Source organism: Salinivibrio sp. ML290, from assembly GCF_001995695.1.
In the GTDB taxonomy this organism is placed as follows: Bacteria; Pseudomonadota; Gammaproteobacteria; order Enterobacterales; family Vibrionaceae; genus Salinivibrio; species Salinivibrio siamensis.
The window spans coordinates 1-115343 of sequence record NZ_MUEY01000006.1 but is presented as its reverse complement, the minus strand read 5'-3'; the positions used below and the strand labels follow the sequence as shown (position 1 = coordinate 115343).

The 115343-nt window shown below is 51.3% G+C and carries 104 protein-coding genes, 2 tRNA genes and 2 pseudogenes (1 of these 108 running past the window's edge); 22 read left to right on the top strand and 86 right to left on the bottom strand.

Features of this window, described 5'->3' with window-relative positions; all coding sequences use genetic code 11:
• The 17 genes and pseudogenes from BZG23_RS07350 to BZG23_RS07275 all read right to left on the bottom strand — a co-directional run.
• Window positions 1-991: the 5' portion of a flagellar hook-length control protein FliK gene (locus BZG23_RS07350; protein ID WP_077606540.1), read on the bottom strand. The gene continues 638 nt to the left of window position 1, outside the view; only the first 991 of its 1629 coding nucleotides appear in the window; the start codon lies at window positions 989-991; the stop codon falls past the left edge of the window.
• An 88-nt stretch (window positions 992-1079) separates the two neighbouring features.
• Entirely contained in the window at window positions 1080-1535 is a 456-nt protein-coding gene (gene fliJ / locus BZG23_RS07345) for a flagellar export protein FliJ (protein ID WP_077606539.1), read from the bottom strand.
• Window positions 1536-1538: 3 nt separating this feature from the next.
• The gene (gene fliI, locus BZG23_RS07340; RefSeq protein ID WP_046074945.1) at window positions 1539-2858 is read right to left on the bottom strand and encodes a flagellar protein export ATPase FliI; all 1320 of its coding nucleotides are present in this window, start codon (window positions 2856-2858) and stop codon (window positions 1539-1541) included.
• Window positions 2858-3820, bottom strand: a complete 963-nt coding sequence (locus BZG23_RS07335) for a flagellar assembly protein FliH (protein WP_077606538.1) — start codon at window positions 3818-3820, stop codon at window positions 2858-2860. Before BZG23_RS07335 ends, fliI begins: the two co-directional genes overlap by 1 nt.
• Window positions 3821-3842: 22 nt before the next feature.
• The gene (gene fliG / locus BZG23_RS07330; protein WP_046074947.1) at window positions 3843-4898 is read right to left on the bottom strand and encodes a flagellar motor switch protein FliG; all 1056 of its coding nucleotides are present in this window, start codon (window positions 4896-4898) and stop codon (window positions 3843-3845) included.
• Window positions 4888-6663, bottom strand: coding sequence for a flagellar basal-body MS-ring/collar protein FliF (gene fliF, locus BZG23_RS07325; RefSeq protein ID WP_077578003.1), 1776 nt, complete (start codon window positions 6661-6663; stop codon window positions 4888-4890). Before fliF ends, fliG begins: the two co-directional genes overlap by 11 nt.
• 15 nt (window positions 6664-6678) lie before the next feature.
• Entirely contained in the window at window positions 6679-6990 is a 312-nt protein-coding gene (gene fliE, locus BZG23_RS07320; protein ID WP_046074949.1) for a flagellar hook-basal body complex protein FliE, read from the bottom strand.
• A gap of 110 nt (window positions 6991-7100) precedes the next feature.
• Window positions 7101-7274, bottom strand: a pseudogene (locus tag BZG23_RS16925) (helix-turn-helix domain-containing protein); the annotation flags it as partial.
• 78 nt (window positions 7275-7352) lie between these two features.
• Window positions 7353-8510 (bottom strand): annotated as a pseudogene (locus BZG23_RS07315) (sigma-54-dependent transcriptional regulator); the annotation flags it as partial.
• Window positions 8507-9556: a sensor histidine kinase gene (locus BZG23_RS07310; protein WP_046074951.1), complete on the bottom strand. Its 1050-nt coding sequence runs from the start codon at window positions 9554-9556 to the stop codon at window positions 8507-8509. The gene BZG23_RS07310 and the pseudogene BZG23_RS07315, both read right to left, overlap by 4 nt.
• Window positions 9557-9694: 138 nt before the next feature.
• Entirely contained in the window at window positions 9695-11179 is a 1485-nt protein-coding gene (locus tag BZG23_RS07305; protein ID WP_046074952.1) for a sigma-54 dependent transcriptional regulator, read from the bottom strand.
• Between the two features lie 163 nt (window positions 11180-11342).
• The gene (gene fliS, locus BZG23_RS07300; protein ID WP_046074953.1) at window positions 11343-11747 is read right to left on the bottom strand and encodes a flagellar export chaperone FliS; all 405 of its coding nucleotides are present in this window, start codon (window positions 11745-11747) and stop codon (window positions 11343-11345) included.
• 12 nt (window positions 11748-11759) lie between these two features.
• Window positions 11760-12065, bottom strand: coding sequence for a hypothetical protein (locus tag BZG23_RS07295; RefSeq protein WP_077606536.1), 306 nt, complete (start codon window positions 12063-12065; stop codon window positions 11760-11762).
• Entirely contained in the window at window positions 12065-13423 is a 1359-nt protein-coding gene (gene fliD / locus BZG23_RS07290; RefSeq protein WP_077606535.1) for a flagellar filament capping protein FliD, read from the bottom strand. Before fliD ends, BZG23_RS07295 begins: the two co-directional genes overlap by 1 nt.
• Before the next feature lie 18 nt (window positions 13424-13441).
• Window positions 13442-13870 carry a flagellar protein FlaG gene (locus BZG23_RS07285; RefSeq protein WP_046074955.1) on the bottom strand — a complete coding sequence of 143 codons (429 nt, stop codon included), beginning with the start codon at window positions 13868-13870 and terminating at the stop codon, window positions 13442-13444.
• Window positions 13871-13926: 56 nt separating this feature from the next.
• Window positions 13927-15051, bottom strand: a complete 1125-nt coding sequence (locus BZG23_RS07280) for a flagellin (RefSeq protein ID WP_077578001.1) — start codon at window positions 15049-15051, stop codon at window positions 13927-13929.
• Between the two features lie 267 nt (window positions 15052-15318).
• Window positions 15319-16461, bottom strand: coding sequence for a flagellin (locus BZG23_RS07275; RefSeq protein ID WP_046074957.1), 1143 nt, complete (start codon window positions 16459-16461; stop codon window positions 15319-15321).
• 445 nt (window positions 16462-16906) lie between these two features.
• Between BZG23_RS07275 and BZG23_RS07270 the strand changes: the two genes are divergently transcribed.
• Window positions 16907-19009 carry a tetratricopeptide repeat protein gene (locus tag BZG23_RS07270; protein WP_077606534.1) on the top strand — a complete coding sequence of 701 codons (2103 nt, stop codon included), beginning with the start codon at window positions 16907-16909 and terminating at the stop codon, window positions 19007-19009.
• Between the two features lie 106 nt (window positions 19010-19115).
• On the opposite strand, the gene flgL is transcribed toward BZG23_RS07270, so the two are convergent.
• The 13 genes from flgL to BZG23_RS07205 form a co-directional block, all read right to left on the bottom strand.
• The gene (gene flgL, locus BZG23_RS07265) at window positions 19116-20309 is read right to left on the bottom strand and encodes a flagellar hook-associated protein FlgL (protein WP_046074959.1); all 1194 of its coding nucleotides are present in this window, start codon (window positions 20307-20309) and stop codon (window positions 19116-19118) included.
• Between the two features lie 11 nt (window positions 20310-20320).
• On the bottom strand, window positions 20321-22198 hold the full coding sequence (flgK, locus tag BZG23_RS07260; protein WP_077577999.1) for a flagellar hook-associated protein FlgK: 1878 nt from the start codon (window positions 22196-22198) through the stop codon (window positions 20321-20323).
• 169 nt (window positions 22199-22367) lie between these two features.
• Window positions 22368-23318, bottom strand: a complete 951-nt coding sequence (flgJ, locus tag BZG23_RS07255; protein WP_046074961.1) for a flagellar assembly peptidoglycan hydrolase FlgJ — start codon at window positions 23316-23318, stop codon at window positions 22368-22370.
• Between the two features lie 8 nt (window positions 23319-23326).
• Window positions 23327-24382 (bottom strand): flagellar basal body P-ring protein FlgI, encoded by a 1056-nt coding sequence (locus tag BZG23_RS07250; protein ID WP_369795706.1) that lies wholly within the window; start codon window positions 24380-24382, stop codon window positions 23327-23329.
• Between the two features lie 58 nt (window positions 24383-24440).
• Window positions 24441-25235 carry a flagellar basal body L-ring protein FlgH gene (locus tag BZG23_RS07245; RefSeq protein WP_101494468.1) on the bottom strand — a complete coding sequence of 265 codons (795 nt, stop codon included), beginning with the start codon at window positions 25233-25235 and terminating at the stop codon, window positions 24441-24443.
• A gap of 20 nt (window positions 25236-25255) precedes the next feature.
• A complete protein-coding gene (gene flgG / locus BZG23_RS07240) occupies window positions 25256-26044 on the bottom strand; it encodes a flagellar basal-body rod protein FlgG (RefSeq protein ID WP_046074963.1) in 789 nt (262 codons plus the stop codon).
• A gap of 22 nt (window positions 26045-26066) precedes the next feature.
• Complete coding sequence (flgF, locus tag BZG23_RS07235) at window positions 26067-26816, bottom strand: flagellar basal-body rod protein FlgF (RefSeq protein ID WP_046074964.1); 750 nt, start codon at window positions 26814-26816, stop codon at window positions 26067-26069.
• 172 nt (window positions 26817-26988) lie between these two features.
• The gene (flgE, locus tag BZG23_RS07230) at window positions 26989-28302 is read right to left on the bottom strand and encodes a flagellar hook protein FlgE (RefSeq protein ID WP_046074965.1); all 1314 of its coding nucleotides are present in this window, start codon (window positions 28300-28302) and stop codon (window positions 26989-26991) included.
• A 24-nt stretch (window positions 28303-28326) separates the two neighbouring features.
• Window positions 28327-29070 carry a flagellar hook assembly protein FlgD gene (gene flgD, locus BZG23_RS07225; protein WP_046074966.1) on the bottom strand — a complete coding sequence of 248 codons (744 nt, stop codon included), beginning with the start codon at window positions 29068-29070 and terminating at the stop codon, window positions 28327-28329.
• A gap of 14 nt (window positions 29071-29084) precedes the next feature.
• A complete protein-coding gene (gene flgC, locus BZG23_RS07220; RefSeq protein ID WP_077606533.1) occupies window positions 29085-29498 on the bottom strand; it encodes a flagellar basal body rod protein FlgC in 414 nt (137 codons plus the stop codon).
• A gap of 3 nt (window positions 29499-29501) precedes the next feature.
• Window positions 29502-29897 carry a flagellar basal body rod protein FlgB gene (gene flgB / locus BZG23_RS07215; RefSeq protein ID WP_046074968.1) on the bottom strand — a complete coding sequence of 132 codons (396 nt, stop codon included), beginning with the start codon at window positions 29895-29897 and terminating at the stop codon, window positions 29502-29504.
• A gap of 186 nt (window positions 29898-30083) precedes the next feature.
• The gene (locus BZG23_RS07210; protein ID WP_046074969.1) at window positions 30084-30911 is read right to left on the bottom strand and encodes a protein-glutamate O-methyltransferase; all 828 of its coding nucleotides are present in this window, start codon (window positions 30909-30911) and stop codon (window positions 30084-30086) included.
• A gap of 26 nt (window positions 30912-30937) precedes the next feature.
• Window positions 30938-31861 (bottom strand): chemotaxis protein CheV, encoded by a 924-nt coding sequence (locus tag BZG23_RS07205; protein WP_046074970.1) that lies wholly within the window; start codon window positions 31859-31861, stop codon window positions 30938-30940.
• 125 nt (window positions 31862-31986) lie between these two features.
• Here BZG23_RS07205 and flgA point away from each other — a divergent pair, with 125 nt between their 5' ends.
• The 3 genes from flgA to BZG23_RS07190 all read left to right on the top strand — a co-directional run bounded on the left by flgA (window position 31987) and on the right by BZG23_RS07190 (window position 33543).
• A complete protein-coding gene (flgA, locus tag BZG23_RS07200; RefSeq protein ID WP_077577997.1) occupies window positions 31987-32679 on the top strand; it encodes a flagellar basal body P-ring formation chaperone FlgA in 693 nt (230 codons plus the stop codon).
• 89 nt (window positions 32680-32768) lie between these two features.
• Entirely contained in the window at window positions 32769-33092 is a 324-nt protein-coding gene (gene flgM, locus BZG23_RS07195) for a flagellar biosynthesis anti-sigma factor FlgM (protein ID WP_046074972.1), read from the top strand.
• 16 nt (window positions 33093-33108) lie between these two features.
• Window positions 33109-33543 (top strand): flagella synthesis protein FlgN, encoded by a 435-nt coding sequence (locus BZG23_RS07190; RefSeq protein WP_046074973.1) that lies wholly within the window; start codon window positions 33109-33111, stop codon window positions 33541-33543.
• 302 nt (window positions 33544-33845) lie between these two features.
• On the opposite strand, the gene BZG23_RS07185 is transcribed toward BZG23_RS07190, so the two are convergent.
• Both BZG23_RS07185 and BZG23_RS07180 read right to left on the bottom strand, forming a co-directional pair.
• Window positions 33846-34280: an LPP20 family lipoprotein gene (locus BZG23_RS07185; RefSeq protein WP_046074974.1), complete on the bottom strand. Its 435-nt coding sequence runs from the start codon at window positions 34278-34280 to the stop codon at window positions 33846-33848.
• A 24-nt stretch (window positions 34281-34304) separates the two neighbouring features.
• The gene (locus BZG23_RS07180) at window positions 34305-34940 is read right to left on the bottom strand and encodes a FlgO family outer membrane protein (protein WP_046074975.1); all 636 of its coding nucleotides are present in this window, start codon (window positions 34938-34940) and stop codon (window positions 34305-34307) included.
• A 210-nt stretch (window positions 34941-35150) separates the two neighbouring features.
• Here BZG23_RS07180 and BZG23_RS07175 point away from each other — a divergent pair, with 210 nt between their 5' ends.
• Both BZG23_RS07175 and BZG23_RS07170 read left to right on the top strand, forming a co-directional pair.
• Entirely contained in the window at window positions 35151-36284 is a 1134-nt protein-coding gene (locus BZG23_RS07175) for a flagella assembly protein FlgT (RefSeq protein ID WP_077606532.1), read from the top strand.
• A gap of 50 nt (window positions 36285-36334) precedes the next feature.
• A tRNA-Arg gene (locus tag BZG23_RS07170) sits at window positions 36335-36410 on the top strand.
• Between the two features lie 15 nt (window positions 36411-36425).
• Here the strand turns inward: BZG23_RS07170 and pgpA are convergent.
• From pgpA to glyA, 9 genes are all read right to left on the bottom strand, one after another.
• Window positions 36426-36926 carry a phosphatidylglycerophosphatase A gene (gene pgpA / locus BZG23_RS07165; RefSeq protein WP_046074977.1) on the bottom strand — a complete coding sequence of 167 codons (501 nt, stop codon included), beginning with the start codon at window positions 36924-36926 and terminating at the stop codon, window positions 36426-36428.
• Window positions 36913-37902, bottom strand: coding sequence for a thiamine-phosphate kinase (thiL, locus tag BZG23_RS07160; protein WP_077606531.1), 990 nt, complete (start codon window positions 37900-37902; stop codon window positions 36913-36915). Before thiL ends, pgpA begins: the two co-directional genes overlap by 14 nt.
• A gap of 63 nt (window positions 37903-37965) precedes the next feature.
• A complete protein-coding gene (nusB, locus tag BZG23_RS07155) occupies window positions 37966-38430 on the bottom strand; it encodes a transcription antitermination factor NusB (protein WP_069363225.1) in 465 nt (154 codons plus the stop codon).
• A complete protein-coding gene (ribH, locus tag BZG23_RS07150) occupies window positions 38431-38901 on the bottom strand; it encodes a 6,7-dimethyl-8-ribityllumazine synthase (protein WP_046074980.1) in 471 nt (156 codons plus the stop codon).
• Between the two features lie 123 nt (window positions 38902-39024).
• The gene (ribBA, locus tag BZG23_RS07145) at window positions 39025-40134 is read right to left on the bottom strand and encodes a bifunctional 3,4-dihydroxy-2-butanone-4-phosphate synthase/GTP cyclohydrolase II (RefSeq protein WP_046074981.1); all 1110 of its coding nucleotides are present in this window, start codon (window positions 40132-40134) and stop codon (window positions 39025-39027) included.
• A 10-nt stretch (window positions 40135-40144) separates the two neighbouring features.
• On the bottom strand, window positions 40145-40807 hold the full coding sequence (locus tag BZG23_RS07140; RefSeq protein WP_077606530.1) for a riboflavin synthase: 663 nt from the start codon (window positions 40805-40807) through the stop codon (window positions 40145-40147).
• A 5-nt stretch (window positions 40808-40812) separates the two neighbouring features.
• Window positions 40813-41943 (bottom strand): bifunctional diaminohydroxyphosphoribosylaminopyrimidine deaminase/5-amino-6-(5-phosphoribosylamino)uracil reductase RibD, encoded by a 1131-nt coding sequence (gene ribD, locus BZG23_RS07135; RefSeq protein WP_046074983.1) that lies wholly within the window; start codon window positions 41941-41943, stop codon window positions 40813-40815.
• Window positions 41940-42389: a transcriptional regulator NrdR gene (gene nrdR / locus BZG23_RS07130; RefSeq protein WP_046074984.1), complete on the bottom strand. Its 450-nt coding sequence runs from the start codon at window positions 42387-42389 to the stop codon at window positions 41940-41942. Before nrdR ends, ribD begins: the two co-directional genes overlap by 4 nt.
• A 182-nt stretch (window positions 42390-42571) precedes the next feature.
• Window positions 42572-43822 (bottom strand): serine hydroxymethyltransferase, encoded by a 1251-nt coding sequence (gene glyA / locus BZG23_RS07125; RefSeq protein ID WP_077606529.1) that lies wholly within the window; start codon window positions 43820-43822, stop codon window positions 42572-42574.
• 505 nt (window positions 43823-44327) lie between these two features.
• On the opposite strand from glyA, the gene BZG23_RS07120 reads away from it, so the two are divergent.
• Window positions 44328-44945, top strand: coding sequence for a YitT family protein (locus BZG23_RS07120; RefSeq protein WP_046074986.1), 618 nt, complete (start codon window positions 44328-44330; stop codon window positions 44943-44945).
• Window positions 44946-45049: 104 nt separating this feature from the next.
• Here the strand turns inward: BZG23_RS07120 and glnB are convergent, their stop codons facing one another.
• Window positions 45050-45388 carry a nitrogen regulatory protein P-II gene (glnB, locus tag BZG23_RS07115; protein ID WP_046074987.1) on the bottom strand — a complete coding sequence of 113 codons (339 nt, stop codon included), beginning with the start codon at window positions 45386-45388 and terminating at the stop codon, window positions 45050-45052.
• 150 nt (window positions 45389-45538) lie between these two features.
• Entirely contained in the window at window positions 45539-49429 is a 3891-nt protein-coding gene (purL, locus tag BZG23_RS07110) for a phosphoribosylformylglycinamidine synthase (RefSeq protein ID WP_077606528.1), read from the bottom strand.
• Between the two features lie 388 nt (window positions 49430-49817).
• On the opposite strand from purL, the gene mltF reads away from it, so the two are divergent.
• Complete coding sequence (gene mltF, locus BZG23_RS07105) at window positions 49818-51338, top strand: membrane-bound lytic murein transglycosylase MltF (protein WP_077606558.1); 1521 nt, start codon at window positions 49818-49820, stop codon at window positions 51336-51338.
• Window positions 51339-51345: 7 nt separating this feature from the next.
• Window positions 51346-51507: a hypothetical protein gene (locus tag BZG23_RS16645; protein WP_167369481.1), complete on the top strand. Its 162-nt coding sequence runs from the start codon at window positions 51346-51348 to the stop codon at window positions 51505-51507.
• Here the strand turns inward: BZG23_RS16645 and tadA are convergent.
• Together tadA and BZG23_RS07095 are read right to left on the bottom strand one after the other, a co-directional pair.
• Complete coding sequence (tadA, locus tag BZG23_RS07100; protein WP_077606527.1) at window positions 51504-52046, bottom strand: tRNA adenosine(34) deaminase TadA; 543 nt, start codon at window positions 52044-52046, stop codon at window positions 51504-51506. The genes BZG23_RS16645 and tadA overlap by 4 nt on opposite strands.
• A gap of 98 nt (window positions 52047-52144) precedes the next feature.
• A complete protein-coding gene (locus BZG23_RS07095) occupies window positions 52145-53659 on the bottom strand; it encodes an AbgT family transporter (protein ID WP_046075047.1) in 1515 nt (504 codons plus the stop codon).
• A 349-nt stretch (window positions 53660-54008) separates the two neighbouring features.
• Between BZG23_RS07095 and BZG23_RS07090 the strand changes: the two genes are divergently transcribed.
• A complete protein-coding gene (locus BZG23_RS07090; protein ID WP_046074990.1) occupies window positions 54009-54869 on the top strand; it encodes a pirin family protein in 861 nt (286 codons plus the stop codon).
• An 82-nt stretch (window positions 54870-54951) separates the two neighbouring features.
• On the opposite strand, the gene BZG23_RS07085 is transcribed toward BZG23_RS07090, so the two are convergent.
• The 4 genes from BZG23_RS07085 to guaB form a co-directional block, all read right to left on the bottom strand.
• Window positions 54952-55785, bottom strand: coding sequence for a nucleotidyl transferase AbiEii/AbiGii toxin family protein (locus BZG23_RS07085; protein ID WP_077606526.1), 834 nt, complete (start codon window positions 55783-55785; stop codon window positions 54952-54954).
• The gene (locus BZG23_RS07080; RefSeq protein WP_241837191.1) at window positions 55739-56761 is read right to left on the bottom strand and encodes a type IV toxin-antitoxin system AbiEi family antitoxin; all 1023 of its coding nucleotides are present in this window, start codon (window positions 56759-56761) and stop codon (window positions 55739-55741) included. The genes BZG23_RS07085 and BZG23_RS07080 overlap by 47 nt, the downstream gene beginning before the upstream one ends.
• Window positions 56762-57051: 290 nt before the next feature.
• On the bottom strand, window positions 57052-58629 hold the full coding sequence (guaA, locus tag BZG23_RS07075; protein ID WP_046074992.1) for a glutamine-hydrolyzing GMP synthase: 1578 nt from the start codon (window positions 58627-58629) through the stop codon (window positions 57052-57054).
• Between the two features lie 75 nt (window positions 58630-58704).
• Complete coding sequence (gene guaB / locus BZG23_RS07070; RefSeq protein ID WP_046074993.1) at window positions 58705-60168, bottom strand: IMP dehydrogenase; 1464 nt, start codon at window positions 60166-60168, stop codon at window positions 58705-58707.
• A gap of 214 nt (window positions 60169-60382) precedes the next feature.
• Here guaB and xseA point away from each other — a divergent pair, with 214 nt between their 5' ends.
• On the top strand, window positions 60383-61771 hold the full coding sequence (xseA, locus tag BZG23_RS07065; RefSeq protein WP_108743715.1) for an exodeoxyribonuclease VII large subunit: 1389 nt from the start codon (window positions 60383-60385) through the stop codon (window positions 61769-61771).
• Window positions 61772-62172: 401 nt separating this feature from the next.
• Here the strand turns inward: xseA and der are convergent, their stop codons facing one another.
• From der to trmJ, 19 genes are all read right to left on the bottom strand, one after another.
• A complete protein-coding gene (gene der, locus BZG23_RS07060) occupies window positions 62173-63678 on the bottom strand; it encodes a ribosome biogenesis GTPase Der (protein ID WP_077606525.1) in 1506 nt (501 codons plus the stop codon).
• 92 nt (window positions 63679-63770) lie between these two features.
• Window positions 63771-64928, bottom strand: coding sequence for an outer membrane protein assembly factor BamB (gene bamB, locus BZG23_RS07055; RefSeq protein ID WP_077606524.1), 1158 nt, complete (start codon window positions 64926-64928; stop codon window positions 63771-63773).
• Between the two features lie 9 nt (window positions 64929-64937).
• Complete coding sequence (locus tag BZG23_RS07050; RefSeq protein WP_046074997.1) at window positions 64938-65531, bottom strand: YfgM family protein; 594 nt, start codon at window positions 65529-65531, stop codon at window positions 64938-64940.
• A gap of 11 nt (window positions 65532-65542) precedes the next feature.
• Window positions 65543-66811, bottom strand: coding sequence for a histidine--tRNA ligase (gene hisS / locus BZG23_RS07045; protein ID WP_046075050.1), 1269 nt, complete (start codon window positions 66809-66811; stop codon window positions 65543-65545).
• Window positions 66812-66863: 52 nt separating this feature from the next.
• Window positions 66864-67991, bottom strand: a complete 1128-nt coding sequence (gene ispG / locus BZG23_RS07040) for a flavodoxin-dependent (E)-4-hydroxy-3-methylbut-2-enyl-diphosphate synthase (RefSeq protein ID WP_077579552.1) — start codon at window positions 67989-67991, stop codon at window positions 66864-66866.
• A 15-nt stretch (window positions 67992-68006) separates the two neighbouring features.
• Window positions 68007-69005, bottom strand: coding sequence for a cytoskeleton protein RodZ (rodZ, locus tag BZG23_RS07035; RefSeq protein WP_077606523.1), 999 nt, complete (start codon window positions 69003-69005; stop codon window positions 68007-68009).
• Window positions 68995-69750, bottom strand: a complete 756-nt coding sequence (pilW, locus tag BZG23_RS07030; RefSeq protein ID WP_077606522.1) for a type IV pilus biogenesis/stability protein PilW — start codon at window positions 69748-69750, stop codon at window positions 68995-68997. Before pilW ends, rodZ begins: the two co-directional genes overlap by 11 nt.
• A gap of 24 nt (window positions 69751-69774) precedes the next feature.
• Window positions 69775-70896 carry a bifunctional tRNA (adenosine(37)-C2)-methyltransferase TrmG/ribosomal RNA large subunit methyltransferase RlmN gene (locus BZG23_RS07025; protein ID WP_077606521.1) on the bottom strand — a complete coding sequence of 374 codons (1122 nt, stop codon included), beginning with the start codon at window positions 70894-70896 and terminating at the stop codon, window positions 69775-69777.
• Between the two features lie 248 nt (window positions 70897-71144).
• A complete protein-coding gene (gene ndk, locus BZG23_RS07020) occupies window positions 71145-71573 on the bottom strand; it encodes a nucleoside-diphosphate kinase (protein WP_077579555.1) in 429 nt (142 codons plus the stop codon).
• Window positions 71574-71723: 150 nt separating this feature from the next.
• The gene (gene pepB, locus BZG23_RS07015; protein ID WP_077606520.1) at window positions 71724-73019 is read right to left on the bottom strand and encodes an aminopeptidase PepB; all 1296 of its coding nucleotides are present in this window, start codon (window positions 73017-73019) and stop codon (window positions 71724-71726) included.
• 201 nt (window positions 73020-73220) lie between these two features.
• The gene (iscX, locus tag BZG23_RS07010) at window positions 73221-73421 is read right to left on the bottom strand and encodes a Fe-S cluster assembly protein IscX (protein ID WP_046075004.1); all 201 of its coding nucleotides are present in this window, start codon (window positions 73419-73421) and stop codon (window positions 73221-73223) included.
• A 29-nt stretch (window positions 73422-73450) separates the two neighbouring features.
• Window positions 73451-73789, bottom strand: a complete 339-nt coding sequence (gene fdx / locus BZG23_RS07005; protein WP_046075005.1) for an ISC system 2Fe-2S type ferredoxin — start codon at window positions 73787-73789, stop codon at window positions 73451-73453.
• A gap of 2 nt (window positions 73790-73791) precedes the next feature.
• Window positions 73792-75642, bottom strand: coding sequence for a Fe-S protein assembly chaperone HscA (gene hscA, locus BZG23_RS07000; protein ID WP_077606519.1), 1851 nt, complete (start codon window positions 75640-75642; stop codon window positions 73792-73794).
• A gap of 43 nt (window positions 75643-75685) precedes the next feature.
• A complete protein-coding gene (gene hscB / locus BZG23_RS06995) occupies window positions 75686-76198 on the bottom strand; it encodes a co-chaperone HscB (protein ID WP_046075007.1) in 513 nt (170 codons plus the stop codon).
• A gap of 13 nt (window positions 76199-76211) precedes the next feature.
• On the bottom strand, window positions 76212-76535 hold the full coding sequence (iscA, locus tag BZG23_RS06990) for an iron-sulfur cluster assembly protein IscA (RefSeq protein WP_046075008.1): 324 nt from the start codon (window positions 76533-76535) through the stop codon (window positions 76212-76214).
• A 20-nt stretch (window positions 76536-76555) separates the two neighbouring features.
• On the bottom strand, window positions 76556-76939 hold the full coding sequence (gene iscU, locus BZG23_RS06985) for a Fe-S cluster assembly scaffold IscU (RefSeq protein WP_046075009.1): 384 nt from the start codon (window positions 76937-76939) through the stop codon (window positions 76556-76558).
• A 53-nt stretch (window positions 76940-76992) separates the two neighbouring features.
• Window positions 76993-78207 (bottom strand): IscS subfamily cysteine desulfurase, encoded by a 1215-nt coding sequence (locus BZG23_RS06980; protein ID WP_046075010.1) that lies wholly within the window; start codon window positions 78205-78207, stop codon window positions 76993-76995.
• Between the two features lie 30 nt (window positions 78208-78237).
• Complete coding sequence (iscR, locus tag BZG23_RS06975; protein WP_077579558.1) at window positions 78238-78759, bottom strand: Fe-S cluster assembly transcriptional regulator IscR; 522 nt, start codon at window positions 78757-78759, stop codon at window positions 78238-78240.
• A gap of 122 nt (window positions 78760-78881) precedes the next feature.
• Window positions 78882-79646, bottom strand: a complete 765-nt coding sequence (gene trmJ, locus BZG23_RS06970) for a tRNA (cytosine(32)/uridine(32)-2'-O)-methyltransferase TrmJ (protein ID WP_046075012.1) — start codon at window positions 79644-79646, stop codon at window positions 78882-78884.
• 222 nt (window positions 79647-79868) lie between these two features.
• Here trmJ and suhB point away from each other — a divergent pair, with 222 nt between their 5' ends.
• Window positions 79869-80672: an inositol-1-monophosphatase gene (gene suhB / locus BZG23_RS06965; RefSeq protein WP_077606518.1), complete on the top strand. Its 804-nt coding sequence runs from the start codon at window positions 79869-79871 to the stop codon at window positions 80670-80672.
• A gap of 154 nt (window positions 80673-80826) precedes the next feature.
• Here the strand turns inward: suhB and secF are convergent, their stop codons facing one another.
• From secF to queA, 5 genes are all read right to left on the bottom strand, one after another.
• Window positions 80827-81774 carry a protein translocase subunit SecF gene (secF, locus tag BZG23_RS06960; RefSeq protein ID WP_077606517.1) on the bottom strand — a complete coding sequence of 316 codons (948 nt, stop codon included), beginning with the start codon at window positions 81772-81774 and terminating at the stop codon, window positions 80827-80829.
• A 12-nt stretch (window positions 81775-81786) separates the two neighbouring features.
• Window positions 81787-83640, bottom strand: a complete 1854-nt coding sequence (gene secD, locus BZG23_RS06955; RefSeq protein ID WP_077606516.1) for a protein translocase subunit SecD — start codon at window positions 83638-83640, stop codon at window positions 81787-81789.
• Window positions 83641-83667: 27 nt separating this feature from the next.
• Window positions 83668-83997 carry a preprotein translocase subunit YajC gene (gene yajC / locus BZG23_RS06950; protein ID WP_046075016.1) on the bottom strand — a complete coding sequence of 110 codons (330 nt, stop codon included), beginning with the start codon at window positions 83995-83997 and terminating at the stop codon, window positions 83668-83670.
• Between the two features lie 36 nt (window positions 83998-84033).
• Window positions 84034-85155, bottom strand: a complete 1122-nt coding sequence (tgt, locus tag BZG23_RS06945; RefSeq protein ID WP_077606515.1) for a tRNA guanosine(34) transglycosylase Tgt — start codon at window positions 85153-85155, stop codon at window positions 84034-84036.
• Window positions 85156-85267: 112 nt separating this feature from the next.
• A complete protein-coding gene (gene queA / locus BZG23_RS06940; protein ID WP_077606514.1) occupies window positions 85268-86320 on the bottom strand; it encodes a tRNA preQ1(34) S-adenosylmethionine ribosyltransferase-isomerase QueA in 1053 nt (350 codons plus the stop codon).
• A gap of 215 nt (window positions 86321-86535) precedes the next feature.
• Here queA and BZG23_RS06935 point away from each other — a divergent pair, with 215 nt between their 5' ends.
• Window positions 86536-86976 carry a CBS domain-containing protein gene (locus BZG23_RS06935; protein WP_077606513.1) on the top strand — a complete coding sequence of 147 codons (441 nt, stop codon included), beginning with the start codon at window positions 86536-86538 and terminating at the stop codon, window positions 86974-86976.
• Window positions 86977-87033: 57 nt separating this feature from the next.
• Here the strand turns inward: BZG23_RS06935 and aceA are convergent, their stop codons facing one another.
• The 3 genes from aceA to BZG23_RS06920 all read right to left on the bottom strand — a co-directional run bounded on the left by aceA (window position 87034) and on the right by BZG23_RS06920 (window position 91443).
• A complete protein-coding gene (gene aceA, locus BZG23_RS06930; RefSeq protein ID WP_046075020.1) occupies window positions 87034-88338 on the bottom strand; it encodes an isocitrate lyase in 1305 nt (434 codons plus the stop codon).
• A gap of 78 nt (window positions 88339-88416) precedes the next feature.
• Window positions 88417-90024, bottom strand: coding sequence for a malate synthase A (gene aceB / locus BZG23_RS06925; protein WP_046075021.1), 1608 nt, complete (start codon window positions 90022-90024; stop codon window positions 88417-88419).
• A gap of 504 nt (window positions 90025-90528) precedes the next feature.
• Window positions 90529-91443 (bottom strand): hydrogen peroxide-inducible genes activator, encoded by a 915-nt coding sequence (locus BZG23_RS06920; protein WP_046075023.1) that lies wholly within the window; start codon window positions 91441-91443, stop codon window positions 90529-90531.
• Window positions 91444-91586: 143 nt separating this feature from the next.
• On the opposite strand from BZG23_RS06920, the gene BZG23_RS06915 reads away from it, so the two are divergent.
• The 3 genes from BZG23_RS06915 to ppk2 all read left to right on the top strand — a co-directional run bounded on the left by BZG23_RS06915 (window position 91587) and on the right by ppk2 (window position 94095).
• Window positions 91587-92189 (top strand): peroxiredoxin C, encoded by a 603-nt coding sequence (locus BZG23_RS06915; RefSeq protein WP_046075024.1) that lies wholly within the window; start codon window positions 91587-91589, stop codon window positions 92187-92189.
• A gap of 202 nt (window positions 92190-92391) precedes the next feature.
• Window positions 92392-93132, top strand: coding sequence for a copper homeostasis protein CutC (locus tag BZG23_RS06910; protein WP_077606512.1), 741 nt, complete (start codon window positions 92392-92394; stop codon window positions 93130-93132).
• 150 nt (window positions 93133-93282) lie between these two features.
• Window positions 93283-94095 carry a polyphosphate kinase 2 gene (gene ppk2 / locus BZG23_RS06905; protein ID WP_077606511.1) on the top strand — a complete coding sequence of 271 codons (813 nt, stop codon included), beginning with the start codon at window positions 93283-93285 and terminating at the stop codon, window positions 94093-94095.
• Between the two features lie 3 nt (window positions 94096-94098).
• On the opposite strand, the gene phoU is transcribed toward ppk2, so the two are convergent.
• Genes phoU through BZG23_RS06885 form a run of 4 tightly spaced genes read right to left on the bottom strand, consistent with a single transcriptional unit; the run spans window position 94099 to window position 99546 of the window.
• On the bottom strand, window positions 94099-94806 hold the full coding sequence (gene phoU / locus BZG23_RS06900) for a phosphate signaling complex protein PhoU (protein ID WP_046075027.1): 708 nt from the start codon (window positions 94804-94806) through the stop codon (window positions 94099-94101).
• A gap of 10 nt (window positions 94807-94816) precedes the next feature.
• Window positions 94817-95635 carry a phosphate ABC transporter ATP-binding protein PstB gene (gene pstB, locus BZG23_RS06895; protein ID WP_046075028.1) on the bottom strand — a complete coding sequence of 273 codons (819 nt, stop codon included), beginning with the start codon at window positions 95633-95635 and terminating at the stop codon, window positions 94817-94819.
• An 18-nt stretch (window positions 95636-95653) separates the two neighbouring features.
• Window positions 95654-97300, bottom strand: coding sequence for a phosphate ABC transporter permease PstA (pstA, locus tag BZG23_RS06890; protein WP_077606510.1), 1647 nt, complete (start codon window positions 97298-97300; stop codon window positions 95654-95656).
• A gap of 17 nt (window positions 97301-97317) precedes the next feature.
• Entirely contained in the window at window positions 97318-99546 is a 2229-nt protein-coding gene (locus tag BZG23_RS06885; protein ID WP_077606509.1) for an ABC transporter permease subunit, read from the bottom strand.
• A 301-nt stretch (window positions 99547-99847) separates the two neighbouring features.
• Here BZG23_RS06885 and BZG23_RS06880 point away from each other — a divergent pair, with 301 nt between their 5' ends.
• From BZG23_RS06880 to ppx, 3 genes are read left to right on the top strand one after another with little or no spacing between them, the layout of a single operon-like run.
• Window positions 99848-100357 carry a glycine cleavage system protein R gene (locus BZG23_RS06880; protein ID WP_077579571.1) on the top strand — a complete coding sequence of 170 codons (510 nt, stop codon included), beginning with the start codon at window positions 99848-99850 and terminating at the stop codon, window positions 100355-100357.
• A 21-nt stretch (window positions 100358-100378) separates the two neighbouring features.
• Complete coding sequence (gene ppk1, locus BZG23_RS06875) at window positions 100379-102493, top strand: polyphosphate kinase 1 (protein ID WP_046075032.1); 2115 nt, start codon at window positions 100379-100381, stop codon at window positions 102491-102493.
• Complete coding sequence (gene ppx, locus BZG23_RS06870; RefSeq protein ID WP_046075033.1) at window positions 102468-103979, top strand: exopolyphosphatase; 1512 nt, start codon at window positions 102468-102470, stop codon at window positions 103977-103979. Before ppk1 ends, ppx begins: the two co-directional genes overlap by 26 nt.
• 66 nt (window positions 103980-104045) lie before the next feature.
• On the opposite strand, the gene BZG23_RS06865 is transcribed toward ppx, so the two are convergent.
• The 5 genes from BZG23_RS06865 to BZG23_RS06845 all read right to left on the bottom strand — a co-directional run bounded on the left by BZG23_RS06865 (window position 104046) and on the right by BZG23_RS06845 (window position 112271).
• Window positions 104046-105020 carry a PstS family phosphate ABC transporter substrate-binding protein gene (locus BZG23_RS06865; protein ID WP_077579568.1) on the bottom strand — a complete coding sequence of 325 codons (975 nt, stop codon included), beginning with the start codon at window positions 105018-105020 and terminating at the stop codon, window positions 104046-104048.
• Window positions 105014-106309 (bottom strand): phosphate regulon sensor histidine kinase PhoR, encoded by a 1296-nt coding sequence (phoR, locus tag BZG23_RS06860; RefSeq protein ID WP_077579567.1) that lies wholly within the window; start codon window positions 106307-106309, stop codon window positions 105014-105016. Before phoR ends, BZG23_RS06865 begins: the two co-directional genes overlap by 7 nt.
• A 38-nt stretch (window positions 106310-106347) precedes the next feature.
• Entirely contained in the window at window positions 106348-107037 is a 690-nt protein-coding gene (gene phoB / locus BZG23_RS06855; protein ID WP_046075035.1) for a phosphate regulon transcriptional regulator PhoB, read from the bottom strand.
• Window positions 107038-107144: 107 nt separating this feature from the next.
• Window positions 107145-110912 (bottom strand): AAA family ATPase, encoded by a 3768-nt coding sequence (locus BZG23_RS06850; protein ID WP_077606508.1) that lies wholly within the window; start codon window positions 110910-110912, stop codon window positions 107145-107147.
• Between the two features lie 3 nt (window positions 110913-110915).
• The gene (locus BZG23_RS06845) at window positions 110916-112271 is read right to left on the bottom strand and encodes an exonuclease SbcCD subunit D C-terminal domain-containing protein (protein WP_077606507.1); all 1356 of its coding nucleotides are present in this window, start codon (window positions 112269-112271) and stop codon (window positions 110916-110918) included.
• Between the two features lie 40 nt (window positions 112272-112311).
• On the opposite strand from BZG23_RS06845, the gene rdgC reads away from it, so the two are divergent.
• The 3 genes from rdgC (at window position 112312) to BZG23_RS06830 (ending at window position 114946) form a co-directional block, all read left to right on the top strand.
• Entirely contained in the window at window positions 112312-113220 is a 909-nt protein-coding gene (gene rdgC, locus BZG23_RS06840; RefSeq protein WP_198532121.1) for a recombination-associated protein RdgC, read from the top strand.
• A gap of 123 nt (window positions 113221-113343) precedes the next feature.
• Window positions 113344-114690, top strand: a complete 1347-nt coding sequence (gene trhP, locus BZG23_RS06835; RefSeq protein WP_077606505.1) for a prephenate-dependent tRNA uridine(34) hydroxylase TrhP — start codon at window positions 113344-113346, stop codon at window positions 114688-114690.
• Between the two features lies 1 nt (window position 114691).
• Window positions 114692-114946 (top strand): YfhL family 4Fe-4S dicluster ferredoxin, encoded by a 255-nt coding sequence (locus tag BZG23_RS06830; RefSeq protein WP_021022889.1) that lies wholly within the window; start codon window positions 114692-114694, stop codon window positions 114944-114946.
• Window positions 114947-115189: 243 nt separating this feature from the next.
• Here the strand turns inward: BZG23_RS06830 and BZG23_RS06825 are convergent.
• A tRNA-Asp gene (locus tag BZG23_RS06825) sits at window positions 115190-115266 on the bottom strand.
• Window positions 115267-115343: the final 77 nt, after the last annotated feature.

Sequence of the window (115343 nt, the reverse complement as noted above, 5' to 3'; positions counted from 1 at the left end):
ATGCCGCTTTACTGACATGGTCTGACCGTTCATTTTGCCCGGCTAACATAGAAGCGGCATTCGGGTTGCCTGTTGCGCCACCTTTTACGTCAGGGTTTGCCATATTTTGTGGTAGGCCAGTCGCCTGTCGCAGCTTATCAGCCAGCTCGTTCGTTTTCGTCGTCGCCCCTTCTTTGGCCAACAAATCTTTGAGCGCAGACTCTTTGTTGGCTGACGCAGCATCGCCTAAGGCAGACTCACCGGGCGCCATCTTAGCGGCGGCAGCCCCATGTTGACTCTCCTGCTGCGCCTTCATGGCCGCCCATTTGATCGCCGACCCATCCACTGGGAGAGATTGCCCCCCTTTAGGCATCTCACCACTGCTATCAAGCGCCACTTGGCGCCCAGCACCTTGTTCCAATGCGGCGCCACGATCTTGCGTGGCTTTAACCTGGGCGACTAACGCGGCGAGTTGTTCGGGCGATAACTGTGCCAATACCTCCTCCGCGGAAACCTCATCCGGCAGCGCTTTAGAGAGTTCGGCAAGCAGTGCTTGTTTGTCTACTTCACCCTCTTGACCCTGTAGGTCTACTCGCGCGTTACTGTCAGCGTCGCTCATCGGTAATGCATCGGCAGATAATGCCGTGGTATCCCCACCGGCAGGCAAGGTTTTGCCAGTAAGCATGTCCGCCGCTTGATTCAAACGCATTAATAAAGATTGGCTTTCTTCCATTGCCGTCATATCGGCAATTTTTTCCATCTCCGCCTCGCTGAAAACACCGTCAGCCAACATGACTTCCGCATCAATGGCCTGACCATCGACGAGTAAGGTTTTGCCATCAGGGGTTAGCTTGATAGACTCCCCTTGTCCTTCACTTCCATCGAGGGATTGATGCAAAGCGGACAAAAAGCCGGCACTTTGCTCTCCTTTCACCTCGCTGGACGCGCCCTCACTCGGCGCAGACAGGGTTTTACTCGAAACATTGGAAAGTGTCAGCATTGACTGCGTCATAAGTTTCTCATCATTACCTATGGTTACCTATGCGTCAGCTTGGCATCAGCTGGCGCGTCGGTAATGAGAAAGCAATTATCGCGCCATTTTATTGTGAAGAGAAGGACGAGGGGCGTCGACGTGCGATAATCGCTGCCATTTCATCCATTTGTCGTTGTTCTTGGTAACGAGCACGCTCTGCTTCCTCACGTTCTCGTTTTTCTATCAGCCACTCTAGTGATTGCCGGTGCTGGCGGGTTTGTTGCCATGTCTGACGGCACTGCTCTAAATGATCTTTAAATTGATGCTCTGCATCTCTTTGTTTTGCCAAGGTTTCATCAAGCTGAACAATGAATTTATTTAAATGACCAAAGGCGCTGGCCGATAAGCCTGACTGACCACGCTCAGACATCTGACGGCAATACTCAAGCCGGTACTGTTCAATTTGCTCCAACTGGCGATAGTAATCATCAAGTGATTGCTGAGCCGCGCTTACACTGAGCTGGGCCTGCTTTTCATCTTCTTGCGCCTTGTCTAACAGCAACTGAAGTGCGTGATCGGCCATCGGTTACCCCTGTAAGGTTGAACGCAACATGTTGACACACATATCAAAAGGAACCACTTCTTTGATCCCTTGCTGCAGGTAATTGTCGAGCTTGGGCTTCAAGCTAAACGCCTGATCAACCGCCGCATCACTGCCAGGTTTGTAGGCGCCTATCGAGACCAGATCTTGGTTTTTACGGCACACGGACAACACTTGCCGCACCGCTTTCGACATCAGAATTTGCTCATCGCTGGTAATATTGGGCATCACTCGACTCACTGAACGCTCAACATCAATGGCAGGATAATGACCGCTATCTGCTAACTCGCGCGATAGCACAATATGACCATCGAGTATCGCTCGTGCTGCATCGGCAATGGGGTCTTGTAAATCATCCCCCTCGGTCAGCACGGTAAAAAAGGCCGTGATCGACCCCTGTCCAACGGCACCGTTCCCCGCGCGCTCAACCAGTGAGGGTAAGCGCGCAAACACCGAAGGCGGATACCCTTTGGTCGCGGGTGGCTCGCCCACTGACAACGCAATTTCGCGCTGAGCCTGCGCAAACCGCGTTAACGAGTCCATCAATAAGAGAACATCAAGACCCAGATCGCGAAAATACTCAGCAATGGTCAACGCCGTTTGGCAGCCTTTTAACCGCACCAGCGGTGAGGCGTCGGCAGGCGCGGCAACCACTACCGCTCGGGCACGGCCTTCTTCTCCGAGGATATCATCGATAAACTCTTTCACTTCTCGGCCACGCTCACCAATCAACCCCACGACCACCACTTGTGCAGTGGTACCGCGTGTCATCATCCCTAAGGTGACAGATTTACCCACCCCAGAGCCGGCAAACAAGCCGATACGCTGCCCTTTCCCCACCGTCAAAAGACCATTGATCGCTTTGATGCCAACATCAAGCGGCTCACGGATGGGTTGACGTGATAAGGGGTTAATGGGCATGCCCTCCAAGCTCGCCTGTTTATCCGTGTAGATGTCGCCTTTACCGTCCAGTGGATTACCCATGCCATCAATAACACGTCCCAACAGCTCCATACCCACCGAGAGTTGACTGCGTTCAGACAAAGGCGTCACTCTTGCACCTGGCAATACGCCTGATACTTGCTCGTTGGGCATCAGATATAAAAGTTCGTCGGCAAATCCCACGACTTCGGCTTCAATGGTGCCATTAAGGGTTTCAACCGAACAAACAGACCCAATGGGCGCGCGACAGCCTATCGCTTCAAGTGTCAGCCCAACCATACGCACCAATTTGCCCGACGCCACTGGCTTGGGGGCTAAATTATCAAGCTGACATTGTTTTAACCGCTCAGCGAGTTGGCTCATTATGATTGCCCTGGATCCTCAGTCGATGTGGGTTCATCTTGCGTCGTGGCCGTGGCGTCTTGCTCAACGGGTTCGTCACTCGACGGCTCGCGCTCAGCGGTCGCTGATTCGTTGGCATAGGCGCCGGTATCAACAGGCTCTACCGTTGCGCCGTCTGATGGCGTGGATTGCCGGGGTTGATTCTGCCCTTGAAACTCTCTTAATAACGCGTCCACGCGGTCAGCATAGCGATAGTCGACCACTGAATCTTTGGCTTTTACATGGACGTCTCCACGCGAGAGTGCGGGCTCTGATTGCAAAGTCCAGTCGCGGGCAGCCAGCATATCGTCGTCATACGCATCGGTGACAATGGCATAGTCATCTGGATGCAAAGCAGCAGTAACCGGGTGGTCAGCCACTGGCAAAGCGGCAATGGCGGCCCGTAAGGTGTGTAGAATCACCTGAGGATTAGTGTCTAGCTCCACGCCTGTCAATGATTTCGTCAAGGTCTGGACCATCATCAACAGTTGTTGCTCGACATCGATATCCAGCTTTTCTAATGGATGACTTAGCTGATTGAGAATACTGTCAAGCTGCTGGCAACGCGCTTCAATTAGCGCTTGTCCATCGGCAAGGCCTTGCTCAAACCCCGCCTTTTTTCCTTCTTCATGGCCTTTCTCATGCCCTTGTTCTAAACCGGCTTCGAGCCCCTCAGCATGCCCCAGCTGCTTGCCTTCTTCATACCCTTCGTCATAGCCCTGCTGGCGAATAGCATCGAGGGCATCGGCGGTTAAAGGTTCGGGGGCTGGCTCGTTTTCCTCCGGCTCCACCTCAACGTCCGGCTCCCAACTGGGATCGTAATTGAGTGCGGTCTCTTTGGGCAGGTTTTCGCCTTCGTTGTAAGGGGGCAGTGCCCACCTATCAATGCTTTCAGCATCGGCCTCATCGACGCGGATATAGCCACGGCGTTTTTCTAAACTCATCGTTGCCCCTTACAAAAACGACTTAGACGAATTCATCGCCGCCGCCTCCGGTAAGCATGATTTCACCTGCATCAGCGAGACGGCGTGCGACAGATAGAATCTCTTTCTGCGCCCCTTCCACGTCTGAAACCCGGATTGGCCCCATGGCTTCGATATCATCTTGCAACATTTCTGCTGCACGTTTAGACATGTTGCGATAGATTTTCTCGCGCAAGTTATCTTCCGCCCCTTTGAGCGCTTTTTGCAGCACTTCTTGTGGTACATCACGTAGTAAGGTTTGTACGCCGCGATCGTCCACATCAATCAAGTTATCAAACACGAACATCAAGTCTTGGATTTGTGAGGCCATCTCTTCGTCTTGATCGCGAATCGAGTCCATCAACACCCCTTCGACGCTATTGTCCATGTAGTTCATGATTTCCGCTGCCGCTTTCAAGCCACCAATTTTGGCCGCTTGTGCCCCTGCTTGACCTGCAAACTGTTTCTCCATGATCTCATTCAGCTCATGGAGCGCGGCTGGTTGCACTTCTTCAAGGTTGGCAATCCGCATCATTAAATCGAGACGGTCACGCTCTACAAATTGCGAGAGGATCTCTGCCGAGTGCTCGGGATCCAAATAGGATAAGACGATAGTTTGGATTTGCGGGTGCTCGTTGATAATAATGCTGGCCACTTGGCGCGGATCCATCCATTTCAGTGAGTCTAAGCCTTTCGAGCCGCTACCCAACAAGATCTGATCGACCAAGTTATTCGCTTTGTCCTCACCCAAGGCTGCCACCAGGGCGTTGCGCACAAAGTCTTCACTCCCCATCCCAATCGAGGTGTATTTTTGGATTTCCTCCAAAAAAGCACGATGGACGGCAGCCACTTTGTCCGAATTAAGGTCAGTCATCGAGGTCATGGCCGCGCCCACCCGTTGAACCTGTTTCGGCTCAAGGTGGCGAATGATACTCGCGGCGTCTTGTTCACTTAAACTGAGCAGCAAAATGGCGGCTTTTTCAATCCCACTCAACGAGCTGATATCGAAGTTTGAGCCAGCTTGCTCATCACCGCCTGTGGTTGCGACTTCATTTGCCATCTTCGGTTACCCAATTTTTCACCGCTTGTGCGGCCAAGTCTGGCTCATTGGCCACCAGCGCCCGCACCGCTTTTAACAAGTCTTCATCTTTATGTAAGTTTGGCAGCTCCACATCCGACGCTGACATCGCAAAGTTGCTAGAACCGTCAAGCTCAGAGCCTATCAAGCCAACATCATCCCCATCTGGGGTGATAGGTAAGCCATCTGGGCCAAGGATTTCGCCATTGGGCCCCACGGTATTGCCATCTTCGTCGGTATTTGGATAAAGCAGCTTTTTCATCGCTGGACGCACCAACACCACGATAATGACAATGATCACCAAGGCGGCCGCTAACCACCGTACCCAGTCATTAAAGTTGGGATGATCCCAAATCGGCACATCTTGCTCTGCCGCTTGCTCTGGCTCAACAAACGGGACGGCGATGACTTCAAGTACATCCCCACGTTGTTCGCTAAAGCCCACCCCGCCCATTAAGAGACGGCGGATTTTGGCCAATTCATCGTCTGACAACGGCTGCTTGACCGTATCCCCGGTTTCAGGATCGACACTTTGTTTAAAGTTCACCGCCACAGAAACAGTTTGCCGATCAATAACGCCTGACTGTGCGCGTCGGTGGCGAATGGTGGTGTCGAGTTCAAAGTTGCGGGTGGCTTCACGGCTCACTGAGCCGGTACCACCTGCACCATTTTTAAGGTCCCTGACATCTTCCGGAATGGAGGCATCGGCCGGCGGTTGGTTGCTTAACGCCCCTGGAATACCCGCTACACGATCCGAGCCATTATAATCTTCGCGCGTATATTCGCTGCGTGTTGCCGGTGTGTTGGGGTTAAACTGACGCTGCGTTTCTTCTAACGAACTGAAATCCAGTGACACGTCGACTTGCGAGGTATAGTTGCCCAGCCCTAATACGGGGATCAGTATTGAGTCGATTTTTTCGCGCAATTGACGTTCTTGTTTACGCTCCAATTCGTACTCTTTGCGCCGCGCCGCTGACGCAGGATCTTCACTGCCAGAATTTAGCAAGCGACCATGTTGGTCGGTAACGGTGACGCGCGTAGGTTTTAGCGAGGGGACGGCAGAGGCGACCATATCAACGATGGAGTCCACTTCCTCTTGACCCAAGGTGTTCGTCCCTCCCAAGGTTAAGAATACCGTGGCCGACGCCTCTTGATTGTGGCGCACAAAGACACTCTGTTTGGGCATCGCTAACAAGACACGTGCTTTTCGCACTTGCCGCACTTCTTCAATCGCGGCGGCGAGCTGTCGCTCACGGCTAAGTTTTAAACGTTCTTGCTCGAGTTTTTGCGAGACGCCAAAACCCATGTCATTGAGCAAAATTTCATCGCCTTCGGCCGTGCTGGTATTCAGCCCTACCCGGGTTAAACCGAGACGAATCGAGGAATAATCGCTTGAGGGGACACGGATGGTATTACCATCCAACTGGTATTCTACTTTGTTTTGGTCAAGGTGATCCAAAACAGGGATCAGCTCTTCTGTTTCGTACGTACCCAGTGGCCGCATTTCGGGTTCCTGCACCCAAAAAAACAGCATCATGATCAGCGCGACACAAATCGCAACCGCTAACACCAAGATCAACTGGCGCACCATGTCGAGATCGCCAAATATCGAGTTTGACGATGCTGACTGCTCTGATGCGTCCGGATCTTGCGTGCTTTGCTCTGCGTCTAATGCCGCATCGGTTGATGGCAGTGCTGCTGCGCCATCTGAAACCGCCAGATCGGTGTTTTGGTTCTCTTCAGCCACTGATTAATTCCTACATTAAACAGGCATATTCATGAGTTCTTTATACGCCTCAACTAACTTGTTGCGCGTTTGTACGGTGGCATCAAACGCCACACTCGACTTGTTTCGAGCAATCATGACATCCGATAAGCTTACATTGCGGTCACCTTCATCGAACCGTGTGGCAAGCTCACCCGACGTCTTTTGCAATCCATTTACATGGTTAATCGCACTGGCAAGCATATCGCCAAATTCTTGGCTGACTTGTTGACCGGTTGCAGGCTGAGAGACATTCTTCGCCGCTGCCGCCATGGCTTGCATCTCTTGCGTCAAGGCATTCGCTTTCATCGTCGATCCTTCCTGTGTCAATATTTTGTCAATTCAGTCAGATTTTCATCAGTCATCTTACCATGTGCAACTTTGAGACCACTTTCGCAAAGGCTGACGACTTTGGGTGATTACTGGGGAATATCAATTCCGGCGTCGCGCATTTTGGCGAGCTTATAGCGCAGTGTCCTGGGGCTGATCCCTAAGCGCTCTGCCACATCTTTACGCCGCCCCTCACAGGCTCGAATGGTCTCCAGTATGATGGAAAACTCCTGATCACGTAATTCATTGCCTAACCCTGCACCATTAGACTGCGCTTCCATCGCATCATGACTCGCTACTGAAGATGGCGTTGTCGCCGAAACGGTTGATTGGCTATCCATCACCTTACTTTGTAAACTCGAGGCATCTTGCCAGWCTTGCCCTTCAAGTAAAATATCTGTCGCTTGAATATGAGATTGGGTTGCCAGTATCAAGGCACGCTGCATCACGTTATCAAGCTCCCTGACATTGCCCGGCCAGGTGTAATTCAACAACTTTTGCTCAGCGTCAGGCTGTATGCTTGGGCAAGGGAGACCTTGTTTTTGACAATGCCGTGATAATAAATAGTTTGCCAACGGGATGATGTCACCTGGGCGTTCATATAACGCAGGCCACGTGATGGGAAACACATTCAGACGGTAATATAAGTCTTCACGAAAGTGTCCTTGGGCAACATAGTCTTTTAGATCGCGGTTGCTAGTAGCAAGCACGCGCAAGTCAAGCTGAATGCTTTTGCGACCCCCGAGGCGTTCCACCTCTCGCTCTTGTAACACACGGAGCAGTTTGGCTTGTAGCCCCAAATCCATCTCACTGATTTCATCCAATAAGATAGTGCCACCTTGGGCTTGCTCAAATTTTCCCGGACACGCTTGCACAGCACCGGTAAACGCCCCTTTTTCATAGCCAAAAAGGGTTGCTTCCAGCATGTTTTCTGGAATCGCGGCACAGTTAATCGCGACAAACGGGGCACTCGCGCGGGTAGAATGGTCATGGATATAGCGCGCCATCACTTCTTTACCCGACCCTGAGGGTCCAAGGATCATCACGTTGGCATCAGTGTTGGCAACCTTATCGGCCAAGGCTAACAAGGCGACGCTTTTAGGATCCTCTGCAATGGCATCCGAGTCGTCACTTTTAACCGGGGCGTAGCGACTGACCATATTAAGTAGCACTTCAGGCGCAAAGGGTTTGGCCATATAGTCGATCGCCCCCTCTTTCATGGCAGCGACCGCATCCTCAATGTTGGCATAAGCCGTCATGAGCAAAACGGGTAAATTCGGCATATGTGTTTTGATTGAGCGCAAAAGCGCCAAGCCATCCATACCCGCCATCTGTACATCTGAAACAACAATATCAATCGGCTCGGCTTTGAGTGTCACTAGGGCTTGCTCTGCACTGTCCGCCTCACGCCAATGGTATCCCGCCAAGGCTAGGGTATCGACCAGCGCCTCGCGCAAACCTTCATCATCTTCAACGATTAGCACTGTGGTTTGGCTCATTGTGTTTCTCCTACGCTCTTACCCTGCTCTGCCGCTACACCCTTGGCGAGCGGCAAACACAATGTAAAACAGGCCCCTTTTTCAGGCTCCGATTGTAAGGTGAGCTTGCCATCATGGGCATGACACACCATTTGCACAACGGCGAGGCCAAGACCTGTACCTTGCTGTCGTGTAGTAAAAAAAGGCTCTAAAACTTTCGCTTGCAGTTCAGGCGCAATCCCAGGACCATTGTCCGCAACAGACAGCAATAAATTATCGCCTTGTTGGCGCGAATCAACCACAACTTGGCAGCCCTTGCCTGCCACTTGAACGGCATTGACGACCAAGTTACTCAGCGCGCTGGCCAATGCATTGGGGTTACCGAGCAACGCAAGACTCTCATCATCACTGTTGATGGCAAAGTCAACATCGTGACCTTGAATCACCGCATCCACCATCGGCTCGAACTCGTTAAACAACTGCTCAACGGTAAACACTTTAACCACTTTGTTGTCGCCACCCTTCGCAAACAACAACATATCATTCACTTGCTTTTCCAAGTCATGTAGCCGGTCTAACAGTTTGAATTGAAACCGCTGCCGTGTTGCATCGTTGAGGTTGGGCGCGCCAAGATTCGACGCATATAAAATCGCGCTAGATAGCGGCGTACGCACTTGGTGCGCCAGCGACGCCACCATTTTCCCCAACGACGATAGCCGTTGCAGATCACTGACGCGCGACTGCAATAAACGGGTTTCTGTCATGTCGGTGATCAAGATAAGTTGCCCTGAATCGGACGCAGAAATGGCAAGCTTCACCCGACGACCATCTTTGAGAGAGACTTCATGTCCATCATCATCTCGCGGCGAGAATGCGCGTTGAATCACATCAAACCATCGCTGCTGAGTAAGCGGTTCCCCAAGAAGGCGATGTGCCTCTGGATTGGCTTCAGCGACACGGCCATTCGCATCAAGCAAAATCACGCCTGCTGGCATCACATCGAGAACTTGCTTATACCGAGTGACTTGTTGATCCACTGATCCCAGTGGCGAAGATTGGGTTTCCATTTAGGCAACACACATTTCGATCAAGGTTTTACTCACTTAAGCAGAGATTATGCCATAAAAATAACTAATATTATCAGCTAGTTGAAGACAAAAAAGCGAAGTCATTTTTTTGACTCCGCTTTTTGACGCCTCGTCGTTCTAGATTAATTCTTCCTTATTCAATCCGTACTTTCGCATCTTTTCTACCAGTGTCGTTCGCCGCATACTCAGCATGTCAGCCGCCCTAGCAACCACACCAGACTGCGCCTCTAGCGCCTGCTTAATCAAATCAATCTCAACCTCGGCGAGGGTTTCTTTCAAGTTAACCCCCTCAGGCGGCAAGCTTGTGAGTCCTGGGCTATCTGCAAAGCCTGGCATATCCTCTTCGAAAGCAGGTTCGTCCGGCTCATGAAACATCGCCGTTAGCGCATCACGCTCCGCCATTTCAGTATCTTCGACCGAATAGGCCTCAGGCTGGAATTCAGGGATATCACTGTAGCGATATTTAGCTGGCAAATGGTTCACATCGACCATTTGCCCAGGATACAAGATAACCAAACGTTCAATGAGATTAGCCAGCTCGCGTACATTGCCTGGCCACTCATGCTCCATCAGCGAATTAATCGCGCGAGGTGAAATATGGATCCGACCATTACCTTCCACATCGAGACGAGACATGAGCTCATGGATCAATAGCGGAATATCATCAATTCGCTCGCGCAGCGCTGGCATTTCGATAGGAAAGACATTGAGTCGATAATACAAATCTTCTCGAAACTCACCTTCTTTGATCATGGTTTCTAGCGTACGGTGGGTCGCGGCAACGACGCGAACATTGGCGCGAATGCTTTTGTTGCCTCCCACTCGCTCAAACGTCCGTTCTTGCAACACACGTAACAATTTGACTTGCATTGGCATCGGCATGTCGCCGATTTCATCCAAAAACAGCGTTCCGCCTTCCGCCAGTTCGAAGCGCCCTTTACGCGCTGAAATCGCGCCCGTAAAGGCACCTTTCTCGTGACCGAAGAGTTCGCTTTCTAACAGCTCTCCTGGAATCGCCCCACAATTGACGGGCACAAAGGGGCCAGACGCGCGCGATGAGGCATGGTGAATATGACGCGCCACCACTTCTTTTCCGGTACCGGATTCACCGAGGATCAAAACACTGGCTTCGGTAAAAGCGACCTGTTCAATAAGATGACGGACCTGTTCGATGGCATCGCTTTTGCCCACCATATTATGAAAGGCGGTATTATCGCCAGACAACTGTGGAATACTGAAAGCCTGTTTACCGGCAAACTCGCGGCAATGATGGAGTGCATCGAATAATTGCGGGTAGTTCAAAGGTAGCCCAAGTTCACCCACATAGTTAGGTAACCCTGAAAGCTCACGATCGTGGCGTCGAATCGCAATCACAGGCACGTGATGATAGGTAGCAAGCTGCTCAAGTACTTTTTCAAGTAACGGTGTCGAGCGGACGTGGCCAAGAAAACATGCGCCCCAGTTTTGCTCCCAAAGTGCATCACTGACATCTGTGGTCGAGTGAAGCGCGTAACGCTCGCCGATAAAGTCGAGTATCACGCCGAGATCGTGACGAAACTGGTCATCGTCATCGATAACGAGGATCTTTGCTAAATCTTGCATGTGTGAGATACGTCTGCCCTGATAACTTTTTATAATTGTGTCGCTTTTAAGCAACAACAATCTCAATTTTAATCAAGACATTGTAATAGAGAACGCGCATAAGGCAACCGGAGACACAGTAAACCTGTGACTCCAGTGCCATGTCAGTGGTTTGATAGGCAGTTTAACTGGTCGCTTGAGTCATATTATGGTATTCGGAAGGGATCTGGTCCCAAGCGGATTTTATCTCTCTTAACAGCTCAATCACATCGTCGATGGGTTCCGGTTTGTTTTCCAAATTCGCGGTACTCACCTGACGAATCATAAAGTCATAGATGGCGTCTAAGTTATCAGCAATATCGCCGCCATCATCCATTGATAGACATGCACGTAGATTAATAATGATATCTAACGCTTTACCTAACCGCTCACCTTTGACGGATAAGTCGCCTTGTGCCATGGCAGCTTTGCCTTGAATTAAGCGCTCAATCGCGCCGGCCATCAGCATTTGGATAACCTTATGAGGCGACGCAGCGCTTAATTGACTGTCAACCGAGACCTTCTTGTAGGCCTGTAGTGAGCCTCTCATAGTCTTCCTCACTTATTGAAATTTCTTATACAGCTGCACAGACTGCTTCCCCTTGCGCTGCTGTAACAAGCGCTTGGCAGCATCGGCTTTCTGCCCCTCGAGTGCATCAATGAGCGTTTCTGTTCTTGCTAACGCCTGAGACCATTGCTGTTGATTCGGCGCTTGTGGCGACGCTGCAATCTGCTCAAGCAACGCTTGTCTGTCATGCAATTGCTGAGCCAGTTTTTCTGAATCAATGTCACTCATGTTCAATTGCTGCGCAATTGCTTCATCAATCTGCTCGAGTGCGTCGAGCCATTCGGATACCTGGGTCATCATTAACCCGGCATAATGTTTTGCATAGCTTGTAACTGTGAACGCATTTGCGAGGTGGCTTCTTCCATCGCAGAAAAGCGCTGCATGGTGCGCGACTCTAAGTTTTCCATGCGGCGGTCTAACTCTCGTTGGTCATCACGAAGGCGAAGTTTTTGCTCTGACAATGTGTTTTCACGATTACTGATCGCACCACCCGCGCCGGTAAAGCCGCCAACGACTTGTTCAAGCTGACGCGCAAAGCCATCATTACCACCAAAAAAACCTTCCAATGCGTTAAAGTTTTGACGCAGTTGCCGATCAAGCACCTTGTTGTCGACTTCTAGACGACCGTCCATAGTGGTAGTGACACCAAGCTCGCTCAGGGTTTTCATTCCCTCCGGGGCTTGCTCAATCGGTGACGAGAAAAGATTGCGCAATCGACTGGTTGCCGTTCGAATGACACTTTCCCCCACCAAAGGGCCACCTTGCTGGGTCTCAGGGTCATACTTACTGACCGCTTGCGAGACACGGAAAAACGCATTGTAATTATCAACGAACGACGTAATGGTCGAACGTACAGACTCTCGGTCATGTTCAACGGCGAGTGCCAACGGCTTATCACTGGTTTGCGCGACTTCCAGTGATACGCCTTCGATGGCATTATCAAAGGTGTTCGTGGCACTGGAGACTGATGCGATACCATCAATCAGTATCTTGGCATCTTGTGCAGCTTGCATTTGTGCCATGCCGTTATTGGCTTGTCCCGCTTTGAAGCCTAACTGATGAAGCGCACTCCCCACTTGCGCATCAACACTGACTTCCACCTGATTATCCGCGCCCGTTTTATTGCCATTCAACACCATGCGTGCGCCGCTATCATCTTGGATAAGCGACGCTTGTACACCGGGATTTTTCGGATCGCTATTAATCGCACGCACGATGTCTGCCAAGCTGTCTTTGCCTTGGGGAACATCAATCACGCTGGTGCGATTACCCATGGTAATAGTGAGCTTGCCACTACCTAAAGACGCATCAGCATCAACGCCCGGTGACACAAGCTTGTGTGCACCCGCGAGTTGCTGAACATCGATTTGATAACGACCGGGGATGGCATCTGGCGTCGCGCTGGCGCCAAGTGCGTCTGGATTGCTAACTGATGTGGTTCTCGCCGCAAAACCTTCATTGCGACGAAAATCGTACATTTGGGTTTTGAGTTTATCGAGAGATTCTTTTAAGCGGCCAAACGCACTGATGTCGGTTTCGACATCATTCATGCGTTTGACGATACGCTCTTGTTTGGGTGCACGCTCAGCATCCACGATTTTAGTGACCATGGAGTTGATATCCATGCCACCGCCCATGCCTGCTGCCTTAACACTCATAACGACTCTCTCACCTCGTTATACCTTTTCTGTGACAAGCCCTCGCGCGTGTTGCGACAATTGCTTAGCAAGCTCTAACATTTCCTGCTCTGGGATCTGACGGATAATGTCACCACTGTTCATTTCATAAACGGTGATCACACTGCGTCCTGTGTCTTCATCCAAACGGAATGCGAGCCCCTTGTTAAAGTCGGACATAAACTCATCGAGCCGCTCTACCAACTTCTCCAGTTGTTTGCGTTGTAGCTGACGATTTTCCTCAATGCGCTGTGACTGCTCTACACGGCGTTGTTGCATTGACTCTCTCGCCTCACGACGCTCTGCCTGCTGGTGCTGGCTGACCGGATCTGGGCGTACTTTTCCAACTCTTACATCTCTAGCAACCTTTGTGCCATCAGAGTGTACTGAGTGCGGCAGGGATGAATTTGTAACGGATGAAATGTCCATCGCTATTCACCTCCCAAAACGTAGCGGCGGCGATTAGGCCGCCACTCGTGAATGGTTTAACCGAGCAAGCTCAGTGCGGCTTGTGGTGCCTGCTTGGCTTGCGCCAAAATAGAGGTACCAGATTGCTGCAAGATTTGTGACTTGGTCAAGTTGGTTGTTTCTTTGGCAAAGTCCACATCACGGATACGGCTGTTAGAGGCCGAGACGTTTTCATTAACGTTATCCAAGTTGGCAATGGTGTGGCTCAAGCGGTTTTGCTTCGCACCCAATTCCGCACGGTGAGAGTCGATAAACTGCATTGCATTATCAATCATACCCACGGCTTTTTGCGCACCACCCATAGACGAAACATCAACATCTTTAATGGTTTCATCTACTTTGGTCCCCATCGCTAGCGATGTTGCCAAGGCCCCCGTGAAGGTCGCATCTGATCCAGCACCGGTTACGATTTGCAGCTCGCCATCTTCAGTCACAGACGCGCTCAGCTTGTCTTGAGATTGACCATTGATGTAAGTAGCGATCTCTTCAATATCATCTCCGCCTTTGGCCGTCACGTTGATAGACGTAGACGTGCCGTCAGCGTTAGTGATATTGATTGCCATGGTGGCACCGGCAGTCGCCGTCCAACCTGCTGATTTTGCGTTAGCCGCCGTAAAGCTTGCCCCACCCATTTCACTGTGGTCTGCACGGATGTTTTTAAACTCCATCATCACAGCTTCACCGGCGTCTGCACCCACTTGGAAAGAGCGCGTACCGAAGGTACCGTTAAGCAGTTTCGCCCCACCAAACGAGGTGGTTTCTGCGATACGGTTCAGTTCGTCTTTCAGCGCAACAACCTCTTCTTGGATTGCAGCACGTTCAGAGTCACCGTTGGCACCGTTAGCTGATTGCAGTGACAAGTCACGCATACGTTGCAAGATGTTGCTTGACTCTTCCATCGCACCTTCAGCGGTTTGCGCCATTGAGATGCCGTCATTCGCATTTCGTACAGCCACGCCCAAACCACTGCTTTGTGCCATCAAACGGTTAGAAATCTGAAGGCCTGCCGCGTCGTCTTTAGCACTGTTAATGCGAGAACCGGATGACAAACGCTCCATCGAGTTGTTCAGCGCATCCGTTGAGTTATTCAAATAACGCTGAGCAGTCATCGCAGGGACGTTAGTGTTAACAGTAATAGCCATAACTATTCTCCTTTGGTTCTAGGTCCGGCTTCGCCCAGCTGACCAGGGAAAACCAGTATCAAAATTGTTCACAACCCATTTAGCGGCGCACGTTGAGAAAGCTTTAGCTTTTTTTGTCGGTGCTTGGCGGTGCATTTACACCACTGCCGTAAGGCGCTATGAAGGTTAACGCCCAAAGGAGAAATATCTTTAGCAAGATTTTGCGAAAAAATGGCACAAAAAAAGCGGCAACCCATTGCCGCTTTTAGTGTGTTGATATGAAGAGAATTATTGCAGAAGGTTCAGTGCCGCTTGTGGCATCTGTTTCGCTTGCGCCAACATGGAGGTGCCCGCCTGCTGCAAGATCTGCCCTTTGGTCATTGCCGTGGTCTCTCGGGCAAAGTCGGTATCGCGGATCCGGCTATTCGATGCCGCCACGTTTTCCTGAATATTCGACAAGTTGCTAATGGTGTGGCTAAGTCGGTTTTGCTTGGCACCCAAGTCCGCACGTTGGCTGTCAATATAGCGCATAGCCGAATCAATCACCCCAACGGCCATTTGCGCGCCACCAACATCCGACACATCGAGGTCGGCGGCGGTGACCAAATCACCATTGCCAGACACCATCCCCAACGAGGTCGCCAGTCCGCCACCAAAGGTCACCGCACCTTCAACTTTGTGCTCTTCGATAAAGACTTGAAGTTGACCCTCTTCATCGACTGAGGCGGTTAACATTTCGCCAGACTGACCATTAATGTAACTGGCCAGCTCCTCGACATCATCACCCGCTTTCGCGGCGATGGCCATGCTCACGTTTTGGCCATCTTTAGTAGTAAACTGCAGCTGCAACGTTGCCGCCGCAGGATCGACTTCCCACCCTGCCGATTTTGGCTGAGTACCCGTGAACTCGACCCCACCCATGCGGAAATCATCAGCGCGAATACTCGATAGTCCCATGATGATCGCCTCACCGGCATCCGCACCAATTTGGAACGAGGCTTCACCAAACGAGCCATTAAGCAATCGACGGCCACCAAACGCCGTGGTTTCAGCAATCCGGTTAAGCTCATCTTTCAGTGCTTCTACCTCTTCTTGGATAGCGACACGCTCAGATTTACCATTGGCACCGTTTGCAGACTGGAGGGAAAGATCCCGCATACGCTGCAAAATGTTAGTCGATTCCTGCATTGCCCCTTCGGCAGTCTGCGCAATAGAAATACCATCATTGGCGTTTCGCATTGCCACATCAAGGCCTCGTGTTTGGGCAACCAAACGGTTAGAGATCTGCAAACCCGCCGCGTCGTCTTTAGCACTGTTAATTCGGCTACCTGACGACAGACGTTCCATTGAATTATTCAACTCATCGGTCGCTTTATTCAGGTAACGCTGCGCAGTCATCGCAGACACGTTGGTGTTAACTGTTACACCCATTTTGCTCTCCTTTGACTTTCGCTTGCTTTGCGAAACAGCCTACCCGCGACGTGTTGCACTGTGTTTGGCGGTGCTGCGGGAACAGCTTGTTAATCAGTTTCAAAATCAGCCCGTTCAAAAACTGGCCGCTTGTTCGAATAAATACAATATGTGTGCCAACTTTTATAAATCATTAAAAATCATAATGTTAAATGCTTTTCGTTGTACTAACAGCCAAAATTGATTCAAAAAACGCTGCCGCTTTTCTGTGCTTGGCGGCAAGGTGCGGCAATGCCTCGCCTAGCTTTTTGCCGTCTATGTGAGCGTTAGCCTGCAAGTTAGCGGCCAACTTCGCTCAACAGCCGGACGCGAGGCATATTTTTTGCTAAATTATTGGCTTATCGATGCTCGCCAGCCTCTTGCGGTAATACGCGAGGCTCTCACGGATAACAGGACGATGTAACCGATGACGCAAGACAATGACGGCCACACTAATATGACGCTGGATGACGCCTTCCAGCTCGGGATTCGTCTTTACCAAGAAGGGAAGAAAACCGACGCGCGGCAAGTGTTCGAGCAAATACTGAGCCACGCACCCGATACCGTGCAAGTGCGGCAAGTGCTGGCCGTATTGGATGCGGAAGCGGGGCAACACACGCAAGCAATGGCTCACCTTGACCACGCGCTTGAGCATGCCCCTAACGATCTGTCTTTGTTGTTCGATAAGGCACAGCTATTGACGCAACAAGGGCATAATCACGCGGCCATGGAACTTGTTGAGACATTGTTTGCCGCCGCTCCGACGAACCAAGACATCCTTAATTTGCGTGAGCAGTTAACGGCCAAGCTCGGCCTACAGGGAGAAAGTCGTCGAACGCATGCTTTGCGTGACGAGCTCCACCAGCTAAAAAACCAAGGGCTGGCCGATGAAATTAACAAAACCTTGTCAGTGGCGGCTAATTTGGTCGCTGATGGGCATAGTGACCAAGCTGAGCAGCTTTACCAAACCATACTCACGCTGGAGCCGGATTACCCACCGGCGCTGATGGCATTGGCGCAACAAGCATTGGATCAGAAAGCGTTCGGCAAAGCACAACAATTGCTACTACGTGGCAGTGAAAAAGCACAGGCTCATCCAGTTTGGCAACTGCTACTCATCCGCGCAGAAGCCGGACTGGGGGAGTATGCCAGCGCGCGCCAGCGCTGTTTAACGACCTATAAGCAAACGCAAGACACGGCATTTTTGCGTCAACTCCTGGTGGTTTATCTCAATGAAGCTAACTGGCTAGAAGCAAGTAAACTGGCCWAACAATGTTTGCGTGATGAACCTGAGCGCGGTGAATTACACTATGCCTATGCCCGTGCGACCTTCGAACTGCTCAAGCAGCACCATCAATTTACCCAAGATAAATTAACCGATTGCTACCAGATCCACCTCAAGGCACTCAATCATGTCAAGGATAAGCAAGCCAATACGTTACAAGCACAACTGGGCGAGCTTGATTGGTATATGGGCGATATTGAGCAAGCACAGCATCGTCTAGAAGCATTGCTATCGGCGCAGCCGGATGATCAGGCACTGCGATTTAACCTGGCGTTTGTCTATCGTACGCAAATGGCCTGGGAGAAATTCTACCAAGCCAATGAAGCTGGGATTGAATGCGGTCGCCGCCTCAAATATCACGGCAACTTACCCCGTTGGGATTTATCTCGGCCAAAAACCGATGCCGTGCTTATCATGCCCGAGCAAGGGGTTGGGGATGAACTGGCTTATTTTCACAATGTTGCCATGGTGGTTGAACGCGCTCGGAAAGTGTATGTCGGCTGTGATCCCCGCTTAGAGCCCCTAATACGCCAAGCTTTCCCCAGCACGGAAATTGTGCCCATTTCTCGTACTGACGGGAAAGACATTTTTGTGCCAGAGCATGTCCTAGCCGATATTGATAGTTGGATTGCCGGTGGCTCGTTGGCGGGCCTGTGCTACCAACACTTTGGGCGCCATTTATATCACCAAACCTACATTGTCCCAGATGTCACCGCCGATGCGCCTTGGATCGCCCCGTTAGCCGAGCTACATCAACACGGGCCCGTGTTTGGCGTGTGTTGGCGAAGTGGCCTCGCCGCCGCCACCCGTAATATTCACTATTTGGTCGCGGATGAATTGGCTGGCTGGATAAAAACCATGCGCCAGCTTTGCCCTGACGCCCAATTTGTCAATTTGCAATATGGCGAGTGTGATAAAGAACTCAGTAAAATTAAGAAACAAACGGGGGTCGAGATCGTCTCCTTGCCGGGACTGGATCTTAAAAATGACTTTATGGGGACGGCGCACACAATCAAACAATTGTCTGGTGTGTTTACCGCAGGGACAGCGGTACACAGGCTGACCGTCGCCGTTGGCACCCCATGTTATGTGTTTTTTGCCGGCCATCAGCACAGTGATATGCAAACCCCTGACGCGATGCCGGGGAACCATGAGTACGCGTTCAGTTATCCGCCCATGCTCAAAGATAAGCAACCCCTGCTCGATGCCATGGCACACCGTATGGTGAGTGACCTCTGCCCCTAAAGGATGAGACTGCAAGTCTAAACGGATACAAAACGGGGCCGCTGATGCGACCCCGTTTTTCTCTTATCCTCGGCATCTTGTGGCCACCAAAGGCTTACGCTTTGGGTTAGATATAATTAAACAGCGAGAGATCTTTCGTTTTGGCAAAGGCCTGTTGGGACGCTTGCAGCGCGAGCATGTCCTCGTTCATATCGATGGCCGCCTGGGTATAGTCTAGGTCTTCCATGGTGCCCAGTGAGCGGTTGAGTACCAACTTGAAGTCTTTGTGCATACTTTCTTGCCTATCTAAGGTGGTCAGTCGTGTTCCCACTTCTGAACGAGCCTTGTTCAAATGCTTGAAGGCTGCTGCAAACTGTTCGGTCACTTGGTGGAGTTCTGCTGTGGCAGACGCATCGTCAATATCGGCATAAGACAGCGCGGCACCATTTTTAAACGAATCAAAAACGTTAAAACTGTCTTGCCTTTCAAGGTTAATGGTATCACCTGGCTTCATCTCACCCTCGAAAGTCATTTTCAGCGTGTTCCACTCAACGCCGTTTTGAGGATCATAGAGCCCGGCACTGACCTCAGTACCATCTTGCATCAACGAGTAGGTGGTGTCTCCACTCGCATTAACGTCAAAAGACACCGAATAGTTAGAGGTATCCGCATCATTGGTATTTTCCGCTTTCGCCATCAGCAGTAAAGACCCGTCTTCAAGATCGTATTCAGGCTGATAATCACCAAAAGGGTTATCAATTTCCATAAACAGTTTATCGCCTGGATCAGACGTCGGCACTTCTACCGCTGGGGCTACTTGGGCCGTACGAAAGTAACTATCCCCCGCATAACGCACGTTGCCTTGGCTATCACGATAAAAAGGCTGCGTACTGGTTTGGGTACCAGAAAACAAGAAATTGCCTGACTCATCCTTGGTGTTCACCAAGTCCATAAAGTTATCAAACATCCCTTGCAAATCTTGCCGATGCGCGGTGCGATCTTCCACCGATAACGAGCCGTTGATCATCGCCATCACTTTGCGTTTCGCGCCGTCCATGAGCTGTTCGGACTCATCAATCGCGATTTCTTCGCGAGTTTGTCGGTTTCGCGCTAACGTTATCGAGTCAATAAATTGGTCAATCTGCTCATCTTGCTGGCGAAAGTTTTGAATGTAGATAGACGACACCGGATCATCACCGGATGTAATAACACGTTTCCCCGTCGCCATCTGCTCTTGGTTATCCTGCACCTTCACATTCTGACGCATAATGTCGTTGGAGACCGACTGGTAATTGTGAAAGCTGGCAATACGACTAATCATACTGTCCTACCTTATCGCGTTGCATTGAGCAGAGAGTCAAATGTTTCGTTAGCGGCGGTCATAATCCGTGACGCCGCCATGTACGCGCGCTGAAACTTCATCATATTGGCCGCTTCTTCATCCAGGTTCACCCCAGACACTTCCGCCACACGACTTTCTGCGGCATCGTGTTCAACCATACTGACATCTTGCAGACGCTCATAAGAGGCTTTTTGCACCCCAAGATCGGTACTTAGTCCCTCATAGACATCGAGCACCGTCGAGCGACCGTTATCCATTAGTTTTTCCGTTTGCAGCTCCTGCATACGGATAAGATTACTATTGTCACCATCAGCCGGGATCAAGCTGATAGCCAGGACATCATCGGGGGCGGCTTTATCATTGATCTCAATGATGGTGCCATTGACATCAACCGGTCCACCCGGTGGGTAGGCCTGTGGCGCGACCAAGACTTGCCCCTTAGGGTCGGTCACCGCAAATTGGCTACCATCGGGGGAGATCCGCACTTGAAACTCTTTTTGTCCACCGGCTTGTAGAATTCGTACATCACCGTCGCCATGGCTCACCGAGCTTGCACTGACATAACTTTGCGCCGCGATATCTGCCGGATCTTCCATGGTCACACGCATTTGCCCTGCCGCTGAGCGAGCGGGACGAATCAATACGCGTTCATTGGCCGCCAAGCCGGCATCCACTTGCACTCGCATTCCATCGACATTAAAACTAGGCGGGGTGCCACTCGGTGTCACCGTCGATTGCTTTCCATCCGGTGATGTCAGGGTATATTGGGTGCCATCAAATTTCAGTTGATAATCGCCCCGTTTGAGCTGCTGAAGATCATCGATATAGACTTTTAAGTCAGCGGTAGAGTCGCCGTTTTGGATCACTCGGGCGCTGGCAATACGGTCATTGTTAAAGTCAGTGAAAATATTCTTTCCCACTTCCCCATTCAGATCAAAACCCTGACTCTGTAAGTCATTGAGGGATTGGGAAAAGCCAATGGCCATCCGACCTAATTCGTCTCGCGCTTGTCCTAAGGTATCATCACGATATTCAAACAATGCCCCGAGTTTGCCGCGGATGTCTTGATTAGAAATCGCTTTCACTGTCTTCCCTTCCACCAACGCCAAACGACGCTCTTGATGGTCAGGCTTACCCGGCAAGGTGGTCAATTCACTGCTATTCATGCCAGACACCAACATATGGCCACTGCCGATAATCACGTTGAATAGCCCATCTTCTCGCGCGTTTACGCTCACTTGGGTATATTCAGAGAGCTCTCGGATCAGCTTGTCATGCCGGTCTAGCAAGTCATTGGCTTCGGCGGGCGTTTTCAGTATGGCTTTATGCACATCCACCAACTCTTGACCAATGTCATTCATTCGTTTGACGGTGGCATCAATTTGCGAGGACGTATCAATTGATTGCTGCTGCAACACACCATAAACATCGTTCATACCAGAAGCGACCATACGCGCTTTCTCGAGCACGACTTTACGAGCGCCCATGTCGCTGGGGCTATCTGCCAGCCCTTTGACCGCCCCATAAAATTCGTTCATATTCTCGGGTATTTTTTTGGCCGAATGCGCCATCATATCGTCAAGCCGCCCAAGCTGTTCATTGCGGGCAGCAGCATGAGAAAGGTTTGACGTCGAGACATTTAACTCGTTGACCGCAAACTTGTCATAGTTGCGGCGTATTGCCGCGGCATGGACACCGGTGCCGTAGTTATTGCCGCCCCAAAACTGGACATCATTGGTTTTTTGCTCAACCGACTGACGACTATATCCCTCCGTATTCACGTTAGAGATATTGTGACCTGTTGTATTCAGCTGTCGCTGCGCAGTCAGTACGCCTTGCGACCCAAGGGAAAGCAGGTCCAAGCCCATTGTGCCTCCAAATAACCCGGCAATTAAAACGAGATACTAGGGGTTAAGCAAAAATTGAGCCAAGGAGTGAATTTGAGTTATTGTCTCATTAAAACAATGTATTAAGGAGTTCAAGAGTACAATTGAAGCAAGATGAAGTAAAAACGGCAAGCTCTTGCCTGCCGCCGCCTTAGTCCATCATGCCACGCACTTGGTCGAGCACACGAATGACTTTATCGGCATATTCCGGATCGGTGGCATATCCGGCTTGATGAAGCGCCCGAATAAACTGTTCAGGTTGCGCAGATTGCGATAAAGCTTGCTCATAGCGCGGGTTGTCACGCAAAAATGAGACGAAATCGTCAAAACTCTCTTGATAGGAGGGGTACGACCGAAAGCTTGCCGTTTCTTTGACCGGGATCCCGTCATACACTTCCAGGGTTTGTGTGGCGACTTTATCGCCTCCCCAACGTTGATCCGCTTTTATATTAAACAAGTTATGACTGTTATCGCGGGCATTGGCGATAACCTTTTTCCCCCAACCGGTTTCTAGTGCTGCTTGAGCAAGAATAATCGCCGGATCCGTGCCTAACGCGCGAGCCGCGCGACGAGCATGCGGTGCCAGCGTGTTCACAAAGGAATCAGGCGAATCGAAGCCTTCTGAACGTTGGGGCGCAGGGGTGCTAGCGACTGGCGGCGCGATAGACTGACTATCGAGCGCCGCAATCGCTTTTTCTGCTGCCTCTCGACTACGGTTTTGATCCAACGGCAAAGATTGCGCCGACGCGCGAGCCGCTTCATTCATATCTGGCTGGCTGTCGCCTTGCGCTTTGCCTAATTGTTCAACAATCATATCCGCGAGGCCCAGTGAGCCCTCTCGGCTTAGTTCACTGGCCATTTGTTCATCGGCCATCTGCTCATAAAACTTCGAGGTACGATCGTCGATTAAGTCAGACTCAAACGCCTCATTGGCATCACGCATTGACTTGAACAGCATCTGGGTAAATAAGGACTCGAACTGCTCGGCGGCTGAACGCAACGCCGCTTGCTCATCCCCTTCTTCCCCTTTCACGGCTTGGCGACGTAGTGAGTCGAGCTGGCTTATATCGTGTACAAATTGACTATCAACAGGAGATTTCATGCGTTGCCCTATATCACTATCAATTGGCCATCAATGGCCCCAGCTTGTTTCAGCGCTTGCAGAATCGCCATGAGATCGGAGGGGGCAGCACCAACGCCATTCACGGCGCGGACTAAGTCGTCTAATGTCACGCCAGGTTTAAAGTGGAACATCCGCCCTTGCTCTTCCTCAACATTGATCTCGGTATCAGGCGTGACCACAGCTTCACCGCCACCTAATGGATTAGGCTGATCAACATTGAAGTCTTCTTGGATCGAGACCGTCATGCCGCCATGGGTGATCGCCGCAGGGCGAAGGCGCACATTTTGCCCGACCACAATCGTGCCAGTGCGAGAATTAACGATTATTTTCGCTGCCGCATCACCCGGCTGAAACTCAATATTTTCAACCGTTGATAAGAAAGCCACACGCTGGCTAACATCACGCGGCGCTCTGACTCTCACTGAGGTTGCATCCATAGCTGATGCGGTTGACGGACCAAGAAAGCGATTAACCGCATCCGCCATACGCTGTGCGGTAGTAAAGTCGGATTGGAATAAGTTGAAAGTCAGGTAATCACCACGACCAAAAGGATTAGGAACTTCCCGCTCAACGGACGCGCCATTAGTGATCCGTCCAACGGTTGGGGTGTTGCCCACCAACTGAGAGCCATCAGCACCGGTGGCGCTAAAACCGCCTACAATCAAGTTTCCTTGTGCGGTCGCATAGACATTACCATCCAAGCCTTTGAGAAAAGTTTGTAACAAGGTGCCACCACGTAAGCTCTCTGCCGAACCAATCGACGACACGGTAACGTCAAGTTTTTGACCTTGTTTTGCAAACGCGGGCAAGTCAGCGGTGACGGCAACGGCGGCAATGTTAGCTGATTGAGGATTGATATCTGGCGGCAATTGGATGCCAAAGTTTTCCAGCATCGACTTAAAGCTTTGATCGGTAAAGGGCGTGCTTTCACCTGTACCGGGTAACCCCACCACCAAGCCATAGCCGGTTAGGGTGTTACTGCGTACCCCTGCGACCTCCGCCACATCTTTGATGCGTGCGGCGAGGCTTGGCATCGCCACCATCAGCAAGACTATCGATAACAACCACTTTTTCACGTCAACTCTCCGACACATTGTAGGGCTACAAGGTGACATTAAAGAATCGTGCCAACCAGCCTTGCTCTTGGGTATCTTGTCGCTCACCTGTCCCTGAATACTGAATTCTAGCGTTGGAAATACGGGTCGAAGCAATGGTGTTGTCAGGGCCAATATCGGCCGGGCGAATTGTACCGCTGAGGCGGATATATTCATCCCCTGAATTCAAGGTAAGCCACTTTTCACCGCGTACCATCAAATTCCCATTCGCGAGTACATCCACCACCTGTACAGAGATAGAGCCTTGCAGGCTGTTGCTCTGATCCGCCGAGGTGGAGCCGGTTACCGAGTTGTCGTTACTGACCTCGTACGACAGTGTTCGCTCGCCAATGGTGATCTCCTCACCGCCTAGTGATAAGGGATCCATACTGAGATCATTGGATTTAGCCAAGTCAGAACTGGCACTTTTTTGCGCTTGGGTGTTTTCTTCCAGCATCACGGTCACAATGTCACCCAGACTACGTGGTTTTGAACCATCGTACAGGTCACGCTGGTCATTCACGTTGAATAAGGATCCTGTCGCCGTGGCGTAATGCTCGGGCGCTTGTTGCGGCCGGATTGGCGACCACGCTGGATCATCCGCTTTGGGGTCTTCACGTTGACGCAATAAGCCAATCAAGCCTTCGCTGTCCGGTGTGGTGTCCCCTTCGACCGCGTCGGTGGTCGAGGTCGCTTGGTCAAGATCACTGCCTGTGTCTTGTTGCCCCGGCAATGAACAGCCACCTAGCCCCAACAAGGTGGCAAGGAAAAGGCCTGGGATTAATATACGTTGCACCGTCATCATTGCCTCCTTAACCCTTATTACAGCTGCTGATTGACGTAGCTGAGCATCTGGTCGACCGACGAGATCACTTTGGAGTTCATTTCGTAGACGCGCTGAGCCTCAATCATATTCACCAGCTCTTCGGTGACATTCACGTTAGAGGTTTCCAGCATCGATTGCTTCACTTCACCGAACCCATCGAGTCCAGGCACCCCCTCTTGAGGATCACCACTCGCACCAGTGGGCAGGTAAATATTCTGGCCGATAGGCTCCAACCCACCTGGGTTAATAAAATCAACCGTGGTTATTTGCCCGAGTACTTGGTTCTCTTGTTGACCACGTAATCGCACAGACACTTCACCATCCGTTCCGACCGTAATTTGTACCGCGTCTTCAGGAACAGTAATTTCTGGCTCTAGCGTATAGCCCGCACCTGATGTCACTATCGTGCCTTCGTCATTCAGGGTAAATTGGCCGTTACGCTGATAGCCAATGTTGCCATCAGGCAGTAATACTTGGAAAAAGCCATCCCCTTCAATCATCATATCAAGGGCATTGTCTGTGGTTTGCACATTACCATTGGTGTGCACGCGCTGAGTGGCCACCACTTTTGAACCAGCACCGAGCATCAATCCACTGGGCAACTCAGTGTTCTGTGAGGATTGCCCACCTGGTTGGTTGATGTTCTGGTAGAAGAGATCTTCAAACACCGCGCGTGATTTTTTAAACCCGACCGTGGATGCGTTGGCTAGGTTATTCGAAATCGTCGAGATATTGGTCTGCTGCGCATCAAGTCCGGTTTTACTGACCCATAATGCTGGATGCATAATTACTTCCTCTTAATAAACCTTAGCCAAGCCGTAATAACGATGAAGACGACTCGTCCATTTTTTCCGCGGTTTTCATTAACTTCACTTGCATTTCAAAATGACGTTGCAAGTCGATTAACCCAGTCATCTCACCCACAGCGTTGACATTACTGCCTTCTAACGCGCCCGTTTGCAACGTCACACCCGCATCGGCCGGAAACACAGTGCCGGGCTCTTTGGGTTTGAACACGCCGTCTTTGTCTTTAAAGAGATCTTGATTATCTGGGCGAACCAGTTTGATTCTATCCACCACTTCCATCGCATCAGCTGGCGCACCTTGGGGGAGTACAGAGACACCGCCGTCTTTGCCCACTTCAATTTTGGCTGCAGGGAGGGGAATAAATATCGGGCCCCCACTCTCTCCGACAATGAGGTTACCATTACTGTTTTGGAGTAAGCCGGTTTGATCCACTTTGAGATGGCCCGCACGGGTATAGCCTTCTTGCCCTTGGCTATCTAGCACTGACATCCAGCCTTCACCTTGCACCGCCACATCGAGGTTTCGGCCAGTGGTGATCGTCGAGCCTTGTTCAAAGCTATATCCAGGTCGCTCAGTCATGTTAAACACACGGCTGGGTAGTCCTTCACCATAGGCCTGCATGGAGCGAGATTGCTCTAAATCTGCTCGAAAGCCTGTGGTGCTGACATTGGCCAGGTTATTGGCGCGCAGTTGCATGGCCTGCATATCTTGCTTTGCGCCACTCATGGCTAGGTATAACGAGCGATCCATAATTGGTTGCCTCCACAATCGTTCTACAGAGAAGAAAGCAAAGAGCGTGCCAGTAATTTTAATCGTTTAGTATCAGTACGTTAACGGGGGTAGTGTGGTTAAAAAGAAAGAAAAAAGGGGGAGAATGGAAAAGCCTTGCCGCCCTATGACTAAGCGGCAAGGCGTATCATCGCTAGCGGATCTGTAGGATATTTTGTTGCATCTGGTTGCTCACTTCCAAGGCACGCGAGTTCGCTTGGAAATTTCGCTGCGCGGTGATCAAATCAACCAACTCTTGGGTCATATCGATATTGGACTGTTCGATCGTGCCACTTTTTACCTGCCCGAAGGCGCCTTGCATGGCTTCACCAAAAATGGGGTCACCCGAGTCTTGCGTCACATCCCATTGCGTATTGCCCACTTGTGCCAAGCCTTGCTGGTTGGCAACACGCACCATCGCCACTCGTCCTAGCGCGACATTTTCACCGTTACTGTATGTCGCCATGATAGTGCCTTTAGGATCAATGTCGACTTTGGTGAGATACCCCGTGGTTGCGCCATCATCGGTGAATTTTCGCATCTCAAACGGTGCCGCATACTGGGTCGGATTATCGAAGTTGAGCGTAAGCTGCTGATCACCATTCGCGCCGTTCATTTCCAATCCCGCCCCCGCAGGCCCTAGGGCATCGGTCACGATCGGGTTACCACCATTGATATTGTTCACTGAGCCATCAGAGTTAAAGTCGATGGTGTGGCCAACCTGTCCAGCGGCATTGGTTGAATTACCCCCTTGGATATTCACCGGCTTCTCGCCTTCAGGATCTGTCATGGTGTAGTACACTGACCAGCTGTTCGGGTTCGCCGGATCGTTGCCTTTTACATAGTACGTCGACAACTTATATGGCTGACCGAGGGAGTCATAGACTGTGGCAGAGGTTTGCTTATTGTAAGTTTCTGGATCTTCAAAATTGAACTGCGCGGGATCTTTCTCTTCCCCGCCGGCAGGCAAGTTCAAGCCAATATCAACATTTTGTGACGCACGAGGCTGGCCAAACTGATCCGGGACGTTGAGCGACTGCGGCTCATACGACGAAACCTGCTGAGTATCAGGGTCGACATTATAACCGAGCAGATACTGGCCTTCAGAGTTGATAATGTCGTTATTTTTATCAAGGTGGAAGGCACCGTTGCGCGTTAAGTGGTAATCGTTGTTTTGCAGCTTGTCATTTGACACGCCGAAAAAACCATTACCGCTAATCCGCAAATCAAGCGGGTTGTTGGTGTAGATACTCGAGCCTTCGTGGAACTGTTGTGCCACGGTCGACGTTTGTACACCGGTCCCGTTCGTGGTCTTCGAATTAGAGAAGATGGAGGTTGAGTAGACATCACCAAACTCAGCACGTGACTCCTTAAAGCCATACGTATTGGCATTCGAGATGTTGTTACTGGTGGTGTTCATGTCTTTCTGGGCCGCACCAAGGCCACTTAACGCAATATTAAAACCCATTGCTTTTCACTCCTAATAAATCGGTTAGCCTTTCGTCACATTTCCGACGTCGGCATTACCGACCTCTAGCACTTCAGCAAGCTTAAACGGTGAGGAGAAGCCGGCAAGATTTAGCATCACGTTGCCATCGCCATTCCCCAGCAAGACACTGTTTACATTGGCATAGGTCGACACATCAAACTCTTGAGTTTGGCCATCAACCAAGCCGCTAACTTTGAGCTTATAGGTCCCTTCCGGCATAGGATTGCCGTTATCGTCGAGCCCATCCCATTCCACACGGTGATCGCCCGGCGGTTTGGCACCCATACTGAACGTTCGTAATAGCTGTCCTTGTTCGTTTTCAACTCGGACACTGACGTTATCGAGCGCACGCGGCAACTTCACCATACCAGCCACACCGCCAGTCTCTCCTTTAACACCTGTCGATCCAGGCACAAGGACATCACGTCCGACCAAGGATGACGCTTGCAATGCTTGGTTGGAAGTAATCGACTCGTTGAACGTATCAAACTGATTGTTCATTTTGCCGATGCCTTCTACCGTCGCAAAAGACGCCATCTGCGAGATCATCTTGTCATTATCGACAGGTTTGAACGGATCCTGTTGTGACAGCTGTTTGGTGAGCAGAGAAAGAAAGTCTTCTTGCTTGAGTGCCTGTTTGCCTGTTGTACTATCTTGGCTCTCTTGCAGTTTTTTCTCTTGCTGCGCCTTTAGCTGGTCAATGTAGGACAGTCCGTTACTCGAACCTGTACCGTCGATTCCGGCCATCTTCGCCTCCTACATTACTGCCCCATCTGAAGCGTACGCATCAGCATTTGTTTACTGGCATCGGCAACCTGCACGTTGGTCTGGTAGGCCCGCGATGCCGAAATCATGTTCGCCATTTCTTCYATGACATTCACGTTCGGTTTGAAGATATACCCTTCTTCATTCGACATTGGATGATCAGGGTTATATTCCGCCCGTAATGGCTTTTGGCTTTCCACAATACCGTCAATGTTGACCGGCACACTTTCCCCTTGCTGTTTGAAGCGGTTAAGCTCCGCAGAGAAAATCGGATGCCGAGCTCGATATGTTTCTTCCRCAGAACTACTCACCGAGTTGGCATTGGCCAGGTTGCTTGATGTGGTGTTCAATCGTACTGACTCGGCACTCATCGCCGATCCCGACACGTTAAAAATATTAAACAAACTCATCGATTATTTCCCATTCAATGCCTTCTTCATGTTCTTGAACTTAGAGCCAAGAAAGTCCAGTGAGGCTTGGTATTCTAGTGCGTTCTGCATGAACAAATTCTTTTCTAATTGCGCATCAACCGTGTTGCCATCGCCAGTGTCTGGTTGCGTGGGGATACGGTATTTCTTTTCCCCCATCACCTGGCTAGAGGCAGCAATGTGCCGCTCATTGGTGCGGCTTAGGCCAATACTTGCCTCGGATGTTGCCGCTTTTAAGGCGCGTTGAAAGTCGATGTCTTGCGCCTTGTAACCTGGCGTGTTGGCATTCGCAATGTTGCTAGACAGGGTTTCTGCCCGCTTGCCTCTAACGCCAACTGTGTGCTGGTGCACACCAAGTGCATTGTCAAATGTGATCGCCATGGACAACCTCCGAGTTCTTACTGCATGTAATAAAGCAAACAGGGTGCCAAGTTTTCAACAAGGCCTTTTTTTTGTCTTCAGCTCAGGTGGGACGCGGGGTGAGAGACAGGAATGTCTATCGATAAAAAGTGAGAGAGCGGCAGAGAGATGTAAAAAGCGGCAAACCATGTGCCGCTTTGCCGCCTGCTATTTAAGCTTATAGATAATGCCGGGGTTACAGCGGATCATTTCAAACTTGTCGGTTAACCCCGTGAGTGACTCCGACGCGCCCAAGATCAAGTAACCGCCAGGATTCAATGCCCCCGCCATCTGATTCAACACTTTGGCTTTCATATCAGGTGAAAAGTAGATCAGTACATTACGACAAAAAATGATGTCGAATTTGCCTAACAGACTATAGCTTTCCATCAAGTTTTGCGGGCGGAACGTCACCATGCGCTTGATATTTTCTTTCACCCGCATTTTGCCATCTCCCACGTCCTCGAAAAAGGTACGTCGACGTTCCGGCGACAGTCCGCGTCCCAGTGCCAAGTTGTCGTATATCCCCTGGCGACACGCCTCCAGCATGGATGTCGATATATCAGTCGCGGTGATACTCACGCTTCCAAGCATGCCAGGTTTGCGTTGCTGGGTTTCCGCCACCGTCATGGCAATGGAGTAGGGCTCCTGCCCTGAGGAGCTTGCTGAAGACCAGATTTTTATCGGCTTACGAGATTTGGCTAGCTCGGGTAACAAACGATGTGCCAACACTTCATACGGATAAGTATCGCGAAACCATAAGGTTTCATTGGTGGTCATCGCATCTATCGCAGCGACTGCCAGCTCGCGATTACGTCCAGTGGTGACTGACTTTATCAACTCTGACAGCGACCCCAAGCCAAATTTATTCACCAGCGGGCTCAAGCGGCTACGTACCAGGTACTGCTTGCTATCTCCCAGTACGATCCCACACTTGGCTTCGAGATGTTTGCAAAAGTCTCGATATTCTTGGTCACTGATTGCTACATTTGTCATTAATTAACTCAATCGCTCTGGTTGGGTTACGACTTAACCGCCTCGAGTACGGCAGAGCCCAATTCATCAGGGTCGAACTTCGCAATAAACGAGTTAGCCCCGACACGCTGAACCATGGCCTCGTTAAATACCCCACTCAATGATGAATGCAATACTACATGAAGATCCTTGAGACTCGAATCTTTTCTAATCTCGGTTGTGAGGGTATACCCATCCATTTCAGGCATTTCGATATCGGATATCACCAAGGCAAGTTGACTGTAGATGCTTCCCTCGGCGGCCATTTCTTTCAGTTTTTCTAACGCTTCTTTGCCATCTTGTACCAAGATAACGTCATACCCGACGCTTTCAACCGCGCGCTTCACCTGACGGCGTGCGACGCTGGAGTCATCGGCCACTAACACCTGGCTAGGCGCACTTTCTTCCCGCTCTTGCCGTTTCGAGAGTACTTCCTCACTCACATCTTCATTCACAGGCGCGATTTCATTGAGAATTTTTTCAACGTCGAGCACTTCCACCAACTCGTTATCAATTTCGGTGACCGCGGTGAGGTAGTGCGATCGCCCTGTCCCTTGCGGGGGAGGAAGAATTTTTTCCCAGTTCATATTGACGATACGCTCGACCGAGCCGACTAAAAAGCCCTGCATGGAACGGTTAAACTCGGCAATAATCACAAAGCGGTTCTCTGGATCGGGAATAGCTGGCCCGCCAGTTGCTAGGCTCATGTCGATGACAGAGACGGTTTGACCGCGGATGTGGGCCACTCCTTTCACCAAAGGATGCAAATTTGCCATTGCGGTGAGCCGTGGGCACTGCAACACTTCTTTGACTTTAAAAACATTAATGCCAAAGCGCTGTTTTCTCATCAGGCGGAAAGTCAACAGCTCTAACCGGTTTTGTCCTACCAGCTGTGTACGCTGGTTGACCGAATCAAGAACACCACCTGTCATAAGATAAACTCCATATTGCCCCGTTTTTTTTGTAGAGTAGCATGGTAATCATAGTGGGTAATCACATGACTCTCGAGAAAAGAAGGGATTTTTTTTCTTAACGTCCGCTACTGATGGATTGAACTATGTCCAAGATATTACGTTTATTTATCGTCGTTTGGCTTACAAGCTTTAGCCTAAGTATAGCTGCTGCGACAGTAAGTCAAATTGAAGCGGTGCAAGAAGCCGCGGAGGCGCATGTCGCCGGTATTATTTCGCTGCCTGAAAATGGCGAACTCAACATCGCGGCGGGGAACCTTGATTCGCGCATGCGCCTAACCGATTGCCCCGTGCCACTCGATACCAAAGTGCCAGGCCGTCAACAGATTAATACCTCGGTCACCGTAATGGTGTCTTGTGATCGAGACAACTGGCAAGTGTATATTCCGGTTAAAATCGAGTTGATGACCCCCTCGGTTGTCGCAAAGCGACCACTCAATCGTGGCATGACTATTGCTTCGAATGATCTAGCCGTTCAAATGGTAAATAGTCGGTTTCAACGCGGGCATACCTATACGCAACCCGCGCGTTTAATTGGCTCTAAAGTCAAACGAACCGTGGGAATAGGTGAACCGATCAGCAGTAACGATGTCTGCGCCGTGTGTCGAAATGATGACGTTTTGATCACTGCGCAAGGAAACGGACTGAACATTGTTGCAAAAGGCACGGCATTAAGTGATGGCGCTCTAGGTGAGCAAATAAAAGTGAAGAACAATAAATCTAACCGGATTGTCGATGCTACAATCTCAGCGGTCGGCGAAGTAACGGTTAATTTCTAACTTTTTACGTCACAATGCTAAAGTAACAGCAAGGTGTGCCGATATGCTGAGCAACGGACTCAAAAAGCGACTGACAGTAAGGCGATGTTATGGCGAGTATTGACCAACTACGTGGTAATCAGCAACCCCTGACCACAACTCGTAATACGAGTAACCAGACCAAAACACAAGAAACGCAAAGCGGCTCAGTCCGTGAACAGCAAGGGGTAAAACCCCAAGACGACGCTGTTTCACTCAGCCAACAAAGCCAAGTGATCGATAAAATGAATCAGAAAATGGCATCTGAGCCCTACTTTGATAGCGCCAAGGTTGATCAAATCAAGCAAGCGATATCAAACGGCTCTTACAAAGTAGATCCTGATAAGCTCGCCGCAAACATGATGCGTTTCGAGAACGATCTCAACGACAGCTAAGCTGATTGGAGTGGTTATGACCCCTACTGCGCCTTTAACAACCTTGGTTGAACAGCAACTCGAGCGAGTCCAAGCGCTACAAAGCGTGCTCGAGCAAGAAGCCGGTGTCATTGCCAGCCGCTCCTCTGAAGATATCGAAGCAATAGCCAAACAAAAACAGTCGCTTATCAACGAAATTCAACGTAATGATGCGCAAATTAGTCGTCACCCAGAACGCGATTTACTTAACCATGATGAAACGTTAAGTGAACACGTGAATGCCATTCAAGCCACCCTCTCAGCCTGCAAACAGCAAAATGAAACCAATGGCATCGCGCTTCAGCGCGCGAGTCTGAGTATTCATCGCCTGCGCAACCTGTTCCAAGAAAGCGGTGGTAAGTCAGAATTGACCTATAATCAAGACGGCAATGCGTCGGGGAGAAAAACCCTAGGCACTAACGTTAAAGCATAACGTCTTTCCTACGAACAACGACCACGCTCCAAGCCACCACACCGGCTACCTATTTGTCTCGCTTTTCTTGCCTATCTTATCGGCGCACGATCGTCTGCCTGTTTTTTGTCGACTCTGGCTTGCTCCCTAAGATGGCCTAACGCGCTATCGCGCCACGATGGTGCCTGACTCAAGCACAAAAAAAGCGAGCATAGTGCTCGCTCTCCGTCTAAAGGCATACGTCGTTTTTACACCCTGCCTGCTTAAGTGCCAAGATGTTGGCGTCATCCTTCTCATTTGATCAAAGCAAGACGCCCTAGTGGCTAGAAAATAATATTATTGTTATTCGGTACAGGCTGCGATTCGCCATAGCGTTTCATTTTCTGCATGGTATCGAGATCGAGTTCGAGTTCAGTGACGTAACTGTCACCCACTTTATAACTGGCCACCACTTCTGCGCCGCGAATAATACCATCCACCGCGCCCTGGGTCGTGTCGCGGCCTAAACTTTGATCATCAACACGTGCACGGCTGCTAACCCGCAAGCCATATACTTGTTCACTCAATTCTTTGTACGCATCCACTTTAGAGGCACGCATGGCCCGGGTTTCTTTTTCTTCTTGGGTTGCGCCTTGTTGTGCACTAATTGACGCCATTCCCACCGCCGAGATGATGTTTTCTTCTTTCATCTTAGTTAATGGCTGACAGGCTGACAGCATCAGCAAGATTGCGATGACAAATCCGTGTTTCGTAAACATTTATCTACCTTACTCTTTCCTGTACTAAGGTTTTAGCACCACTGTCTCTCGCTTCACGCGGTTTTGATCGTCTCGAATAATCACGCCATCGCGTTTGCGAACCTTGTATAAACTATCAATATCACGCCCAATACGATCGGCCGGCAAGAAGCCTTGCGCCGAAGCAACCACCACGCGAGATTCCATACCGATTACCCGGGCATTAACTAATACCCCGCCGCCTTGACGCAACATAGTCCCCGTCAATACATAATCGATTTGTTGTTCAGGGTTAAGTTCTTTCCAGTCTCGGCTAATGGTAAAATCACCATCTTCCGTCACCCGAATCGCGCCCGTCGATTTAAAGTCAATCACCGTAAAGCCGCGGCGCTGCATTTGATAAATCAGTCCCTCGGTGACGGTATTACCTAACCAGTTGGTCTCATCCATTTTTTGCAAATCAACAAACGAGGTGACCGCCAAGGGCGTTCGCGCTGTCAAATACGCATTGGTGGCTAACAGCTCATCGGCCATACTGTTTAGAAAGTAATCAAGCGTGTGACGTGGCCGCTGCTTAAGGAAAAACTCACTGCCCGAATACGGCTCTTTGCCGTTATAAATTGGCGTGTAAGCACAGCCTGTTACCAATAGCGCTACTATCGCCACTATCCACTTTTTCATCGTATCATGCTCCGCGCTCAGTCATCGATGTGAGACAAGTGTGTCATTAAGGGTATCGGTTGATTTGATGAAACCTTTACCTTTGATTGCTGGCTCTATTTAGGTACACAACTTGCATCAGCGTCTTTGCGTCATCTTTTTGGTAGGGCTTAACCCTACGCACTAATAGATTGAAAGCAATTTCCATACCCACTAAGTGAGATCTTGACTATGAAAACCCTTTTGGCGCGGTTAACGCTCATTGTCAGCCTGAGTGTCGCTCCTTGGACACACGCGGCGTGGTATGAAGTATCGGCCAGTTCCCCCATACTCGAAAGCCAGCAAGCCGCCCGTGTTCGGGCACTTGAAGCCGCAACCTTTGATGCCATGCGCTTTGCCGGTGCCGATGTAGGCAGCTTGCAGCAACTCAAGCGTTTTTACTCGCAAGCTAAACCTGGTTATCAGTTTAGCGGCAATGCGGTACGCGAGGTACAAGTGTTAGAAGAAGGCACTCAAGGCGGCAATTATGTTGTCAATCTGCGCTTAGATATCTATCCATCGGCAAACGCTTGCCACAAAACCCAGTATAAAAAAGGCATGGTGTTAACACGTTTTCCGATTGTTTCACCCCAACAAGCCGCGTTAGGGGGCATTTATCAATTTGGCGATGACTTTTCGGTACTCCTCAACCGTGAGATAAAACAACACGCACAGAGTTTTGTCGGGCGTGGTATCGCCAATGTTGATGTCTCGCCCAATGCGCCCCGCACGGTGGCCATGTTAGCTGAAGACAAAGACGCGCAGTTTGTGATCACCGGCGCAATCACTGATCTATCTGCCACGACGGACGCCAGTGGCTTTGGTGAGGCACAAAATAACCGCCAATTGGCCATCAATGTCCAGGCAATGGACAGTGAGAGTGGTGAAGTCATATTTCAACGCCGCTATCGCGATGTCGCCCAATGGCCGTTTGAACGCCATAGCCAAGTCGATACCCAGACCGCGCGCTTTTGGCAATCTCCTTATGGGCAAATGGCACGCCGAATGAGTCGAAATATATTGTTAGACTTGGAGTCATCACTGTCTTGTCGCGCCAGTAAGCCAGAAATCGTCGCCCTCAAAGACAATATTGCACAAATAAATGTCGGGCGTATCAATGGGGTTAAACAAGGCGATCAACTGAACCTGTGGCACATTGCCTCGTTCACCGATGATTTAGGTATCGTACGTACTCAACGTCGAAAAAGCGGCATCACACTGACCGTTGCACGCGTTTATGAAAGCAGCGCGGAAGCCGTGGTTCAGCCCAATAATCTCAGCGGCAGCATACAAATCGGCGACATAGTGACCAAAGGGGTAAATTAAATGAAAACAGGCGCTTAAATCGCGCCTGTTTTTACGTATAATGTCGACACGCTCTCATAGCTCAACAGGATAGAGCAGTCGCCTCCTAAGCGATCGATCGGGGTTCGAGTCCCTGTGGGAGCGCCATTCCTTTCTGTATGGCTAAAACCAAGTCAAGGCCTGTGTATAGGTTGCCAGTAGCCAGAGGCTGGCCATCGCCATCACACCAGCGACAATATCATCCAGCATGATCCCTAAGCCACCGTGAACATGTTTATCCAGCCAGCTTATCGGCCATGGCTTAACCATATCGAAGAGGCGGAATAACACAAAGCCTGCTAAAACGGTTTGCCAGTCGGTGGTAGGCACCAACGCCATTGTCAGCCAAAAACCAACAAACTCATCCCAAACAATCGCTCCATGATCATGCACTTGCATGTCTTTCGATGCCCGACCACAGATAGCAATGCCCGCTAGGCTACCGACAATAATCGCCAACCACAGTGCAAGCGTCCCCCCAACGTTCACCAGCACCAGGTAGAATGGCACCGCAAACAAGGTACCGACGGTCCCCGGCACTATCGGTGATAAGCCACTGCCAAAGCCAAGTGCCAATAGATGATATGGATTGGTCAAGGATAAACGATGCTTAGGATCTGTCACGACGTGGCTCCTTAAAATGATCCCATCCAGACAGCACCCAATCGAGAGGCTGACTGTCTGCCACAAGTTCAAGGCGGTGGTTGCCGGTTATTTGCCCGATGCATTGCACATTGACTCCGCTGTGCTTAAGCGTCGTATCTAGCATCCCCCGATACATTTCCGGTACCGTAAAACAAAGCTCGTACTCCTCGCCACTGGTGAGGGCGAGTTTTTGTGCCTGCTCAGTATGGCCGATCTCCGCTAACAAAGACTCAGAAAGCGGCAGTTGCGTCACATCAACTTTTGCACCGACACCACTAGCGGTGAGGATGTGGGTTAAGTCTGCGTGTAAACCATCAGAAATATCAATCGCCGCTGACGCGATACCTCGCAATGCCTGTCCAGCGGTCACTCGTGGCTGAGCCCGATAATGACGATTGATCAATGTGGTTGCGCGAGCCTTATCAACCACTGGCTTGCCGAGAATATAATCGAGCCCGGCTTGGCTCTCACCCAGTGTGCCGGTCACAAAAAGCCAGTCTCCCGGTTTCGCACCCGCACGAGTCAACGCCTGCCCTTTAGGAACATGACCGTGTAAGGTAATGGTGATGCTTTTGGGCCCACGCGTGGTATCGCCGCCAATGAGTTGGACTTGAAAATGCTCGGCAAGGGCGGTAAAGCCTTGGCAAAACCCTGCCACCCAAGCATCATCGGGCTCTGGTAATGTGAGCGCCAGAGAACACCACGCTGGCATTGCGCCCATTGCAGCCAGATCGCTTAAGTTAGAGGCTAACGCTTTATGCGCCACATCAGAGGCACTCGCAGTCGGAAGAAAATGAGTGCCCTCCACCAGCGTATCTGTGGTCACCACTAACTGACAGCCTTCAGGGACCTCGACCAACGCACAGTCATCACCAATACCTAAAGCGACATCACGACGCTTGACCGGCTGACGAGCGAAGTAGTCGCGAATCAAATCAAATTCGTTGCGTGTCATAACTCGTATGTGTTGGATAAGAATAATAAAAAGGCCAGCAGTGCTGGCCTAGTCAGGAAGGGATTAGCGCAGCCGAGGGTACGCTTTATCCAAGACGCCATTAACAAACTTATGGCTGTCTTCTGCGCCAAAGCGTTTGGCCAGTTCCACGGCCTCATTGATAACCACTTTGTAGGGGACATCGTCGCACTTGATCAGCTCATACATCGCAAGGCGTAGTAAGGCGTGCTCCATATCATCTAAATCCTGCAAAGGACGGGATAGGTACGGGCGCATCTTACTATCAAGCTCTTGATGGCTAAGCGCTACACCGCTAAACAGATTACGAAAATAAGCAACATCCGTTTCTGGTTCACGTAGAAGCGGCTCTGTTTTCTGATGCTCGTCTTCTTCTTCGTATTTATCTGCGGCAAGAAACGCGGCTTCAATATCAGCGACATTGCCTTGCGCTAGCTGCCATGAATAGATGGCTTGCAATGCAAACTGACGTGCATTACGTCGTGCGGCTGGTTTCACTTTAACCCCCATTTAGGATTCAATTTGGGACAGAACATTCACCATTTCAAGCGCGCTCAGTGCAGCCTCTGCCCCTTTGTTACCAGCCTTGGTACCTGCGCGTTCGATCGCTTGCTCAATGGTGTCTACCGTCAGCACACCAAATGCGACTGGGGTTTCAAACTCCAGTGCAACTTGTGCTAACCCTTTATTACATTCTCCGGCGACATAGTCAAAATGCGGTGTGCCACCACGGATCACCGATCCGAGTGCCACAATCGCGTCATAGCGACCGCTCTTGGCGAGCTTTTGGGTCACCACAGGCAACTCGTAGGCACCTGGGCAACGCACCACGGTGATATTATCGTCGTTGACTTGGCCTTGGCGCTTCAGTGCGTCAACCGCACCATCCAGCAAACTCTCGTTGATAAAGCTATTAAAGCGAGAGATAACAATAGCAACCTGCGCGTTGGGCGCGGCAAATGCCCCTTCGATTACGTTCATGAGCCTTCCTGTGACTTGCTTTCCGGAATGAGAAACCGCGCGATTCTACCACATTTTTATCCGATGGCACCATGTTCCGTGCCAGTCGATGATGGTGCTAATCGCGCGCCCCGTTTATCTATCTTATTCGGTGACGTATTCCACCACGTTCAGGCCAAAGCCTGACAAGGCATGATAACGCTTGGTCGACGACGACAGCAGGCGCATTTGCTTGACACCAAGATCTGCCAATATTTGCGACCCAATCCCCACTCGGCGAGAGGTCCCCTGCCATTTAGCGCCGGCGGGTTTCTCACCTTTATCTTGCGCTTCAAACGCTTTCACTTTGTTGATAATGGCATCGCTGGTTTCTTCTTTACCCAGAATCACCAACACCCCGCCTTCATCGCTAACCCTTTGCATCGCGCGGGTCAGACTCCAGCTGCGCTCAGCCGTCCGATCAGATTGGAGCACATCGGTAAAAGTGTCTTGCAGATGCACACGCACTAGGGTGGGATCGGCGGTCACCTCGCCTTTACACATCGCATAATGGATTTGGTTATCAATGGTGTCGCGGTAGGTGACTAAATCAAACTCACCAAATTCCGTCGGCAATTTACAAGACGCCACCCGTTCAATGGTCGTCTCGTTGAGATTACGGTATTCAATCAAATCGGCAATGGTGCCCAGCTTGATGCCGTGTTTGTCACAGAATACTTCCAAGTCTGGGCGACGCGCCATGGTGCCGTCTTCATTTAAGATCTCAACGATCACGGAGGCAGGACTATAGCCACCTAAACGGGCCAGATCGCACCCGGCTTCGGTGTGGCCAGCACGGGTGAGCACCCCTCCTTCTTGCGCCATCAAGGGGAAGACGTGGCCCGGCTGCACCAAGTCAGCCGCTTTAGCGTCGGGGGTAACCGCGGCTTGCACGGTGCGTGCGCGGTCAGCCGCCGATATCCCGGTGGTAACACCCTCTGCCGCTTCAATCGACACGGTAAACGCGGTGGAAAATTGCGCATTATTGTCCGACACCATCAAAGGCAACCCAAGTTGCTGGCAGCGCTGCTGGGTCAGCGTCAAACAAATCAACCCTCGGCCATGCGTGGCCATAAAGTTGATCGCTTCTGGGGTCACTGCTTCTGCCGCGATGATCAAATCACCTTCATTCTCGCGATCTTCGTCATCCATCAACACCACCATTTTGCCTTGGCGGATATCGTCAATGATTTCTTGAGCGCTACTAATTGCCATCTTGGGATCCTTATTTCAAAAAGCCGGAACGGGCCAATGTGTCTAGACTGACACCCGTTGATTGTGTCGGTTCAGCGGCCTTGTCACCGAGCATCAATCGCTCAAGGTAACGGGCAATGACATCGACTTCGATGTTTACCTTACGCCCAGGCGCAAAGTGCTGAATAGTGGTTTGCTCAGCCGTGTGCGGCACGATGGTGAGTTTAAACGCACTGCCGTTCACCTCGTTCACCGTCAAACTGATACCATCCACCGTGATAGAGCCTTTCAATGCCACATACTTGGCGAGTTCAGGCGGTAATGCAATCCAGTACTCCCAGGCGCGGCCAGTTTGGCTAACGGACGTTACTTCTCCCAAGCCATCAACATGCCCCGAAACCATATGACCGCCAAAACGGGTGGTAGGTAGCATGGCTTTTTCAAGGTTAACGCTATCTCCTACCGACAAGGCGCCCAGCGATGAACGCGCCAAAGTCTCAGAGGAGACATCCGCGCTATAGCCCGTTGCGGTCAATGCGACGACAGTCAAGCACACCCCGTTGGTGGCAATGCTGTCACCCAGTTTGACGTCCGAGAGATCAAGCGCACCGCTGTCGATCGTCAGAGTAACGTCTTGTCCCCGACGACTCAGGGTTTGTACGCGCCCTATCGCTTCAATAATTCCAGTAAACATTGTTCTTAATACTCTTGCGTAATTACGGCATGCTCAGAGAGGCTCGCCCGTAAGCGGACATCGTCACCGACAGTCTTTACCTGGTTAAAGTGGAAACGTGGCGCGTCATCCATCGACTCTAATCCGCCTAATGCGACCAAAGGACGGCTATCGGCCCCTAATAATACCGGCGCTTGGTAGACAATCAGCTCATCCACCAAGGATTCACTCAGCAGCTGGCTTGCCAGCCTCGCGCCTGCTTCCACCCATATTTTGTCAATATCATGTTCCGCCAATGCGCGAAGGATAGTGATGAGCGATGCATCGGGCATCACCCATTCTTGCACGTTATCTGGCCACGCTTTATTACTCGGCGTATCAACAATACGGATCACGTTGCCCTCAAGTTGATAGACACTCGCTTCCGGCACGGTTTGGTTGTGTTTATCCAAGATCACACGTGTCGGTTGGCGTCGCGTCGATTGAGGATAATGGTCGAGGACAGCACGAGGAAGTTGGTTGTCACGGATATTGAGGCTCGGGTTATCCGCAATCACCGTGGCACTGGTCGATAGAATCGCACTCGCTTGCGCGCGAAATGCTTGCACATCGGCGCGCGCGGGTTCCCCAGTGATCCATTTACTGTGCCCATTCGCCAAGGCGGTGCGCCCATCGAGGCTCCCTGCCAGTTTGAGCTGCACATAGGGCATTTTAGTTTGCATACGTTTGATAAAACCGGGGTTCAGCGCGTTGGCGCGCTCGGCCATCACGCCCACAACCACCTCAATGCCGGCTTCTTGTAACCGTGTGATACCACGTCCAGCTACTTGCGGGTTTGGGTCTTGCATCGCGCACACGACGCGGCTAACGTTGGCAGCAATCAACGCATCGCAACACGGCGGCGTGCGACCATAGTGAGAGCAAGGCTCTAAGGTGACGTAAGCTGTCGCCCCTTGTGCGCGTGCTCCCGCAGCCTTTAATGCATGTACTTCAGCGTGCGGGCCGCCGGGGGCAATATGAAACCCTTCACCGACCACTTCGTCGCCCTGTGCAATCACACAACCGACATTAGGATTAGGCGTGGTGGTATAACAGCCTTGGGCCGCGAGCGCTAACGCGCGCATCATCATGGTTGTATCCCGATCGCTTTGACTCATTTTTGCAACCGTGCGATTTCTTCGCCAAATTCACGAATGTCCTCAAAACTGTGATACACAGAGGCAAAGCGAATATAAGCCACTTTATCGAGCTCCTTGAGCGCTTCCATGACCAAGTTCCCTACCATGGCAGAGCCAATTTCGCGCTCTCCGGTGGCACGCAAACGTGACTTTATACTGTTGATCGCTTTTTCAATATCATCCGCGCTCACTGGACGCTTTTCTAATGCGCGTTGAATGCCGCCACGCAGTTTCTCTTCGTCAAACGGCTCTCGGTTACCGTTGGTCTTAATCACCCGTGGCATCACTAATTCCGCCGTTTCGAACGTGGTATAACGCTCTGCGCACGCCAAACACTGGCGGCGACGGCGAACTTGGTGACCATCAGCCACAAGACGAGAATCGATCACTTTGGTGTCGGTAGCACCACAGAATGGACAGTGCATGAGTGTCGCCTCCTCAATATCGTCTTGCTAGTGTAACCGATTTGTAGCGATGAAAAAGCCTATCGAAGAGGACTTTATGGTGGTTTTGTGTGCTAAACAAAGCCAGTGAGGCACATCGTGTCGATAAAAATAAAAAAGACGCCCGAAGGCGCCTTATAACCTATTCATTTCCGTGTCATTAATTAGGCATACACAGGCAGACGACGGCAAATCGCTTGGACTTTTTCTTTGGTCTCAGCAATCACTTGCTCATTGTCGATATTATCCAAGACATCACACATCCAATGCGCAAGCTGCTCGGCATCTTGCTCAGTAAAGCCACGACGTGTAATGGCTGGGGTGCCCACACGAATACCAGAGGTGACAAACGGGCTGCGTGGATCGTTCGGCACACTGTTTTTGTTCACAGTGATATTAGCCGCGCCCAGTGCTGCGTCTGCTTCTTTTCCGGTAATGTCTTTATCGATAAGATCAACCAGCAACAAATGATTATCGGTTGAGCCTGATACTATTTTGTAGCCACGCGCTTGGAAGCCTTTGACCATCGCGCGAGCATTATCAATCACGCGCGCCTGGTAAGCCTTAAACTCAGGCTCCATCGCCTCTTTAAACGCCACCGCTTTACCCGCAATCACATGCATCAAAGGGCCACCTTGGCCACCTGGGAACACGGCGGAGTTGAGCTTCTTATAAAGGTCTTCACCCGCATTCGACAAGATCAAACCACCGCGAGGGCCCGCAAGCGTCTTGTGGGTAGTGGTCGTCACCACATGCGCGTGTGGCAATGGATCTGGATATACGCCTGCCGCAATTAAACCCGCGACGTGCGCCATATCGACCAACAGCCATGCGCCCACTTTATCGGCGATTTCACGCATGCGCTTCCAATCCACCACTTGTGAATAAGCAGAAAAGCCACCGATGAGCATTTTGGGCTTGTGCTCCAGCGCAAGCTGTTCCATTTGCTCATAGTCAATTTTACCCGCTTCATCGATACCGTAAGGGATGACATGGTAATGCTTACCAGAAAAGTTGACCGGCGAGCCATGAGTCAGGTGACCACCATGCGCCAAGCTCATTCCCAGAACCGTATCTCCGGGGTTGAGCAGGGCCATATATACCGCGCTATTTGCTTGTGAACCTGAGTGAGGCTGCACATTCGCATACTCACAACCAAACAGCTCACACGCGCGCTCAATCGCCAGCGCTTCGGCTTTATCGACATACACACACCCACCGTAATAGCGCTTGCCGGGATAGCCTTCCGCGTACTTGTTGGTCAGTTGAGAGCCTTGCGCTTCCATGACGCGTGGGCTGGTGTAGTTTTCTGATGCGATCAGCTCAATGTGTTCTTCCTGACGTGCCGTTTCTTCTTCAATGGCGGCGAACAGGGCGGGATCGTAATCCGCAATCTTCATGTCACGCTTTAGCATTTGTCTCTCCTGACTTAACATTGGCGGGCAATTACCCATAAAGCAAACGCTAGGGCCTTTTCAGCTCACCTAGCAAAAACCGGCGCAGGGGCGATGGCTTAGATCACGCCTTGGCTTAGTCGCCTTAAGATGACAAATCAAAGCGATTAAGCCAAGGAAAATCGTTCGCTATACCAGCACTACGCAAACGTTTTCGTTACCGCTATGACTGCGTTTGCTATTCTACAAAAAATCCAACCTATCAGGTAGCCTGCGTCACAATTTTTTATCGCGCATGGCAATCGTAATGGTCGGGCGTCAACGAACATAGTCGGTGTAAAGGTTTTACAGCTGAGTATCATAATGCTGACATTCTACATTCAAGTGATTTACCTCCCCGCCTTTCTCTTCGTCCTAATTGGCGATAAAATCCGCGCCCGATTATCCCATTAACTTTTTACCGCCAGCCCTTTGGGTTTTGGCGGGCTTTTTGTTGTTGTCACGCTAATAAGTAGGGAGAAGCCGTGTGAGTCAGTATCAACACAGCTTTAAAGAAGACATTATTGCTATTGCCTCTGGCGCGTTCTTAGTCGCCCAAGGGGTGTTTTTCTTGCAACAAGCCGGACTTTTAACGGGCGGGACCACAGGGCTGGCTCTGTTGGTCAGCCAATTTACAGACTTGTCCTTCGGCACCCTGTACTTTCTGTGTAATTGTCCGTTTTATTTGATGGCATGGTTTCGCATGAGCCCACGCTTCGCACTGCGCAGCTTACTTGCGGGGGGCGCGGTATCAGTGATGGCTGACCATATTGCCTATTTCTTTGAAATTACCTGGCTGGCACCTGCGTACTGTGCCGTCATTGGTGGGTTGCTAATGGGCGTCGGCATGTTGATGATCTTCCGTCACAACGCCAGCTTAGGCGGCTTTAACGTCTTGGTGCTCTATTGTCAGGACAAGTTTGGGATCTCGGCAGGAAAACTGCAAATGGGCATCGACTGCACCATCCTCGCGTTATCTTTCTTCCTCATCGACCTCAACCTCTTGATGTGGTCGGTGGTTGGCGCGATTGTGCTCAACTTAGTCTTGGCGATGAATCATAAGCCCGGGCGCTATCAGGCGCATCCTGCTAACCCCGGGGCTTGAGCGCCCTCTCAACGCTAATCAATCCGACAGCACGGCGCAAAACAACAAAGCCAAGCATGATGCTTGGCTTTTTACTACTGATCGTATTCGCTTATAGCGCGTGATTAAATCGCTTCTTCGTCTTCTTCACCGGTACGGATGCGCACCACGCGCTCAACATCAAAGACAAAGATTTTGCCATCACCGATTTTACCGGTTTGTGCGGTATCAATAATGGTATCCACACACTGCTCAGCCACATCGTTACTGACGATCACTTCAAGCTTCACTTTCGGTAAAAAATCGACCATATATTCGGCGCCGCGATAAAGCTCAGTGTGGCCTTTTTGACGACCAAAGCCTTTTACCTCTGAGACGGTCATCCCCGTAATCCCCACGTCGGCGAGCGCCTCGCGTACGTCATCGAGTTTAAATGGCTTGATGATGGCTTCAATTTTTTTCATTCCGTTATCCCTCTCGTTGGCCGCTGGCCGGTCCTGATGGATCAAGTGTTTAGCTCAAATTGTATCGCAGCAGGATAAAAAATCATCCATCGATTCACGCATAACACGAAAAAGCCGCCAAACGATGGCGGCTTGTATCACATTTAAGGGTTACCCCAAGGTCACCCGCGCATTGCGGAACATACGCATCCACGCACTGTCTTCGCCCCAATCATCGGGGTGCCAAGAGTTGGCGACTGTACGGAATACCCGCTCAGGGTGCGGCATCATAATGGTGACGCGGCCCGACTCTGTGGTCAGCGCGGTAATGCCATTCGGTGAGCCATTCGGGTTGGCAGGATACGCTTGTGTTGGCTGGCCGTGATTATCGGTGTAACGCAGCGCCACCGTGCCTGACGCTTCAATGGCCGCCAGATGCTTAGCATCACGCACCTCAACGCGCCCCTCACCATGCGATACCGCAATAGGCATCCGTGACCCTGCCATCCCGGCAAAGAAGGCGGAGGGGCTGGATTGCACTTCCACCATGCTAAAGCGGGCTTCAAAGCGCTCCGACTCGTTACGAACAAATCGTGGCCAGTGTGCAGCGCCTGGGATCAGTTCATGTAGGTTCGATAGCATCTGGCAGCCATTACACACACCAAGTGCTAAGGTGTCTTCACGCGTAAAGAAGGCACTAAATTGATCGCGCGCGCGGCTGTTAAACAAAATTGATTTTGCCCAGCCTTCACCGGCGCCCAACACGTCACCGTAAGAGAAGCCGCCACAGGCCACCAGCCCTTGGAAGCCGTCCAAACTGACGCGTCCTGAGAGAATGTCACTCATGTGAACGTCCACGGCGTTAAATCCAGCGCGATCGAAGGCAGCTGCCATTTCCACATGCGAGTTCACGCCTTGCTCTCGCAAAATAGCCATGGTCGGTTGTTGACCGGTGGCGATATAAGGCGCAGCGATGTCTTCGTGCACATCAAAGCTCAGACTGGCGTGCAACCCAGGATCGACCGCCTGCTTAGCGTCAAATTCTTGGCGAGCACAGTCCGGATTATCGCGACGCGCTTGCATCTGATACGTGGTTTCAGCCCAAATCTGACGCAGGTACTGACGACTGGCTTGATAGATAGGTACCTCACCGTGACGTAAGATAATCTCATCGCTATCACTTAGGCCGCCAATCAGGTGGCTGCATGCGGTTAATTGATGTTCATCCAACACCGCATTAACACGCTCGAGATCTTGCGCGGCCACTTGGATCACCGCGCCCAGCTCTTCGTTAAACAGCACCGGCAAGGCATTGTCGCCTAGGCGGGCGATATCCACGTCAATACCGGTGTGACCGGCAAACGCCATTTCCGCCAAGGTGACGAACAGTCCGCCGTCGGCTCGGTCGTGATACGCCAGCAGCTTTTGCTCTGCCACCAAGGTTTGCATCGCATGGAAAAAGCCTTTTAGGCGGGCGCTGCTGGTGACATCGGCAGGCTTATCGCCCAATTGATGATAAACCTGAGCCAACGCGGTTGCGCCCAGACGCTGCGCGCCCTCACCGAGGTCAATCGCAATTAAGTGGCTATCACCTTTATCGGTACGCAGTTGTGGGGTCACGGTACGACGCACATCTTCCACGCGGCCAAAGGCGGTGATGATCAGCGACATCGGCGCGGTGACGGTTTTGTTTTCACCGTCTTGCTGCCACTGGGTTTTCATCGACATCGAGTCTTTACCCACAGGAATGGTCAGTGACAGCTCAGGACACAGCTCCTCGCCAACGGCTTTAACCGCTTCGTACAAGCCGGCGTCTTCGCCCGGATGACCTGCCGCGGACATCCAGTTCGCAGACAGTTTAATGTTAGTCAGGCTACCAATATCGGCACAGGCAATATTGGTAAGTGCTTCGCCGACCGCCATACGGGCAGAGGCAGCAAAGTCAAGCAAGGCAGCTGGGGTACGCTCACCCATCGCCATCGCTTCGCCGTGATAACTGTCATAGCTGGCCGCCGTCACCGCACAGTTGGCGACCGGTACCTGCCACGGGCCGACCATTTGGTCACGAGCAACCAATCCGGTCACCGAACGGTCACCGATAGTGATCAAGAAGGTTTTCTCCGCCACCGCCGGCAAGCGTAAAACACGCTCACAGGCTTCATCCAGCTCAATGCCTTGGGTGTTAAGCGCAACACCTATCACTTGCTGACGCGTCACATCCCGATGCATTTTGGGCGCTTTACCCAGCAAGATGTCCATCGGCATGTCGATGGGGGTATTGTCGAAGTGGTTATCTTCAAGCGACAAGTGACGCGCATCGGAGGCCTCACCAATCACCGCGTACGGCGCCCGTTCACGCTCGCACAAGGCTTCAAAACGCGCCATATTTTCGGGTTTGACCGCCAAGACATAACGCTCTTGTGACTCGTTACACCAAATGGCAAGCGGACTCATTCCCGGCTCGTCATTAGGAATATCACGCAAATTAAAGCGTCCACCACGGCCACCATCATCGACCAACTCTGGCATGGCATTGGACAGGCCACCCGCACCCACATCGTGGATAAAGGCAATCGGGTTATCGTCGCCAAGCTGCCAGCAACGATCAATCACCTCTTGGCAGCGACGCTCCATTTCTGGGTTCTCACGCTGTACCGAGGCAAAGTCTAAGTCTTCCGCAGACTGGCCTGATGCCATCGACGATGCCGCCCCGCCGCCAAGGCCGATGTTCATCGCCGGACCACCTAACACAATCAGTTTGGCGCCCACATCTATCTCGCCTTTTTGCACATGGCCATCGCGGATGTTACCCATACCACCGGCGATCATGATGGGTTTGTGGTAGCCACGCACTTCCTCACCGGCATGTGAGGTCACCCATTGCTCATAGGTACGGAAGTAGCCCAGCAAGTTAGGGCGACCGAATTCGTTGTTAAACGCCGCGCCGCCCAACGGGCCTTCCAGCATAATATCGAGCGCAGTGGCAATGCGCTCAGGCTTGCCATAATCGCGCTCCCACGGCTGAATAAAGCCCGGAATTTTAAGGTTAGAGACAGAAAAACCGACCAATCCCGCCTTAGGTTTGCCCCCGACACCGGTCGCCCCCTCGTCACGAATTTCACCGCCAGAGCCGGTCGCTGCGCCTGGCCACGGTGAAATCGCGGTGGGATGGTTATGGGTTTCCACCTTCATCAAAATATGAGCCGGCTCATGATGATATTGATAAGTGTGGCTCTCTGGAGTGGGGAAAAAGCGTCCAACGTTTGAGCCAGTCATCACGGCTGCGTTGTCTTTATACGCCGACAGCACGTTATCTGGGGTTTGCTCATAGGTGTTTTTGATCATCTTAAACAGCGATTTAGGCTGCTTTTCACCATCAATAGTCCAGTCGGCGTTAAAGATCTTGTGTCGGCAATGCTCTGAGTTAGCTTGCGCAAACATCATCAGTTCGATGTCGTTTGGGTTACGCCCCAGCTGGGTGAAGTTCTCGACCAGATAGTCAATTTCGTCTTCTGCCAGTGCCAACCCTAAGGCTTGGTTCGCCTCAACTAAGGCGGCTCGGCCACCGGAGAGAATGTCTACGCTATGCATCGGCGCAGGTTCCGCTTGCTCAAACAGCACCGCGGCGGCCTCAAGCTCATCGAACACAGCTTCCATCATCCGATCGTGCAACAATCCGACTAAGGTCGCGTGTTGCTCATTGGTCAAAGGTGCAGATAACTGAATATAGTACGCCGTCCCGCGCTCCAAGCGTTTGACCGCATCCAAGCCGCAGTTATGGGCAATATCGGTTGCCTTGGAGGACCACGGCGACAAGGTACCGGGACGAGGCGTCACGAGAAACAGCGTCCCTTCAGGCGCATGCGGCGGTAAGGTTGGTCCGTAAGTCAGCAGCTTTTCGAGCTTTTCGCGACTCGCGCTATCCAAAGGATGATACAAGTCGGCGAAATGAATAAACTCAGCATACAGTGCCGTGACAGGTAACTGGTGTGCTTGGCAGCTCGCCAGTAATTTGTTGACACGAAACTCAGACAGTGCGGGGGAACCACGCAAAATATCCATGTGCGTACGTCTCTCGTTAGCGGTAAATGAAAGGGGTATACCCAAGTTATCGCATCTTGGCACCATAACTTGGGTATCACCACCGGCATTGCCGCAATGGTTGCTCTCTCCGTTATCGTTAACGCTGACTCCCACGTTGCTCGGAGGTGTCGCCACGCCACACGCGCTTTAAGACTGGCGTTTTGCCTAAGCGGCCGCCATTATAGGGGAAAACTGTCACCGACAACACACCTGACGCAACCGTTTGCGCAAAAAATTTTCCCTCTATCGGTCTGACGTCTATTCACGTAGAATGGCGCGTCTATCGATCATCGCTAGCCGTTTGATGCTGGCATGCAACAGTGAGCGACAGCCTTTGACACAGCGTGACTTTTCTTTGCGATCATGGATGATTAGCCTAACGGTGCTTGTGCTTAGCCTCACCGTCACAGGCTGTGATTGGACGTTCGACGATCGTACCGTTCTAGAAAAAATTCGAGACCGTGGTGTCTTAAGAGTCGGGACACTCAACAACGAACTCTCTTACTACATCGGCCCCGACGGCCCTACCGGACTAGATTACGAGCTCGCCGCTCGGTTTGCTGACAAGCTCGGGGTCAGGCTAGAAATGGTGCCCACTTATACGCTTTCCGGCCTCTTTCCAGCCCTTGAACGCGGCGACGTGGATCTGATTGCGGCAGGCCTTACCATTACCGACCAACGTTTAGCTCAGTTTCGCCCAGGCCCTGCCTACTACTTTGTCAGCCAACAAGTGGTCTATAAAAAAGGGCATTGGCGCCCGCGGGATGTTGATGATTTTAATCGTGAAGATGCCATCATGGCGGTAGTGGAAGACTCTAGCCACGACCTCACCTTGCAAGCGTTAAAACAAGACCACCCTGATCTCAGCTGGAAAGTCGTGCAGGACGCCGACGATGATGAGCTGCTTAAACAAGTCGCAGACGGTGAGATTGACTTTACCATTGCCGACTCGGTCGATATTGCCTTGATGCAACGCACCCACCCAGATATTGCCGTCGCCATGGCCCTCAGTGAGGACGAACCCGTAGCCTGGTTTATGAAAAAGCAAGGCGACAGCAGCGCCTATGCCTTAATGGTCAACTTCTTTGGTGAGATAAACCAAACTGGCGAATTAGCTATTTTAGAAGAGAAGTATTTTGGTCACGTCGACCAATTCGATTACGTCGATACCCGCGCCTTTTTACGGGCACTGGAGAGCAAGTTGCCTAAGTGGGAGCCGCTTTTCAAAAAGCACGCGAACGATTTTGATTGGCGCTTACTGGCGGCCCTATCGTATCAAGAGTCACATTGGAACCCACGGGCGATCTCCCCCACTGGGGTGCGCGGCATGATGATGCTTACCCTGCCGACGGCCAAATCCGTGGGCGTGCGCAATCGCCTCGACCCAGAACAAAGCATTAAAGGCGGTTCGCTCTACCTGCAACGTGTACTTGACCGTGTACCAGACAGTGTTAATCCACACGAGCGCATTTGGTTTGCTCTCGCGTCTTACAATATTGGTTTTGGCCATATGATGGATGCGCGCCGACTGACGGAGGCGCAAGGCGCCGATCCTAACTCTTGGAGTGATGTAAAACAGCGTCTGCCACTGTTAGCCAAGCGCCAGTATTACACCCAAACACGCTACGGCTACGCGCGTGGCTACGAAGCGCTTAGCTACGTCGAAAATATTCGCCGCTATTACCAAAGTATTCTAGGCTATGAGAAAGCGCACATAGAGTCACTCGACAGCCAACAAGTTGAAGATCTCGGTGGTCTGCAGACGATCGTCGCCCCTGACGAGCCGTCGGAAAATGCCCCCGAGCAAACAACCGAGCAAGCGCCTGACCCGGCGTCATCACAGTCAGAGGATAACTCGACACCGCAATCAGACACGCAACCGCAATGAGGACAGCATGGTTCCAAGAAAACGGCTGGTGAAACAAAGCTTTCGCAAAAACAACATTTCATCCGCTAACCGGCGTAAGCGTATGCGCCAAAATATGCACAAGAAGGTACTTTGGCGACAACGTGCCTTTGCGATTCGTGAATTTGCGGCCTTTGATGACGCGTTTTAGGACACCTTGCCTGAGTCAGGTAAGCAAGATTGAGATTGACAGGCTGCTTTTTTAGCGGCCTTTTTTTCGGCGCGACGACGGCGGAAAAAGGCTTGCAGTTGCGCACGRCATTCCGCTTCTAACACCCCTCCCTCACTTTGCACATGATGATTAACACCCTCATAGCTGAGTAAGTTCATTATCGAGCCAGCGGCCCCGGTTTTGGGATCAGGCGCGCCAAAGAAAACCTTTCTGACACGGCCATGCACCATCGCCGCCGCACACATGGGACAAGGCTCTAATGTCACATAAAGATCCGCGTCTAATAAACGATAATTACCCAGCACTTGGCCAGCTTGGCGTAATGCCATCACTTCGGCATGGGCCGTCGCATCATGCTGGGTAATGGTTCGGTTCCACCCCGTGCCCACTACCTCACCTTGATACACCACGACAGCGCCAACAGGCACTTCACCCTCTTGCTCCGCTTTGTCTGCTAGCTGGATCGCGTGGCGCATATAAACGTCGTGCTCGCTATCCGACGCGTGTGGATCTTTCATCCCAACCTCTGTGACTAACAACCTAATACGCCCTCAGTATACGATACAAATAAGCCGGCTCGAAGGCCGGCTTAAGACACTCAACGCGCAACAGCGTATTACTGCACCAAGTATTGGTAACTGGCTTGAATGCCCAGAGGCAATCCTAGCGCCCAGTAGGCGAGTAAGAATAAGGTCCAGCCCACCAGCATGGTCAGAGAATAAGGGATCATCATTGAGGCCACGGTACCAATCCCCGTGGTTTTCACGTAACGCTGGCAGTACACCACCACCAACGGGAAGAACACCATCAATGGCGAGATAATGTTCGACACAGAATCACCCACACGATAAGCCGCTTGCGACAATTCAGGGGAAATGCCCACGACCATTAACATCGGCACGAGAATCGGCCCAATCAGCCCCCATTTCGCCGACGCGGAACCAATCAATAAGTTCACCATTGCCGTCAGCAAAATCATCCCCACAATCGTCATCTCACCTGGCAGGTTCATTGACTGCAACAGCTCCGCGCCGTTGAGCGCCAACAAAGTACCAATGTTTGATTGGGTAAATGCGGCCAAGAATTGCGCGCAGAAAAACGCCATCACCATATAAGCGCCCATGGTCGCCATGGTGTCAGACATGGATTTGATCACGTCTTGGCTAGTTTTAAAGGTACCCGCGGTTTTGCCATAAACAATACCTGGAATAATAAACAGCACAAAAATCAGTGGCACGATCGATTGCATAATCGGTGCATCAAAGGCGGTCAGCTCGCCCGCCGGTGAGCGGAGCGGTGACGTTTCCGGCCATGAGGCCGCCACCAGCGCGGCAATTCCTAGCAGCATCGCCAGCCCAGCTCGATTAAACGCCTTCCCTTCAATTGCCGTAAAGGAGCCTAAATCTGGTGCGTCTTCTGCGTCCTCATCAATCGGCGTGCGATTTAGACGTGGCTCGACTATTTTCTCAGTCACAAACCAGCCCAGCGCCACAATCAAAATCGATGACAGACCAGTGAAATAGAGGTTCGCAAGCGGGTTTACCTGATAGCTATCGTCCAACACATGCGCGGCAGATTCAGTAAAACCGGCCAGCAAAGGATCAATCCCTGACGGAATAAAGTTCGCGGAGAAGCCGCCGGATACCCCGGCAAAGGCGGCAGCAATACCTGCCAACGGATGACGACCCGCGGCGTGGAAGATAATCCCACCCAGCGGGATCACCAGCACATAGCCTGCATCTGCGGCGGTATGGGAAACGATCGCCACCAGAATCAGCATCGGCGTAAGCGCTTGCTTTGGCGTCACACTCAGCATTTTCTTAAGGCCAGTGGTAATAAAGCCGGACTGGTCAGCCACCCCCACACCGAGCATCGCCACCAAAACAATCCCCAGCGGCGCAAATCCAGTAAAGGTGTCAACCATATTGGCTAAAAAGTGGGCGAGCGCACTACCGGTGAGCAGGTTTTTAACTTGGACAGCGTCACCGGTCAAAGGGTGGACTGAATCAAAAGAAACCTGAGAGAGAATGGCTGATAATACCCACACGGTGATCAGCCCCCAAAAAAACAAGAGCGCGGGATCCGGAATTCGGTTCCCTGCCCGCTCTATCATGTTCAAAAACCGATCCATGCCGCGCGGCTGGCCAGCATCGGTTGAGTCGCTTATGTGTTGGCTCACTGTTTACTCCATTTTTCGATGTTGTGTCTTTGCTTACCTGATCCACCAGGCTTTAGCGACATTAAAATGACAATCCATCGCCAGTAAAGCAAAAAACAGCATAGTTAGCCATAAGCAAGCCAGTTAACCAAATGTTAAATTGATTTGTAGTTAGAAAAGCAGCACAAAAAACGGATGCTTACTGAGGACACTGAAACATTTAGAAACAAAAAACCTATATGGCGTGGAAGTCGTGTTTTAACCCCTAGCAATCTATGTCATCAAATATATGATGGAGGTAAACCCACTAGAGGAGATCACCATGAAATCCATTTCGCGTGTCATAAAAGCCCCTGCACCGCACTGGGTCGGTAATGGTTTCCCCGCCCGCTCGCTGTTTTCCTACCACAATCAAGCGGCGGAGATGAGTCCCTTTTTACTGCTGGACTATGCTGGCCCAATGCACTTTCCGGCGGATGGCGTGAAGCGAGGCGTGGGTGAGCATCCCCATCGCGGCTTTGAAACCGTGACCATTGTGTATCAAGGTGAAGTGGCGCATCGTGACTCCACCGGTAAAGGCGGCGTGATTGGCCCCGGGGATGTGCAGTGGATGACCGCAGGCAGCGGCATTATGCACGAGGAGTTTCATTCCAGGGCGTTCAGCCACACTGGCGGCGAGCTGCAAATGGCGCAACTGTGGGTTAACCTCCCCAAAAAAGACAAAATGACCGACCCGAGCTATCAAGGCATTCGCAAAGCCGATATTCCCGATGTTCCCTTGGCCGATAAGGCAGGCACATTACGGCTCATTGCCGGTGAGTTTGAGGGGCATCAAGGGCCGGCCAAGACCTTTAGTCCCATGCAGGTTTGGGATATACGGTTAAACGCAGGCGGGAAAGTGCAGCTCACTCTGCCACAAGGCTGGACCACCGCGGTGGTGGTGCTGGAGGGCAACGTCAGCATCAACGCCGCCGACCCCATTGGCGACGCCGATATAGCACTGCTTAGCCGCCAAGGCCGCGAGGTCGCATTGCACGCCTCACAAGATAGCGTAATTTTGCTACTCAGTGGCGAGCCCATCACCGATCCCATCGTCGGTCATGGCCCTTTTGTAATGAATACTAAGCAAGAGATTTTGCAAGCGTTCAACGATCTGCAAGCAGGCAAGTTCGGACAGTTATAGCGACTGAGCCGGGACCGCCGTTATCCGCGAATACCAATAGAAAAGTCCGACATTTGGCGGGCTTTGTTTTTTGAAACTGTTCTTACAACGCTAGCCCTGCCCAAAAGTCATTTTGCAGCTGCTCTATCCTCTCATAACTACAAAAGTTCTGACTTCTGAACTGAGCCCTGACCAGTCCATCAATATCAGCTGCCAATGTGGTAATACGGCTGATAGTCTCCGGATTGGTAGCAGGCTCAGACAAAATCATTTTCAAATCATATCCAAGCAAGAAGGCCCCTTGCCGCTCGGTATCATACTCTAAGTGCTCTGCCGGGATATAAGGCTCCCATAGACGATCCGCCTGAACATACTGATACTCAAGAAGAATGGTTAGAAAGTCAGATGCGTCTTTACTGCTCTCGTCACCCCGCTCCTGCCAAGCAATCAGTTTTAGCAAAGTCAGCCCAGCCAAAGACGCAACTTTGATGGTATCGCCTTGCCCTAGTTCTATTGATAGAGCGGCATCGTAAGCTTCCTGAAACCCAGCTACCGTCATGGTGACAGCATGCTCGGGTGGCCATTGTATTTCACCTGCGTCATCGGCGATGGCACCAAAGGGAATAATATCAATTGGCAAACCACTGTCAGGATCTTTAAGCCGATGCGCTTTATTGGTTGCGCTTAATCCGGCATCCAGCAAAGCCTGCTTTACACTGGCGAACGCGTCCCAATCCGGTATCAGAATGCCAGTATCAATATCCCGAGTCTGACGGCCGGGATCACGGCCAAACACATGATACAAAAAGAGATCTCTTGCCGTTGCCCCAGCAACAAAAAATGGTACGCCAGTTTGCTGAGTTGTGCGGGTGATCAGTGTCAGTACAGGCTCAAACCCGGGGTTCAGGGAGTGTTTTAAGGTGTAGATATTGCTCATTGATAAGTTCGGCAACCTCCTTGTTTCGGCTATCTCTGCTTGCAAGTAGCTCAGCGACAGCCAGCAATGCCTTGGCATTGATATTAATATCCAGCGCCTTTCCCCAGAATGCAGGCACCAACCAGAGCCTGCCCGAAGCGTCTGGCTTTGCTTTGAGCAGCGCAAGCTTTTTTTGCAGTGGCTCAAAGGTAAAGAGCTGTAACTCATAAGGCTGCAAATAGCGTGTTAGTTCATCGGCAGCGACTTCTCCTCCCCAGCAATCCATGGATGTTAAAGGGATGTCTCGCCAATCATTCGGCGCAACTAATTTTAGCCCTCCGAGCTTTGGCCTTAGCACGGTACGATAGTGTTCAATCCAGATCTGATAAAGGGCCTCTTTATCCAGAATGCGACGGGTACGACCAAGACTGACAAGCTTCTCGGCTTCTAAGTATTTAAATCCCTTACTCACCATACCTAATGAGATATTTGCCATCTCGGCTATGGCTCGAAACGGCAGATGTAACACATCTTCTTGAGCCAACAAAGCAAACAGAAGCTTCATAAAACCTAACCCTGGCTTTGCCGGCTGTGGAATTGCAAGGTGGTTTTCAGTAAGATTTTTGCCCTCAACCCATAGGTTTAGCCCGTTAAAGCTCACGCGAGCATTACCGGCCTCATCAATAAAATTGATCGCGTTCTTGGTGCAAAAATCGGCGAGATGAGTCGTCAGTCTGTTACACACCAACAGATTGTCTGAGCGAGCAGCGCCTAGCAATGCTGATAGGCTATCTTTACGATGGATACGCTTTATTTCAGTGCTAAACAAATAGCGTTCGCCGTGCACTGTCAGAGTCACCTCAGCATCGGTGTAAGGCTCACCATCCGGCTTAGGATCGAAAGAGTACTCCCCTTGAATCTGCGCAGGCAGATTATCCAAAGCTAGCTTTAGTAGTATCGCGTTATCGTTCACACTCAAATACCGTTCATGAATCATGAACAAATAATAGCCGTGAACAGTGCATTCCGCAAGATAGGCGGCGAGCTTGAATTAAGCAGGCACCGGTTAACATAGACTGTGTAACATATCGCCATAGATAAAAACCACGATGATACATATTCAGCCCCCAGTGAATGCTGCGTAAAGACGTTATCGCTGAGTTAGATACGAGTAACAGCGTTACTTGAGTAATAAACGTTATGGTATTGTGCGACAAAAAATGCCAGTCAGAAAACTGACTGGCATTGTTGTTAGTTGGCAAGGCTTAATGCGCTACCTAGCGAGTCTTATTCCCACTCAATTGTCGCTGGCGGTTTGCCGGAGACGTCGTAAACCACGCGGGAGATGCCGTCGACTTCGTTGATGATGCGGTTTGATACCTTACCCAGGAAATCGTATGGCAGGTGTGCCCAATGTGCGGTCATAAAGTCGATGGTCTCGACGGCACGCAGGGCAATGATCCAGTCGTATTTACGGCCATCGCCCATCACGCCTACCGAACGAACAGGTAGGAATACCGCAAAGGCTTGCGAGACTTTCTCGTAGAGATCGGCGTTGCGTAGCTCTTCGATAAAGATCGCATCGGCGCGACGAAGCAGATCGCAGTATTCTTTTTGAATCTCGCCCAGCACGCGCACACCAAGGCCTGGCCCTGGGAAGGGGTGGCGATAAAGCATGTGGTACGGTAAGCCTAGCTCAAGGCCAATTTTACGCACTTCGTCTTTGAATAACTCTTTGAGTGGCTCAACCAGACCCATTTCCATCTCTTCCGGCAAACCACCGACGTTGTGGTGTGATTTGATCACATGCGCTTTACCGGTTTTCGAGGCTGCTGACTCAATCACATCCGGGTAGATAGTGCCTTGTGCCAGCCACTTGGCATTTTTCATTTTGCTCGCTTGCTCATCGAATACCTCGACAAACACGCGACCAATGATTTTACGCTTGGCTTCCGGATCCGCTTCGCCTTTAAGGGCATCGAGGAAACGGTCTTCGGCATTGACATGGACGATGTTCAACCCAAAGTGGTCACCGAACATTTCCAGTACTTGCTCACCTTCATTAAGACGCAATAGGCCGTTATCGACGAATACACACGTGAGCTTATCGCCAATCGCACGGTGAACCAGCATGGCGACCACAGAAGAGTCGACGCCGCCAGACAAGCCAAGGATCACTTCATCATCCCCGACTTGCTCACGAATACGCTCAATCGCATCGTCAATAATGGTGGCTGGTGTCCACAAGCGCTCGCATTGGCAAATTTGCATCACAAACTGCTCCAACATACGTTGGCCTTGGCGCGTGTGAGTGACTTCTGGATGGAATTGCACGCCATAAAAACGTTTGTCTTCATTGGCCATGGCCGCGAAGGGGCAAGTGTCCGTCTCGGCCACTTTGACAAAATCTTCTGGAATGGCGACCACTTTATCACCATGGCTCATCCATACATCGAGGAGCGCATGCCCGTCATCGGCGATGGCATCTTCAATGCCATCAAACAGTGCACTTTGCCCAACGCGCTTCACTTGCGCATAGCCAAACTCACGGTGCTCAGAGCCGGCCACCTTACCACCAAGCTGCTCGGCCATGGTCTGCATACCATAACAAACCCCTAACACAGGTACGCCGGCATTAAAGACATACTGCGGTGCACGCGGCGAGTTCTCCTCTGCCACGCTCTCTGGGCCACCGGATAGGATGATGCCGTTGGGCGCAAAATCACGAATGTCTTGCTCATCCACATCCCAGCTCCAAAGCTCACAATACACACCGATTTCACGGACACGGCGCGCAATCAGTTGGGTGTACTGGGAGCCAAAATCAAGGATCAAAATACGTTGAGCATGAATGTTCTGGGTCATTATCTGGCTTTCTCAATTAAGTGGAACAAAGGGGAGCCGCGCTCCCCTCTCAAATGCATCGCGATGGTGATGTCTTTAGCCGAGACGGTAGTTCGGCGCTTCTTTAGTAATGGTGACATCATGCGCGTGTGACTCTTTCATGCCCGCGCCAGTGACGCGAACAAACTGCGCTTGGGTACGCATCTCTTCAATGGTGGCAGAGCCGGTGAGGCCCATGCTGGAGCGCAGGCCACCCATTTGCTGATGAATGATCTCTTTCATCATGCCTTTGTAATCGACACGCCCTTCAATCCCTTCAGGTACCAGCTTGTCTGCGGCGTTGTCGCTTTGGAAATAACGGTCAGACGAGCCTTTTGACATCGCGCCCACCGAGCCCATACCGCGATATGATTTATATGCACGGCCTTGGTAAAGTTCGACTTCCCCTGGAGACTCTTCGGTACCAGCGAGCATTGAGCCCACCATCACGCACGACGCGCCCGCGGCAATCGCTTTACACAAATCCCCTGAGAAGCGGATACCGCCATCGGCAATCACGGGAATGCCGTACTCTTGCGCTACAGCGGCTGCATCACTGATCGCAGTGATCTGCGGGACACCCACGCCGGTAACGATACGCGTGGTACAAATCGAGCCTGGGCCAATTCCAACCTTGACGGCATCGACACCGGCTTCAATCAGGGCGCGTGCGCCTTCAGCGGTGGCGACATTGCCGCCCACAATCTGCAGGTTCGGGTACGCGGCACGTGCATCACGAATACGTTGCAGAACCCCTTCAGAGTGGCCATGTGATGAGTCAATCAACAGCACATCCACGCCCGCTTCAACCAAGGCGGCAATGCGTTCTTCGTTGCCCGCACCGGCACCAACGGCACCGCCGACACGCAAGCGACCTTGTTCGTCTTTACAGGCATTAGGCTTGCTTTCCGCTTTTTGGAAATCTTTGGCGGTGATCATACCGGTGAGATGATGACTTGGGTTGACCACCAAAATCTTCTCGACGCGGTGCTGTTGCATGAGCTGTTGTACCTGCTCACGTTCTGCGCCTTCTTGCACAGTGGCGAGGCGAGATTTTGGTGTCATCACGTCTTCGACGCGCTTGCTTAAGTCAGACACAAAACGCACGTCACGGCCTGTGATGATCCCCACTAGCTCTTTTTGTGCATTGACAACAGGGTAACCGGCAAAGCCGTTACGCTCAGTCAGTGCCTTCACGTCAGCAATGGTCATTTCTGGGGTCACAGTCACTGGATTGGTGACCATGCCTGCTTCATAGATTTTGACCAAGCGTACTTGTTCTGCTTGTTGCTCGATAGTCATGTTCTTATGGATAAAGCCAAGACCACCTTCTTGCGCCAAGGCAATCGCCAAACGGGCTTCGGTCACCGTGTCCATCGCGGCGGATAGAACAGGAATGTTTAAGCTGATCGAGCGTGTCAGTTTTGTACGCAGATCGGCATGGTTAGGAAGAACATTTGAGTGGGCAGGGACGAGGAGTACATCGTCAAAGGTTAGCGCTTCTTTCGCGATTCTCAGCATTGCAATATCTCACACCAAAATTTGTGAAGGGGAACAAAATATTGCCGCAGCATTATACGGGCAGCGCAAACGTTTGGCTATCGATTTTTATTAAGAATCGCTGTTTGGTGGGCAACGGATTTTTAGTCGGTTGATTTATCACCAGATATCAACGCGACTTTTTAGCAACCGATTGCTCAAGGTCTATTTGGCATACCGAGATGCGGCAGGTAGTATGCCCTCAGGCTTATTGAAAGGATCCGTGATCGTGACCGCTAACAACCGAAACATTCTTTCCGTCTCTCGCTTAAATGCCGAAGTGCGTCTTTGCTTGGAGAAAAACATCGGTATCGTCTGGCTCACGGGTGAAATCTCTAATTTTACCGCTGCGACATCCGGTCACTGGTATTTATCGTTGAAAGATAACCAAAGCCAAGTTAAATGTGCGATGTTCCGTGGTAACAATCGCCGCGTGATGTTCAAACCTAAAAACGGCGATCAAGTGTTGGTACGTGCGCGTGTCTCTATGTACGAGCCTCGCGGCGACTATCAACTGATCTTAGAAAGCATGCAGCCCGAAGGCGATGGACGACTGCAACAGGCGTTTGAGCAACGCAAACAAGCGTTAGCCGCTGAAGGCTTATTCGCACAAAGCGCCAAACAGGCCTTGCCCGACCAACCCAAACGCGTTGGCATAATCACCTCCAAAACAGGCGCTGCCTTGCACGATATTCTAAATGTGTTGAAACGGCGCGATCCGAGCCTGCCCGTGGTTATCTATCCAACGCTGGTACAAGGACAAGAGGCAGCGGTCTCTATTGCCCAAGCCATTGGACGTGCCAATAGCCGCAACGAATGTGATGTGCTGATTGTTGGCCGTGGCGGTGGCTCACTCGAAGATTTATGGTGCTTTAATGAAGACATCGTCGCCCGTACTATCGCCGCCAGTCAGATCCCTATCGTCAGTGCCGTGGGCCATGAAGTGGATGTTACCATTGCTGACTTTGTTGCCGACGTGCGCGCGCCGACGCCATCAGCCGCCGCAGAATTAGTGAGCCGTGATCTTAGTTACCGCTTGCAGCAATATCAGCAGCGCGAGCAAGGGCTCAAAAACGCGATTGGCACCCTCCTGTATCGCCAGCAACGGGCACTGACGCAGCACGAACACCGTTTGTCTCATCAGCACCCTCGCCGTCGCCTACAACAGCAGAGTCAGCATATTGATGAGCTGCAAAGACGGATGCACCAGGCACTCACTAAGCAGTTTTCACGGTACAGCAGCCAACTGAACACGCTAGATAATCGATTGCAGCGCATGACGCCTTACCGTCGTATTCAGCAACATCAGGCTCAATTGGCGCAACACCATCAACGCCTCACCCACGCGATGGACTCACACCTGTCACATGCGCAACAGCGACTCGCCACCTTGGTCGCCACCTTAGATGCGGTCAGCCCACTTGCCACCCTTTCTCGCGGCTATTCAATTAGCCGTGATAGTGATGGGCACATCGTCACTAACATCAACCAGCTAGAAGAGGGCGATACCTTACACACTCAGCTCAGCAACGGCGATGTCACTAGCGTCGTGCAACAACGTCATCCACGTCAGGTAGCTGATTAAGCTCTGTACAACACACCTCTGACCGATCAGTAAGCGATCGAGCGATCTGGGGGTTTATCCCCCTTGATCAGCTTCCTACCCTGAAAAGAATATTTATCAATACACTTCCCGAAAGCATAAGTTACATATTCTGCATTTGGATTTTTAAAAGGATAAAACTCTAAATTGTATTTTATTAAAGCTTTGATCCAGAACAATCCAAAAGTGTGAGATGGCAAGGGGTGTCGATTTTACCACCGCTCAAAACCTGAGCGGCAGCGCAATAGGCTAGGATCTAAGACAACAGATAATCGCGCTCATTAATGTGATTTAGATCACTTTAATTTAGTTGCGGATCCCAACAGAGATCGGACTCGCCTTGTCGCGATCAAAAAAGCCCAGCATCGCTGCTGGGCTTTGTATTACTTCTTATTGCGGTTTTTCACCATATCCATTAAGCGTTTACGCTGACGGGATTGAGATAATGTCAGCTTTTCTTTTTTCCCCTCATAGGGGTTTTCGCTGTTTTGGAATTGGATCTTTATCGGCGTGCCCATAATATCCAAGGTTCGCCGATAGTAATTCATCAAATAACGCTTATAAGAGTCTGGTAGCTCTTTGACCAAGTTACCATGAACCACCACAATCGGCGGGTTGTAACCGCCTGCGTGCGCATATTTGAGCTTCACCCGACGTCCCCGGATCATCGGTGGTTGATGGTCATCTTGCGCCATTTTCAGAATACGGGTGAGCATCGCGGTTCCGACGCGTTTTGTCGCTGACTGATACGCCTCTTGAATCGACTCGAACAAGTGGCCTACCCCGGTGCCGTGCAAAGCAGAAATAAAATGCACACGGGCAAAGTCGACAAACCCTAAGCGGCGATCAAGCTCAGACTTCACGCGCTCTTTCACTTCGCTATCTAAGCCATCCCACTTGTTGACCGCCAAAACAATCGAGCGGCCCGCATTCAGCGCAAAACCAAGTAAGCTTAAGTCTTGGTCCGAGATGTTCTCTCGTGCGTCGATCACCAACAATACGACGTTGGCATCTTCAATCGCCTTGAGGGTTTGGATCACCGAAAATTTTTCCACTTTATCGGTCACCCGTTTACGACGTCGAACCCCGGCGGTATCAATCATCACGTATTCGCGACCATCACGCTCCATGGGAATGTAAATCGAGTCGCGGGTCGTGCCTGGCATGTCATAAACCACCACGCGCTCTTCGCCCAGCATACGGTTAGTCAGGGTTGATTTACCCACATTGGGACGGCCGATAATACCGATTTTAATCGGCAGCGACTGTAAGTATTCATACTCGCTTTCAGCCTGCTCTTCGGTTTTAACCGCGTCTTCGCCACTGTCGAGCGTATCTGCTTCATCGGTCAAATCGACCAAGCCTGCTTGCTCGTCGTCCTCGTCCGCGGACACTTGCTCAACCAAAGGCGTCAACGCACGATTAATCAGGCCGCTAACACCTCGACCATGCGCGGCGGCAATTTGGAACATGTTGTCCATGCCCAACTGCCAAAAGTCCGCGGTTGCCGTGTCTGGGTCAATACCATCCACTTTGTTCACCACCAAGAAGGTGGTTTTTTCACGGGTACGGATATGCTGAGCAATGTCTTTGTCCGCTGGCGTAAGACCGGCTCGACCATCCACCATAAACAGCACGACATCGGCTTCTTCAATCGCCGCTAGCGACTGCTCCGCCATCTTGGTTTCTACACCTTCTTCGGTGCCGTCAATGCCGCCGGTGTCGATCACGATAAACTCGTGATCATCCAGCAATGCTTTGCCGTATTTTCGATCCCTGGTCAGTCCCGGAAAATCCGCTACTAATGCATCGCGTGTGCGGGTAAGACGGTTAAAGAGCGTCGATTTCCCCACATTCGGACGCCCCACTAGGGCTATAACAGGAATCATGTAGACCTCTTCTTTTCATTCGCTTTATTAATAAACAAGGCTCCCGACTGTCTTTGCAGCCAGGAGCCTAAATATAAACTGGGTGGCTTCGCTTACTCGATACTCAGCTTTCTCAGTTGACCATCACGGGTGATCACGATATAGCCATCATCCGTTTGCACCGGGGCAACAGCGATCCCGTTACCTTCCAGTGATTGCTGCGCGACAAAATCGCCCGTTTGCGGGTCAAGCCAATGCAAGTAGCCTTGGCTGTCGCCGACCACCAGATAGCCGCCGCTTGCCGCGGGTGCCGTTAAGATACGGTACGCCAACTGTGTGTTGCGCCACTTCTCTAGGCCGTTGCGTGCATCTAACGCAACAATATTGTCTTTATCATCAATAAGATAAATACTATTGCCTGCTACGAGGAAGTCTTTAGCAGAGGAAAAATCCCGCTTCCACGCCGCTTTTCCGGAGCGCAAATCAATAGAGACTAATTGGCCATTATAGCCTACTGCATACAAACGGTCGCCATCGATCACTGGGGTCGCATCCACATCCACTAAGCGGTCGATTTCAGTCGCCCCTTTTGGTGTCGAGATAGGAATTTGCCAGATAGACCGTCCGGTTTCGATCATTGCCGCGCCTAGGCGTCCATTGGCCATCCCCCAGAATACGCCGCCGGAAATAGTCACCGGCGCACTTTCACCGCGTAGGCTCAAGTTCGGCACATCATTGGTGTTGTTCCACTGTGGCTCGCCCGATTCCGCGTCCAATGCCACTAACTCACCACGGCTGGTGTTAACGATCACCAACCCAGCTTCCACCAAAGGCTTGGCCAGCACTTCGCCATTCACGTTCTGTTGCCAAACCCGCTCGCCGGTTTCCGCATCCAGTGCGTACACTTGACCCGTTTCGCCACCCACATACACTTTGCCGTATGAGGCGCTCAACCCGCCGGAGAGCAACGCCGGTGTCTCGTCTTGCACCGACTGTTGCCAGATAGATTCACCGCTTTCTAAATCAAACGCGGCGACTAAACCTTGTCGATCAGCCGCAAAGACTTTGTCATAGGCCACTGTGGGCTGAAGTGCGGAATAATACTGCCCGACACCGTCGCCCACTTGTGCTCGCCAATGCTGGGTTGAAGATATCTCATTGGTCACAGCAGGCAGTGGCGCTATTTGCACCACATCTTCTTCACCGGCACAGCCAGCCAGTACAGCCATGGTCGTGGCCATTGCAGCCATGCGCCATAATCGTTTTTTCATACCACGACCTTATTGACTCAGATTATCAAGCTTCATGTTAACGGTCGGGCTTTCCGCCGCCGCCAATGACGCTGCATACGCGTCTCGCGCTGCCTGCTTGTCGCCCTGACGAAGCAAGACGTCGCCGCGGATCTCTTCCACTTTCGCGGTCCAGCTCTGCGTGGTGACTTTGTCGAGTTCGCTCAATGCGGCTGGGTAATTGCCTAACTCCGCTTCAACGCGCGCCAGGCGTGTCGTCACCAACCCGTACAGCGCCTCGTCTTTCACGGCTTGCTGAGCATTTTGCAATTGCTCACGGGCACTTTCCAGCTCCCCTTGCGCAACATGCTTTTGTGCCAGCTGCAATGCTGCCAAGGCACGATAACCTTCATGGCCTTCTAATTGGCTCAATGACACGGTATCGCCGCTTTCAATACCACTTAGCACTTGTTCGTATTGCTGCGAGGCTTGCTCTTGGTTGGTAAGCTGTTGTGACTGAAAATAACGCCAGCCATATAACGCCCCCAAACCGACAACGGCGCCGATCACGACCGCTTTACCGTTGTCTCGCCACCACTTTTTAATGGCTTCAACCTGCTGCTCTTCTGTGGTGTAGACGTCCACGTTCTGTCCTCTTAAATCAATGCTTTTAGTGACGCGGCGATCTCATCCTGATTCAGTGTTTGTTGCTCGCCGCCTTTCAAATCTTTTAACGCCACTGTGCCGTTGGCAACTTCATCCTCGCCTAGCACGAGCGCCACAGAGGCGCCGACTTTATCCGCGCGCTTAAACTGTTTCTTAAAGCTACCACCGCCAAAATGTGACATCACACGCAGTCCGGGCACCTGTTCGCGTAAGCGCTCCGCCAGTTTCATCCCAGCGATCATCGCGCCTTCACCCGCCGTGACCATGTACACATCCACCGCTGGGCGGACATCATCTTGGTTGAGGTTTTCCAGCATCAGAACCAAACGCTCTAATCCCATTGCAAACCCAACGGCAGGCGTCGCTTTCCCCCCGAGTTGCTCAACCAAGCCATCATAACGGCCACCACCGCACACCGTGCCTTGCGCCCCCAAGCTATCGGTGATCCACTCAAACACGGTCCGGTTGTAGTAGTCGAGGCCACGTACCAAACGGTGGTTAACTTGGTATTCGATACCTGCCGCGTCCAAGAGTTCACACAAGAGGGCAAAATGCTGTTTAGATTCGTCATCCAGATAATCACCCAACTGAGGCGCATTAACCAATACAGCTTGGATGTCCGCATTTTTGGTATCGAGCACGCGCAATGGGTTGGTCTGCATTCGACGCTTGCTGTCTTCATCCAACACTGATTCGTGTTGCATCAAAAAGTCCACCAGCGCTTGACGATAGTTCGCACGCGCTTGTGGTGATCCGATTGAGTTAAGCTCCAATCGCACATGCTCAGCAATGCCCAGCTCACGCCACATACGTGCGGTCATCATGATAAGTTCCGCGTCCACGTCTGGGCCATTTAGGCCAAACACCTCAACGCCAAACTGATGAAACTGGCGATAACGACCTTTTTGTGGGCGCTCATGACGGAACATAGGCCCGGTGTACCACAGGCGGTGCTCTTGGTTGTACAGCAGACCGTTTTCGATCCCCGCTCGGACACAACCCGCGGTCCCTTCAGGACGCAAAGTGAGGCTGTCACCGTTGCGATCATCGAAGGTGTACATTTCTTTTTCGACAACGTCTGTCACTTCGCCAATCGCACGGCTAAACAAATGCGTTGCTTCCACAATAGGCATGCGAACTTCGCTATAGCCGTAAGCGCTCACTACCTTTTTAATCGTAGATTCGAGCTTTTGCCATAAAGGAGATTGAGACGGGAGGCAGTCATTCATGCCTCGAATTGCTTGAATTGTTTTAGCCACGTTAACTTCCGTTACCGACATGATAGAAAAGGGGAGAAGGCCGCCTAACGGCTTAGCCTTCTTGATCGATTTGTGACACCTTGATGCGGTTGCGTTCATCCATCATCGCCGCTTTGGCGCGGATTTTTGCCTCCAACTCATCCACCAAGTTGTCGTTATTAAAGCGCTCTTTTTGGCGTTTACCGTCGAGGTAATAAGCACTGCGCTTGTTACCCCCAGCCAAACCGAGGTGAGACGCTTCGGCTTCACCCGGGCCATTGACCACACAACCAATCACGGAGACATCCATTGGGGTCAGTATATCTTCCACGCGCTGCTCGAGCGCATTGACTGTACCAATCACATCAAACTCTTGACGCGAACAGCTCGGACACGCAATAAAATTGACGCCGCGCGAGCGAATGCGAAGTGATTTGAGAATATCGAAGCCCACTTTGATTTCTTCTACCGGATCGGCGGCGAGCGATACCCGCAAGGTATCACCAATGCCTTCCGCCAATAGCATTCCCAAACCAACGGATGACTTAACCGCACCAGCACGCGCGCCACCGGCCTCCGTAATGCCAAGGTGTAAAGGTTGATCAATCTGCTGCGCAAGTTTGCGATAAGACTCAACCGCCAAGAAGACATCTGACGCTTTGACGCTGACTTTAAATTGATCAAAGTTAAGACGGTCCAAGATATCGACATGACGCATGGCCGACTCGACCAAAGCATCGGGCGTTGGCTCCCCGTATTTTTCTTGCAGATCACGCTCAAGTGAGCCGCCATTCACACCAATACGGATTGGAATGTTTTTATCACGTGCGGCATCCACCACCGCCCGAATGCGCTCTTCTTTACCAATATTACCTGGGTTGATACGCAAACAATCGACACCATACTCCGCCACTTTTAATGCAATACGGTAGTCAAAGTGGATGTCTGCCACCAAAGGGATCGACGTTTGCGCTTTAATCTCTTTAAACGCTTCCGCCGCGTCCATGGTGGGTACTGACACCCGAACGATATCTGCACCCACCCCTTCTAGCGCTTTGATTTGCGCGACGGTGGCTGCCACATCTGTGGTTCGCGTGTTGGTCATAGATTGCACGGCAATCGGCGCGCCATCACCAATCGGCACATTGCCGACATTGATGCGCGTTGAGGGACGGCGTTTGATGGGAGTTTCGTTGTGCATATCGACGTTCTCTGATTACTGCGGAAGGCGCAACCGAGCCACTTGGCCGGTTGGGAAGCCATCAAGATCAATGTTGTCGCCATTAAAGGTGATTTTCACCACACTAGGGGCACCCAATACTAATTGATACGGGGTGTCGCCGGTTAAGGTCACTTGTTCACCCTCAGATTTTATCCCGGTTGCCAGTCGCTCACCATTGGCGTCTCGCACGTCTATCCAGCAATCTCCACTAAAGGTCATCACCAGACGGTTATTGACCGTGCTTGCGGGGGCTTCATCCTCAGACGCTGCCGTTGGTTGTGCCTCTGGTGTTGTTTGCGTTGTCGCCTCGTCCGTTTGCGCCGACTCAACCGCAGTGGCCGATTCTGACGCCGTCGATGCTGATGGGCTCACCTCATCTGACACCGGCGCGTTCGCGGCATCTTGTACATCAGTGACCTGCGGCTCCGCCCCTTGTGAGGCCGCCGAATCTGTCATCGCAGGCTCGGCCATTGCCGGTGCATCGGCGGCAACCATCGCGCTATCTTGTGCTGATGGGGTCGTGACGAGTTCATCCGCTTGTTGGCTATCCAATTGTGTTGGCACGGACGTCATAGCCTGCTGATTCTGCCAATACCACACGCCAGTGATCCCGACCGCAATGGCAATAATCACCCAAGACAGCCACATTAATCGACTTTCGCTCTTTTGCCGCCGCGTTTTGCGCGAGAAGCTTTGCATTTTTTGTACGGTAGCCGCACTGCTCGCTTCCATATTGCTATTACCCAACAGCTGATCGGCGTCGATTTGCATCAGCTTGGCATAGGAGCGCAAATAGCCACGTGTAAACGTGGCCAATTGATCCATGTCTGGGTTGTTTTGTTCAAGATCCTCAATGACACTGACCCGCAACCGAAGTCGGTCAGCAACATCACGAACACTCCAGCCCATTTTCTCTCGCGCTTGCTTTAATACTTCCCCGGGCGCAGGTTGGGTATCAGATTGCGCTTGTTCTTCCGTCTGTTCAGTATTCATTCGCTAGGTACAATTGATATTCTTTGGATTCTGGAAACCGTTGCGCCAATCGCTGAGCGTCATGGGCAGCTCGCTCCGTGTAGCCTTGTTGCTGATAAGCTTTCACTAGCAATAACAGTCCGGCAGGCTGAACACCAACGCGTTGGTGGAGCCGCTTGATACGTGCGACGGCTGCTGCCTCTTGCCCAGTCTCTATCTCTAACTTGGCAAGTTGTAACCCCGCACGGACATTCAGTGGGTCGTGATCAGCCGCTTTGCTAAACAAGGCTTTTGCGCGTTCTACGTGGCCAGCTTTTAGCTGACAAAACGCCGCGTTTTCATAACTGTCTGACACACGATGATAATACGGTTGTACGACTGCTTGCAAAAATGCGTCATTTGCCGCGGCAAACCGCTGTTGTTCGCACAAGAAAACACCGTAATTGTTATATACATCGCCTTTTTCAGACGCTTGCGCTAACGCTTGTTGATATAAGCGATCCGCTTTGTCGTTTTCACCGACACGTTGTTGATAATACGCCATCGACAGCGAGGTGCGATAGTAGTTAGGTGCATATTGGCGCGCTTGCTGCAAGTTTTGCTGCGCTTGTTGATAGCGATCACTGTTTAGATAGCCTAATCCCAGTGCAATACGCGCCTCTGCGGCTTGAATCTTATCAAACTTGGGCTCACTGTGCTGCGAACTTGGCGTTGAACAGCCAACCAACGCCATCAACACGCCCACAACCCAAACCGTTTTTGTCATGCCATCCCCTTATCGCCATCTCATTTAGACGGGTCGAACAGGGATCACCTCCTGTGCGCCCAGTCGCTTCTCGGCACGCTTAGTTCGGTCGACAATGTCACCGGCTAGTTGGCCACACGCTGCGTCAATGTCATCGCCTCGTGTTTTACGTACCGTCACCGTAAAGTCGTATTCCATCAAGGTTTTCATAAACCTATCAATACGAGAATTACTCGGTTTGTTGAACGGTGATCCAGGATACGGGTTAAATGGGATCAGGTTAATCTTCGCTGGGGTGTCTTTTAATAGCTCTGCGAGTTGGCGCGCATGCTCCATGTAGTCATTGACATGATCCAGCAAGATATATTCTACCGTCACACGGCCGCGGTTGGCATTTGAGGTTGCAATATAACGGTGTACCGCATCCAAAAAGGCCTCGATATCCCAACGCTCGTTAATGGGCATGATTTGGCTACGCAGCTCATCGTTCGGCGCATGCAGTGAGATGGCCAAGGCGACATCGATTTTGCCAATCATTTGCTCCAAGCCAGAGACCACGCCCGATGTCGACACGGTGACTCGGCGCTTAGATAAGCCATAAGCATTGTCGTCGAGCATCAAATTCAGAGAAGGGAGAAGGTTTTTCATGTTGAGAAGCGGCTCTCCCATGCCCATCATCACCACGTTAGTGATCGGACGACGACCCGTCTCTTTCTCAATGCCGATCTCTTTCGACGCACGCCACACCTGCCCGATGATCTCAGACACACGCAAGTTGCGGTTAAAACCTTGTGCCCCGGTTGAGCAGAACTTGCAATCAAGCGCACAGCCTACCTGAGAGGAGACACACAATGTCGCCCGGTCATCTTCGGGGATATACACGGTTTCCACGTCTTGACCGCCCACACGCATTGCCCATTTGATGGTGCCATCTTGGGAGTAATGCGCTTCACTGACTTCTGGGGCTTTAATTTCTGCCACCCGCTTGAGCTTCTCACGCAACTTCTTGTTGATGTTGTTCATTTCATCGAAGTCGTCGCAACCAAAGTGATACATCCACTTCATGACTTGGTCAGCACGGAAGGCTTTTTCGCCGAGCTCATCAGCGAAGTAGGCACGCAATCCTTGCCTGTCAAAATCAAGCAGATTAACTTTCTCTGTCGTCATTGGGGGTTGCCTCGTAAGAACTAGCTAGGTGGTAAGACTGAATCATCGCCTCACGCGTGCCGATGTCTTACCTTGATCATAGCCAAGATATCTCCTCGGGACGCGCTTAAGGCGCGAAATTGTACAGGCTTTAGATCACAGTTTCCACTCTCTAACAGCGGGGTTATTCAATGTGGTTGTCTGATTTCGATAGGCAGAAAAAAAGAGGCTGACGCCTCTTTTTGAAGATTAAAAAGCAGGTGCTTGATTTAGCAGCGAGGATGAATTTCATCCGCGGTAAAAAAGTACGCGATTTCGCGCTCTGCAGACGCAGGGCTATCAGAGCCATGCACTGAGTTGTATTGCATGCTTTCCGCATAGTCAGCGCGCAATGTGCCACACGCTGCTTCTTCTGGGTTGGTTTTTCCCATCAACTCACGGTAGCGGCTGATCGCGCTCTCGCCTTCTAGTACTTGCACCATAATAGGGCCTGACGTCATGAACCCAACCAAGGATTCAAAGAAAGGCTTCCCTTGGTGCTCGGCATAAAATCCTTCTGCCTGCTCTTTGCTAAGATGGAGCATTTTCGCCGCCACGATACGCAAACCTGCACTTTCGATACGCTGATAAAGCGTGCCAATTAAATTACGCTCTACGGCATCAGGTTTAACGATAGAAAAAGTGCGTTCAATGGTCATTCGCTTGTCCTTTCACTGTCTGAATCTGGCCCGCTAGGGGCAACAACGCGCCTACCCTAGCAAATTTCCTCGCGTGTCCCTATGACCAATCGGGTGAAGCGTTAACTCACACAAAATTTTTGTTAACCTTTCACCCAAGGTGTCACAGGTCTATTTCGCTTGGTCGAGCAATACACGCGCTAAGGTTTTCACGCCCATTCCGGTCGCGCCCACGGCCCATTTATCATTGGCCGCTTTGCGGTAAGTGCCAGAGCAATCAATGTGCATCCAGCCTTTTTGATAATCCTCAACAAAGTAGGAAAGGAACGCCGCCGCGGTGCTCGCACCTGGCATGTACGCCCCCATGGATGCATTGGCAATATCCGCAAACGAGGAAGGCAGCAGCTGGCGATGGAACTCGGCCAATGGCAACGGCCACATGCCCTCGCCTTCTTTTTGTGCCGCGTCAAGCGTACGGTGTGCGAGCTCATCGTCGAAACTAAACAGCGCATGATAGTCATTACCCAACGCGGCTTTTGCCGATCCGGTGAGCGTGGCACAATCAATCAGAAGTTCAGGTTTTTGTTCACTGGCGTACATCAGGCCATCAGCGAGCACCAAGCGCCCTTCCGCATCGGTATTGAGCACTTCAACGGTCACGCCATTTTTGTACGTGATAATATCACCCAACTTGTAAGCACTGCTTGAGATCATGTTCTCGGCACAGCAGAGTACCAGTTTAACGCGTTTATTCAGCCCCTTGGCAATCGCCATCGCCAGCGCCCCGGTCGCCGTCGCTGAGCCGCCCATGTCCGCTTTCATGGTGGTCATAAAGTCGGAGCCTTTAATGCTGTAGCCCCCAGAATCAAAGGTGATCCCTTTCCCCACCAAACAGGCATACACAGGCGCGTCCGGATCGCCTGTAGGGTTATAGTCAAGTTGTAACATGGTCGGTTTGCGCGCCGAGCCACGACCGACGGTATAAATGCCATTCCAACCTTTTTCTAACAGGTCGGTACCGGAAATGATTTTATAAGTGACTTGGTCGGGGGCCATGGACTTAACAAACTCCCCTGCACGCGCCACTAACTGATGTGGCCCAACTTCTTCTGCCGTCTGGTTGATAATATCGCGTACCCAGTCACCCACGGTCTGTCGAAGCTCGAACTCTTGCGTATCGGCATCGTTCAACACGGTCTGCGTAAAGGCGACCTTATTTTTGGGGCCACGAAGCCCTTGGTAGAACGCCCAGACTAATTCAAGATCCCAGTGTTCTCCTGTGAGTGTCAGCGCAGGCACACCTTGCCCTTCAAGCTTGCGCGCCGCTTGTTGCACCTTGTCTCGCGGGTTGGCATCGCTCGACACATGGATCACCGCGTTGTCAGCGTCAAAGGAGACCAGCGCGTTATCGCCCCACTGTGGCGCCGCCGGCTGATGCGACAGGATAACGTTTAATGAATCTGACATATTGCACTCCTTGTACTGTCTCGCTGCTTTTACTGTACAGCGTGTCTCACTGAGCCCTCAGACAAACGCCTGGACGCCTCAGCGATATGAAAAAAGCGAGCCCATTGGCCCGCTTTGAATGTATGTTTTATTGGCCACAGGTACTGTGCCGAGCCGGAGACGATAACACAAGTATTATCAATCACTCGCGAGAGCTAGCCCTCAGTCTCTCTCATCCATCCAGCACATGATGATCGCCTCGAGGATGCGCTCATTGGAACGCTCTGGGTCATCGTCAAAATCATCCAGTTCAGTGATCCACTGATGCAAATCAGTAAAACGAACCGTGGTTGGATCGACATCTGGGTAGGCGTCACAAAGCTCGATTGCAATATCGAGCGAGTCTGTCCATTTTAAGCTCATCTTGCTTCTCCGTCCGTTACAGCCTTGGATTAATGGTTTTCGGCTGCGTGATTCAAGGTATAGCGCGGGATCTCAACCACCAAATCTTCATCGGTAATTTTTGCTTGGCAACCCAAGCGAGACTCCGGCTCAAGCCCCCACGCTTTGTCGAGCATGTCATCTTCTAGCTCATCACTTTCGTCTAACGAGTCGAACCCTTCACGGATCACCACATGGCAGGTGGTACACGCACACGACTTTTCACACGCGTGTTCAATGCCAATGCCATTTTTCAACGCCACGTCGAGGACTGTTTCCCCTTCTTTCGCTTCCAATTCCGCACCTTCTGGGCATAACTCGTGGTGCGGCAGAACAATAATCTTAGGCATGATTACACCTCATCAATGGATTGGCCGGCCAACGCATGACGAATCGATTGATCCATGCGGCGTGCCGCAAAGGTCTGGCTGGCTTTGTCTAATGCTTTGATCCCGGCTTCAATGGCGGCGCCATCATCACCGTTGCGCAAGGCAATCAAGGCTTCTATTTCTTTCACCAAAGCTTGCTGCTCATCAGGGTTGAGCAGGTTATCCCCGTCTTGTTGCATGGCAACCAGCAAGCCTTCGATCACACGATCGGCTTCCACACGCTGCTCCGCCAAGTAGCGGGCATCTTTGTCTTCTTCCGCATGGGTAAATGACGATTTGATCATGGTGGCAATCTCATCATCACTCAAGCCATAAGAGGGCTTCACTTGGATAGACGCTTCCACTTCGGTGGATTTTTCCATCGCCGTCACGGACAACAAGCCATCAGCATCTACTTGATAAGTCACGCGAACATGGGCCGCCCCCGCCGTCATCGGTGGGATGCCTTTGAGGCTAAAACGTGCTAATGAGCGGCAATCGTCTACCATTTCACGCTCACCTTGTACCACATGCACTTTCATGCCGGTTTGGCCATCTTTAAACGTGGTGAATTCTTGCGCTTTTGCCACAGGAATGGTGGTGTTGCGTGGGATAATTTTCTCCACCAAACCGCCCATGGTTTCGATACCAAGAGAAAGCGGGATCACATCTAACAGCAACATGTCAGAGTCTGGTTTGTTGCCCACCAAAATATCAGCTTGTGTCGCGGCGCCAACGGCAACCACTTTATCTGGATCGATGCTGGTCAGTGGCTCGCGACCGAAAAACGTACCAACCTGTTCACGCACGGCGGGAACACGGGTAGAACCGCCCACCATCACGACTTCCAGCACCTCATCGGCACTGACACCGGCATCTTTTAATGCGCGGCGGCATGACATCAAGGTTTTCTTAATAAGTGGAGCAACCAATTGATCGAACGTTTCACGGCTCAGCTCGCCTTGCCACCCCAGCACATCGATGGACGCGCTGTCAGCAGAAGAAAGGGCAATTTTCGCCTGCGTGGCGGCGTGCAGCACGGTACGGCGCTGATCGCCACTGAGGGTGTCAAACCCGGCTTGCTCACAGATCCATTGCTCGAGTAGATGGTCAAAGTCGTCTCCGCCCAATGCGGAATCGCCGCCGGTCGCCATGACCTCAAACACGCCCTGAGACAAGCGTAGAATCGAGATATCAAAGGTGCCGCCACCTAGATCATAGACCGCAATCACCCCTTCTTGGCCCGAATCAAGGCCATAAGCAATCGCCGCAGCGGTAGGCTCGTTAAGCAAACGCAGCACGTTTAGGCCTGCCAGCTTCGCCGCATCTTTAGTCCCCGCACGTTGTGCGTCATCAAAATAGGCGGGTACGGTGATCACCACACCTTCAAGCGCGTCGCCCAAACTTTTTTCCGCACGTTCGCGAACGGTGCGTAAGATATCGGACGAGCCCTGCACTGGGTTAATCGCGCCACGGCGGGTTTCCACTTGTGGCAAGCCATTTTCGGTTTGTGAAAACTGATAAGGAAGTTGCGGATAACGGGCTTGCACATCGTCTAATGAACGCCCCATCATGCGTTTGACAGACACCAAGGTATTGGCGCTATCCGTTTGCACGTGTGGGAGGGCGTCATAGCCCACGGAAATGGCATCATCACCGTAATGGACCACAGAAGGGATCAGTGGTCGGTCTTGTTCGTCGTTCAAGGTGGTTGCGGTACCGCTTCGTACCGTGGCCACCAAGGTGTTGGTGGTACCCAAATCGATGCCGACCGCGTGCTTGTGCTCATGCGGCGCGGCACTTTGACCGGGCTCTGAAATTTGTAACAGTGCCATGTCTAATCCTTAAACTTTACTGCGTTGACAGGCGAAAGGGCGATCAACTCATCAGCTGATCTTCGACACGCTCCACTTCATGGCGAAGCTTTTCTGCGAACTTGAGTTTACGCACAATCACGGCGGCCTCTTGCCACTGTGACGCAGCCAATGCCTGTTTAACCTCTAGAATCAATGCGTCGTAGAGTGACTGGGCTTTTTCACCAAAATCAAACAGCGCCGCTTCATCTTGACTATCGGTAATCGACTCGAGCTCCTCACGCAACGTCATTTGCTGCATCAGGAACTCAGGATCCTGCATGGTTTGCTGTTCGTCTTTTAAGTCAATACCTTGCAACGTCAGCATATACTCAGCGCGTCGAACCGGATCTTTTAACGTCTGAAACGCGTCATTCACTTGCGATGCTTTCTGTACCGCCTGCAGACGGGTTTTCTCGTCTTGGCTAGCAACATTATCGGGATGGTACTGACGTTGCAATTCCCGAAACGTTGAAGAAAGCGAGCTACCGTCCAGCTCAAACTGATACGGTAGCTCGAAAAGTTCAAAATGATTCATGTGCTCTCACGGATTACACGTTGAAGCTTTCGCCACAACCACATTCACTACTCACGTTAGGGTTGTTGAATTGAAAACCTTCATTCAGGCCTTCTTTAACAAAATCCAGCTCTGTCCCTTCGAGATAGAGCAAGCTCTTACCATCGACGATTACCTTGACATCATCGTACTCAAAAACCTGATCGCCTTCTTGCAGCTCATCCGCAAATTCGAGTACATAGGCCATGCCTGAACACCCTGACGTTCTCACGCCCAGGCGCAAGCCAATGCCTTTGCCACGGTTATTGAGAAACGCTCTGACGCGATCTGCTGCCGCCTGTGTCATGGTAATAGCCATATATCAACAACCCCTTCGTTTTACTGCTGGTGTTTTTTCTTGTAATCACTGACCGCCGCTTTAATGGCGTCTTCCGCCAAGATAGAGCAGTGCACCTTGACGGGTGGTAGCTCTAATTCTTCTGCGATCTCAGAGTTTTTGATCGCAGCAGCGTCGTCAATCGAGCGGCCTTTCACCCACTCGGTAACCAGTGAGCTCGAGGCAATCGCCGAGCCGCAGCCGTATGTTTTAAACTTGGCGTCTTCGATGATGCCTTCGTCATTCACCTTGATTTGTAGTTTCATGACGTCGCCACACGCAGGGGCACCAACCATGCCATTACCAACCGATGGGTCGCCTTTCTCAAACGAGCCAACGTTACGTGGGTTTTCGTAGTGGTCAATTACTTTATCGCTGTAAGCCATAATCGTTTCCTCAATATGATTGCTCACTGTTGCCAGCTGGCGCGTTATTCGAGTTAGTGGTGCGCCCATTCAACGGTACTTAGATCGATACCGTCTTTGTACATGTCCCAAAGTGGTGACATTTCACGCAGTTTATTCACTGCTTCACGCACTTTCTCAATCGCATAATCCACTTCTTCTTCCGTCGTAAAGCGACCAAATGAGAAGCGCAGCGAGCTATGTGCGAGCTCATCGTCGCGTCCAAGCGCACGAAGCACATAGGAAGGTTCGAGGCTTGCTGAGGTACACGCAGATCCTGACGATACCGCCAGATCTTTCAGTGCCATCAGTAATGACTCGCCTTCAACAAAGGCAAAGCTCACGTTTAGGTTATGTGGAACACGCTGTTCCAAATCGCCATTGACGTAAACTTCTTCTAAATCTTTCACGCCTTCATAAAAACGCTCGCGCAATGCCAGCGCATGTTGGAAGTCTTTCTCGCGCTCTTCTTTCGCGATACGGAACGCTTCACCCATGCCCACAATTTGGTGAGTAGGCAATGTGCCTGAACGCATACCACGCTCGTGACCACCACCATGCATTTGCGCTTCAATGCGTACGCGTGGCTTACGGCGAACGTATAAGGCACCAATGCCTTTAGGGCCGTACGCTTTGTGTGCGCTGAATGAGATCAAATCGATTTTCATCTCTTTGACGTCCAGTGGCACTTTACCCACTGACTGCGCCGCATCGACGTGGAACATAATTTTACGTTCACGACAAAGCTCGCCAATCGCAGAGATATCTTGAATCACACCAATCTCGTTATTCACGTGCATGATTGACACTAAAATCGTGTCGTCACGCATCGCCGCTTCGAGCTTCTTCAGATCGACCAGGCCGTTTTCTTCTGGCTCAAGATATGTCACCTCAAAGCCTTCACGCTCCAGTTGACGGCAAGGGTCAAGCACGGCTTTATGCTCTGTTTTGCAGGTAATAATGTGCTTGCCTTTCTTGGAGTAGAAATTAGCAATACCTTTGATAGCCAAGTTGTCTGACTCAGTCGCGCCAGAGGTAAACACGATCTCACGTGGGTCGGCATTGCAGTAATTGGCAATGTTCTCACGCGCTGTATCAACCGCTTCTTCTGCTTGCCAGCCAAAGCGGTGTGAACGAGAGGCCGGGTTACCAAAAAACCCGTCCATGGTCAGGTACTGACTCATTTTTTCAGCAACGCGCGGATCCACCGGACACGTGGCTGAATAATCAAAATAAATGGGCAATTTCATGTTTTTCTCCAATTACACCGACATTGGTCATCAGGAGCGAACGTTCACGCCTATGGTGGCGCTATCTTGTTTGACCTTCGAGCTAAATGTGTTTCTGGGCGCCAATGAGGCATCCAGTTTAGCGTCCTGACGATCTGCTACTTGCTTCACTTCGTTATCATGCATCAGCTCACCGAGCGTGATGTCGTTTAAAAAGCCGCTAATTCGGGCACTTAAGTCGTGCCACAGAGTATGTGTTAAACAACGGGTGCCGCCTTGGCAATCCGCTTTACCTTGGCACTTGGTCGCGTCGACAGATTCGTCAACGGCAGCAATCACGGCCCCCACGGCAATGTCACTTGCCGCAATACCGAGGCGATAGCCGCCGCCGGGACCACGTACACTTGTCACCAACCCCGACTTGCGGAGCCGTGAAAAAAGTTGCTCAAGATAAGACAAGGAAATGCCTTGACGCTCAGAGATGTCCGCCAGTGGTACAGGACCCTGCTCGGCATGAAGCGCCACATCGAGCATGGCGGTAACCGCATAACGGCCTTTCGAAGTCAATCTCATAACACGCTACCTGTGGTGAATAGATGCTCAGATAGTTACATACCCGAGTAATTTGGTCAAGTATTTACCTGAGTATTTTTGTCAGGTTTTCACCCTAAGTTACGCATGCTCGGTTGAAAGGATCACTGAGCGCGATGATTATCGGTATTTTGCTCGCGCGATGCCGCTTGTTGGGTCACTTTTTCGATGGATGACAGCACCCCCCGTAAAATATTTAACTCTTGGCTCTCAAGTCGCGCTCGGTTAAAGAGCCGACGTAACTTGGTCATCACCATCCCGGGATGCTGAGTACGGATAAATCCGGTTTTGCTAAGGACCGTTTCTAGGTGCTGATAAAACCGTGAAAGCTCTTCATTTAAAGGGTAGGTTTGTTCCAGCGTGGGGCCTTGATAGGCTTGACTGTCTAGCCAAGCGACGCGCATTTCATAGCACAGGGTTTGTACCGCCATCGCCAAATTCAACGAGCTATAGTCTGGGTTGGACGGAATCGACACATGATAATGGCAGGTCTGCAGCTCTTCATTGGTCAAGCCAGTGCGCTCGCGACCAAAGACAATCGCCACCGGGTGAGTACTCGCCTCTTCCACGGCCTTTTTACCGCATTCGCGAGCATCGAGCATCGGCCACTCGAGTGTCCGGCTTCTTGCACTGGTTCCCACCACAAGGCCACAGTCTGCCACTGCCTCTTCTAAGGTACCGACGACCCGCGCATTGTTGGCGATATCACTGGCACCGGCCGCCAACGCAATGGCTTGGCCATCCACTTCACATTCGGGGGCCACGAGGGTCATATTGCTAAGCCCCATGACTTTCATTGCCCTTGCGGCTGAGCCAATATTACCGGAATGGGAAGTTCCCACCAATACGACGCGGATTTGATCTAGCATGATGTTGTTTTCGTCTCTTACGCTGTGCACCCTTGGTGGGGTGGGCAGGTGTCTGTTAGATCTGCGCAGTTTATCACAGTGCAATCGATAATACTTCTCAGCTAAGCGTGTCGCGCCAGTTCACGGACGTCGCGACGGTCAAAAAATACCCACTTTCCTTTTGCTCTGGCTCTGTTATACTCCGCCCCGCTTTCGTTCTTTAACATCCGTTGGGAAAACCGTATGCATCCGATGCTAAACATCGCCGTCCGTGCTGCACGGAAGGCTGGCGACTTTATCGCCAAATCTGCAGAAAACAGAGACAACATCGAAACCGCGCAAAAAGGCAGTAATGACTTTGTCACTAATGTCGACAAAGCGGCAGAACAAATCATCATCGACATCATCAAAAAGTCCTACCCGGACCACACCATCGTTGGCGAAGAGTCAGGCGTGGCTGAAGGGAAAGATAGCGACTATCAATGGATCATCGACCCACTGGATGGCACCACCAACTTCGTTAACGACTTTCCCCATTTCAGCGTGTCTATCGCGGTGCGTATTAAAGGCCGCACTGAGATCGGCTGCGTTTACGATCCTATCCGTAATGAGCTATTCACCGCACAACGTGGTGCTGGCGCACAACTCAATAACAAGCGTATTCGTACCGGTAGCGCCAAAGAGCTCGACGGCACCATCTTAGCGACGGGCTTCCCCTTCAAAGCAAAGCAACACGCTGAAGGCTTTATGGCGGTCGTGAGCGCGTTATTCGTTGATTGTGCTGATTTCCGTCGCACCGGCTCTGCCGCGTTGGATCTTTGCTATGTGGCCKCAGGCCGTGTTGATGGCTTTTTTGAGCTTGGCCTGAAACCGTGGGATATCGCGGCAGGCGAATTGATTGCCCGTGAAGCTGGGGCGATTTGTACCGACTTTAACGGTGGAACCGACTACATGCGTAGCGGTAACGTGGTAAGCGGTGCACCACGCGTCGTAAAAGGCATGCTGGCCAAAGTGCGCGAGAACGCCCCTGAGTCGATGAAAAAATAATGCTTCCCTCTGGGTATAAAAAAGCGACGCTCGGTGAGCGTCGCTTTTTTTATGCCGTCAAATCATCGGCTGTCTCTTTAACACAGAGTGCCATACTGGCTGCGACGCACACCGAGTGTGCAATTCGCCCCGCAACAGACGCGGGGCGAGCGCATCAAGGCATCGCGTCAAACTCTTGCCCTTCTTTTTCCACTTCTGGCACCAACAGGTGCTCACGCGCAATACCCAGCTTCAATGCCAGTGCAGACGCCACGTAGATTGAAGAGTAGGTACCCACGGTGATACCAATCAGCAAGGCCATCGCAAAGCCGTGGATCATGGTTCCACCCAAGGTGAACAGTGCAATCACCACAAACAAAGTCGTGCCCGAGGTAATGGTGGTTCGACTCAGGGTCTGAGAGACAGACGCATTAATGATTTCATCTGACTCACCTTTACGTAGTTTACGGAAGTTTTCACGAATACGGTCGAACACCACGATGGTATCGTTCAACGAGTACCCCACCACCGTCAGCAACGCAGCGACGATGGTCAAGTCCACTTCGACTTGGAACAAGGAGAAAATACCCAAGGTAATGATCACATCGTGCGCCAGTGCCATCACCGCCCCCGCGGCCAAGCGCCACTCGAAACGGAAAGACACGTAGATCAGGATACAGACCAGCGCGATAATAATCGCCAACCCACCCGCTTCAGTCAGCTCGTCACCCACATTCGGGCCAACAAACTCGATGCGGCGCATTTCTACGTCATCGCCGGTTCCTGTTTTGATGGCATTGAGCACCTCATTACCGAGGTTTTCGCCTTCCATATCATCACGCGGACGCAGGCGCACCATCACATCAGTGGCACTACCGAAGTTTTGTACCACGGCGTCACCAAAGCCGTCAGCCGCCAGTGACTCACGAATTTGCGGTAAGTCAGCGGGCTGTTCAAAGCCCACTTCTATCAAGGTACCACCGGTAAAGTCGAGCCCCCAGTTAAGCCACTTAGTGGATAGGGTGACGACAGACGCGGCAATCATGGCGATGGACAACACGAAGGCCAATTTAGACCAACGCATAAAGTTGATCGACATGTCCGGTTTAAATATTTGAAACATGCTTGGACTCCCTTAAATCGACAGTTTCTTGACGCGCTTACCACCGTACACCAGGTTAACCAGTGCACGCGTACCAATGATGGCGGTAAACATCGAGGTCAAAATACCGATCGACAGTGTCACCGCGAAGCCTTTTATCGCGCCTGTTCCCACAGCAAACAAGATGATTGCGGTGATCAGCGTGGTGATATTGGCATCGGCGATGGTACTAAACGCGTTAGAATAACCACGGTCGATTGCATGTTGAGGGTTACGGCCTTCGTGGATTTCTTCGCGGATACGCTCAAAAATCAGCACGTTGGCATCGACCGCCATCCCCACTGTCAAGACGATACCGGCAATACCAGGCAGTGTCATGGTCGCCCCTGGGATCAAAGACATAATACCGATAATCAAGACGATATTCGCGAGCAAGGCACAGTTGGCAAACAGACCAAAGCGACGATAGTAAATCAAGGTGAAGACCATCACCGCCACCAAGCCCCAGATACAGGCTTGCACACCCATATTGATGTTTTGCTGACCCATTGATGGACCAATGGTGCGCTCTTCAACAATCGAGATAGGCGCAATCAAGGCACCTGCGCGCAGCAGCAGCGCCAAGTTATGTGCTTCGGCGGCAGAATCAATGCCGGTAATGCGGAAATTACGTCCCAAAGCAGACTGGATCGTGGCTTGGTTAATCACTTCTTCGTGTTTTTCCAAGATCACTTTGCCGTCTTCGTCACGCTCGCCACTGTCTTTGTATTCTGCAAACACGGTGGCCATCAGCTCACCAATATTGCGCTTACTGAAATCAGCCATTTTGTCACCGCCCTCGCTGTCGAGAGAGATGTTAACTTGTGGTCGGCTGTATTCATCGCGGGAGGAGCTAGCGTCAGTAATGTGCGAGCCCGTCAAAATGACCCGCTTTTTCAGCACGGCGGGACGACCATCTCGAGTACGCATCAACTCGCTGCCCGGTGGCACTCGGCCTGCCATGGCGGCAGATAGGTCAGCGTCCTGATCCACTTCGCGGAATTCCAAGGTCGCGGTGGCACCAAGAATTTCTTTCGCGCGTGCCGTGTCTTGCACACCGGGGAGTTCAACCACAATACGGCTTGCGCCCTGACGTTGCACCAAAGGCTCGGCCACACCCAGTTCATTCACACGGTTGCGCAAAATGGTAATGTTTTGCGCCACCGCGTAGTTACGAATCTCTTTGAGGCGCTCTTCTTTGTAAACCGCGGCTAATCGCCCTTCATCTTCATCGACAGAAAAGTTCATGTCGAGGTAGTTGTTCGAGAGCAGTTCTAGCGCTTTATTGGTGTCTTCGGCATTACTCAGATTCACCACAACACGGGTGTTATCTTCTATTCGTAAACCACTATAACGGATACGCGCTTCACGTAAGTCGGTGCGGAAGCTGTCTTCTTGCTGGGTGATCAGCTTTTCTAATGCTGCATCCATGTCCACTTCCATCAGGAAGTGCACCCCACCACGTAGGTCTAGGCCAAGCTTCATTGGGGTAGCACCCAGCGTATCCAGCCACGATGGCGTTGCAGGCGCCAAGTTTAAGGCGACCACATAGTCATCACTGTTAAAACGCGACATCAAGGCATCACGGGCACTGATTTGTGCTTCCGTGTCTTTAAAGCGGGCTAAGACGTTACCGTCTTCGAGCGCAATGGATTGGTAGGAAAGGTCGTTCGATTCGAGAGTCTGTTTGATGGAGTCCAACGCAGTCATATCTACCGAGGCGCCACGCGCTCCGGAAATTTGTACTGCTGGATCTTCACCGTATAAATTGGGAAGCGCATACACGATGCCAATAACCAGTGTTATTAGCACCATGATGTACTTCCACAAAGGATAACGGTTTAGCACAGCATGCATCCTTTATGGTTGCGAGAATTAGAGAGACTGGATAGTACCTTTAGGCAGTACTGCCGTCACGAAGTCTTTTTTGATGGTCACTTCGTTATTATCGTTGAGTGCAATCACAATAAAGTCATTGTCTTCAGCGATTTGAGTGATCTTACCCACTAAACCACCTCCGGTTAGCACTTCGTCCCCTTTGCTCATAGATGCCATAAGGTTTTTGTGCTCTTTGACACGCTTAGATTGCGGGCGGTAGATCATAAAGTAAAAAATCACCGCAAAGAGACCAAGCATGATAAAAAGCTGCATTCCGCCACCTTGTGGTGCGGCTTCAGCGGCTGCGTGAGCTTGTGAGATAAACATTCAATCACGTCCTCGTTCTAGTTGTTGAATTCGAAATTAATCGAGCGGCGGCACTTCCTTGCCACGACGCGCGTAGAAATCCGCTACAAAGGCATCTAATCTACCTTCGTCAATCGCGTTACGCAAACCTTCCATCACGCGCTGATAGTAGCGTAAGTTGTGGATGGTGTTGAGTCGCGCGCCTAGGATCTCATTACAGCGGTCTAAATGGTAGAGGTAAGCACGGCTGTAGTGGCGGCAAGTGTAACAGTCACACTCGGGATCCAGAGGCGAGGTATCACTTTTATGTTTCGCATTACGGATCTTGATCACACCGCCAGTAATGAACAGGTGGCCATTGCGGGCATTTCGGGTCGGCATCACACAATCAAACATGTCGACACCACGACGAACCCCTTCGACCAAATCTTCAGGTTTCCCCACGCCCATCAGATAGCGCGGTTTATCTTCTGGCAGCTGCGGACAAGTGTGCTCCAAGATCCGGTGCATGTCTTCTTTCGGCTCCCCGACCGCTAGGCCGCCAACGGCATACCCATCAAAACCGATCTCGGTAAGACCTTCTACAGAGACATCTCGCAAGTCCTCGTACACGCCGCCTTGTACAATACCAAACAAGGCATTTTTGTTACCTAATTTGTCAAAGTGATTGCGGCTACGTTTTGCCCAGCGTAGTGACATCTCCATCGACTTTTTCGCTTCGTCATGCGTGGCAGGATAGGGCGTACACTCATCAAAAATCATCACGATGTCTGATCCCAAGTCATATTGGATCTCCATCGATTTTTCCGCGTCCATAAAGATGCGATCGCCGTTCACTGGGTTGCGAAAGTGCACCCCTTCTTCGGTGATTTTACGGATATCGCCCAAACTGAACACTTGGAAACCGCCAGAGTCGGTCAAAATAGGGCCATGCCACTGCATAAAGTCATGCAAATCCCCGTGCAGTCGCATAATTTCCTGACCTGGGCGTAGCCATAGATGGAAGGTGTTCCCTAATAGGATCTCCGCCCCCGTCCCTTTCACTTCTTCAGGCGTCATCCCTTTAACGGTGCCATAGGTGCCTACCGGCATAAACGCCGGGGTTTCTACCGTGCCGCGTTCAAAAATTAAGCGGCCACGGCGAGCGCGTCCGTCGTTTTTTTTCAGTTCGTATTCCACGAATCCTCCTCAGTGCCAGAGAAACAGTCTGGCGTGTGTCTTATGCTAACAGATTGACCCTGCCGCAAGCATAGCGCACACGGACATAAGAGCCCGTGTTCTCATCATGTCGTCAGTGGTGCTGACGGGTAATAAACATGGCATCGCCATAGCTGAAAAAGCGATAGCGTTCTTCAACCGCCGCACGATAAGCGGCCATGGTATGCTGGTAACCGGCAAACGCGCTTACCAACATGATCAAGGTGGATTCCGGCAAGTGAAAATTGGTCACCAATACATCCACTAGCTGCCATTCATACCCCGGATAGATAAAAATCTGGGTGTCATTAAAAAACGGGGACAGTGGCTCACCTTTTTGCTTGGCCGCCTGTGCCGCACTTTCCAGTGAACGCACCGAGGTGGTTCCCACCGCAATCACCCGCTTGCCTCGTGCTCGCGTTTGATTGACCGCATCGACCACCTCTTGCGGCACTTCAGCATACTCAGCATGCATGGTGTGCTCTTCAATGTTGTCGACCCGAACCGGTTGGAACGTTCCCGCTCCCACGTGCAAGGTGACAAAAGCAATATTGACGCCTTTTTCTTTAAGCGCTGCCATAATGGCATCGTCAAAGTGTAACCCCGCCGTTGGCGCAGCGACGGCCCCAGGCTTTTGGTTATACACGGTTTGATAGCGTTCTTTATCGCTCTCTTCATCTGGGCGGTCGATGTATGGCGGCAACGGCATATGGCCGATGTCGTTAAGCGTATCTACCACGCCTTTATCGTCGTGTAGCTGGATTTCGAACAGAGCATCATGGCGTGCCACCATCTTTGCTGGGACCTGTCCGTCATCGCCGAGGAATAATTCGGCGCCGGGTTTAGGTGCTTTAGAGGCGCGCACATGGGCGAGGAAACGACGTTCGTCGAGCACACGCTCCACCAGCACCTCTATTTTACCTCCCGACGCTTTGCGGCCATACACGCGCGCGGGGATCACACGCGTGTTGTTGAACACCATCAAATCCCCTGGCTCAACCAGATCGAGGATATCCTTAAACTGACGATGTACCACCTCACCGCTTGTGCCATCGAGTGACAATAAGCGACTTGCACTGCGATCCGGTTGCGGATAGCGTGCAATTAACTCATCGGGGAGTTCAAAGTGAAAATCGGATAATTGCATGACATTTGCCTAGATAAAAAGCAGGCCGCTAGTATAGGTAGCCCACCGTGAAGATCAAGCAAGCTGGATGCTTGATTCAGGCATCGTTTACACAGGCGCCAATGAACACAACATTTGCCTCGATGCGCGTAGTTATCTTGATGCATATCACGCCTAACCCGGTACAACTGCACTACAGTAAAAGTATCCCTGTGTACTGATGACAAGGAGGTGCCATGTTTATTGTTGATGATATGATGACCCGGCATCCACACACGCTTAGCCCTGACCATACCCTGGATGACGCGCACCGTTTAATGCGCGCCGAGCGCTTTCGCCATCTCCCCATCGTTGACGATGATGAGCGTTTGTTAGGACTGGTCACACAAAGAGATGTGCTGTCAGCACAAGCCTCTTCACTAGGCAAAACGACCAATGGCGATCACCAGATCCATACTCCCCTATCATACTTTATCGAGCGGCAACTGGTCACAGTCGACCCCGGGGCGTCACTACGGGCTGCAGCGCTAACCATGCTCGAGCGTAAAATAGGCTGCTTACCGGTGGTGAAGCACCAACGTTTGGTTGGGATCATCACCGACAGTGATTTTGTCGCCATCGCGTCAACATTGCTGGAGATCCAAGAAGAAAGTGAGCCGGTTGAAGAGGGAGAATAAATAAAAAAGGGAGTGTGAGACTCCCTTTTTATCAGGTTGATAACCGGTATCGCGCGATTAGAATTGATCTTCTTCCGTCGAGCCCGTTAATGCCGTGACCGATGATTGCCCACCTTGGATAATATTGGTCATCTGATCAAAATACCCAGTACCCACTTCTTGCTGGTGCGCGACAAAGGTATAGCCACGCTCAGCGGCAGCGAACTCTGGACGCTGAACTTTCTCGACATAATGGCGCATGCCCTCACCTTGCGCATAAGCATGCGCCAAGTCGAACATGTTGTACCACATGTTATGAATACCCGCTAAGGTAATGAACTGGTACTTATAGCCCATATCAGACAGTTCTTGTTGGAAACGCGCTATCGTCTCGGCATCCAAGTTTTTCTCCCAGTTGAAAGACGGTGAACAGTTATAAGCCAAAAGCTGGTCTGGATACTGAGCATGAATGGCTTCAGCAAACTGTCGTGCTTCCTCCAAGTCCGGTTTCGCGGTCTCGCACCAAATCAAATCGGCATACGGCGCATAAGCTAGGCCTCGAGAAATGGCTTGCTCAATCCCAGGACGCACGCGATAAAACCCTTCGGCTGTGCGCTCACCAACGATGAAGTCCTTGTCGTATGGGTCGCAATCTGAGGTCAATAGATCGGCCGCGTTGGCATCAGTACGCGCAATGACCAGCGTATCGGTGCCCGCCACATCGGCAGCTAAGCGCGCCGCGACCAATTTTTGTACCGCCTCTTGGGTTGGCACCAACACTTTTCCGCCCATGTGGCCACATTTTTTCACTGAGGCGAGCTGATCTTCAAAGTGAACACCGGCAGCGCCAGCTTCAATCATGTTACGCATCAGCTCGTAGGCATTAAGCACGCCACCAAAGCCGGCTTCGGCATCCGCTACAATCGGTAAGAAATAGTCGGTGCCCTCTTCCGGTGAGCCCCCTTTCGACCACTGAATTTGGTCCGCTCGGCGAAACGCATTATTAATGCGCTTAACGACAGCGGGAACAGAATCAACCGGATACAACGACTGGTCTGGATACATACTCGAGGCTGTGTTGTTGTCAGCCGCCACCTGCCAACCAGACAGATAAATCGCTTCAATACCCGCTTTGGCTTGCTGCACCGCTTGACCGCCTGTCAATGCGCCCAAGCAGTTGACGTAGCCTTTTTTGGCACTGCCATTGACCAAATCCCATAGTTTGGCAGCTCCCCGCTTAGCGACGGTATTCTCCGGCACAAACGAGCCACGCATATTGACGACTTCTTCAGCCGTGTAGGGGCGCTTAACCTGTTTCCAGCGCGGGTTTTCCGCCCAATCCTTTTCCAGTTCAGCGATTTGTTGTTGGCGAGTCAAAGTCATGCTCCATTCCTCTTTGTTAGCAGGGCTGTACCAGCCCCTTACTGTCATTCCATGTTTGTTGTTGTGCTTCCATGCCCATTACGGCAAATACTCATAACCCGGTAAGGTTAAAAAGTTAACCAGCTCATCACTGGTAGTGAGCGTTTCCATCAAGGTTGCCGCTTGCCGGTACCGTCCTTGCGCAAAGCGCTCTGCGCCTAGCTCTTTTTCAAGCACCGCCATTTCCTCGGCAAGATACTGAGAGAACAACGCCTTGGTCACCACCTTGCCGTTGCTCAGTGGTTTTTGATGCTTAATCCATTGCCAAATCGACGCACGTGAAATTTCAGCCGTGGCCGCGTCCTCCATCAAGCCATAAATAGGCACACAACCGTTACCTGAAATCCACGCTTCAATGTACTGCACCGCCACGCGAATGTTATGTCGCATTCCCGCCTCTGTGCGTTCGCCATCGCAAGGCGCCAGCAACTCTGCAGCAGTAATCTCAGCATCTTGCTCGCGGGTCACCGTAAGTTGATTCGGCTTATCGCCAAGTGCACGGTCGAAAATCGCGCGAGCCGTGTCAGCCAGCCCTGGATGCGCAATCCAGGTGCCATCGTGGCCATTATTGGCTTCTAAGGTTTTATCCTTTTCAATTTTCTCTAGCACCTGCTGGTTTTCAGCCGGGTCTTTACTGGGAATAAAGGCTGCCATGCCACCCATCGCCAACGCGCCACGCTTATGGCACGTTTTGACCAGTAAACGCGAGTAAGCGTTAAGGAAAGGCTTATCCATGGTCACCACTTGGCGGTCCGGCAACACGCGGTCCGGATGATTACGCAATGTTTTGATATAGCTAAAGATATAATCCCAGCGACCACAGTTAAGGGCGACGATGTGATCACGAAGGTGATACAAAATCTCATCCATTTCGAACACGGCGGGCAAGGTTTCAATCAGCACGGTCGCTTTGATGGTGCCACGGCTTAGCCCAAACTCGTCTTCGGCAAAGGAAAACACCTCACTCCACCACGCGGCTTCTTGATATGCTTGAAGTTTAGGCAGGTAGAAATAAGGCCCCGATCCCGTCTCGAGTAAACGACGGTAGTTATGGAAAAAGTAAAGAGCGAAGTCGAACAGGGCCCCTGGAATTGGTTTACCCTGCCACGTCACGTGTTTTTCGGTCAGGTGCAAGCCACGCACACGGCAAATAAGGCGTGCTGGGTCTTCATTTAGCTGATAGCGTTTGCCTGTATCAGGGTGCTGATAACTGATGGTGCCATTCACGGCATCGCGCAAATTACGCTGCCCGTCAACCACTTGTGGCCACGCCGGCGCAAAGGAGTCTTCAAAGTCCGCCATGAAAACTTTCACGTTAGCGTTGAGTGCGTTGATCACCATCTTCCGGTCTACCGGTCCGGTAATTTCTAGCCGCCGATCTTGTAAATCCTCGGGAATGCCACGGATGGTCCAATCCGCTTGGCGGATCGATTGCGTCTCCGGAAGAAAGTCGGGCAGCTCTCCCGCATCAATGCGTTGTTGACGCGCCTCACGCGCCGCTAACAGTGTGGGTACGCGCGCCGCATAACGCTCAGCGAGACTGGCTAAAAAGCACAATGCATCATCGGTTAAGATTTCTGCCTGCTCTGCGGTGACTGTCTCGTTAATCACCAACGATTCGCGTAAGGTTGAGCACGCTTCCGTCATATCGCCTCCCTGGCTTATCATTTGTAATCCAATCACAACACTATTATTACTACACGCGCTTGGGCTCTCGTGCAGCACTTGTGTTATTACGTTGGCTTACATTCGCGCAAAAATCAACCAAGAACAAAACAAAAACGGAATGATAAATTATTAAAATAAATTAAAAACAAACACTTAAACAGTTTAGAGTATAAGCTCGAATGCGCTTTTTTATGCCCATTATCAGAATGATATAACACTGCTACGGGGATCATAATTTTGTCACCACTTTGTAATCAGTTACGTAATTAAATTACACAACAAGCGCTTTACCCTGTGGCGAAAAAATAAAAAAATACTTTAACTTCAATGGCTTATATATAAAAACAAAAAGCAGCACCCTGGGGTGCTGCTTTTTTCGTGATAATAATCCAACGGCTTTGGTGTCATTTTCAACGCCCTTAAACAGACAATCATGCTGCAAAAAGGCAAAAATATCAGTGTAAATAACTTATTTTAGGCTTTTTACTCCCTAGCTGTTGGGGAAAGTAGTCCTGCGACCAGATCAGCGAGCTGGTTAAACGTATTAATCCGACTCGAAGAGGGTCGCCAGACCACTCCTATATCACGGTAGGCCGCTTCTCCCGGCGGCGTTTCTAAATGCACGTCGAGGTTATCAATTAAGCCATGATCAATCGCCATTTGCGGTATAAAGGTCACACCATTGCCGTTTGCGACCATTTGCACCAAGGTGTGTAAGCTGGTTGCCATAAATGGGTTAATCTTCTGTGAGGCCGTCATCTGACAGGCAGAAACCGCATGGTCAGTGAGGCAGTGTTCTCGCTCAAGCAAGAAAACAGATTCATCGGGCAGCGCGTCATAATCGATGGGTAACTCAAGCTGCGCAGCTTGCTTTTGGCTCATCACCATTTTAAACGGATCACGCCCCACCACGCGACGGGTCATGGTGCCAATATCCATTGGCAGCGCGAGGATAAGGATATCCATTTCGCCGTGTTTGAGCGCGGTGAGTAAGTTCGCCGTGGTGTCCTCACGCAACAACAAATCTAAGTTGGGGTAATGTCGGTTGACTTGCTGCACCACATCACACAATAAGAATGGCGCGATGGTAGGGATGCAGCCCAGCCGTACTTTGCCGTGCATAGGATCTGATTTAACTTGCGTTAGCTCCATCAAATCCTGACTGCGCGCTAGGATTTCTCGGCTACGGCGCACCACCTCTTCGCCCATCCCAGTGAGTACCAAGGTTTTATTGTCACGCTCAATGAGCTGAGCACCAATCAGATCCTCGAGGTTTTGGATCCCAGCGCTCAAGGTCGACTGGCTCACAAAACACAATTTCGCCGCTTCGCCAAAATGCCGCGTTTCGGAGAGGGTAACTAGATAGTGTAGCTGCTTTAAAGACGGATATTTGTTCATACAGTCATATTTTAAACAATCGTATTTTTCGATTATTACAATCTATTAATTCCACTTTTTTCAATCTAACAAGTTAGCTATAGTTTGTCTCGCTTATATAGGAACCTGATTATCAGGCAAACATTTAAACTAGGAGCTGAGATATGGTACTCGTAGGTCGTCAAGCACCAGATTTTACTGCCGCTGCCGTACTAGGTAATGGCGAAATCGTTGATAACTTCAACCTGAAAGAGTTCACCAAAGGCAAAAAAGCGGTTGTCTTTTTCTACCCACTCGACTTCACTTTCGTGTGCCCATCAGAGCTGATCGCATTCGATAAGCGCCTGAGCGACTTCCAAGCTAAAGGCGTTGAGGTTATCGGTGTGTCTATCGACTCTCAGTTCTCACACAACGCGTGGCGTAAAACGGCTGTCGAAGACGGCGGCATCGGCGCAGTGAAGTATCCACTGGTTGCTGACGTTAAGCACGAAATCTGTAAAGCATACGACGTTGAGCACCCAGAAGCTGGCGTTGCGTTCCGTGGTTCTTTCCTTATCGACGAGGAAGGTGTGGTTCGTCACCAAGTTGTTAACGACCTACCACTAGGCCGTAACATCGACGAAATGCTACGCATGGTTGACGCACTGAACTTCCACCAGAAAAACGGTGAAGTTTGCCCTGCACAGTGGGAAGAAGGTAAAGCGGGTATGGCTGAGTCACCTGAAGGTGTAGCTGCATACCTGTCTGAGCACACTGACGACCTGTAATAAGGTCAAGTGCCCTGCACTGGACAATGTGAGACAATAATGAGGCCCGGCAAACCGGGCCCTTTTTTATCTATCCCACCTCGCCTTACTCAAGGCTCTTCTCTCATCAAGCCATTTCCAATCTAACACTAGGTAATTACCTCTCACCCTGTCACAATAGCGTGGACTATCTTGACACGGTTCGTTTCGTCAAAGGGGTGATATGTCTGTCTTAGTTGAAGTTTGTATTGATAGTATCCGTTCATTATCGCTTGCTGAGCACGCTGGTGCGGATCGAGTGGAACTGTGCAGCGCACTGCGCCTCGGTGGTTTAACCCCAAGTGATGGCTACATGCAACAAGCCGCTCAGAAAGCGCGGATCCCTATTTATGCGATTATCCGACCGCGAGAAGGCGACTTCGTCTATGCCAGTGAAGAGATTGAAGTGATGCTGCAAGATATCGCCAACGCCCGCCAAGCTGGGTGTGCAGGCGTGGTGATCGGCGCACTCACGCCAAGTGGTCAACTCGACTTGCCGGCTATTGATGCCATGCTTGCCCAAGCAAAGGGAATGGGAGTGACTTTCCATCGCGCATTTGATCACTGCCAAGACCCTCACGCGGCGCTCGAAGCAATCCTTGCCCGCCCGACGATTGAACGCATTCTCACCTCCGGGCAAGCGACGAATGCTTGGCAGGGAAAAGAGGCACTCAAACAATGGGTGGACGCCACACGCCATACCTCATTGGCCATCATGCCAGGCGCAGGCGTGACCCCCGACAATGCACAAGCGATTTTAACGACCACCGGCGCACGTGAAATCCACTTGTCGGCACGCACCGAGCAAGTAAGCGACATGCAATCAAACGCCTACGCATCGATGGGCGATGGGGACGATGGCTGTTATCCGATCACCGATCCGGAACGTGTTCGTCTCGTCAAAGCCATTGCTCAATCGTTTTAAACCTCGGTGTAATGCCGTGATCAGACAACATGGCAATGTGACCCACTCTAGTCTTTTGAGGTGATATACGCTTTCGCTACTTGAATCCATTGCATCCGAAAAGTGAGTTTTCTACCGTGATCCCATCGCTGTGGTAAAAGGAGAGCGGCCTTGTCGGATAAAAAAGCACACAAGATCAGCAAAAAACATTACGAGAAAAAGCTAACCGAATTACAGACTGAGTTGGTCAAACTTCAAGAATGGGTCAAGCAAGAGCAGTTGAAAGTGGTGGTCATTTTTGAAGGGCGCGATGCCGCCGGTAAAGGCGGCGTGATTAAACGGATCACCGAAAAGCTCAATCCGCGTGTTTGTCGAGTCGTCGCGCTAGATAAGCCCACAGAGCGTGAACGTACCCAGTGGTATTTTCAGCGTTACATTGAGCACCTACCCGCCGGTGGTGAAATTGTCTTGTTCGACCGTAGTTGGTATAACCGCGCCGGCGTCGAGCGAGTCATGGGCTTTTGTAGCGATGAAGAATATGAAGAGTTCCTTCGTACGTGCCCCGAGCTTGAGCGAATGTTGATCCGTTCAGGGATCATCTTAATTAAATACTGGTTCTCGGTATCGGACGAGGAGCAAGAAAAGCGCTTCGCGGAGCGGATTAACACCCCAATAAAGCGTTGGAAATTCAGCCCCATGGATCTCGAGTCTCGTAGTCGTTGGGTGCAATACAGTGAAGCCAAAGACCGCATGTTTGCCTACACCGACACCAAAGAAAGCCCTTGGTGGGTGGTGGAAGCCGATAACAAAAAGCACGCTCGGCTCAATTGCATCGCTCACTTACTCTCACAAATCCCTTACCAAGAAATTGACTACCCCGCAGTCACCCTTCCAGAAATCAATAAGGAAGGTTACGTGCGTATGCCTTTGCATGACCAGAGCTTTGTCCCAGACGCCGTCAGTGACTGGTTAGACGACGAGTAGCGATTATTTGAGGAGCTTTTCCAGCTCCTCTTTTTGAATGTGGCGAACGTCTTTGCCTTTGACAAAATAGATGATGTATTCACAAATGTTCTGACACCGATCGCCCACTCGCTCAATGGCTCGGGCCGACCACATTACTTTCAGCACATTGGGAATCGAGCGTGGATCTTCCATCATGTAGGTCATCAGCTGTCGCAAAATCCCCTCGTATTCACGGTCCAACGAGTCATCTTTACGATAGACTTTCATTGCCGCATCAATATCCATGCGCGCAAAGGCGTCTAACACATCGTGCAGCATTTTAGCGGCGCGCTGACCTAACGCTTCGAGTGATACCAAAAACGGCTGCTGAGAATAGCTCGAGTTGTCGAGAGCCATTTTAGCGATACTGTCAGCAACATCACCAATGCGCTCAAGATCAGTGATGGTCTTAATGATAGCCATCACCAGTCGCAGATCGCTCGCGGTGGGCTGACGTTTAGCAATGATGCGTGTACATGCCTCATCAATCGCCACTTCCATGCCATTCACTTTGTGATCTTCACGAATAACATGGCGCGCGAGCTCCACATCTTGATTGTGCATGGCGCGCAGCGCATCGGTTAGCTGACGCTCAACCAAGCCGCCCATTGCCAGCACGTGGGTGCGAATGGCTTCAAGCTCTGCGTTAAACTGACCAGAAATATGACGGCTAATATTGTGGTTATCCAAGGCCTGCTCCTTATCCGTAGCGCCCGGTGATGTAGTCTTCGGTTTGTTTGTTTTGTGGGGTGGTAAACAAGGTATCGGTATCCGCGTATTCCACCAAACGTCCCATATTAATAAACGCCGTTTGATCCGAGACCCGCGCCGCTTGCTGCATATTATGGGTGACAATTACCACTGTGTATTGATTCTTTAAATCATTAATCAGTTCTTCAATGGTCAAGGTTGAGATGGGATCCAACGCTGACGATGGCTCATCAAGCAGCAACACTTCAGGTTCAATCGCGATCGCCCGCGCGATCACCAGCCGTTGCTGTTGCCCACTGGACAACCCAAACGCATTGTCATTAAGGCGATCTTTCACCTCATCCCATAATGCCGCGCCACGCAATGAACGCTCGACGGCATCATCGAGTGTTCTGGGATCATTGATCCCTTGTAAACGCAGTCCAAAGATCACATTTTCATAGACAGATTTGGGGAAAGGGTTAGGACGCTGGAACACCATCCCCACTTGACGGCGTAATGCTGGCACATCCACGTCGCGGTGATAGATATTTTGCCCATGTAGGGTGATCCCGCCTCGAACACGGCAACCATCCACCAAGTCATTCATCCGATTAATACAACGTAGCAATGTTGATTTACCGCACCCAGACGGTCCGATAAACGCAGTGACCTTCCCTTTGGGAATACGCATACTGATATCAAACAACGCTTGGGTCGACCCGTAGTAAAGGTTGAGATCCCGAATAGCTAACGCGGTTTGCTCGTCAGGCAAATTCCCCAAGTCTAAGCTAGGCGTGACACCTATGGGTGGCGTTATCGAAAACATCGAGCGGGATCCTTATCGTTATAATTCCAATGCGCGATACTTTTCACGCAAGTAATGACGAATACCAATCGCGGACAAATTGAGCGCCACGATCACAGATACAAGCAAAAACGACGTGGCGTATACCAAAGGACGCGCCGTTTCGATGTGCGCGCTTTGAAAGCCGACATCATAAATATGGTAGCCCAGATGCATGAACTTCCGCTCTAAGTGCAAAAACGGGAAGTTACCATCCACTGGCAAAGAGGGGGCGACCTTAACCACCCCCACCAACATTAAGGGCGCCACTTCTCCGGCTGCGCGCGCAACCGCTAAAATCAACCCGGTCATCATCGCAGGACTTGCCATCGGCAGGACCACCCGCCAGAGCATTTCTGATTGTGTCGCCCCAAGGGCAAACGCACCATGGCGAACACTGGTGGGGATCCGAGCCAACCCTTCTTCTGTAGACACAATCACCACAGGTAAGGTGAGGATCGCCAAGGTTAACGCCGACCAGAGAATACCTGGTGTCCCAAAAACCGGTGCCGGCTGCGCCGCTTGATAAAATACATCGTCAATGGTGCCACCGATAAAATAGACAAAAAAGCCCAACCCGAACACACCGTACACAATTGACGGTACCCCGGCGAGGTTAACCACGGCAATGCGAATAATACGCGTGAATGCCGTTTTCGGCGCGTATTCGTGAAGATATACCGCGGCGAGCACCCCTAACGGGGTGACAATCACTGACATCAATAGCACCAAGAAAACGGTGCCAAAAATCGCCGGAAAAACGCCCCCCGCCGCATTACTGTCTCGTGGAGATTCGGATAAAAAGGTCGCAACCTGGTAGCCCCAAAATTTAAGCTTATCAACGGCACTCATGGCGTTGGGATACCAAACATTAATCACATTTTGCAGAGGCAACGCCACGGCGTCACCGTGGCTATCTTCAACAACAAGCGCACCCGTTTGTTGTTTTTCTCGCAGCTGTTTGAGCTTTTTCTCCAACTGCTGGTATTGCGATAGCAGCTGAGAACGACGCTTATCAATTCGTTTTTTTTCTGCCGTGTTTAGCTGGCTATCTAATGAGAGGGACTTTTCCTCCAGCCGCAGCTGCTCCAGCTGATAGTTAACGCTCGCTAGGTGTACTTGCTCGATGTCATTGATCACCTCTCGACGCGCCGCTAAATCTTCCAGGCGTTGATAAAGTTCAGACAGCACTAATGCATGTTGGTGGCCGCCGGCGTCGACGTATGCTTGAGGCTTGCCGTAGAACATGCCATTTTCATTTCGCTCGATCATCGCCATTTCAACGGGTGTGTGCTGACTTTTTATCTGAAACGCCAGCAATTGACGAAAATCGATCCCTTCTTGCTCACGGTTACCGGTTTTTACCACCAAACGTTGGTAGCTGGGCTGGCGATAGGCTGGCAATACAACACCAGCATCTTTGAGCTGCGTCGCATCAACCTGATCGGTTCGATATATTTGCCCGACCACGGTTTCTACTCCCTGCTCACTCTTCACTTCAAAGCTGGTGACCGGTGTCGGCCAGAAATAGCCTAAGCCTCGATAGCCGAGCAATAACAGCACCCCAAGAATCGCAATCAGACTGACGCTGACCATTCCGGCCGTCATCCAAACCCAAGGAGTGCCAGATTTTATCCATGGACGCATGCGCATTCTCATCTCGGTTAAAGGTTGCTGTATTTGTCACGCAAACGCTGACGGATCAGCTCTGCCAATGTGTTAAAGACAAACGTGAAGACAAAAAGAATAAAAGCGGTTAAAAACAGCACTCGATAATGGGAACTACCGACTTCAGACTCCGGCATTTCCACCGCAATATTGGCCGATAAGGTACGTAGCCCTTCGAGCAAATTCCAATCCATGATAGGCGTGTTACCGGTTGCCATCAGTACGATCATTGTTTCACCGACCGCGCGCCCAAGGCCCATCATTACGGCAGAAAAAATACCAGGGCTTGCGGTAAGCAACACCACCCGAATCAAGGTTTGCCAGTGTGTCGCCCCTAAGGCCAAGGCGCCGTTTTTAAGGTGAGGGGGCACAGAAAAAATCGCATCTTCGGCAATAGAGAAAATGGTTGGGACTACCGCAAATCCCATGGCGATACCCACCACCAGCGCATTGCGCTGATCATAGCCGATACCCAGTTCATGCGTCACAAACTGGCGCGCATCGCCCCCTAACCAGACCTGCTCTACCCATGGTCCAAGGTAAGCGGCTACTACGCCCACCATCAATAACGCCGGAATAATGACCACTATCTGCGCGTTATCAGGTAAGCGGCGTCGCACATACCTAGGGATCATGCGCCACACGCCGCTTAGCCCAAGTAAAATAATAGGGATGAGCAGGAGCAACAAAAAGACGCTAGCAATGTGCGACTCAACCCAGGGTGCCAGCCACAAACCGGCCAAAAAGCCGATAATGACTGTGGGCAACGCTTCAATCGTTTCCACCGTCGGCTTCACCCAACGCCGGAGCCCGGATGACATAAAATAAGCAGTGTATATGGCTGCGCCAATCGCCATCGGCACCGCAAAAATTAAAGAAACCAAAGCGACCTTTAAGGTACCAAAAATCACGGGCACCACACTGAGCTTGGCTTCAAAGCTGTCATCCGCAGAGGTCGACTGCCACACATACTGCGGAGACGAGTACCCTTCATACCACACTTTCTGCCATAGTGAGTGAATACTCACTTCTGGGTGAGGATTGTCGACGGTCAACCATTGCCATTGATTGTCGACCACAGCAATCAGCCCATTTGCACGAGGCGTAAACGCCAAAGCGTCGGGCAGCGCGGTAAACTGAGCATCGAAATGGCGCTGTTTCTCACTGGTGGCATGCACTAGGCTAAGTCGTCCCGTTTCATCTACCGTCGCCAGACTTTTACGGTGACGCTCAGGTGCGAGACGTGCCACGCCCTCCCCCGGTGAAAACGCGCGCACTTCAGTTAACGATGGCTCACCATTTTTCACCACATCGAACCATTGTGTGACGGTGCCATCTTGGTGCTGAAGGAGCAAAGAGCGTCCCCCGGCTAGCATCGACATTTTCGTGACTGGGCTGGCGACCACATTGTCGAGATTAACCGTTTCGCGCAACGCTAAATCGTTCCCGTTTACGCGCCAAATCGCTAAACGATTTTGTTGATGCACAAACAAGCGCTGCCCGTCTCCTGATAACGCGATATGGTCAACGGCTTGCGAAAGAGGCACCATGCTTTTCTGCGTACCACGAAAAACCACCAAACGGTTATCCTGAGTGACAGCAGCCAGCACGGGCGGGATGGTTTGACCGTGTAAACTATCCGGCACCGCAACAGTCAGCTGGTTAAGCGGCTGCGCGCTCGCGTCCACGATCAACTCACGACCAAAGGCCGGCATAGTGGACAATTGAGGGACCACTGAGGCGTCAGCTTGGTATTGTGTACGAAAGCGTAATTGCCATGCAGCTACGCGCCCAGGCGTCTTTTCCACCGCCAAAAATGGCGTAGATGCTTCGACGCGGCTTATCGCAGGCTTATCCATGCTGGATAGCGGCTGCTGTAATACCGTTTGCGCGCGGAGCACGGCGCTGGCTGTGGGAGTCTCAGACCGTTGCGGGCGTTTGGCAACCGTTAACACACCTCGATCATCCAAGCCATATACCAGTTGATTGCGTGTATCGGCACCAATGTATTGAGGCACGCCGGGAGTGGCTAAGGTAAAGCGCTCACTCAAGCTCACACTCGCTTGGTGAAAAAGCGGTACCACCACCGTGAGTAAGTAGAAGAAAAGAAGCAGCAGGGTCACTAATACCATCACGCCACCAAGACGTACCGTTTGGCGAGTCAGTTTATCTTTAAAACGCCGCGCCGGTCTGGTGTCCGTTAATGATGGTGAAGAGTGGGTCATTCGTGCCTCTTTTTATTAAGCAAGCCCTGTATTGTATGTCATTACAATGACAATTTTGTGACAGCGAGACGCACGACGCCGCGTTTCACAAACACGGCATCGCATCACTGTCGTCCAGTGTATCGTGAGTGGTCATCAACGCCTAGTCACGCTATCGCCACGCAATAAATATGCAACAAACGGGCTTTAGGCTTGCTCAAGTTGATATTGGGCACACTTTCGTGAGTTTAGCCTCCAGCAGCATAGACAACACCTTGACTGGCCTCAATAATTGTCTAAAGAATCGCCGTAAGGATCACGCATGAAGCATTTTGTTATCACATTAGTGGGCCCAGATCGCGCTGGCCTCGTTGATCAAATATCACACACGGTTTTCAATCATCACGGCAGCTGGCAAGCCAGCCGACTCAGTCAGCTAGCAGGGCAGTTTGCCGGCATCATTCACATTTCAGTGTCAGACACGTACGCTGATGCGCTGGTCCATGCGTTACGCGCGCTCGATGGTTTACAGTTGCTCATCACTGATGCGACGCCCGCCTCACCGTCTCCGATTACCCATACATTGTCGGTAACAGGCAACGACAGGCGCGGCATTGTGCAAGCGCTCAGCCAGCTGCTCGCCGCTCATGGCGTCACCATCAACAAACTCAACACGCAAACACAAAGCGCCGCCAATACGGGCGGACAAATTTTCACCGCAGATTTTTATTTAACGGTTCCGCCGGCGGCGGACATTAACGTATTGCATGAAGCCCTTGAAACGCTGTCAGACGACTTGATTGTCGATTTTGACAGCAATTTTATTCAGTAGAACAGGATTTTCTTACGCGTTATGACTTTAGACTCTTATCATGTCGACAAAGAACTTAGCTGGCTTTCTTTTAATGAACGTGTCCTGCAAGAGGCCGCGGACAAAAGTGTGCCTATTATTGAGCGAGTTCGGTTTTTAGGCATTTTTTCATCCAACCTTGACGAGTTTTATCAAGTACGGTTTGCCGACGTGAAACGGCGCATCATTATCGATGAAGAACGCGGAGTGGAAAGTCATGCCAAAGAGCTATTGAGCAAGATTCAAGCAAAAGTCGTCAAACTGAATCAAGATTTTGATCATCTTTACAACGATATTTTGCTCGAAATGGCACGCCGCCATATTTTTTTAGTTAACGAACGTCAACTCTCTGATCATCAAGCGCAGTGGTTAAAACGTTATTTTAGAAGCAATATTTTGCCTTACATCACGCCAATTATGCTTAACAAGGACGTCGATGTTTTAAGCTTTTTGAAAGATGCCTACTCTTACCTCGCCGTACAGCTGAAAAAAGAAGGGGAAGAGCCCAAGTATGCGCTGATAGAGATCCCAACTGATGAATTAGAACGCTTTGTTAAAGTCCCTGAGCCAAAAGGAAAACGGCAGCGAAAAACCATCATTTTACTCGATAACATTATCCGTTTGTGTTTAGACCAAATTTTTAGTGGTTTTTTCGACTACGATACTGTCGAAGCGTACGCGATGAAAATGACCCGCGATGCGGAATACGACCTGACCAATGAAGTGGAGCACAGCCTGCTTGAAAACATGTCAGAAAGCTTGGATCAGCGTTTAACCGCCCTACCGGTTCGGTTTGTTTATCAACGCGATATGCCACCGGAAATGGTGAGCAAATTGATTCAGGTATTAAAAATCTCCGACTACGACAGTGTCTTACCGGGTGCTCGCTATCACAACTTTCGTGATTTTATCGGCTTTCCGAACGTTGGACGTAAATACCTGGAAAACCCGCCTTTGCCACCGTTCGAATCGGCTGATTTTCAGCTACAAAACAATGCCTTCGATGCTATTCGCGAACGCGATATTCTACTTTATTATCCCTATCATACGTTCCGCCATATGACTGAACTGGTGCGTCAGGCGTCGTTTGATCCTAAAGTGCGTAGTATTCGGATTAATGTCTATCGTGTGGCGAAAAACTCTCGCATTATCAACTCGATGATTGATGCTGCCAACAACGGAAAACGCGTGACCGTCGTGGTCGAGCTGCAAGCACGTTTTGATGAAGAAGCCAACATCGAATGGTCACGGGTGCTCACGGATGCTGGCGTAAAAGTCGTGTTTGGCACCCCCGGACTCAAAATTCACTCGAAACTGTGTTTAATTTCTCGTCGAGAAGACGGCGTGCTACGCGATTATGGCCATATCGGCACAGGTAACTTTCATGAAAAAACGGCGCGAATTTATACCGACTTCGCGCTGTTTACAGCGGATCAGCCATTGACGTCAGAAATCCGCAAAGTATTTGAGTTTATTGAAAACCCGTATCGTCCTGTAAAGTTCAATCACTTAATTGTCTCGCCACGTAACTCGCGGCGTCGTATGTATAAACTGATTGAACGTGAAATTGAGCATGCGCAGGCCAAACGTAAGGCAGGTATTACGCTCAAGGTCAACAACCTGGTCGACAAAGGCCTAGTGAACCTGCTGTACAAAGCCAGTAATGAAGGGGTGAAAATTCGCATCATCGTACGCGGCATGTGCTCGCTAGTGCCTGGGGTTAAAGGGGTAAGTCAGAATATCAAAGCAATCAGCATTGTTGATCGCTTCTTAGAGCATCCCCGCGTGTTTGCCTTTGAAAACGGCGGTGAACGTGATATGTATATTTCGTCTGCCGATTGGATGACTCGCAACATCGATAACCGGATTGAAGTTGGGGCTCCCATTCGCGATCCCAGACTGAAAGATCGCATCATGGCCATCTTGGAGATTCAATTTTCCGATCGCGCGAAAGCCCGCGTTATCGATAAAGCCATGTCCAACGCCTACGTCAAACGGGGTAACAAGAAAAAGATCCGCTCTCAGACCGAGATCTATGATTACCTTAAGCACGCAGAGCGCCAAGAACTCAAAAACGCGGAAAAGTTGCAACATGACACACCCCCAGTCAAAGGATAAGCCGCGCGAAATCGCAGCGGTTGATCTCGGCTCTAACAGTTTTCATATGGTCGTCGCGCGCGTCGTTGGCGAAGGGTTACAGATAGTGAGTCGCCATAAACAACGTGTGCGACTGGCTGCAGGGTTGGATGATCAACATCGCCTCAGTGATGAGGCGATCAGCCGTGGTGTCGAGTGCTTAGCCATGTTCGCTGAACGGCTGAACGGCTTAGACATGGAGAATGTCCGTATCGCCGCCACCCACACCTTGCGCCAGGCCCGCAATGTCGACACCTTCATCAAGCGGGCAAGACAGGTTTTGCCCTACCCGATTGAAATTATTTCCGGGGAGGAAGAGGCGCGTCTTATTTATATGGGCGTCTCCCACACGCAGCAAAACGTTGGCCGGAAGTTAGTGATTGATATTGGGGGCGGCAGTACAGAATTAGTGATCGGGGATAACTTTGAGCCCGCACTGGTTAACAGTAAACGGGTTGGCTGCGTCAGTTATAACGAGCGTTTTTTCCCCAAAGGCAACATTACGCCTAAGCAATTTGCCGCCGCACAGCTGGCTACCCAACAAAAGCTAGAAAGCTTGGCTTCTCAATACCGTCAGGCTGGCTGGCAAGTGGCGCTCGGCGCGTCAGGCACCATCAAAGCGATTCGTGAAGTGATTATCGGCCTGGGTGATGAAGACGGCATTATCACCCGTAAGCGGTTAGATAACCTGATCGAAAAGTTGCTGAAGTTTAAAACCAGTGACAGTATCGATTTACCGGGCTTGTCGGTCGACCGCCAACCGGTTTTCGTCGCAGGCGTGGCAATTCTTTCTGGGATCTTTGATGCGCTTGCCATCGAATCGATGCGCTTCTCTGATGGTGCGTTACGTGAAGGGTTGCTCTATGAAATGGAAGACCGCTTTCAACGTACCGATATCCGTGGTCGTACGACGGATGATATGGCAGCACGCTACAACATCGACCTGAGTCACGCCCGTCGCGTGCAACATACAGCCGCGTATTTTTATGCGCAAGCCGAGCCGGATAAGGGTAGTAAGAAAGCAGAGCTCGCCGGGCTTTTGAATTGGGCTGCGCTGCTGCACGAAGTGGGGTTAAGCATTGGTTATCCTGGCTACCACAAGCATTCTGCGTATATTCTGCGCAACACCAATTTGCCTGGGTTTAACCAAGAGCAGCAAACCGTGCTAGCCACCCTCGCGCGCTTCCATCGTAAGGCGCTAAAGCTCAATGAAATGCCTAAGTTTACCTTGTTTAAACCTAAGCTCATCGAGACGCTGATTTGCGCACTACGGTTAGCCTGTGTGTTGCACTCACAACGTAACGACGAGGCCTTGCCAGAGATTGCTCTCAGTGTCGACAAAAAAGGGGCATGGCAACTCACCTTCCCTACCGGGTGGCTGCAAGAGAACCGTTTGCTCGCGGCGGACTTGGAAGCAGAGCAGGCATACTGGCAGTCAGTAAACTGGGGGCTGACCTTTAGCGACTGAGAGCACGACAAGCGTCCAGTGGAGGCCGTCGCTTCCGCAACGCTGAGTCCCTAAACGTCTAAACCCTTAACGCGAGTCTTTTAGCGACGCATCCAGCCCTAATGCCTGTCTTTGCGCGCGCACCGCTTGAGCCGGCAAGGGAATATAGCCTTGCTGACTCACCGCCTTCTGCCCTTGCGCCGACAAAATATAACGCATAAATGCCGATTCAAGTGGCGCCAGCGGCTGATTGGGCGCTTTATTGATATACAAATATAAATAACGGGTAAGGGGGTACTCACCCGTTCGAATCGCTGAAGGGGTGGGCTTTATCGCCTCTTTTCCTTGGTGTGAAATCGCCAGCATGCGCGCCCCTGACGCTTGATGGCCGATCCCTGCATACCCGATCGCATTCAGCGAAGAGGCCACCGACTGCACAACAGACGCCGAGCCGGGCTGCTCATTCACATCGGCTCGAAAATCCCCACGACACAACGCTGCTTGCTTAAAATAACCATAGGTACCGGATACCGAGTTACGGCCGAATAATTGCAAATCTCGGTTGGCCCAACGGCCTGATAAGCCCAATTGCCCCCAGGTTGCCACCGGTTTACTCGCCCCACACCAGAGGGTGCGAGAAAATACCGCATCCAACTGTTGAAAACTGATGGTGCGTAAAGGGTTGTCTTGGTGGACATAGACGGCCATCGCATCCACCGCAACGGGTACCGCGGTAGGAGGATAGCCAAAACGTGCTTGAAACGCATTTTCTTCACTGACCCGCATCGGACGACTCATGGGGCCAAGTTGTGCGGTCCCTTCCACCAGCGCGGGGGCGGCGGAGGCAGAGCCTGGCGTTTGTAGCTGTATATTCACCCCTGGATGTAGCCGTTTGAACCCGTCAGTCCAAGCGGCCATCATATTGGCTAGGGTGTCTGAGCCGACAGAGCTCAAGTTACCGGATATACCGCTGCTACGTTGATAATCAGGCAGCGTGTCGGCATGACTAAAGCCCGCCATGCTCACTAGCAGGCTGGCTGTGGCAATAAACCGCTTTAACATGCTAACCGCTCCGGTAAGGTAAAGGAGAACGTGCTCCCCACCCCGAGTTCACTTTGAATATCTAATTCCGCATCGTGATGACTTAACGCATGTTTTACGATCGCCAACCCTAAGCCACTGCCACCCGTTTCACGGGAGCGGGCTTTATCCACCCGATAAAAACGCTCGGTTAACCGATCCAAATGTTGCGGCGCGATCCCCTCACCACTGTCCTGTACTTCCAAGCGTGGGCCTTTGCTTGCGCGATACCAACGCACAGTGATCCCAGCTTTGGGCGGGGTGTGCTTTACTGCGTTATAAACCAGGTTGGAAATCGCACTGCGTAATTGATCGTCATTGCCTTTCACTTTAAGGCTGGTATCAACTTCAAACGTAAGTACATGCTCACTATCACCACTTAAGGCTTGGGCTTCTTTTTGTAGCACATCAAGCATGGCTGGCACATCCACATGATGATCCAGCTCAGGCTTGGCCGCTGCTTCAATTTTAGACAGGGTCAAAAGCTGTTCTACCAGTGACTCCATCCGAGACAATTGCTCGGTCATCACCCCATGTGCTTTCGGCCACATGGGACCAACAACCATCTCCGGATCTTCAGTCATTTCTAAGTAGCCACGCAAAACCGTCATCGGCGTGCGTAGCTCGTGTGAAACATTGGCGAAAAAGTTGCGGCGCATCCCTTCCAGTTGCTTTAACTGAGTGATATCACGCACCACCATCAAATATTCGCCTTCCGCATAGGGCATGGTCCGGAACTCAAGTGTGCGCGCGCTATTGAGGTGAGAGCGCATCTCGAGCGGCACATCGTAATTGGCATCAGCAATATAACTGACGAATTCAGGGGCGCGGATAAGATTACTGATATGCTGGCCATTATCATCAGGCATACGCAAGCCGAGCAGTTCTTGAGCTAATTTGTTACACCAGACAATGGCACCGTCACGCTCAAAAACCACCACCGCATCCGGTAAAGACTCTGCCCCGTTGCGAAAGCGACGAATCAGATTCGCCAGCTCCTTACGGCGACGACGATTACGCTTTTGTAAGCGATAAATCCCATTAAACAAAGGCTCCCAGGAGCCGGTGCCTGAGGGTGGCATTAGGCTTTTGTCTTTCCAAAGCCAATCCGACAGCTTGACCTGCTGATGCAGGTGCCAAAGCAGCATGGCAACGGTGGCGCCAAGCAATAACCAAGGTAGGCCACCAAACAGCCAACCTATGATAAACCAAGGTAAATAAAAAAAAGCCAGCTCCCAGGCTAGCTTCTTCCAAGACAGTCGTTCGACCATTGCGTCTCCATGCAGCCTACACCTGATGTAGGCGGGATTTAACTACGTGTTGAGAAACGATATCCAGCGCCGCGCACGGTTTGTACCAGTTTGGCGTGTCCACCGGCTTCCAGCACTTTGCGCAAGCGACGAATATGCACATCCACCGTTCTATCTTCAACATAGACATTGGTGCCCCACACGTTATTGAGTAGCTGCTCGCGGCTATATACTCGCTCTTGATGGGTCATGAAAAAGTGCAGCAGCTTAAACTCGGTCGGCCCCATGTCTAGCGGATTATCATTGGCGGTCACTCGATGCGAGACAGGGTCAAGCTTCAACCCTTGTACTTCAATGACATCATCCAAGGTTGTCGGCGACACGCGGCGCATCACCGCTTTTAATCGCGCCACCAGCTCTTTCGGCGAGAAAGGTTTGGTGATGTAGTCATCGGCCCCTACTTCTAAGCCTCGCACTTTGTCTTCTTCTTCGCCCCTTGCGGTCAGCATTACCACGGGGATTTGTCGGGTTAACTCTTCCCGCTTTAAGTGCTTAATAAGATTGAGCCCCGATCCGCCAGGTAACATCCAATCCATCAGGATCATTTCTGGGTAAGGCTCGCATATTTGCGCCAGTGCCGAGTCGTAGTCTTCTGCCTCAACCGTTTGATAACCTTTTTGTTCAAGTACAAAACAAAGCATCTCGCGAATGGGGGCTTCGTCTTCAACAACGAGAATCCGTCTAACCATGATAATTACCTAGTGTTATCATTGAACTGGCGCCATTATGTGGATTTATTATGACATTTTTGTGACCCAGCGCGAGCTATTTTCCCCTTGTGTCGACAGGCTGTGACCTAGCCTACACCTTGCTGTGTCACTAATACACGGCTTGCGCCGCCACCTTGGCTATCTACACGGACTTGTGCACCAATCCGCTCAACCAGTGTATTCACATGCGAAATCACCCCAATTTGTCGGCCATCCGCTTGCAGGGTATCCAGGCAGGCTAACGCCATTTCTAAGCTATCAGGGTCTAGGGTGCCGAAGCCCTCATCAATAAATAGAGAGCCAAGCTGGCGGGTATCTGCCGCTAAAGAGGCCAGTGCTAGCGCCAGCGAGAGCGAGACCAAAAAGCTCTCTCCGCCAGACAGTGATTCGACACTGCGCACCTCATCACCCATATCGTGATCGACCACCTGTAACGCCAGCAAGCTATCCGGCACCGTTTGCAGTGCATAACGTGGTGACAATGACGCCAAGTGCTCATTGGCGATATCCACTAACTGAGACAAGGTTAAAGATTGGGCAAGATTTCGGAACTTCGCCCCGCTCGCGGAGCCAATCAGGTCAGCCAATTTTAGCCATTGTTCCGTTTGATGCCGCTGCGCCTCTATTTTTTCAGTCAGTGAGCCGGCTTGGTGCTTGGCTTTTTCTGACTCAGTCAATTGGTGACGAAGCGTAAAGAGGCGCTGCTCCTGCTCCTCGAGCGCTTGCTGCCACTGTGACTGCTGTGCGCTGAGAGACGCATCATCATCAGGTAACTGCTGTGCCACTATCCAAGCTTTGGTGTCTGCCATGGTTTGCTGACAATGAACAAGCTGTTGCTGACGCTCATCAAGGCGCGTTTTGGCTTCTTGATAACGCGCTTCAACATCGCTGATCGCCTGTCGCTCATTGGCACGCCATACCTCGCTATACGACAGCGCGCCAATCAAATCATACTGATGAACACCGAGTTCCGGCTGCCATTGGATCCAACGTCTCACACTTGCGCGGTAGCGCTGATCCGCCTCACGCTGCTGGGTATCAAGCGTTTGCTGGCGCGCCTGCACACCAGCACGCTTTTCACTGGCCTGCGTGTAGGCTTGCTCGGCTTGGTTACGTTGTGCGACTTGTTCTTCAATGGCCGCTTTGTACGCTCGCTCTAGCGCCTCCAGATCTGATTGCGGGATCAACGCTTGGCGCGCGGCACTTTGCTGTTGATGCTCTTGTGCGAGGGTCACCAGTTGGGCTTGCCGGGCTTGAATATCTTCTGACAAGCTCTGGCACTGCTGCGAAAGCGAGGCGAGGTCGGTCTCTCTTTGTTGCTTGTGCTCAGCAAGCGCCGCTTTTTCGTCTTGCAGTGCCTGATAGGCTTGAATTTTTTGCTCCATCTGGCGGATATAATGCGCGGCGCCAACCTGTTGCAGGCTCGACAGCCACTGTCCAGCGCCTAATTGCTGATCCAGCGATTGGCTGACTCGAGTCACTTGCGTCTGTTGCTGCTGCCATTGCTCATCAATCGCATTGAGCCGTGTCTCACACTCTGTCAGTGACTGGTCGAGTTGATGACGTCGAGCCACTAGCTGCTCACGTGCATGCTGGAGTTCGGCAATGGCCGTATCCATTTGCTGAATGTGGGCAAGCTGTTGTTGGCGCTCTGTCATCGCTTGATAACAGGCTTGATACTCGGCATAGGTTGGTTGCGCCTGTGCGTCAATCTCGCCGAGGATGTCACTGAGTGGACGCGATAAGTCGATGGTTTCATCCAGCTCAGCAATCGCAGCATGCACCTCTCGTTCGCATTGCTGTCGCTCAGCCTGCCAAACCGCTCCCTGCTCTTTTAACTCGGCACACGCGTGCTGGCTTTGCTGGTGCTGCCTTTGCCAGTAATAATACTCGGCGTGATGTTGGTTATACGATGCTTGCAAGGCGTCTACACGCGCCTGCTGCTGCGCGATCATGCCTTCAATCGCGGGGGCATGGTGCAGGTAGGGGTGTTCGGTGGCCCCACAGAGCGGGCAAGGATCCCCCTCGTGTAAAGTTTGGCGAAGATCATCAAGCTCGACCACCGCCATCGCCTGTTGGAGGCTATTTTGTGCTTCTTCGACCTGGGCCTGCTCACGGGTCAGCGTGTCTTTCAAATGCGCTAACTGGGTTTGGCTGTCTGCAAACAGTGCTTGATGTTTTTCCAGCTCCGCTTGGTTATGCTGACAGCGCTCTTGCCAATACTGCCAGTTTTTTCCCTCATTGAGCACCGCTTCTTGCTGCTGCTTTTGCGTGTGCAGTTTGCTATACCGCACCTGATCCGCGTCTTGATTTGCCTGCAGCGCCTCAGGCTCTAACGCTTGTCGCTTGGCTTTCAGCTGCGCACTGCTGTCATCAACTTGGGCAATGTCTTTGTCCAACTTGTCACGTTGCGGCTGCCAATGTTGCTGCTGATGATAACGGGCTTGATACTCTTCTTGCAGCGCCGAGAGTGTATCTTGGCAATCGAGGTACTGGCGCAGGTTATCAAACACAGGTTGATAGTGTTCCGCCACATGAGAAAAGTCACCATAACGGGCGATTTCTTTTTCTATCGCCGCCTCACGTTGTTGCTGTTGTTCGGCTTGCGCGCGCGCTTGCGCAAAAGACTGTTGGGCTTGTCGATACTTTTGCTGTTGCTCATTCAGCGCTAGGTTTTGCTCATGCATTTGCCGTTCAATGCCAGACAGTTGGGTATCTATTTGTTGCGCTTGCCGTACTTTAGGCTCAAGCTCCGCCCAGCTTTGCTCGGCCTCCGCCACTGCCCGATTAGCGTCGCGCCAACGTTCAGCCTCTTGTTCATACGCTTGGGCTATACGACGTTCTTCACGCGCGAGCTGATGGCGTTCGAGTGTGAGCGCCTGGCGTTGCCATTGGGTGGTCTGCACCGCTTGCCAATCGTCCCGGGCCACTTGGACACGCTCTATCTCGTCCAACGCGTCACGCCGGGCGGCAATGCTCTCTCGCGCTTCACTCGCTTCATCGAGCGCCTGCTGAGCCGTCTCAACGCCCTGCTGCGCTTGCGCAAAATGCGTGTGTTGTTGGCGATAGTCATTGAGTTTTCGGAGCTGAGTGTGTAAATCGTGAATGTGCTGCTGGCATTGCGCCTGCTCTTGATGCAATTGCTGTTCTTCGTCATCCGTGAGTAACTGAATATCGCCCAACTGTTGGGTCAGTTGATCCAGTGCTTGCTTTTCATCACGTGCCCGCTGGTGCGCCATTTGCGACAGCCGGCTATATATTTCAGTGCCTGTCATGCGCTCAAGCAAGGCCGCTCTATCATCTGCAGACGCTTTTAAGAAAGCGGCAAAATCCCCTTGCGGTAACATCACCGCACGGCGGAACTGTTCATAGCTCAGTCCCACTAAGCGCTCTATTTCACTGAGTACTTCCTGTTTTTTACCGGCGATACGTTGGCCTGTGGCGAGGTTCTCCAACCAATGCTCGCTCGCCTGTATACGGCCGTCCGCTTTACCGCGCGCACGGCGCACCGACCAATGCGCACGCCAACGGCTGCCATCATAGGCGACAAAATCCACTTCCGCGTACCCCTCGCCTTTACCACGCGATAAGATACTGCGCACATCATTGGCTTTAACCCGAGTGGCCGGGTCGCCCAAGCCAATATCCGCATCATGCTTTTTATTGGACTGAAAGCGCGGGATCTTGTCGTAAAGCGCCAAGCAAATCGCATCCAAAAGCGTCGACTTTCCCGCGCCCGTTTTGCCTGTGATCGCAAACAAGCCACTGTCACCCAGCGGTCCTTGTGAAAAGTCCAATGCAAACGGATGTTGAATGCTGGCCAAATTCTCGCCACGTAATGCCAGGATTTTCATCGTTTATTGATCCTCGTCCTGTTCCAGTTGCTCCAATAACTGAGAAAACGTTGCTGATAACGCCGTATCAGGTTCACCTTGATACTTTTGCTGCCAACCATGGCGAAGCACCTGATAGGGCTCGACCTCCGAGAGACGTTGCTGTCGAAAGCCACTTGTTTGTGGTTGCTCGCGATAATGCGGTGTGATTTTGGCAAGCCGCACAGGTTTACCATCCAAGGCCGCTAGAATTTTTTCCCTGAGCATCGGCTGGGGTTTATCTAACAAAACAGGGACATCAAGCAAAGGTTGCTGCGACAGCGGTAAAGGCTCAAGCGTGAGTCCCGCCAGTGCGTCGAGTACCGTTTCCAACGGTGAGGGCTGTTCCGGAACCCGCCATAAATCAACGGCACGCGGCACATAATGTGGGATCACACTTTGTAGCTGATCGTCTTCAAGCGTTACCGCTAACACTTGGTGCCGATAGTGGCGTTCGGATAACGACAAAGGGATGGGCGATCCGCAATAACGAATCCGTGTTTGCTTCGCCACTTGCTGAGCTAAATGCAAATGTCCAAGCGCGACATAGGCAATATCCTCACTGAAAATATCCGCCGGCAGCGCATGCTGATTCCCCCCAAGAATGCGCCGCTCTGACATTTCTGACAACTCACCACTGGCCATATACACATGGCCCATCGCTATCAACGCCTGATCAGCGCGCGCGTTTTCACGCCCAGCTTGCTCCGTTTGCTGATAAATACTTCGCACTCCCTCAATAAGCCGATCGTCCTTTTCATCGAGTCCTTCTGTACGCAAATCACCACTTCGCAAAAAAGGCACCGCCAATACCCAAGCCGCGACGTCGCCTGACTTATCGGTAATAGGCACTCGCATACGTTCTGTATCTAGGTGACCGTCACTGTCACGGGCAATGGCACCAATTAAGTGTAAATCAAAGGCTTTCAGTAGCTCGTGTGGGGCGTCGAGTTTGCTAGGTGAGTCATGGTTCCCGCCGGTGATCACCACATTTAAGTGTGGCAGTGCTTTGGCAACATCAGCCAAAAAACGATACAGCATTCGCCAAGCGCTGGCGGGTGGGTTGGCGCTGTCAAACACATCTCCCGCCACCAATAAGGCATCGGCTTGCTCATCAATGAGGCATTGCTTAAGCCAATCGAGAAAGGCTTGATGTTCATATTGGCGATCATAGCCATGTAGCTGATGACCAAGGTGCCAATCGGAGGTATGAATGATCTTTAACACAACTGAGGTAATCCGTTCATTGAGGAAGCTGGGCAAGTTTGTCTCGCTGAAGTCGCGAGCAGGGTTAAATTCTACGCTAATTGCAGCGACATTCGAGAGTGAATGCAATACCATGTTGCCTTTCTCACAACAGGATGGATAAAGCCTCGCCATGATTTGGTTTAAGAATTTACTCGTCTATCGTCWTACCCGTGATATTCCCCTCGATCCAACACAATTGGAAAGCCAGCTGAAGGAGTTCGACTTTACCCCTTGTGGCAGCCAGGACATGCAAAAGTTTGGCTGGGACAATGCACTGGGTAAGCATGGCGATATGCTCACGCATGTCAGCGGTAACAATATCCTGATCCGCGCTCGCAAAGAAGAAAAGTTGCTCCCCGCGTCGGTGATCAAAGACGCCTTGGAAGAGAAAGTTGACGCCATGGAGCAAGCCCAAGGGCAACGCCTGAAAAAGCGCGAGAAAGATAGCCTAAAAGACGATGTGGTCATGGAGCTCTTACCGCGTGCCTTCACGCGTCAAAGTCAGATGTGCGCTTTGATTATGGCGGATAAAGGTTTGGTGTTAGTTGATGCCGCCAGTATCAAAAAAGGCGAAGAGTTGCTCGCCCTATTACGGAAATCCATCGGCAGCTTACCCGTCGTTCCCGTTGAAACCGAGACCCCGGCAGAGCATGCAATGACCGAATGGGTCAAGCAAGGCCAAGCGCCGCAAGGCTTTCACCTCGGTGATGAAGCAGAACTCAAAGCACTGCTGGAAGAAGGTGGGGTGATCAAATGTAAACAGCAAGATCTCACCAGTGATGAAATTCAGGCGCACCTGGAGGCAGACAAGCAAGTCACCAAGTTGTCCATGGACTGGCAAGAACAAGTCGACTTCATATTAGGCGATGATTTAAGCGTGAAGCGACTGAAGTTCTCCGAGGAAATTCGCGATCAAAACGCTGACATCGACCGAGAAGATGTCGCAGCCCGCCTCGATGCCGACTTATCGCTGATGTGCGGCGAGCTCGACACCCTTCTAGATGGCTTATTCACCGCGTTAGGCGGTTTAAAAACCGACTAACTAATCCCCACAAAGATTAGGTAAATTCGGCTGGTAGTGTGGGTAATGTCACAGTAAAATGGCACCCACACTCACCTTCAACGTGAAGGTGCCTGACTTATACTCAGACTCAAGCTTGGAATTATGTTTACGCCAGAATTACTCTCTCCCGCCGGTAGCCTAAAGAATATGCGCTACGCGTTCGCCTATGGGGCCGACGCCGTGTATGCCGGCCAGCCACGCTATAGCCTGCGTGTGCGCAACAATGAATTTAACCACGACAACCTGAAAATAGGCATTGACGAAGCCCATGCGCAGGGTAAGAAGTTCTACGTGGTTTGTAATATTCAGCCGCACAACGCCAAGCTAAAAACCTTTATTCGCGATCTTAAGCCAATTATCGATATGGGCCCTGACGCGCTGATCATGTCCGATCCTGGCTTGATTATGATGGTGCGTGAGCACTTCCCTGATATGGCAATCCATCTTTCCGTGCAAGCCAACGCGATTAACTGGGCGACCGTCAAGTTTTGGCAGCAGCAAGGGATTGAACGTGTGATCTTATCGCGTGAACTATCACTGGAAGAGATCGAAGACATCCGCCAACACTGCCCTGAAATGGAGCTTGAGGTGTTTGTTCATGGCGCGCTATGTATGGCGTATTCTGGCCGTTGTCTGTTGTCAGGCTATATTAATAAGCGTGATCCAAACCAAGGCACCTGTACCAACGCCTGCCGTTGGGACTACAAAGTGCATAAAGGCAAAGAAGACGACGCAGGCCAAGTCGTACAAGTTCAAGAAGTGACCCCAACCTTGGGTAAAGGCGAGCCAGTTGATGATGTCGTGTTGCTTGAAGAAGGCGGACGCCCGGGTGAGTTGATGGCCGCGTACGAAGATGAGCACGGCACCTACATCATGAACTCAAAAGACTTGCGCGCCATTCAGCACGTTGAACGCTTGACCCACATGGGCGTGCACTCGCTAAAAATCGAAGGTCGCACTAAGTCTTTCTATTATTGCGCACGCACAGCACAGGTGTATCGCCAAGCAATTGATGATGCCGTGGCCGGTAAACCGTTCGATGAGAGCCTGATGAATACCCTCGAGAACCTTGCACATCGGGGCTATACTGAAGGCTTTTTGCGTCGTCATACCCACGATAGCTACCAAAACTATGACTACGGCTATTCAATTTCTGAACAGCAGCAATTTGTCGGCGAATTCACTGGCAAGCGCCGTGGCGATCTGGCTGAAGTGGAAGTGAAAAACAAATTTATGCTCGGTGACAGCCTTGAGCTAATGACACCGCGAGGCAATGTCCATTTCACCCTAGAAGCGATGGAAAACCGTAAGTCAGAAACCATCACTGATGCCAAAGGTAGCGGCCACTTCGTATTTATTCCTGTGCCAGAAGATATGGATCTAGAGTATGCGCTACTGATGCGTAACCTGCAATCAGGACAAGATACACGTAACCCATCGGGTAAGTAATATGGCACTACTCATCACCGATAAATGTATAAACTGCGATATGTGTGAGCCCGAGTGTCCCAACGGGGCCATCTCGATGGGTTCCGAGATCTTTGAGATCGAGCCAGATTTATGTACCGAGTGTAAAGGCCATTACGACAAGCCAACGTGTCAGTCGGTCTGCCCTATCTCCAAATGCATTATCACCGATCCCGATAATGTCGAGACAGAGGATCAGCTCTTAGAAAAATTTGTGGTCATCCAAGGGATGGCCTAAGCCATTAAAAGCGCCGCAAGGCGCTTTTTTTATGTCTATATCAATCTACTCTACAACAGTGAACTAACGCTAAGCGCTTAACAGTAATACATGGCAGTCTCAAATGAAGGGGTTGCGTTCAGGCGCTCAGGCTCACACATATCGCAATTGGTACCCTAGGGTTCTGCTTTTAACATAAGCAGGCTATTTACTCCGGGCCTAAACGCAAAAAACCCCAGCTTTTCAGCTAGGGTTTCTAAGTAGTGGCGGAGTGGACGGGACTCGAACCCGCGACCCCCGGCGTGACAGGCCGGTATTCTAACCAACTGAACTACCACTCCGCACCAATTCTGTATGACTAAAGACTTATATCTCTTGGCTTTAATCAATTGTATTCAAAGCCTGGCGATGTCCTACT

Coding starts and splice junctions, on each gene's coding strand:
- BZG23_RS07190 (WP_046074973.1), top strand. CDS start 33,109: ATGACCCCTACTGCGCCTTTAACAACCTTGGTTGAACAGCAACTCGAG.
- BZG23_RS06885 (WP_077606509.1), bottom strand. CDS start 99,546: ATGACCCACTCTTCACCATCATTAACGGACACCAGACCGGCGCGGCGT.
- pstB (WP_046075028.1), bottom strand. CDS start 95,635: ATGTTTTCGATAACGCCACCCATAGGTGTCACGCCTAGCTTAGACTTG.
- BZG23_RS07280 (WP_077578001.1), bottom strand. CDS start 15,051: ATGGCTATTACTGTTAACACTAACGTCCCTGCGATGACTGCTCAGCGT.
- BZG23_RS06830 (WP_021022889.1), top strand. CDS start 114,692: ATGGCACTACTCATCACCGATAAATGTATAAACTGCGATATGTGTGAG.
- queA (WP_077606514.1), bottom strand. CDS start 86,320: ATGCAATTATCCGATTTTCACTTTGAACTCCCCGATGAGTTAATTGCA.
- ispG (WP_077579552.1), bottom strand. CDS start 67,991: ATGCACAACGAAACTCCCATCAAACGCCGTCCCTCAACGCGCATCAAT.
- BZG23_RS07210 (WP_046074969.1), bottom strand. CDS start 30,911: ATGACAAATGTAGCAATCAGTGACCAAGAATATCGAGACTTTTGCAAA.
- BZG23_RS06935 (WP_077606513.1), top strand. CDS start 86,536: ATGTTTATTGTTGATGATATGATGACCCGGCATCCACACACGCTTAGC.
- xseA (WP_108743715.1), top strand. CDS start 60,383: ATGCCCTCAGGCTTATTGAAAGGATCCGTGATCGTGACCGCTAACAAC.
- pepB (WP_077606520.1), bottom strand. CDS start 73,019: ATGTCAGATTCATTAAACGTTATCCTGTCGCATCAGCCGGCGGCGCCA.
- purL (WP_077606528.1), bottom strand. CDS start 49,429: ATGGATATTTTGCGTGGTTCCCCCGCACTGTCTGAGTTTCGTGTCAAC.
- secF (WP_077606517.1), bottom strand. CDS start 81,774: ATGTTTCAAATATTTAAACCGGACATGTCGATCAACTTTATGCGTTGG.
- iscU (WP_046075009.1), bottom strand. CDS start 76,939: ATGGCTTACAGCGATAAAGTAATTGACCACTACGAAAACCCACGTAAC.
- BZG23_RS06850 (WP_077606508.1), bottom strand. CDS start 110,912: ATGAAAATCCTGGCATTACGTGGCGAGAATTTGGCCAGCATTCAACAT.
- glyA (WP_077606529.1), bottom strand. CDS start 43,822: ATGCTAAAGCGTGACATGAAGATTGCGGATTACGATCCCGCCCTGTTC.
- iscA (WP_046075008.1), bottom strand. CDS start 76,535: ATGGCTATTACCATGACACAGGCGGCAGCAGATCGCGTCAGAGCGTTT.
- BZG23_RS07175 (WP_077606532.1), top strand. CDS start 35,151: ATGAAAACCCTTTTGGCGCGGTTAACGCTCATTGTCAGCCTGAGTGTC.
- BZG23_RS07080 (WP_241837191.1), bottom strand. CDS start 56,761: ATGATTCATGAACGGTATTTGAGTGTGAACGATAACGCGATACTACTA.
- fliJ (WP_077606539.1), bottom strand. CDS start 1,535: ATGGCCGATCACGCACTTCAGTTGCTGTTAGACAAGGCGCAAGAAGAT.
- pstA (WP_077606510.1), bottom strand. CDS start 97,300: ATGCGTCCATGGATAAAATCTGGCACTCCTTGGGTTTGGATGACGGCC.
- BZG23_RS07205 (WP_046074970.1), bottom strand. CDS start 31,861: ATGACAGGTGGTGTTCTTGATTCGGTCAACCAGCGTACACAGCTGGTA.
- BZG23_RS07140 (WP_077606530.1), bottom strand. CDS start 40,807: ATGTTTACTGGAATTATTGAAGCGATAGGGCGCGTACAAACCCTGAGT.
- flgB (WP_046074968.1), bottom strand. CDS start 29,897: ATGGCGATCACATTTGACAATGCACTTGGTGTGCACCAGCACACAGTT.
- BZG23_RS06865 (WP_077579568.1), bottom strand. CDS start 105,020: ATGTTAAAGCGGTTTATTGCCACAGCCAGCCTGCTAGTGAGCATGGCG.
- BZG23_RS16645 (WP_167369481.1), top strand. CDS start 51,346: ATGGTTCCAAGAAAACGGCTGGTGAAACAAAGCTTTCGCAAAAACAAC.
- BZG23_RS06910 (WP_077606512.1), top strand. CDS start 92,392: ATGTCTGTCTTAGTTGAAGTTTGTATTGATAGTATCCGTTCATTATCG.
- flgL (WP_046074959.1), bottom strand. CDS start 20,309: ATGATTAGTCGTATTGCCAGCTTTCACAATTACCAGTCGGTCTCCAAC.
- ppx (WP_046075033.1), top strand. CDS start 102,468: ATGACACACCCCCAGTCAAAGGATAAGCCGCGCGAAATCGCAGCGGTT.
- mltF (WP_077606558.1), top strand. CDS start 49,818: ATGATTAGCCTAACGGTGCTTGTGCTTAGCCTCACCGTCACAGGCTGT.
- fliS (WP_046074953.1), bottom strand. CDS start 11,747: ATGAGAGGCTCACTACAGGCCTACAAGAAGGTCTCGGTTGACAGTCAA.
- thiL (WP_077606531.1), bottom strand. CDS start 37,902: ATGACACGCAACGAATTTGATTTGATTCGCGACTACTTCGCTCGTCAG.
- nrdR (WP_046074984.1), bottom strand. CDS start 42,389: ATGCACTGTCCATTCTGTGGTGCTACCGACACCAAAGTGATCGATTCT.
- hscB (WP_046075007.1), bottom strand. CDS start 76,198: ATGAATCATTTTGAACTTTTCGAGCTACCGTATCAGTTTGAGCTGGAC.
- BZG23_RS06845 (WP_077606507.1), bottom strand. CDS start 112,271: ATGGTATTGCATTCACTCTCGAATGTCGCTGCAATTAGCGTAGAATTT.
- aceA (WP_046075020.1), bottom strand. CDS start 88,338: ATGACTTTGACTCGCCAACAACAAATCGCTGAACTGGAAAAGGATTGG.
- guaB (WP_046074993.1), bottom strand. CDS start 60,168: ATGCTGAGAATCGCGAAAGAAGCGCTAACCTTTGACGATGTACTCCTC.
- BZG23_RS07245 (WP_101494468.1), bottom strand. CDS start 25,235: ATGACGGTGCAACGTATATTAATCCCAGGCCTTTTCCTTGCCACCTTG.
- BZG23_RS07025 (WP_077606521.1), bottom strand. CDS start 70,896: ATGACGACAGAGAAAGTTAATCTGCTTGATTTTGACAGGCAAGGATTG.
- BZG23_RS06980 (WP_046075010.1), bottom strand. CDS start 78,207: ATGAAATTGCCCATTTATTTTGATTATTCAGCCACGTGTCCGGTGGAT.
- BZG23_RS07185 (WP_046074974.1), bottom strand. CDS start 34,280: ATGTTTACGAAACACGGATTTGTCATCGCAATCTTGCTGATGCTGTCA.
- yajC (WP_046075016.1), bottom strand. CDS start 83,997: ATGTTTATCTCACAAGCTCACGCAGCCGCTGAAGCCGCACCACAAGGT.
- ndk (WP_077579555.1), bottom strand. CDS start 71,573: ATGACCATTGAACGCACTTTTTCTATCGTTAAACCTGATGCCGTAGAG.
- BZG23_RS07335 (WP_077606538.1), bottom strand. CDS start 3,820: ATGAGTTTAGAAAAACGCCGTGGCTATATCCGCGTCGATGAGGCCGAT.
- BZG23_RS07250 (WP_369795706.1), bottom strand. CDS start 24,382: ATGGTGGCGATGCCAAGCCTCGCCGCACGCATCAAAGATGTGGCGGAG.
- BZG23_RS07090 (WP_046074990.1), top strand. CDS start 54,009: ATGAAATCCATTTCGCGTGTCATAAAAGCCCCTGCACCGCACTGGGTC.
- aceB (WP_046075021.1), bottom strand. CDS start 90,024: ATGACGGAAGCGTGCTCAACCTTACGCGAATCGTTGGTGATTAACGAG.
- fliI (WP_046074945.1), bottom strand. CDS start 2,858: ATGAGCCAACTCGCTGAGCGGTTAAAACAATGTCAGCTTGATAATTTA.
- ribD (WP_046074983.1), bottom strand. CDS start 41,943: ATGAGTCAAAGCGATCGGGATACAACCATGATGATGCGCGCGTTAGCG.
- BZG23_RS07305 (WP_046074952.1), bottom strand. CDS start 11,179: ATGCAAGATTTAGCAAAGATCCTCGTTATCGATGACGATGACCAGTTT.
- fliG (WP_046074947.1), bottom strand. CDS start 4,898: ATGGCAAATGAAGTCGCAACCACAGGCGGTGATGAGCAAGCTGGCTCA.
- guaA (WP_046074992.1), bottom strand. CDS start 58,629: ATGACCCAGAACATTCATGCTCAACGTATTTTGATCCTTGATTTTGGC.
- fdx (WP_046075005.1), bottom strand. CDS start 73,789: ATGCCTAAGATTATTGTTCTGCCGCACCACGAGTTATGCCCAGAAGGT.
- bamB (WP_077606524.1), bottom strand. CDS start 64,928: ATGAAAAAACGATTATGGCGCATGGCTGCAATGGCCACGACCATGGCT.
- rodZ (WP_077606523.1), bottom strand. CDS start 69,005: ATGAATACTGAACAGACGGAAGAACAAGCGCAATCTGATACCCAACCT.
- BZG23_RS06920 (WP_046075023.1), bottom strand. CDS start 91,443: ATGAACAAATATCCGTCTTTAAAGCAGCTACACTATCTAGTTACCCTC.
- BZG23_RS06915 (WP_046075024.1), top strand. CDS start 91,587: ATGGTACTCGTAGGTCGTCAAGCACCAGATTTTACTGCCGCTGCCGTA.
- BZG23_RS07310 (WP_046074951.1), bottom strand. CDS start 9,556: ATGGAAACCCAATCTTCGCCACTGGGATCAGTGGATCAACAAGTCACT.
- BZG23_RS07295 (WP_077606536.1), bottom strand. CDS start 12,065: ATGATGACCCAGGTATCCGAATGGCTCGACGCACTCGAGCAGATTGAT.
- BZG23_RS07095 (WP_046075047.1), bottom strand. CDS start 53,659: ATGGATCGGTTTTTGAACATGATAGAGCGGGCAGGGAACCGAATTCCG.
- flgF (WP_046074964.1), bottom strand. CDS start 26,816: ATGGATCGCTCGTTATACCTAGCCATGAGTGGCGCAAAGCAAGATATG.
- BZG23_RS06880 (WP_077579571.1), top strand. CDS start 99,848: ATGAAGCATTTTGTTATCACATTAGTGGGCCCAGATCGCGCTGGCCTC.
- BZG23_RS07285 (WP_046074955.1), bottom strand. CDS start 13,870: ATGGACATTTCATCCGTTACAAATTCATCCCTGCCGCACTCAGTACAC.
- hscA (WP_077606519.1), bottom strand. CDS start 75,642: ATGGCACTGTTACAAATTTCAGAGCCCGGTCAAAGTGCCGCGCCGCAT.
- trhP (WP_077606505.1), top strand. CDS start 113,344: ATGTTTACGCCAGAATTACTCTCTCCCGCCGGTAGCCTAAAGAATATG.
- ribH (WP_046074980.1), bottom strand. CDS start 38,901: ATGAACGTAATCGAAGGGGCATTTGCCGCGCCCAACGCGCAGGTTGCT.
- trmJ (WP_046075012.1), bottom strand. CDS start 79,646: ATGCTAGATCAAATCCGCGTCGTATTGGTGGGAACTTCCCATTCCGGT.
- flgK (WP_077577999.1), bottom strand. CDS start 22,198: ATGGGCTTGGACCTGCTTTCCCTTGGGTCGCAAGGCGTACTGACTGCG.
- ribBA (WP_046074981.1), bottom strand. CDS start 40,134: ATGGCAATTAGTAGCGCTCAAGAAATCATTGACGATATCCGCCAAGGC.
- BZG23_RS07085 (WP_077606526.1), bottom strand. CDS start 55,785: ATGAGCAATATCTACACCTTAAAACACTCCCTGAACCCCGGGTTTGAG.
- phoB (WP_046075035.1), bottom strand. CDS start 107,037: ATGGTTAGACGGATTCTCGTTGTTGAAGACGAAGCCCCCATTCGCGAG.
- fliE (WP_046074949.1), bottom strand. CDS start 6,990: ATGAAAGCGAATGCCTTGACGCAAGAGATGCAAGCCATGGCGGCAGCG.
- flgG (WP_046074963.1), bottom strand. CDS start 26,044: ATGCATCCAGCATTATGGGTCAGTAAAACCGGACTTGATGCGCAGCAG.
- fliD (WP_077606535.1), bottom strand. CDS start 13,423: ATGAGTGTTAAGGCAGCAGGCATGGGCGGTGGCATGGATATCAACTCC.
- flgA (WP_077577997.1), top strand. CDS start 31,987: ATGTCCAAGATATTACGTTTATTTATCGTCGTTTGGCTTACAAGCTTT.
- BZG23_RS07275 (WP_046074957.1), bottom strand. CDS start 16,461: ATGGGTGTAACAGTTAACACCAACGTGTCTGCGATGACTGCGCAGCGT.
- BZG23_RS07180 (WP_046074975.1), bottom strand. CDS start 34,940: ATGAAAAAGTGGATAGTGGCGATAGTAGCGCTATTGGTAACAGGCTGT.
- flgM (WP_046074972.1), top strand. CDS start 32,769: ATGGCGAGTATTGACCAACTACGTGGTAATCAGCAACCCCTGACCACA.
- flgE (WP_046074965.1), bottom strand. CDS start 28,302: ATGGGTTTTAATATTGCGTTAAGTGGCCTTGGTGCGGCCCAGAAAGAC.
- glnB (WP_046074987.1), bottom strand. CDS start 45,388: ATGAAAAAAATTGAAGCCATCATCAAGCCATTTAAACTCGATGACGTA.
- flgJ (WP_046074961.1), bottom strand. CDS start 23,318: ATGAAATCTCCTGTTGATAGTCAATTTGTACACGATATAAGCCAGCTC.
- iscR (WP_077579558.1), bottom strand. CDS start 78,759: ATGAGATTGACTTCGAAAGGCCGTTATGCGGTTACCGCCATGCTCGAT.
- phoR (WP_077579567.1), bottom strand. CDS start 106,309: ATGGTCGAACGACTGTCTTGGAAGAAGCTAGCCTGGGAGCTGGCTTTT.
- iscX (WP_046075004.1), bottom strand. CDS start 73,421: ATGAGCTTAAAATGGACAGACTCGCTCGATATTGCAATCGAGCTTTGT.
- flgD (WP_046074966.1), bottom strand. CDS start 29,070: ATGGCCGGAATCGACGGTACAGGTTCGAGTAACGGACTGTCCTACATT.
- der (WP_077606525.1), bottom strand. CDS start 63,678: ATGATTCCTGTTATAGCCCTAGTGGGGCGTCCGAATGTGGGGAAATCG.
- pilW (WP_077606522.1), bottom strand. CDS start 69,750: ATGACAAAAACGGTTTGGGTTGTGGGCGTGTTGATGGCGTTGGTTGGC.
- ppk1 (WP_046075032.1), top strand. CDS start 100,379: ATGACTTTAGACTCTTATCATGTCGACAAAGAACTTAGCTGGCTTTCT.
- nusB (WP_069363225.1), bottom strand. CDS start 38,430: ATGGGGGTTAAAGTGAAACCAGCCGCACGACGTAATGCACGTCAGTTT.